Here is a 112,887-nt window from a genome sequence, read left to right as displayed (position 1 = left end):
AAAAGCACCAGTTCTCAAAGAACTGATGCTTCCCAGTGGTGGCTCCGACCGGCGTCGATCCGGTGACCTTTCGATTTTCAGTCGAACGCTCTACCAACTGAGCTACAGAGCCTAGGTGACATGTCACCTTGAAGGCCGGAATTTCTTCCGGCAATCAGAGCGACCCTGACGGGACTTGAACCCGCGACCTCCGCCGTGACAGGGCGGCGCGCTAACCAACTGCGCTACAGGGCCTTGCTTATTTACTGCTTGTTCTTGCTGCCTGCGATATCGCTACCGCAGATTTTCAAGGCCTTTAGCCTACCAGACTTTTTCACCCGGTTTGACCAGTTCCTTGCGTACCCCCAACGGGATTCGAACCCGTGCCGCCGCCGTGAAAGGGCGGTGTCCTAGGCCGCTAGACGATGGGGGCCAGGATGCCATCCGTCGGAACATATCAGGGCAAAAATTAAGGGCCGAAGCCTGTCGTTTTTGTCCTTTCGGGTTCCTCCGAACTGGACTATAAAACTATAAGGGCAGACCCCCGGATTATCCAAAATCGGCCCTTCCCGCCGATACAAAGCCGGGCCAAGATGGGGGCGGGACCGGGCAGAGTGGGTGCAAGATGTACTGATGGATGCCGTTGATGCCCTCAATGAGATTGCGTTCTGGCTCGAACGCGGGCTCGCCCCCACCTTCAAGATCCAGGCGTTCCGCAAGGCAGCCGGGATTATCGGCGCCCTGGACCCGGAGGAGGTCGCAGCGCGGGCACGCAACGGCAGGCTCAAGAGCATGAAGGGGATCGGCGACAGAACGTTCGAGGTCATCCGGCAGGCGGTCGACGGCGGCGTGCCCGACTATCTTGAGGATCTGCGCCAACGCGGGCAGCAACCCCTCGCGACCGGCGGCGCCGAACTGCGCTCGGCCCTCCGCGGGGACCTGCACAGCCACAGCGACTGGTCCGACGGCGGGTCCCCGATCGGATTGATGGCTGACGCCGCCCGGACGCTGGGCCGGGATTACCTCGCCCTGACGGACCACTCCCCCAACCTCAAGATTGCCAACGGCCTGAGCGCCGAACGCCTTCGGGAACAGCTGGACATTGTTGCGGACATCAACGCGGACGGCGGGGACTTCCGCCTCCTGGCCGGGATCGAGGTGGACATCCTGGAGGACGGCACCCTGGACCAGTCCCCGGAGATGCTGGACCGGCTGGACATCGTGGTGGCGAGCGTCCATTCGAAGCTCCGCTCCGACCGGCGCACCATGACCGAGCGGATGCTGGGCGCCATCAATGATCCGCACACGAACGTCCTCGGCCACTGCACCGGCCGGCTGCTGCAGGGGTCGAGGGGAACCCGCCCGCAGTCCGAGTTCGACTCCGCGCGCGTGTTCGCGGCGTGCGCCGGCAATAATGTGGCCGTCGAAATCAATTCCCGCCCCGAACGGCAGGATCCGCCGGACGAACTGATCCGGCTGGCCCTCGACGCCGGCTGTCTGTTCAGCATCGACAGCGACGCCCATGCGCCGGGCCAGCTGGATTTCCTGCAGTACGGCGCCGAGCGCGCGGCCTCGAACGGGGTACCCGCCGAGCGGATCGTCACCACCTGGCCGCTGGACCGGCTGCTGGAGTGGGCCGGAAGCGGCAAATAGCGGCCGGACAGCTGCCCTGGGCCAGGCCCCAGTGCTACCCAGGCCCAGGGCTACCCCAGCCGCCCAATGCCCTGCTGCCCGCCGATGCCTAGGGCCGGGACGGCTCCGGCGCTACGGGCCGCCACGGCGTGGGCCTGGGCAGCCAGCGCGGGACATTGCTGCGGTACTGCTCGTACGCCGCACCGAACTTCCGGGCCAGTGTGGGCTCCTCGTACTGCCGGACGAAACCCACCACCGGGATGGCGCCGATGCCCAGAGCCAGGAAGAGCTTCGGCTGGCCCAGCAGGAGCCCCTGCCCCGCGACGGCCGCGGCAATGGACACGTACATCGGATTCCGCACGTACCGGTAAAGGCCGCCAACCACCAGTTGCCTGGGCGGGGCAAATGGCGCGGGGGTCCCGATGCCCTCGACGGCGAAATGCACAAAGGAGTTCGCGATGACGGCAGCGCCCGCACCGATCATCATGGCGCCCGCGATCTGCGCGGGCACCCCGCCGGGGACCGGGGACTCCACTTTCCAGCGGGTCAGCAGCCACGGCACCACGCCGGCGGCGGTTGCGGGGGCGACCGCGAAGACGGCTGTGCCGATTGCTGCACGCCGTCGTTCGCTGGCCGAAGCTGGGGATGCTGTCATACCAGCAATCGTGACCCCGCCATGTTGAACGGACAAGGGCCCACCGGCCCAACCCCGGGGACGGAGGGATCAGCCTGAGCTTTCCCGACACTTTGCGTGGGCGCGCGATGGGCGGCGCGCGGCGGGGCGGAGCGGCGGGCGGGCGCGTGTCAGGCCAGCAGCAGCACGGCAAGGGTGACCATCACGACGGCGATTCCGGCGTCGAGCACGCGCCAGGCCGTCCGGCGCCGGAACAGGGATGTCAGGAACCGCGCCCCCGCGCCGAGGGCGGTGAACCAGGCAATGCTTCCCAGGCCGGCCCCGGCGGCGAACCACCAGCGCCCGGCTTCGCCCTGGGCGGCAGCGAGGGACCCGAGCAGCAGCACCGTGTCCAGGTAGACGTGCGGGTTCAGCCAGGTGAAGGCCAGGCAGGTGCCAAGGACGGCGGCCCGGCCGGCGGCGGGCTTGTTGCCGGGATTCTCCATCTGCTCCCCGCGGACCGCACGCCGGGCCGCGAGCGCCCCGTAGGCAAGGAGGAACGCGGCCCCGGCCCACCGGATCACGACGAGGGCAGCGGGCGCCCGGTCCAGGAGGATGCCGATGCCCGCGACGCCCAGCAGGATCAGCACGAGGTCCGAGACCGCGCAGACTGCCACCACCATGACGACGTGCGAGCGCTGGATGCCCTGCCGGAGGACAAAAGCGTTCTGCGCGCCGATGGCAACGATGAGGGACAGGCCGGCGGATAGACCGGAAAACAGGGGAAGGATCACCACTCCACGGTAGGCGCCCGCCGAAGATGAAACCAGTTAAAGATTCTGCTGATACGTAAGATGGGCTAATGATGGAGATCACCCCCGAACAGGCCCGGACGCTGGCCGCGATTCTGACGCACGGGAGCTTCGACGCCGCGGCCGCGCACCTGTCCGTGACGCCCTCGGCGATCAGCCAGCGGGTCCGGGCCCTCGAGACCGCCGTCGGCCGGCCCGTCCTGACCCGGGCGCGGCCGCCCGGACTCACGGAGTCCGGCGAGGCCGTGGTGCGCTTCGCCCGGCAGCTGGAAATGCTCTCCGCGGACCTGGCCGAGGAACTGCAGCCGGAGCACCCCCGCGGAGGGACGCGCCTGACGCTGGTGATCAACAGCGATTCCTTGCACACCTGGGCGTTGGCCGGCCTCGCGGCGGCCAGTGACAACGTCCAGCTCGAGATCCTGCGAGAAGACCAGGAGCACTCGTTGGACCTGCTGCGCGCCGGAGCCGCCGCTGCCGCCATCACGGAAACAGCCCAGCCCATGCCCGGCTGCTCATCGAGCAAGCTGGGCACCATGCGCTATTTGCCGGTGTGCGCTCCGGACTTCGCCCGCCGCTGGTTTGGGGCGGGTGCGACCGGCGCGACCCTCGCCGCCGCTCCCGTTGTGGTCTTCGACCGCAAGGACGACCTGCAGGACCGCTGGCTGCGCCGGGTCAGCCGGGCCTCCCTGCAGCCGCCGCGCCACTATGTCCCGGCCGCCCAGGAGTTTGGCGGTGCCATCCGCTGGGGCATGGGCTGGGGCATGATGCCCGAGATCGAAATCGGCGAGGACCTGCTGGCCGGCAGGCTCGAGGCCCTCGCCCCGCGAGCGCACGTGGACGTTGCCCTCTACTGGCAGCAGTGGCGGCGCGGCTCGGCGGCGCTGAACGACGTCGCGGCCGCTGTCCGGACGGCGGCGCGCGTCCTGCGCTGAGGCCATTCGGGATGTTGGCAGGATCTCGACTAGACGTGACCGATTCCCGCCAGCCGGGAGGAGCCGGGAACGGCTACATTGGCAGCATGGCAACAACCGCCGCATCCGGCCCCACTCCGTCCGCAGGCCCCCACGAAGGGTCTCCGCACGCTGCCCCCGCACCCGCCCCACAACCCGCGCCGCCCCCTCCCGGGCAGCCGGCCACGATCAGCAGGCTCGGCATCGCCGCCGTCGTCGTCACCGTGGTCCTGTGGGCCTCCGCCTTCGTGGGCATCCGCGCCGTGGGCCCGAGCTTCTCCCCTGGCTCCCTGACGCTCGGCCGGCTGGCCGTTGCCGCCGTCGTGCTGGGCCTGCTGGTGGTGCCCAAGCTCAGGGGCCTGCCCCGGGGCCGCGAGTGGTGGCCCATCCTGGCCTATGGCGTCATGTGGTTCGGAGGCTACAACGTGGCCCTGAACGCCGCCGAACACATGCTCGACGCGGGCACGGCCGCCCTTCTGATTAACGTCAACCCCATCCTGGTGGCCGTCATGGCCGGTGTGATCCTGAAGGAAGGGTTCCCGCGCTGGCTCATCATCGGCAGCCTCATCGCGTTCGGCGGCGTGGCCGTGATTGCGCTTGGTTCCGGCCAGCGGTCGACGGCGGACGTGGCCGGCGTCCTGCTCTGCCTGCTTGCGGCCGCGCTGGCCGCCGTGAGCGTAATCGTCCAAAAACCGGTGCTCCGCAAGTTCCCGGCCGCCCAGGCCACCTGGTTCGGCATCATGGTGGGCGCCCTGTGCTGCCTGCCCTTCAGCGGCCAGTTGGTCACCGAGTTGCAGGCCGCTCCCCTGCCGGCCACCCTCGGCCTGGTTTACCTGGGCATCTTCCCCACTGCGATCGCATTCACCACCTGGGCCTATGCGCTCTCGATGATTGATGCGGGACGCCTCGCGGCCACCACCTACCTGGTCCCGGGCACCACAATCCTGATCTCCTGGCTGGTCCTGGGCGAGATTCCGACCATCTGGGGCCTGGTGGGCGGCGCGATCTGCCTTGTGGGCGTGGGGCTGACCCGGCGCCGGTCCCGCTAGGGTTTGCCTATGCCCTCCTCCCTCCCGCCCGGCCTGCCGATCGTTCCGAACGGCGGGGACGGTGGTGACAGCCCCTTCCCGATGTCCGAGGCCGATTTCGAGGCCGCCGTGAGTGATGCCCTCGGCCGGATCCCGCCGGATCTGGCAAAGACCATGAGCAATGTCGCGATCTTCATCGAGGACGACTACACCCCGCAGCCCGGCGAGGATCCGGACACCGTGCTGCTGGGGCTCTATGAGGGGGTGCCCCTGACCGAGCGGGACTCCTGGTGGGACGCCGGCTCGCTGCCGGACCGGATCACCATCTTCCGCCAACCCATCCTGGACATCTGCACCTCCCGGGAGGACGTGATCGAGGAAGTCACCGTCACCGTGGTGCACGAGATCGCCCACCACTTCGGCATCAGCGACGAGCGCCTGCACGAGCTCGGCTGGGGATAGCCTTGTAGGCATGGGACACGACCACAGCCACTCGCACGGCATCACTGCCACCGGCAAGCACCGCAAGCGCCTGGTCGCCGTCCTGGCCATCACGCTCGCCGTGGTGCTCGTGCAGACGATCGGTGCGGTGGTCTCCGGATCCCTGGCCCTGCTCGCCGATGCCGGACACATGCTCTCGGACGCCGCCGGCGTCTTCATCGCCCTGCTGGCCGCATGGATCGCCACCCGGCCCGCCAGCGATCTGCGCACCTACGGTTACCAGCGCGCCGAAGTTCTGGCGGCGCTGGCAAACGCACTGGTCCTGATCGTCATCTCGGTGGTCATCTTCACCGAGGCCATCCGCAGGCTCGGCACCACCCCCGAGGTCCACACCGACGTCATGCTCGCCGCGGCGGTCCTCGGCGCCGTCGCCAACCTGGTCTCCCTGCTGATCCTGCGCGGCGCCCAGAAGGAAAGCCTGAACGTCCGCGGCGCCTACCTCGAAGTCCTGGGGGATCTGCTGGGGTCCTTTGCCGTCATCGCGGCGGCGGTGGTCATCATGGTCACCGGGTTCCAGGCGGCCGACACCATTGCCTCGATCCTCATCGCCCTCATGATCCTGCCCCGGGCCTGGCACCTGCTGCGCGACGTCGTCGACGTGCTCCTCGAGGCCACGCCCAAGGGCGTGGACGTTCAGATGATCCGCGACCACATCCTTGCGGTGGACGGCGTGGTATCCGTCCACGACATCCACATCTGGACCATTACCTCCGGTGTCCCCGTCTTCTCCGCCCACGTGGTGGTGGAAGACGCAGCGCTCGGCGCCAAGGGCGCCGACCGGGTTCTGGACAAACTCACCAGCTGCCTTGGCTCCCATTTCGACACCGAACACTGCACGTTCCAGCTCGAGCCCACCACGCATTCAGAGCACGAGGCCCACCAGCACGCCTGACCGTCGGCAGGACACACCCGTCACGGACGTGGCCAAATGACACTCGTGTTGTTTATGTTATTCATGTGACTCGTGTTGCCAAAGTAGCCTTTGGCACGTAGCCTCATGCCTGCTGGGTGATCCGCAGAGGGCTTTCACGCGCCAAATCCGACCTCGCTCACTCCAGCCTGAGGCTTCAGCGAGGTTGCCCATGAGTTGGATCCGATCCGGCCGCAAGACGGCTGTGCTCTGCACCGCCGTCGTCCTCCTCGGAACGCTCGCGCTCCCGGCCCAGGCCGCGCCGCTGATTTCTTCGCAGATTTCTGCGCAGGGGCGCCCGCCGCAGGAGACTGCCGGCCGGGTTCCGGCGTCGCCGGAGATCCCCTCACCGGAAGAGATCGCTGCCGCCAAGTCCAGTGCGAGCTCGACGGCGGCAGAGGTCACCAGGATCGACGGGCTTCTGGCCGACGCGTCGGCCGGCCAGGAAACCAGCCTCGCCGCATCCCTGCAAGCAAACAACGCGTACGGCGAGGCCCTCGTGGAGCTGGCCACACGCCGTGACGCGGCGGCTGTGGCGGCCGCCAGGGCTGCCGCCGCCGGGGCAGAACAGGCCAAAACCCGCAAACAGCTGGGCCAGCTGGCCGGTGACCTGTACCGCAACGGCGGGCTGAACCCGGCCCTCAGCAGCTTTGTCAGCGGCTCCGGGCGGGCCCTGGAGGATGCCGCCACGCTGGAGGCTGTAACGGCCGGACGCGCGCGGGCCTTCGAGTCCGCGGAAAACGCGGCCACGGCCGCGCAGTCCCTGACCGAAGCCGCAGCGGACGCCAACCGCGCCGCCGACGAGGCCGCCGCGACTGCTGCGGACCGCAAGGCCGACGCCGGCCGCGCCGACGCCGCCCAGCGCCAGGTCGTGGCCGATGCCAAAGCGCAGCGCAGCGCGCTCGTGGACCAGCTGGCAAGCCTGAGAAACACCACCGCGGCGCTGGAATCGGCCCGGGTGGACGCCCTCGACCGCCAGCGCCAGCAGGCTCGGCTCGCAGCACTGACCGCGGCGGCAGGTCCCGCGCCGCAGCCTGGCACGGGTTCACAGCCGGCACCGGCAGCACCTGGACGGGACGATTCAGCCGCAGGACAGCCAGCCGCTCCCGCTCCCGCCGACGTGCCGGCCCCCGCTGCAGCGCCCGCACCGGCGCCCGCACCCGCACCGGCGCCCGCACCCGCACCGGCCTCCGCTCCGGCTCCGGCGTCCGCGCCGGATCCCGCGCCGGTACCTGCTCCGGTCCCCGCACCGATTCCTGCCCCGGTCCCGGCGCCAGTACCCGTTCCGGTTCCGGCGCCGATTTCCGGCGGGTCAAACCAGACCGCGATTTCGGTGGCGCTCGGCAAGACCGGATCGCCGTTCTTCTACCAGTACGGCGGAACCGGGAGCTATGGGTTTGACTGCTCGGGCCTGGTGCAGAATGCGTTCGCCGCGGCAGGGAAGTACCTGCCCCGCACGGCCTCCCAGCAGTTCGCCCAGGCCCCCGTCCATGTCCCGCTCTCCCAGGCGCGTCCGGGCGATCTGTTCGTCTGGGGTTCGGCCCCGGGCTTCTACCACGTGGCCATCTACCTCGGCGGCGGCCGCGTGGTCCAGGCGCTGAACCCCGACGCCGGCATTACCGTGACCGATGTTGCCGCCATGTCCGGGATGCAGCTGTACGGCTACGCGGCCCGTTACTGAGACTGGCGGCTAGGAGAGCACGTCCTTGGTGATGAACCTGCCGTAGGCCAGCGCGCCGAAGACGGCGACGTAACCGCCCTGGAGCAGGGCATTGGCGGCAAAGGAATCCCAGGAAACCGGCTGCCGGAGCAGATCGCCAAAGTCCAGCCAGTAGTGGCTGAAAAGCCAGGGATGCAGCCACTCGAGTTGCGGCAGCGCGTCCAGGACCTGCGCGACGACAGAGAGCACCACGGTGGCCGCCATGGCCCCCACCGGAACATCGGTCAGGGTGGAGATGAACAGCCCGATCGCCGACAACCCCAGCAGCGAAACCGCCAGATAGGCGGCGATCAGCAGGAGCCGGACCAGGGCCTCGCCGGTGCCGATCGTGTCGCCGGAGAGCAGGGTCACCGGCCCCACGGGGAAGAGCGCCGCGCCGATTCCGGCCCCGGTCAGGGCCACCACGAGCGGGGCAACGATCACGAACACGGCCGCCCCGGCATATTTGACGATCAGCAGGCGGATCCGCCCGGCGGGAGCCACCAGCAGGTACCTCAGGGTCCCCTGTCCGGCCTCTCCGGCGATCGTGTCTCCGGCCACGACGCCGACGGTAAGGGGCAGGAACAGCGGAACGGAGACCACCATTGCCGTGACGCCCACGAACAGGCCGTTCTGGGCGATCCGGTCCAGGAAGGCCGGCCCGCGGCCTGCCGGCACGGCCGCGGAGACCCGCACCGCCACCGCGATCAGGATCGGGATGGCCGCCAGCGCGCACAACATGGCCCACGTCCTGCGGCGGCGGAACAGCACCCCGAGCTCGGACGCCAGCAGGTCACCGGTCAGGGACCCGTGCCGGACCGGCGCAGCGCCCGCCCCGCCGTCCCCGCCAGCGCCTGCGGCCGCTTCGCTGGGGCCCGGCGCCGGGGCAACTGACGGGCCGGCTGCCGGATCGCCCGCGGATGAGCTGTTACTGGACAACGTCGAACCCCTCCCCCGTCAATGCCACAAACCGGTCCTCAAGGCTGGCCTGTTCGGTCGCGAAGCCGCGGACCCGGACCCCCGCCGCCACGAGGGCCGCCACCACGGCCTCCGGCTGCACGGCCGCCCGCTCCACGGACCGGGACGATCCTCCGTCTTCCCTGGCAGCCGGAGCCCCAGGCAGGGACGCGAACAGGGCCGCGTCGGTCCCGGAGCCGGCGGCACCGGAAGCAGCGCCACCGGGAGTACGGCCGTCGGTGCCCAGGGTCGCGGTCAGGCCGAGGCCGGCCAGCACCTGCGCCGCAGTACCCGGATCCGGGGTCAACACGCGGATCCTTGCCTGGCCGGCCCCGCGCAGTTCCGTCAGGGTTCCCTGCGCCACAAGCCGGCCAGCGCTCATGATGGCCGCATGGGTGCAGATCTGCTCGACCTCGGCCAGCAGGTGGCTGGAGACGAACACCGTGGCGCCGTCGGCCGCGAGCGATCGCACCAGGCTCCGCACCTCACGGGTGCCCTGCGGATCCAGCCCGTTGGTGGGCTCGTCCAGCACCAGCAGTTCCCGCGGGGCGAGCAGGGCGTTGGCGATCCCCAGCCGCTGCTTCATCCCCAGCGAATAGGCCCGGACCAGCTTGTCCGCGGCGTGCGTCAAACCCACCCGTTCCAGGGCTGACTGGACGCGGGCACGCCGAGTGGCGCCCGAACCATAGGGGTCCGCGGCGTCCATGCGGCGCAGATTCGCGGCGCCGGAGAGGAAAGGGTAGAACGCCGGTCCTTCCACCAGCGCCCCGACCCGGGGCAGCACGTCATTGAGTTTGCCGGGCATCTCCTCGCCCAGCACGCGCATGGAACCTCCGGTGGCCGTGGCCAGGCCGAGCAGGAGCCTGATGGTGGTGGTCTTCCCCGAACCGTTCGGGCCCAGGAAACCAAAGACCGCGCCTTTCGGCACGGCCAGGTCGACGCCGTCGACAGCCATCTGCTGGCCGAACCGTTTGGTCAGGCCCGTGGTCTCAATGCTCAGCTCGGCCGCCGGCCCGGCGGCGCTCACGCGGCCGTCACCGGATGGTCAGGGAGCAACCGTCGGCCACCGGATACCGCACCGGACATCACTTCTGTGCGGCAGCGGCCTGGAGCCGCTCCAGTGGCACGGAGCCGGCGACGACCCGGCCGTCGTCGAGCACCAACACGTTCACCAGCGCGGTGGACAAGAGCCGGCCGCCCTGGACCGGGACGGTGGCCTGTTCGAGCAGGGCCGTGGCGTCCGACGCCGGGCCGGCCGTTCCCGCCGGGAACTCAACAACCGAGTCCCAGCCAGAGCCGGTGACGGCCGGCTTGCCGGCGCGGTCCTTGGCCGCCGGCGCTGTGGCGTTCCCGGCGTCGTTTCCGTGTTTGTGCTCCTTTACCGGAATCTCCTCGACCGTGGCGCCCGGCGGCGGGGTGAACGTGAAGACCGACGCGTCGGGGGCCCCGAGGGTCAGGCTGGTGTAGGCGACGCGGAAGGCGGGATCCGACTGTCCGCGCGCCTTCACCTCGACGCCCAGCGGCAGCCCGGTCTGGCCGTCAACGGCTACTGCGATGGACCCGACCAGCGTCGCATCGGACTTTGGTGTCAGCACCAGGTTGTAGGCGGGCCGGCCGGCTACCTGGACATCGGCGCCCACCGCCACGTCGGTGCCCGGTTCGATCTTGGCCAGAAGCATCGCGGCGAGCTGGTCGGGGGTGGCGGTGACGTCGGTGCCGGCGCTGTGACGGCCTGTGTCACCGGCGTCGCCGGCCGGGAGCTGGGCATGGGCGGCCGTGTTGTCCTTGGAGTTGTAGAACCACACGTCGTTGCCGTGGCGGATGGCGTTGCGTTCGGCCAGCCGGTCCATCACCTGGACGCGGGCGTTGTCCGGGCCGTCGCGATAAACCCGCGCGGTGTGCGGCCCCGTCAGCAGTTCGAGCCATGCCGTCCCTGACGCGTCCGGGCCGGCACCGGTCTTGGGCAGCTCAGGAAGCCCGAGCGCAGAGGACTGTTCCAGGGTTCCGGAGAGAGCGGGCTGGCGGTGCTGGGCAATCAACTGCAGCACCTGCTCCGGCGTCTTGGGCGGCAGGGGATCCCCGGCGCTGGCGGGCAGGGATCCGGCCAGCGCGCCGGCGGCAATAACGGCAGGAACGGCGGCAGCGGGCAGCCAGCGCAGCCACGTGCGCGTCATCGTGACCGCGCTCCGGAAAGAGATGTTCCAACTATCCGCGCCTGGGGAATGCGCGCTTCAGTGCAGCTCATAGGTCAACAGTACGCCTGGCCCCGGCGGCCCGGTTATCCTACTTCAGCACATTAATGGTCAGTTCCACGGCGCCCAGCAGGAACGCGAGCACGGAGGTGCCCAGGCCCGCCACGAGCAGCAGGCCGGGATGGGCCAGGCCCACCACCACCCGCCTCAGCCGCGGCCTGTCCCGCAGGAACTTCTTGGGCACGGCGCCCGGTTCCGGCGTTTGTTTCCAGCCCCGGAGCCGCCGCAGGAACCAGGCGCAGCGAATGATGAAGGCCAGCCACAGTACTGAGACCACCAGCGGGATCGCGGCCAGCAGGAGGTTGAAGCCCACCGCGGTGACCTCGCGTTCGGACGCCCCGACGAGTGACTGGAGGGTGGTTGAGATCGAGGCGCTCATGACCACGGACACGCCCCACACGAGGAAGGCTGCGATCAGGGCCAGGAAGCGGACGAAGAAGTGGCCCAGGACGGAGTCCCGGCGCGGCTTCAGGTAGCGGCGCGGGGTGGCGTGCAGAAGGGCGATGCTTGCCAGCAGCGTCGGCAGGGCGGCGAGGCCAACCAGCACGTACCAGGACCAGCCGGCCAGATCCAGGAACTCGTCGGCCACGATCAGCACCGCCCAGAACCCGGCCCACGCCCAGCCGGCCGTGAGCGGACGCCCCACGAACCACTCCGGCAGCCACGCGTCCGGGTCCRCGGGCGCGGGGGGCGCATMAGTCGCGGGCGCGGGGGCTGCGGGCGCGGGGGCGTCAGTCGCGGGCTCGGGGGCTCCGGGCGCGGGGCTTGCGGGCGGGCGGGTGTCAGGCGCCGGTATGCCCGCCGCGGGAACTCCGGCGCTCCCGGGCTCCCGGCCCTCGGAGCCGCGCACTTCGCTCATGGCCCCACTGTAGCGAGCCGGCCGACACCATGGTGCGGAGCCCGCCGCCGCGGGCGGCCCGGCACGAATTGGCCGGCGTCAGAGTGACGGCGTCAGGGTGCCGGCGACGTTGACGGAGTCACGGTGCCGGCGGCGCCGTCGACTGTAATGCTGTGGCCCGTGGCGATCCTCGACGTCGCGTCGGGGACCCCCACCACTGCGGGGATCCCGTATTCCCGGGCGACGACGGCGCCGTGGGAGTTGGGGCCGCCCATTTCCATCACGAGGCCGCCGGCCGTCAGGAACAAAGGCGTCCAGCCCGGATCGGTGGACGGCGCCACGAGGATCTCGCCCGGTTCCAGGTGCGCGCCCTGGGGGTCCAGGATCACCCGGGCCCGGGCCGTGATGGTGCCGGCCGAAGCCGGCGTGCCGGAGAGCCGCCCCGCGCCGCCGTCAGAACCCGCCGGCCCCCTTCCGCCGGCAGTGGTCTGCACCGCCTCGGGCTCGGTGCCGTCCGAGAGCAGCACGCGGGGAATGTGCCGGCGGCCCAGTTCGGCCGCGTAAGCCTCCCGGCGCCGTGCCACGAGCCCCTGCAGCGCGGCGCCGCCGAGCCCCCGGTGCGCGTCAGCCAGGTCGAGGAAGAAGATATCGTCCGCCGCATCGATGGCCCCGGCCGCGGCGAGTTCGGCCCCGACGGCTGCGAGCTGCTGCCGGACGGCGCCGAGCGCTTCCACGAGGTGGTACTTGGGCAGCTCACGCAGCCCGGCGAACATCCGGGTCCGCCGCAGCGCGGCCCGCGCGAGTGCACCGCGAAGGCGGCTGCGCTGCCCCGCCGCTGCCACCAGCCGGGCCACCTGCGCCTCCGCCTCGCGGGCCGCCTTGCCGAACTGCCGGTCCGGGGCGAGCGCAGGATCATCCATGCGCAGATAGTTGGCCAGAACCCCGAGGATGTGGGTCGGGTCATCAGACCAGCGGGGCATGCCGACGTCGATCTCCGCCACGGCGCGGTGGCCGTACCGGCCCAGGAAGTCCCGCAGCCCGGATTGCACGACGCCGGGCAGGTCCGCCGCCCGGTAACGCCGGGCTATCTCGGGCAATGCGGCTTCCCCGAACACCGCCGCCGACGCCGGGTCGTTGCGGATGGCAGTAGCCAGCGACCACAGGTCCAGGTCCATTTCGGTGGTCACGTTGTTGGGCAGCCCCCGCAGGACTTCCTGCAGCGCCCCGTTCCCGGGTTTCCCGGCGAGTTTTCCGGCCACGGCCAGCAAGGCGAACCCCAGGGCGGGCAGCGGCAGGATCGCGGGAACCACGGCAAAGACATGCTGGCCAAGGATCCGCTCGACGTGGTCCAGACGCTCCGTGGCGGTGGCGCCGGCGGGCACCGCGAGTGCCGCGCGGAGCTGTTCGCCCACACGGTCTGCCCGGCGCAGTGCCGCCTCGGGCCGGATGAGGCCGCGGATCAAGGTCTCCGGGACCTTCGCCCGCGCCGCCACCGGAGCGACGTGGCGCAGGAGTGGCCACGGACTTGTTGTGGTCACGGAGAACCGGGGATCTGCGAAGAGGTTGCGCAGCACGGTGGCCGAACGCGCCTCCATGACGTCAAACACGCGGGGGACAATGGCGCGCCCGGTCTGGCTCCGGAGAACCGGCGTGAGATCGAAGAAAATGCGCTGGCCTGCCTCGGCGTACGGCGCGGGCCCGTCACGGGGCACCGGCACCGGGAAATGCGCGGCCCCCGCAACCGAGGACGCAATCAGCCGGATGCCGGCGAGTCCCATCGGGGTGAGGGGCCGGGTCAGCCCCTGGGCCAGGCTGAAGCACAAATACACGCGCGGCGTCGGCCCGGAGGGAGGCCGGTCCGGCATCGGATAGAGCGTGGTGATGGGCCTGGACTGCGTCAGCCACACGGCACCGTCCCGGCCGATGGCCCATTCGAGGTCCTGCGGCGAGCCGAAGTGCACCTCCGCGCGGCGGCCCAGGAGCTCCAGTGCCGCCAGTTGGGCGTCGTCCAGGCTGGGCGCCAGCCCGGCGTCAGGTTGCGCCACCCGCTCGGTGCCGCCGCCGGGCAGGGGACGAATGATGATGCCCTTGTCCCCAATTCGTCGCTCGAGGATCCGTCCCGTGGTGCCGTCGAGCACGAAGTGGTCAGGGTTGACCGCCCCGGACACCACGGCCTCCCCCAGCCCCGGGCTGGCGTCGATGACGGCCTCGTGCCGCCGGCCGGTCACGGGATTGGCTGTGAACAGCACCCCGGCCACGGCCGCGTCCACCATGCGCTGGACCACCACGGCGAGGGACACCGCCGAGGGCTCAATCCCCTGCACCGCGCGGTAGGTCACCGCGCGGTCTGTCCACAGCGAGGCCCAGCACCGGCGGACGGCAGCCAGCACGGCATCCGCGCCCACCACGTTCAGGAAAGTGTCCTGCTGGCCGGCGAAGCTGGCAAACGGCAGGTCTTCGGCGGTCGCGGAGGACCGCACGGCGACCGCCGTGTCGGTGCCCAGCGCCGCGTAGGCGGCGCGCACGGCGGCGTCGATGTCGGCGGGGACATCGGCGTCGAGCACCAGCGCGCGGGCCTTCGCCGCAAGCGCAGCCAGCCCCGCCAGGTCGTCGGGGGCTGTTGCGGCGAGGGCGCGGTGCACGTCCGCCAGCGCCGGGGATGCCGTGGCGTCCAGATACGCACTGGTGGTCAGGCAGAAGCCGGCGGGCACCGGCAGGCCGGCGCGTGCCAGTCCGCCCAGGTTCGCCGCCTTCCCGCCGACGGTGGCGAGCATGTCCGGGCCAAGGCGTTCTAGGGCCAGGACCGGCCCGCCCTCGGCAGGGTCCGGCGTCCCGGGGTGCTCCATCCGTTAACCGTCCTTCCGACGCCGGGCCCGTCGCCTCGGGATTCTAGGAGTCGCCGAGCATCGGGCCGAAGCTGGCTCTGTCCGCCAGCCGCGGGTCGTCGCGGTCCGGCACCACCATGACCGGCCCCTTGGCGTGGTGGAGGACGCCGTCGGACGTGGAGCCCAGCAGCATTCCGGTGAATCCGCCGCGCCCTCGGGTGCCGACCACCACGAGCTCCACGTGCCGGCTGGCGTCGACGAGGATGTCGACGGGTGAGCCGTCCACGAGCTGCGTCTCCACCTGCAGGGCGGGGAAGTGGCTCCGCAGCCAGGCCACGCCGGCGTCGAGCTGGACCTTGATGTCGGCGAACAGTGCGTCGCGGTCCATCGGGGTGGGCACCCATGCCAGCGAGCCGGTGTACTGCGGCACCGCGCACACCACGCGTAGCCGGGCGGAGAGCCGCTCGGCCTGCGCTGCGGCCTCCAGCACGGCGACGCGGGCCTGCTCGGAACCGTCGACACCGACGACCACGACGTTCTCCACCGGCTGGCTGCCCGACTTGGCCCGTTCGGCGAGGACGTGCTTGTCGTCTGTGGTTTCGCCCAGGCGGTCCGCGCAGATCAGCGGCACAGTCACGGTGGGGCACTTCGAGTGGGCGGGCAGCGCGCTGCTGACGGAGCCGAGCAGCCGGCCCACGAAGCCACCGCGGCCGCGGGTACCGAAGACCAGAAGCTCCGCGGTCTCGCTGATTTCCAGCAGCACGCCGGACGCGTCCCCGTTTTCGACGGACGCGTCGACGTCAATGTTGTAGAACGCGATCTTGTCCAAGGCGTGCTTGAGGATAGCTTCGGCGCCCTCGCGGATCACGGAGTCGTCCACTGTGGCGTAGCCGCCGTCGAGCCCGGAAGCGGCGAAGATCGGAACGGAATAGGCGGTCACGATGTGCAGCGGGCGGCGGCGGCGCTCCGCCTCACGGGCCGCCCACACCAAGGCGCAGTGGCTGTGGTCCGAGCCGTCCACTCCCACGACGATTCCGCGGGGCGGCGCCGGCTCGCCACCGGTCTCCCATGCCGGGTCCGGATGCACCTGTTCACGGCCCATAGGGTCCGCCTCCTCGCGATTCTTGCCTGATGTTGCGGCTATTCTGCCAGAAGTACTGCCGCCCGGCGTCCACCGGCGAGGCGACCCGGAATCTGCGTGCAGGAACCCCTGATTTTCCTCACTATTCTCGGTTAACTGCGAACATTCAAGACGGCGGCAAGGCGCCCCCGGCCGCCCGCGGCGGAAGGATTTACGCAGAATTAACACGCCGTTTCCTGACCCGGAAATTCAGGCTTTTGAGACGGTTTCCACTGGAGCGGGAGCACGGAAACCGCCGGAATCCGGCACCACAGCCAATGTCCTACCTCCCCTATCCACGGGCGGGAATCTTAGGTATCCTTCGAGGCATTGCTGAACCGAGACTGGTGTTCCAGAAAGCAGCCGCTGGGGCTGTGGAACCAGGCACGGGTTGGCGTCCGGGGTTTCCCCCGTGACTCGCACCATTTCAAGGAGGTACCCTGCAGTGTCGAGCATGCCTTTGTACGGCGGGATTGAGCGGACCACCGCCGTAGTCATCGGGACGGGGCTCTCCGGCCTGGCTGTGGCCAGCGAGCTCCAGCGCCGGGGCGTTGCGTCCATCATTGTGGACGGGCTCGACCTCCTGGGTGCCGGCCATCCGGCCAACACCTCCTCGCTCCAACGCTGCGACGCGGCGGACGCCGCCAGCCTGAGGGAGCGCAACGAAATCCTGCGGCACCTGCGCAACTACGCCGCAAGCCACAAGCTCGACGTGCGGAACAACATCCGGGCCCTGCAGCTGGACCTCCTGGAGGCCGGCACGGACGGCTCACCCACGGAGAAGTGGGCCGTCCAGACCCCGGGCGGCGTCCTGCTGGCCGACCACCTTGTCCTGACCCGCTGCGCCCACAGCCAGCTGCGCCGGATGCTCTCGGAACTTGGCATGGCAGCCGGGCAGAACCTCATGGCGGCGATGCATGCCCTGGGTATGTACCTCGTGGGGGTGGGCGAGCTCATTACCCCGACGCCCAAGGAAGTCCTGCGCCAGGCCAAAGTGGTGGGACAGGCAATCTCGGCCAAGGTCCACCCGAACGGGATCCCCGCGCTGCTGCCCGGCGGCTTTGCCCTGGCCGCCCCCGCCTAGCAGCGCTTTGGCCGCGTTGCCGGAGTTGCATTGGCTTGTTTCAGCCTTCGGTGTCGCCGCCCTCGTCCGGTGTGAGGCGGCGTTTCGCCATCAGGCCCAGGGCCACCAGGATGCCGACCCCGACGGCGACGAAGACCATGACGCTCCAGGGAAACTGCTGCGACCCGGCCGGCGCAGGGGCAGGCGCGGGCGTGGTCCCCGGCTGGGCGGTGCCCATCGTGGGGACCGCGGCAGCCGCCGTCGTGCCTGCCGCAGCCGCCGTCGCTGTGAAGGTGAAGCTGCCCTCGATCGGGTGGCCGTCGGAACTGGCCACCCGCCAGTGCACGGTGTACGGCCCCTTAGGGGCACCCGACTTCAGCTTCTGCGCAGCGACGTTGTCCACGATTTCCACGGGACCGTCCGACCAGTTGGCGCCGGTGGCATCATTGACCACGATCTGCGACCCCAGGGCAAGCGGATTGTGGTTGAACGTGACCGAGACCTGCTCCGGCGGTGCCGCGACGGTTGCTCCGGCAGCCGGGCTGGTGGACTCCGCGGTATCGTGCGCCGACGCCGGGCTCACTGCTCCCAGCAGGACGGCCACAAGGACGACGGCGCCCAGCAGGGCACTGCGAAGCTGGCGGATACGGCGCATGGGCAGGCTACTCCTAGTGTTGGCTTCCTTACAGACTAGGCGAAAACGCAGGGTTGGCCCTCGGGCGCCAAATAAGATATATGCAACACCCATCACTCCCGGAGGACTAATGCAAGACCTAATGCTCAAGCAGGGCTCGGCACTCGACCGGTATTTCAAAATATCCGAGCGGGGGTCGAACGTCTCGCGCGAGATCCGCGGAGGGTTCGCCACGTTCTTCGCCATGAGCTACATCGTGGTGCTGAATCCGCTGATCCTCTCCGGGCCGGACTCCTCGGGCGCCACGCTGGGCTTCCCCGCCGTCGCCGCCGTCACCGCGTTCGTGGCCGGCATCCTGACCATCCTCATGGGCGCGTGGGCCAAGCATCCCTTCGCCCTGGCCACCGGGCTCGGCGTCAACGCGTTCGTCGCCGTCACGGTGGCCACGAACCCCGGCCTGACCTGGCCGGACATGATGGGCCTGGTGATGCTCTCGGGCATCACCATGCTGATCCTGGTCCTCACGGGCTTCCGGACGGCCGTGTTCAAGGCCGTACCCGAGGGGCTGAAGACCGCGATCGTGGTGGGCATCGGCCTGTTCATCGCCCTGATCGGTCTCGTCAATGCGGGCTTCGTGCGCCGCGTCCCCGATGTCGCCGGCACCACCGTCCCGGTCGGCCTGGGCTTCGACGGCAAGCTCCTGGGCTGGCCGACGTTCGTGTTCGTCTTCGGCCTGATCCTCACCATCGCGCTGGTGGTCCGCAAGGTCAAGGGCGCCATCCTGATCGGCATCGTGGCCTCGACCATCCTGTCCGTGATCCTGGAATCCATCCTGCACATCGGGCCCAGCTTTGACGGCAAGAACCACAACCCGCAGGGCTGGTCCCTCGTGGCACCGCAGTTCTCCGAGTGGGCGGCCCCGGACCTGTCCCTGATCGGCAAGGCCAACCCCTTCGGCGCCTTTGAACACCTCGGCTTCGTCGCGGCGACCCTGCTGGCGTTCGTGATCCTGCTCAGCATCTTCTTCGATGCCATGGGCACGATGGTTGGCCTGGCCACCGAGGCCGGCACCATCGACAAGGACGGCAACATCCCCGACGTCGACCGCGTGCTGCAGGTGGACGCCCTGGGCGCGATCATCGGCGGCGGCGCCTCCGTCTCCTCGAACCAGATCTACGTCGAGTCCGGTGCCGGCATCGGCGAAGGCGCACGCACCGGCCTGGCCTCGGTCGTCACCGGCCTGCTGTTCCTTGTGGCGATGTTCTTCACCCCGCTGATCAACCTCGTGCCGTTCGAGGCCGTGGCCCCCGCCCTCGTGGTGGTCGGCTTCATGATGGTCTCCCAGGTGGGCAAGATCGACTGGCAGGACTGGGGCATCGCCATCCCGGCCTTCCTGACCTTCACCCTCATGCCGTTCACGTACTCGATCGCCAACGGCCTGGGCGCGGGCTTCATCAGCTTCGTGCTGATCCGCCTGTTCGAGGGCCGGGCCCGCGAGGTGCACCCGCTCATGTGGGCCGTGGCGTCCGCGTTCCTGCTCTTCTTCGCGATCGGCCCGATCGAGGCCGTCCTGGGGATCCACTAACGCAGCCCCGCCCGCGGTCACGCCGCCGGGTGGGCCACGCCCACCCGGGCGTGGCCCACCCGGCGCTGCTTAACCGTTGTTAAGCTCAGTTTCCGGGATTCCGGACAGTCCGACGGCGGCCCGGCTGGTTTTCCGGCCCGGGCTGCGGTGAGCTAGGGGCATGGTTTCTCCCGCGCTCCCCGTTGATGTCCCGCCCCAGCCCTGGACCGGCAGGTTCGACGGCGACGGCGACGAGCACCGGCGCTGGTGGCAGGGGGTGACCCCCTACGCTCCCGGCACGGTTCCGGCGGGTGTCCCTGCTGCGCGCCCCGCCGTCATCCTCGGCTTCGGCAGCGACGCCGGGGTGCGGCGCAACAAGGGCCGGACCGGCGCCGCGGCCGCCCCCGCCGCCATCCGGGCCGCGCTCGGCCCGCTCGCGTTCCACCTGACGCGGGCCGTGCACGACGCCGGCGACGTCACCGTGGCCGGGGACGCGCTAGAGGCAGGACAGGCACGCGCCGGGCTCGCGATCACCAGTCTGCTCGACGCCGGCGGGCTTCCCGTGGTGCTCGGCGGCGGGCACGAGACCGCCTTTGCCAGCTATCTCGGCGTGGCCGGGTCGGCGGCCGTGCGCGAGGGCCTGAGCGTCGGCGTGCTGAATCTCGATGCGCACTTCGACCTCCGCGATGAGCCGGTGCCCAGCTCCGGCACGCCCTTCCTCCAGATGGCCCGCGCCGAAGCAGCCGCCGGCCGGGAGCTGCGCTACGCCGTCGTCGGGATTTCCGAGCCGAACAACACCCGGACGCTGTTCCGGACGGCAGACGAGCTCGGCGTGGACTATCTGCTGGACGAGGACTGCTCGGCGGACGCCGCGTACGCGTTTGTGGCAGCCTTCCTGGCACAGGTGGACGCTGTGTACCTGACCATCGACCTGGACGTGCTGCCGGCCTCCGTGGCCCCCGGGGTGAGCGCTCCCGCGGCCTTTGGTGTGCCGCTGCCGGTGATCAGCGCCGTGTGCCGCCAGGTGGCCGCGAGCGGGAAGCTCCTGCATCTGGATATCGCCGAGCTGAACCCGGAGTTCGACATCGACGGCCGCACCGCCAAAGTGGCGGCCCGGCTGGTCAATACGCTGCTGGGATAGGCGGCGGCCCGGACGTCAGGGTCTGTGCGAGCAGGGCCTGGGCGGACCAACGCATCGACGCCACAGCCTGTTCCTGCGTAAGACCGCCGATGTCCGTCAGCCAGACGAGGGCCTCAATCCCGATGGCACTGCGGATGGCCAGCGCTAGCGCCCGGATTTCAGGTCCGGACAGCTTCCGCTGGAGCGGCGCGAGTGCTTCCTCAAGCCAGGCGATCGCGCGCCCCTGCCGCAGCGGCAAGTCCGACTTTCCGCGGTCACGTTCCAGGGACAGCCTGAGCATGGTCCGCTGCTGCGCCTCGGTGGAGAGGATCAGCCGTGTGAACTCCAGCACGACGGCGTCGAGCCGCTCCGCTGGATCCTCGGGGGCATCCGCCGGCAGCAGGGACTGCCGGGCCGTTTCCGGGTGGGCTGCGGCGAGCAATTCCCGCTGGCTCGGGAAGTAGCGGTAGGCCGTGCTCCGGGCAATCCCGGCCGCTGCCGCGGTGCCGTCAACGGTGGGGGCGACCCCGTCCGCGACGGCCTCGCGGGCTGCAGCCAACAGGACCTCAAAAGTGCGGCGCTTCTGCCCCGTCCGGCCGGCGTCCTGATAGGGGGTTGACATGGATCTCATGGTACCCGAGTCTTGTCATGGGACACGCGTCCCATGTAGTCCTCGGCGAAGGGGCGATCTTATGGAAACGGCCAGCAACCCGGCAGCCATCATCCGCGCGGAAGACCAGGGCGAGCGCCGATGGTTTTTCGGCGGCGGAGTCCACACCTGGAAGGCCAGGGCGGAAGAGACCGCCGGGGCCTTCCTGCTGTTCGAGGACCAGATGTCCGGCGGGAAAATGACACCGCTGCACAGCCACCCCGATTCGGATGAAACCATGTACATCCTGGACGGCGAGATCCTCGTGCATATGGACGGGAGAGAGCACCGGATCGGCCCCGGCGGACTGGCCGTGGCCCCGCGGGGCGTTCCACACGCCTTCATGGTGGTCTCCGACTCCGCCCGGATGCTTTGCCTGCACACCCCCGGATGCTGCGAGGCCTTTTACTGGGACGCGAGCATACCCCTCTCCCCCGGCAACGATGCCGGGGACCCTGCCGGCGAATCCGTCGCGCCGGGCCTGGTTGACTTTGGCAGAGTCCAGGAGTCGGCACGTAAAAACGGCGGGATCGTGCTGCTGGGTCCGCCGCCGTTCACTGGGCACTGACAGCACCGCGCCCACATCTGGGCCCTGGGCCCCGAAACGCAGAAAGTCCCCGCCGTGGCGGGGACTTTCTGGTGAAAACGCTCAGCCTAGCTGCGGCGGACCTGCACGCCGTCGGACTGCAGGAAAAGCTGCGTTTCGGACGGCCCCGCGGGGACCAGCCAGAGCACATTCCCGCTTACCGAGACCTCTTCGACCTCACCGGCCGCAATGACCTGTGCGTGCTTGACAATTTCGACGCGTTCGCCGACCCGAAGGCCGCTCCAGTCGGAAACCGTAGCTGCGGATGCAAGGCGCCTGGACAGTACCGTGCCGCGTGCTTTCATAGAACTTCTACCCCTTTGTATGTGTTCTTTGCCACAACTTCGTTGGTGTGGACTCTCCATTTGTACTACAGTTCCCGGGCCCCCGCCGTCCGTGTCGCCAAAGATTTCGGGGGCGCCGGGAATTGTTCAGCTGCCCTGCATTTTGTTTCTTCTCAGGCGAGATTTCCGACGGCGGATTCGGCCGCCGCCCGGACCTTGCCCGAGGCCACGAGGACATCCGCCGCTTCGAGCTCCGGTGACAGGAACCTGTCGGTGCCCGGACCGTCGACGACGTCGCGCAGCGCGGCGATCACGGCCGCGCCCGCAGGTCCCGGCGTGAGTTCGCCGCCGGAGAGCTGGGTGCGGATGTCCAGCGCCCGGGCCGAGGTCACCAGTTCGATCGCCAGGACCCGGCGCAGGTTCTCCACCGAGCGGCGGAGCTTGCGGGCCGCGTGCCAGCCCATGGAGACGTGGTCCTCCTGCATCGCCGAGCTCGGGATCGAGTCCACCGACGCCGGGACGGCCAGCCGCTTGTTGTCCGAGACCAGGCCGGCCTGCGTGTACTGGGCGATCATGAGGCCCGAGTCGACGCCGGGGTCCGAGGCCAGGAAGGCGGGCAGCCCGTGCGAGCGGGCCGGGTCCAGCATCCGGTCGGTCCGGCGCTCGGCGATGGAGCTCAGGTCCGCGACGGCGATCGCCAGGAAGTCCAGCACGTAGGCCACCGGGGCGCCGTGGAAGTTGCCGTTGGAGCTGACCCGGCCGTCGGGCAGGACCACCGGGTTGTCGATCGCGGCGGCCAGTTCGCGGGAGGCGACCAGGGCGGCATGGTCCACGGTGTCGCGGACGGCGCCGGCCACCTGGGGTGCGCAGCGCAGCGAGTAGGCGTCCTGGACCTTGGTGTCGTTGATCCGGTGCGAGGCCACGATCGGGGAGTTGGACAGCACACGGAGCATGTTGTCCGCGGCGGCGGCCTGGCCTGGGTGCGGGCGCAGCGCCGCGTGCAGCTCCGGCAGGAACACCTGGTCGGTGCCGAGCAGCGCCTCGACGCTGAGCGCGGCGGTGATGTCCGCCGTCGTAAGCAGCTGGCGGATGTCCGCGATGGCCATCAGCAGCATGCCGAGCATGCCCTCGGTGCCGTTGACGAGGGCCAGGCCCTCCTTTTCGGCCAGCGTGACGGGTTCGATGCCGTGCGCGGCGAGGAGCTCAGCGACCGGGCGGGCATCCTTGCTCCCGTACAGTGTGCCGTCGGGGCCGGTCGCCTCGCCTTCGCCCATCAGGACCAGGGCGCAGTGGGACAGCGGCGCGAGGTCGCCCGAGCAGCCAAGGGAGCCGAATTCGCGGACCACCGGGGTGATGCCGGCGTTGAGCACGTCCACCATGGTCTGCAGCACCACCGGGCGGACGCCGGTGCGGCCGGAGGCCAGGGTTTTGGCGCGCAGGAACATGATGCCGCGGACCACTTCGCGTTCCACGGCCGGGCCCATGCCGGCGGCGTGGCTGCGGATCAGGGATTTCTGCAGCTGGGTGCGCAGCTCGTTGGGGATGTGCCGGTTGGCCAGCGCCCCGAAGCCGGTGGAGATCCCGTAGGCCGGGACCTCGCTGTGGGCGAGGTCGTCGATGTGGGCACGGACCTTGGCGACGGCGTCCAGGGCGTCCTGGGCGATGGTGACGTGGGCGTCGTGGCGGGCGACGGCGACGACGTCTTCGGGGGTGACACCGCTGGAGCCGAGGGTGACGGTGAGCGGTGAATGCGTGGTGATAGTCATGGTGAAGTCCTACTTCGTTTCGTTCATCGGGATGCGGACGCCGCGTTCCTTGGCGACTTCGACGGCGCGGTCGTAGCCGGCGTCGGCGTGGCGGATGACGCCCATGCCGGGATCGTTGGTCAGGAGGCGCGCGAGCTTTTCCGCGGCGAGGTCGGTGCCGTCGGCGACGGAGACCTGGCCGGCGTGGATGGAGCGGCCGATGCCGACCCCGCCGCCGTGGTGGATGGAAACCCAGGTGGCGCCGGAGGCCGTGTTGAGAAGGGCGTTGAGCAGCGGCCAGTCGGCGATCGCGTCGGAGCCGTCGGCCATGGCCTCGGTCTCGCGGTACGGGGAGGCGACGGAGCCGGAGTCGAGGTGGTCGCGGCCGATCACGATGGGCGCCTTGACCTTGCCCTCCTTGACGAGCTGGTTGAACAGCAGGCCGGCCTTGGCGCGTTCGCCATAGCCGAGCCAGCAGATGCGGGCCGGCAGGCCTTCGAACTCGACCCGTTCGGCGGCGGCATCGAGCCAGCGGTGCAGGTGCTTGTTCTCGGGGAAGAGCTCTTTGATGGCCTTGTCCGTGACTGCGATGTCCTCGGGGTCGCCGGAGAGGGCCACCCAGCGGAACGGGCCGAGGCCCTCGCAGAACAGCGGCCGGATGTAGGCCGGGACGAAGCCGGGGAATTCGAAGGCGCGGTTGTAGCCGCCCTTGCGGGCCTCGTCGCGGATGGAGTTGCCGTAGTCGAAGACCTCGGCGCCGGCGTCCTGGAACTCGACCATCGCCTGGACGTGCTTGGCCATCGAGGCCTGGGCCTTCTTGGTGAAGCCCTCGGGATCTGCCGCAGCCTCGCTGTGCCATTCCTCCACCGTGATGCCCTCGGGCAGGTAGCTCAGGGGGTCGTGCGCGGAGGTCTGGTCCGTGACGATGTCGACGGTGAGCTCGCCGGCGTTGTGGCGGCGCAGGATCTCGGGGAAGACCTCGGCGGCGTTGCCGACGTAGCCCACGGACCAGCCGCGGCGTTCTTCCTTGGCCTTCAGGACCTTGGCGATCGCGGCGTCGAGATCAGTTTCGACCTCGTCGAGGTAGCGCTTCCCGGCCCGGCGGCGCAGGCGGGTCTCGTCGACGTCGACAATCAGGCAGGCGCCGTCGTTCAGGGTGACGGCGAGCGGCTGGGCGCCGCCCATGCCGCCGCAGCCGCCGGTGAGGGTCAGGGTGCCGGCGAGCGTGCCGTTCTCGTCCCCGGTGAGCTTACGGGCGATCGCGGCGAAGGTCTCGAAGGTGCCCTGCAGGATGCCCTGGGTGCCGATATAGATCCAGGACCCGGCGGTCATCTGGCCGTACATCATCAGGCCCTCGGCCTCGAGCCGGCGGAACTCGGGCCAGTTCGCCCAGTCGCCGACGAGGTTGGAGTTTGCCAGCAGCACGCGCGGTGCCCATTCGTTGGTGCGGAAGACGCCAACCGGCTTGCCGGACTGGACCAGCAGGGTCTCGTCCTTTTCCATGGTTTCCAGGGTGCGGGTGATGGCGTCGAACGCGGCCCAGGACCGGACGGCGCGGCCGGTGCCGCCGTAGACCACCAGGTCATCGGGGCGCTCGGCGACCTCGGGATCGAGGTTGTTCATGAGCATGCGCAGCGGGGCTTCCGTCTGCCAGCTCTTGGCGGTGAGCTCGGTGCCGCGGGCTGCTTTGACCGGGCGGGCACCGGTGGTGAAATCGGCGGGTGCCATGAGGGTCTCCTTTGTCGCTGGATATGTGGCCGGATGATGTCTGTTCGGACTGGTGTCCTGGTGTATCCGGAGGAATGAGGTTCTGTATCAACTAAAGCCCCTTCGCGGCCGCGGAAACAGGCCTGCCGGAGGGGTGCTGTCCGGGATTCCAGACCCTTCCCCTCCCCCGTTGCGCTATCACTTCCGGTTGCCAAAAAGGGCGAATGGGAGCCCTAAGTGACAGCGCAACCGGGGGTGGGGTGGGATGGGGCAACCGGTCAGGCGGGACGGCCGTGGATCCGGACCGAGAGCTCGTTGGCGACCTTCTGGACCCGGGCGGCCAGGACCGGCCACTGATCCGCGGGCAGCTTGTCCTCCAGGAACGTCACGGCGACGGCGGCGGTGGGCCACCCCACGTGGTCGGTCACGGCGGCGGCGATCGAACCGAATCCGGGCGTGACCTCGCCGTGTTCGGTGGCGTAGCCGCGCTGGCGGACCTGGTCCAGATGCGAAGACAGCGCGGAGTACTTCATGATGGGCGATTCGGTTTCGTGCCGGGCCGTGAAGGCGGCAGCGTTCGGGTACAGCGCCCGCACCTGCGACTTCGGCAGCGCGGCGAGGATGGCCCGCCCGCTGGCCGTGAGATGGCTGGGCAGCCGGACGCCGACGTCGGTCACCAGGGACGGCCGGTTCTTGGCCCGCTCCTCCACGATGTAGAGCACGTCGCGGCCGTGCAGCACCGCCAGGTGCGCGCTTTCGCCGATCACGTCCACGAGCGAGGCGAGCATCGGCCGGCCCAGCCGGGACAGCGGCTCCTGCCGGGAGTAGGCCGAGCTGAGTTCGAATGCGCTGATGCCCAGGCCGTAGCGCTGCTCCTCGTGCAGGTGCAGCACGAAGCCGTTCGCCTCCATCACCCCGAGCAGGTGGTAGACGCTGGAGCGCGGCAGTCCCAGCGCGGTGGCAATGTTCGACGCCGCCATCGGCCCGCGCCGGGAGGCCAGCAGCTTGAGGATGCGCAGCGTGTTCTCGGCGGCCGGCACCTTCGACGCCGCCTTGGTTCCGGCGGCCCGGTGGACGGCCTTGGGCGCGGGTGTGTCAGGCGCTGCGGACAAAGTCGCGGCGGACTGCGCCGGAGTCGCGTCGGTCGCAGCCGACAAAGTCTCGGCGGCGGGGCTCACGGCAGTACTGGTGGGTGGCATGGATCCTCTTCAGGGTCGGTGGTGTCCGGTATCCCGTACTTAAGCATGCGCCCGGCGACGGTCAACCGACAGCCTCGCACAGGAACGGCTGTCTGGAATGCCGGACAAAGGCCACATACCTGCGGCGGGCCTTCCGCCCCTAGCCCGGCCAGCCCCCCGGTGTTCCGATGAATGTGGGCGCCGGCTTCCCCGTGGTATGCCCGGTCATTGGAACCAGCCCGTCGCCGGCTGAGCCCCATGCGGGATGGTTCCGGAGGGAAGGCACAGACGTGGATGCAGCGCTGTCGGGCAGGGTCGCCCTGGTTGCCGGGGCCACGCGCGGCGCCGGCCGCGGCACCGCCGTCGCCCTCGGCGAGGCAGGAGCGGTGGTGTACTGCACCGGCCGCACGACCTCCCGCCACCGTTCGGACTACAACCGGCCCGAGACGATCGAGGAGACGTCCGGGCTTGTCAGCACCGCTGGCGGCACTGGAATCGCCATCGAGGTCGATCACCGCCAGGCTGCGGAGGTGGAAGCCCTCGTGCAGCGGATCGACGCCGAGCAGGGCCGCCTGGACATCCTTGTCAACGACATCTGGGGCGGCGAGGACTTCATCGAATGGAACACCCCGCTCTGGGCCCACGATCTGAATGCCGGACTGCAGATGCTCCACCTCGGTCTGGACACCCACCTCATCACAAGCCACTTCGCGCTGCCGCTGCTCACCCGCCGCCCCGGCGGCCTGGTGGTGGAGATGACCGACGGCACCCGCGAGTACAACGCACAGCACTACCGGGTCTCCGTCTTTTACGACCTCGTCAAGACCGCGGTGCTCCGCCTGGCGTTCAGCCAGGCGGAGGAGCTGAGATCCTCCGGCTGCGCGGCGGTGGCGCTGACGCCCGGCTGGATGCGTTCGGAGATGATGCTCGAACACTTTGGCGTCACCGAGGCAAACTGGCGGGAGGCCGCCGGGACGCAGCCGCACTTTGCCGCGATCTCGGAAAGCCCGCTGTTCGTCGGGCGTGCGGTCGCGGCCCTGGCGGCGGACCCCCACGTGCTCAGCCGCACGGGCGGCTCGTATTCGTCCGGCGCGCTGGCCCGCGAGTACGGCTTCACCGACACCGACGGCTCGCAGCCGGACTGCTGGAGGTACCTCGTTGAGGTCCAGGAAGCAGGACTCGACGCCGACGCCTCCGGATACCGCTGACATCCGGCCGTTCCGTGTCACGGACAACCGGCGGCGGGAAAGACTACGATCGGGTTCATGAAGCACACGTGGGAAACTTCCGCGGACGGCATCATGGCTCTTCCGTCCGGCCGGCTCATTCGTGGGCGCGGCCTGCACTATCCGCTTCCGGCCGGGCCGTTTCCCGAGTTCGGCGTGTACCTGCTGGGCAAGCAGCCGCCGCCCGTGGGGTGGGAGTCCCGATGGGTGCCCTGGCCCGACCTTCGGCTGCCGGTCGACCAGCCGGATGCCCTCGAGGCGTTCCGGGAGGCCTGGCGCCGGGCCGAGACCGAACGGGTTGAAGTGGCCTGCTGGCGCGGGATCGGCAGGACCGGCACCGCACTGGCCTGCATCGCGATCCTGGACGGAGTCCCGCCCGGCCAGGCAGTGTCCTACGTCCGCCGCCAGTACCGGCGCCGGACAGTGGAAACTCCCTGGCAGCGGCAGTACGTGACCCGCTTCCGGACCGGAACGCCCTAGGCGGCTCCGCCCAAAACCGTGACGCCCGGCCAACCGGCAAGCGGGCTCAAATGATGACGACGGCCTGCCCGCGGAGGTGCCCATCACGCAGGTCCCGGATTGCCGCCGGCGCGTCCGCCAGGGCGTAGCTCTTGCCGATGACCGGGGTCACCGCGCCCGCCCCGATGAGCCCGGTCAGGAACCGGAGGTCCTCCGCCCGCTCTGCAGCCATGACGCCTCTGAGCCGCTGGCCGACAAACACGGAGAGCAGCCCGGCGCCGAGTGAGCGTTGAAATCCGCCCGCCAGCCGCCCTCCGCCTTCCCCACCGACGATCGCGAGCGTGCCCTTAGGCTTGAGCGCCCGCCGCAGGACGGTGAGCGGGCGGTTGCCGGCGGTGTCCACAATGAGGTCGAATTGCCGGGATCCGTCCGCGAAATCGTCATGTGTGTAGTCGATGACGTGGTCCGCGCCGATGGAGCGGACCAGATCGGTTTTCGCGGTGCTGCACACCCCCGTCACCTGCGCCCCGAACGCCTTGGCGAGCTGTACGGCGTACGCGCCGACACCGCCGGCCGCGCCGATGACGAGGACCTCCTGCCCGGCCTGGATCCTGCCGGCGTTCCGGAGCGCCTGCAGGGCCGTGACGGCCGAGATCGGGACGGCGGCGGCCTGTTCGAAGCTGAGGTTTTTCGGCTTCAGCGCGAGCCGGCCTTCTTTTGCGCACGCGTATTCGGCGAAGGATCCCTCGCAGGTGCCGTACACCTCATCCCCGGTCCGGAAGCCGACGATATTCCGGCCGACAGCCTCCACCCGGCCGGCCACGGCCCGGCCCCGGATCCGGGTCTTCGGTTTCCTGAGCCCGTAGCCGACCACGCGGGTCAGGTACGGAAGGCCCGTCATGAGGTGCCAGACGCCCTGGTCGACGCCGGCGGCCCGGACCCGGATCAGCACGTCGTCGTCGCCGGGCACGGGGGCGTCGACGTCGCGCAGTTCCAGCACCTCAACGGAACCGTAAACATCCTGGACGATCGCTTTCATGGTGCTTCTCCTCTGGGTCAGCTCGCCATTCCGTAACCGCAGGCGCCGGGCGACACCTTGAATGTGAAGAAATCCTGACATGTTGTCAAGCTCTTTCGCCGCTCCCCCGCCGGTTGGGGTTCGACGGCGGCGGCGGCCGGCTCCGCGCGCGGGGGCGCCGCACAGTCTGAAATCAAAGACACGAAGTTCCCGTGAGACTCCTCACAGCAAGGCCGGACATGGTCTGCTGGATGGCGATCCCCCTCCCAATGACGAGAAGGTATTCGCATGCAACAAGCCCAAACCGCTACGAAGGCGGCTCCTGCCGAGGCCGGCACCGGCAGCGCTGCCACCGCCGTCGGCGCAGCCGTCGACTCCGTACTCAGCCGGGGACTCAACGTCCGCCACATCCGCTTCATGGCGCTGGGCTCGGCGATCGGCACGGGGCTGTTCTACGGCTCCGCCTCCGCCATCCAGAAGGCCGGGCCCGCCGTCTTGTTGGCCTACATGATCGGCGGCGCCGCGGTCTTCATGGTGATGCGCGCCCTCGGCGAGATGGCGGTGCGGCATCCGGTGTCCGGGTCCTTCGGCCAGTACGCGAGCCGCTACTTGGGACCGCTGGCCGGGTTTGTGACCGGTTGGACTTACGTCTTTGAGATGGCGATCGTGGCCATCGCGGATGTCACGGCGTTCAGCATCTACATGGGATTCTGGTTCCCCGGCGTGGAGCGCTGGGTCTGGATTCTGGCCATCATCTTCTTCCTGGCTGCCCTGAACCTGCTCAGCGTCAAGGTGTTCGGCGAGCTGGAATTCTGGTTCTCCCTGATCAAGGTGGCGGCCATCATCGCCATGATCGCGGGCGGGGCGGCGATCATCGTCTTCGGTTTCCAGGCCGGCGGCGCCACCGTGGCACCAGGGCTCGGCAACCTCGTGGACCACGGAGGCCTGTTCCCGAACGGATTCGAAGGACTCCTTGCCTCCTTCGCCGTGGTGATGTTCGCGTTTGGCGGCGTGGAGACCCTCGGCATCACCGCCGGTGAGGCCGCCGATCCGAAAAAGGTCATCCCCAAGGCCGTCAACACCGTGCCCGTCCGGGTCCTGCTGTTCTATGTGCTGACCCTCGGCGTGCTGATGAGCCTGTTCCCGTGGGACGAAATTGGCAGCAACGGCAGCCCTTTCGTGCAGATCTTCAGCGGCCTGGGCATCCCCGCCGCACCCCACATCCTCAACGCCGTGGTGATCACGGCGGCGCTCTCGGCAGTCAACAGCGACATCTTCGGCGCCGGCCGGATCCTCTTCGGCTTGGCCCGGCAGGGCCACGCACCGGCGAGCTTCGGCAAGGTTTCCCGTCACGGGGTGCCGTGGATGACCGTGGTAATGATGACCGGCATCCTGCTGGTGGGGGTGGTGCTGAACGCCGTGATCCCGGAAGACGTCTTCCTGCTGATCGCCTCGATCGCCACCTTCGCGACCGTCTGGGTCTGGGCCATGATCCTGGCCTCCCATGTCGCCATGAAACGCGAGATCGCCCGCAAGTGCCTGCCGGCGTCGGAGTTCCCGTCGCCGTGGTGGCCCGCCGCCTCCATACTGACGATCGCGTTCATGGCCCTGGTGATCGTGATTCTGGGTGCCTTCGAGGACACCCGGGTGGCGCTGTACGTGGGCGCCGCCTGGCTGGGCGTCCTGGTGCTCGCTTACCGCCTCTGGGTCCGCGGCCACGGCCGGGCGCGGGCGGAACTGGTCGACGAAACCGCCCAGCTCCCGCAGGTTCCCGCCGGGCGGTGATGGTGCCTCGCCCCCAAGGGATTAAGACGCTCCCGGGCGGGCCCTCACGGGGTTAGGATCAGGCATGGTCCCCGCCACCAACCTCTTGGCCTTTGCCCTTGCCGCCCTCGTGCTCATCGCCATCCCGGGGCCCAGCGTGCTGTTCGTGATCGGACGGACGTTGGCCCTGGGACGCAGGGGCGGGCTGTTGAGCGTTCTGGGAAACGCGGCCGGAGAGGTGGTGCAGATCGCCGCCGTGGCCCTGGGCGTCGGCGTGGTGCTGGCGCAGTCCCTGCTGCTGTTCAGCGTAGTGAAATTCGCCGGCGCCGCCTATCTGGTCTACCTCGGGATCCAGGCGATCCGGCACCGCGGCGGCGGCGCGGCGACGGCGTCGACCTCGAACCCGGCCTCGACCGCCCGCGTGCTCCGGGAGGGCTTCATCGTCGGCGCGACCAACCCCAAGTCGATTGTGTTCTTCGTGGCCGTGCTTCCCCAGTTCGTGGACTACTCGGCCGGAGCGATTCCTGTGCAGCTCGCCACCTTGGGTGCGGTCTTCCTGCTCATTGCCCTGGTCTCGGACAGCACGTGGTCCCTCGCGGCCGGGACGGCCCGGCACTGGTTTGCCCGCTCCCCCCGGCGGATCGCCGCTCTCAGCACCACCGGCGGCGTGATGATGATCGGGCTGGGCGGCACGCTGGCCCTGACAGGCACCAAGGACTAGCGCGCTGCTCCAGCCGCTCAACTCCAGCAGCACAACGCGGGGTCAATTAGCGCCCATTAATGCCCTCTGAATGGGCCGTAGCTGACCCCGCGTTGGTTTGAGCGGCGACGGGCTACCGCGCGGACCAGCCGCCGTCCATCGTGTAGCTGGCGCCGGTGACCATGCCGGCGTCGTCGGATGCCAGCCACGCCACCAGGGACGCCACTTCCTCGGGCTCCACGAGCCGCTTGACCGCTGATTCGGTCAGCATGATCTTGGCGAGCACCTCGGACTCCGGGATGCCGTGCACCTTGGCCTGGTCCGCGATCTGCGATTCAACCAGGGGCGTGCGGACGTAGCCGGGGTTGATGCAGTTGGAGGTGACGCCGTGCGCCCCACCTTCGAGGGCCGTCACCTTGCTCAGGCCCTCGAGCCCGTGCTTGGCCGAGACGTAGGCGCTCTTGAACGGCGAGGCCCGGAGCCCGTGCACGGAGGACAGGTTGATGATGCGGCCGAAGTTGTTGGCGTACATGTGCGGCAACGCGGCCCGGATCAGCAGGAACGGGGCCTCCAGCATGAGGGTGATGATGCGGCGGAAGTCGGCCGGATCGAACTCCTCGATGGGGCTGATGCGCTGGATTCCGGCGTTGTTCACCAGGATGTCGCAGTCCAGGCTGAGCGTCTGGAGGGATTCGACGTCGAGCAGGTTGACGGCCCACGCGGTGCCGCCGATTTCGTCGGCGAGCGCGGCGGCGGCGGCCTCGTCCCTATCCGCGATCACCACTTTGGCCCCGCGTGCCGCCAGGGCCCGGACGCTCGCCGCGCCGATCCCGCCGGCGCCGCCGGTGACCAGGGCCTTGCGTCCGTTCAGCGTGTTTTCCATAACTCAGCCTTCCGTGTCAAAAATTCGATGAGGCGGCCGGCTCCAGCGTGGCTGGAGCCGGCCCAAAACTCAAGCAGCTCAGCGGGTGGCTGCTACGGGCAGGCCTTCGCGTTCGGCGTCGGCCCGGTCCACGTCCTCCAACGCGATGCCCTTGGTTTCCTTCAGGCTCAGCACTGCGACGGTGGTGATGGCGCAGGCGACCAGGAGGTAGATCGCGGTGGGCAGCCAGGAGCCGGTGTCCTTGAGCCACTGGGTGGCCAGGAGCGGCGCCAGCGAACCGGCGAAGATCGAGGTGACCTGCGAGCCAAGGGAGACCCCGGCGTAGCGCATCCGGGTCGGGAACAGCTCCGACATGAGGGCCGGCTGGCCGGCATACATGAAGGCGTGCAGGCACAGGCCGATCGTGACGGCCAGGACGATGATCACCGGGTTGCGGGTATCGAACATAGGGAAGGCGAAGAACGGCCAGGTGGCACCGGTGACGGCACCGATGAGGTAGACCGGCTTCCGGCCCCAGCTGTCCACGAGGCGCCCGACCTGCGGGATGACCAGGAAGTGGACGACGTGGGCGATCAGCAGGGCCAGCAGCAGCGAGGAGGTGTCGTACTTGTGCACGGACTTCAGGTAGACGATCGCGAAGCTGACCACGAGGTAGTACATGATGTTTTCCGCGAACCGGAGCCCCATGGCCTGCAGGATGCCCTTGGGGTATTTGCGGATGACTTCGCGGACGCCGTAGCTGGCGGACTGATCCTCTTCCAGCTGGGCTTTGGCCTCGAGGAAGATGGGCGATTCGGAGACGTGGGTGCGGATGTAGTAACCGACGAACACGATCACGGCGGAAAGCCAGAACGCCACCCGCCAGCCCCAGCTGAGGAAGTCGGCGGAGCTGAGCACGTTGGACATGATGAACAGGACCAGGGTGGCCAGCAGGTTGCCGACGGGAACGGCGGCCTGGGGCCAGCTGGACCAGAAGCCACGGGACTTGTTGGGGCTGTGCTCGGCGACGAGCAGGACTGCGCCGCCCCATTCGCCGCCGAGGGCGAAGCCCTGGATGAAGCGCAGGAGGACCAGCAGCGCCGGCGCCAGGTAGCCGAGGGTGGCGAAGCCCGGGAGGCAGCCCATCAGGAAGGTGGAGACACCGATGATGATGATGGTGAGCTGCAGGGTGGGCTTGCGGCCGAGCTTGTCGCCGATCTGGCCGAAGACAATGCCGCCCAGGGGGCGGGCCACGAAACCGACGGCGTAGGTCAGGAACGCCTGGATGATGCCGTCCAGTTCGTTGCCCGTGGCGGGGAAGAAGTACTTGCCGAACACCAGGGTGGCGGCGGTGGCGTAGAGGAAGAATTCGTACCACTCGACGACGGTTCCCACCATCGATGCGGCGACGATTTTCTTGAGCCCGGAACCCTTGGATGCGGGTGCTGCGGCGGTTGTTGCAGAGCGTTCGTTTACGCTCATCTGGTTCTCCTTAGTGTCCACGGTGACACGCGCTGTGACGCACAGCACTGAAATGGCTTCATTGAGTATTGCCGCACATCCACGGCGATTCAATGGCCAAACCAGCACCCGCTATGTGCAGAATTGCAGATATGAACGCCAATCCCGATGACCTGCTGGTCCTGCTCGCGGTCTCCCGTTCGGCGAAATTCACGACGGCGGCACAGACGCTCGGACTGAACCACACCACCGTTTCCCGCCGGATCGCGGCGCTGGAGAAGGCGCTGGGTGGCCGCGTGCTCTCCCGCGCCTCGGGAGGCTGGGAGCTCACCGAGCTCGGTGCCGAGGCCGTTCGGGTGGCCGAGCAGGTCGAGAGCGCCGTGCGCACCCTGGAGCAGCCCGGGCACACCCCGGACCCCATCACCGGCGTCGTACGGATGACCGCGACGGATGGATTCAGCGCCTACATCGCCGCCCCGGCCGTGGCCCGGCTCCGCCGCGACCATCCCGGCCTCAGCGTCGAGATCATCACCGTGACGCGCCGGGCGCTCCAGCAGCGGTCCGGCCTGGACATCGAGGTGGTGGTCGGCGAGCCGCAGGTGCACCGGGCAGAGGCCGCGCGGCTCGGCGAGTACATGCTGGGAATGTACGCCTCCCGCGGCTACCTCGCCGAGTACGGCACCCCGGCCACCGTGGAGGAACTGACGGCCCACTCGCTGGTCTACTTCGTCGATTCGATGCTGCAGGTGGACGATCTGGACGCCCCGCGGCGGCTGGTGCCCACCATGCGGGACGGGCTGAGCTCCACCAACGTTTTCGTCCACGTGGAGGCCACCCGGGCCGGCGCCGGGATTGGGTTCCTGCCCTGTTTCGCGGCCGACCTGCATCCGGACCTCGTCCGGCTCCTGCCGGATGAATTCGCGGAGCTGCTGCCCTACTGGATGGTGCTCCGGCCCGATTCGATGCGCCGGCCGGCGGTGGCCGCGCTCGTGCAGGCGCTGCGGGAGCAGACCGCGGCGCACCGCGATGCCCTGCTGGGCCGGGGAGCAGCCCCATCGATTGCTCCGTAGCCGCCTCTATAGTGCCGCAAATATAGTGCCGCAAAAGGGCTGCTACGGAGCAGTCGGCGTCCCTGCGCGGGGCCCAGCCGGCGGCTCGGCGGGCGGCTGAGCGAGAACGGGCGGTTCCGCGGCCGGCTCAGCGGGAACGGGCGACTTCGGGTCATGCCGGACGACGGCGCCGGCCGCGAACGCCCGCACCTTTTCGTCGTTCCAGATGTGGGCCGGCACCGCACCGCCGAGCAGGCGCCGCGCGAGGCCGGGGTCGTCGTCGAACGGGACATCGCTGCCGGCCATGACCATGTTGCCGTAGCGCCGGCCCTTCAGCATGGCCGGATCCGCGATGATCACGGTGTAGGCAAAGGCGTCGGCGATGGTCGCGGCGTCCTCGCGGGCATTCTTGAGGTCCGGGGCGTCGCCGGAGTTGACCACATATATCCCGCCGGGGGCCAGGACGCGCTTGGCGTGCTCGATGAATTCCCGGGTGGTCAGCGGCCGCGGGGTCAGCGAGCCGGCGAAGACGTCGCGGATGATCAGGTCCCGGGTCTGCGGGGTCAGGCTCTCGGTGACTTCCCGGGCCTCTCCCACGCGCAGGCGCAGCAACGGCGCCTTGGGCAGGTCGAACCAGCCCCGGACGTAGTCGGCGAGCTTGCCGTCCAGCTCCACCACCACCTGGCGGGCGTCCGGGTAGGCGGCGTGGAAATAGCGCGCCAGTGAGCACGCTCCCCCGCCAAGGTGCAGGGCGCGCAGCTTGGGCCCAGGCTCCCGCGGCCAGCGCGACTCCACCAGGGCTGCCATCCAGCGCATGTACTCGAAGTCGAGGAACAACGGGTCCGCGAGGTCAATGTGCGAGCTCATGACGCCGTTGATGCGCAGGAGCCAGCCGGTGGAATTGTCCTGGTCCGGGATCAGCTCGCAGTCCCCGGTATCGATGTAGTACACCCCGGCCAAAGGACCGGCCGGGCGGGAACCCTTGGGCACTTCCACCACTCCCGGCCCGGCGGTTTGGGCGCCCCGCCCTTTGCCCCGCTTGGCCATCAGCTATCCCCCGCATTGTGCATGTTTCAACCCTAGTTCACCGGCGGCCCCGGAGGCGGCCCCGGGCGCGGCCAGACCGCGGGACCAAAGCCCCTACACATTCCCGGGCCGCAGGGTTCTACTGGGGCTGCACATAGTGCCGGGCGAAGGGGTGCGTCCGACGAGCCGGGAGGAATAATGTCGGCACCCACAGGGCAGCAGGGCGGCACCGTGGCGGTCGGTTACGGCGGGTCCGGGGCCGCCCAACTCGCCGTTCGCTGGGCGGCCGAATACGCGGCCGCGGCCGGGCTGGACCTCCTGGTGATCCATGCCTGGGTGTGGCCGGTTTTCACCAAGAACCTGGGCCCTGTCAAGGGCGTGGCCGGCAGCGGGCTGCGGCATTCCGCGGAAGCCGTCCTCGCCGAGGGCATCGAGCTGGCACGCGGCGCCGCCCGCGAAGCGGCCGGCGGCGCACCGCTGGGGGCCGAGCGCGCCATTACCGGGCAGGAGCCGGAACGTCCGGGCCCCGCCGTCGACGGCGTCATGGAGGCCGGGCTCCCGGCACCCGTGCTGCGCGACGCCTCCCGGGACGCACGGCTGCTGGTAGTGGGCAGCCGGGGCCTCGGCGCCGTCCTTGGCCAGGTGGCCGGCTCGGTCTGCATCGATCTGGCCGGCTCGGCACCCTGCCCGGTGATGATAATCCGGCGCCCGCGCCGGCGGGCCCACCCCGTCGTGGTGGGAGTCGATGCCTCACCCCGCAGCCCCGCCACGGTGGCCGAGGCCATCCGGTTGGCCAAAGTCCTCGGCGCCCCGCTGCACCTCGTCCACGTCGATCCATTGCGCGGCGGGGCACGGGAAGAGCACGGCCGCCATGCCCTGCTCCACGGCCAGGAGCTGCTCGACCGCGCCATCGACGAGGCCCGCGGGATGGCGCCCGGGCTGGAGGTTACCGGCGCCCTGCGTGAGGGCCATGGGGCCCGGGAGCTCCTCGACGCCGCGGACGACGCCGACGTCCTGGTGCTCGGGACCCACAACCCTGCGGCCGGAGCCGGCAACACGGTCTCCGCCGTGCTGCATAAGGCGCGCTGCAACGTGCTGGTCACCCGCTAGCCGCCGCGAGCGCAACCGATTCGGACCTGCAGACGCTGCAAAGAAGGAGGCCGCGGTGCGAGCATGGCAAGTTGGACTTCCGGGGCCCATGTCCAGCGGCCCCCTCGTGGCCACCGACCGCCCGGATCCTGTGCCGGGACGCGGTGAAGTCCTGCTGAAAGTGCGGGTCTGCGGTGTGTGCCGCACGGACTTGCACCTGGCCGAGGGCGACCTCACGCCGCGGCACACCGGGGTCATCCCGGGCCACGAGGTAGTGGGTGAGGTGATCGGGCAGGGACCGGGGGCCGCCAGGTTCGGCATCGGCGAACGGGTGGGCGTGGCCTGGCTGGGCGGCACCTGCGGCGCCTGCCGGTTCTGCCTGCGCGGCCAGGAAAACCTCTGTCTGTCCCCCACGTTTACCGGCTGGGACCGCGACGGCGGGTACGCCGAGCTCATCACCGTGGCGGAGAACTTCGCCTACCGGATCCCGGAGACGTTCAGCGATGAGGAGGCTGCGCCGCTCCTGTGTGCAGGCATCATCGGCTACCGGGCCCTGACCCGGGCCGAACTGCCGATCGGCGGACGGCTGGGCATCTATGGGTTCGGCGGCTCCGCGCATCTGGCGGCCCAAATCGCCCTCTACCGGGGTGCCCGCGTGTACGTCATGACCCGGTCCGCGCAGGCTCGCGCGCTGGCCCTGGACCTCGGCGCGACGTTCGCGGGCGGGGCCGAGGAACAACCGCCCGATCCCCTGGATGCCGCGATCCTCTTCGCCCCCGCGGGCGGCCTGGTGCCGGTTGCGCTCCGGGCCCTGGACCGCGGCGGGACGCTCGCCGTCGCGGGCATCCACCTGAGCGATATTCCGCCGCTGCACTACGCCGACGAGCTCTTCGAAGAGCGCCAGCTGCGCAGTGTCACAGCCAACACCAGGGCCGACGGCGAGGAGTTCTTCCGGATCGCCGCCGAGATCCCGCTCCGCCCGACCACTGTGGCCTACCCGTTCGAGGCCGCGGACCGGGCCCTGCGGGACCTGGCGGAGGACCGGATCACCGGAGCGGCCGTGCTGCACATGGACACGACATAGCCCGGAACCATCGCAAGCAAGTCACCACGACAACGCCGGGGACACGCTTCGGCGCGTCAGCCGGGCGTCCCGGCGTCCCGGCGGAACTCGTGCTCCTGGCCCGCCCGGAGCAGCACCTTCTCGACGCCCACCCGCACCAGCACCGGAGCCGCGTCCCCCGGGGCGGCGGACACCCGCAGCAGGTCCGGCCCGAGGTGCACGGACAGCAACTGGTCACGGTAGCGGACCTGGAACTCCACCCGGGACAGCTCGGCCGGCAGCCGCGGGGTGAAGTCCAAGGCGTCCCGGGTGATCCGTAGCCCGGCGAAGCTGCGCTGGACCACGTCGATCGAGCCTGCCATGGCGCCCAAATGGATGCCCGCGCGCGTGGTGCCGCCCTGGGTATCGTCCAGGTCCGTGTCCAAGGCTTCCCGGAATGTCGCCCACGCCCGCTCCGGATCGTGCTGCGCCAGCACCGAGGCATGGGTGACCCGGCTAAGGGTGGAGCCGTGCGCGGTCCGGGCCAGGTAAAAGTCCACGGTGGCCGCGATCTGCGCCGGCTCGACGTCGTAGCCCATCCGGCGCAGGAACCCCAGGAGCTGGTCCTCGCCAAGAACATACAGGAGCATCAGGACGTCCGCCTGTTTGGCCAGCCGATAGTGGTTGGTGCTGTCCCCTTCGGCTTCGAGAATCAGGTCCAGCCGTTCGATGTTGCGGTAGGCGCGGCGGTAGTGATTCCAGTCGAGTTCCCGCAGGGCGCCGTAACCGTCGAACTGGCTGATGATTCCGCCGTCGTGGAAGGGAACGAACATGCGCCGGCTCAGGTGCGCCCAGGCGTCGATTTCCGTGCCCGTGATCCCCAGCCGTGCCCGGAGTTCCTCCATGTCGAAACCCTGTACTGAATGCATGATCCAGACCGCCTGGTCAAATACCCAGGCCGCCATGATGTTGGTGTAGGCGTTATCGTCCAGGCCGCCGCCGGGGTTGCCCGGGTGGCCGGTGTGGTATTCATCCGGGCCCATGACGCCCTTGATGTGGAACCGGCCCTGGGCGGCGTCGTGCTCCGCCAGGGAGACGAACAGCCTGGCGACGTCCACCACAATCTCGGCGCCGTGCCGGGTCAGCCAGCCCCGGTCCTGGGTTGCTTCGAAGTACTGCCAGGCGTTGTAGGCGACCGCCAGTCCGACATGCCGCTGCAGGCGTGAGTAGTCCGGCATCCAGTGCCCGGAGAGCTTGTTGAACAGGAACTTGGGTGTCTGCTCGGTGCCGTCGCTGCCGCTCTGCCACGGAAAAAGCGCGCCGCGCAGCCCGGCCTTCCGGGCCGCGTCCCGCGCGGTTCCCAGCCGCCGCCAGCGGTAGTCAATCAGCTCGCGGGCCACCGCGGGCAGCCGGGAGTTCAGGACCGGCAAGACGAACAGTTCATCCCAGAAGATGTGCCCCCGGTAGCCTTCACCGTGGAGCCCCCGGGCCGGGACCCCGGCATCGAGCTCGGCTGTGTGGGTGGTGAGTGTCTGCAGCAGATGGAAAACGTGAAGGTTCAGTATCAGCTGGGCCTGGGACGTGGCATCGGATTCGATGATGAACGGTGCCAGCAGCAGGCGCCATGCCGCGTCGTGGTCCGCCAGCAGCGCGTCGAACTCCTGGGGTGCGCGCGACAGCACCGCGAGCGCCCCCGAGAGCGGCGAGGCGACGGCGTGGTCCCGGGAGGTGGCGACGGCCGCTGCCTTGGTGACCGTGACGGGGATACCGTCAGTGACCTGCAGCTCGAAGCGGTGGCTGTACATCCCTCCTGCCACCTCGGGAATTGCGCCGGCCCCGACGGGCACCCCGCCGCCGGAAATCCGGGTCCGCAGTGCCAGGGCGATCCCGATCCTGCTCCCGGACGTCTGCACCTGAACCGTCAGCTCAGCAGCGTCCGAACCGTCCTCCGACGAAGACTCCGACGAGGACACCGCCACCCCTGTCAGGTGCCGGTTGGCCAGTTGGGCGTCCTCGGGCACGTTGGAGTTGGTGACGCCGGTGTCGCACCCGCTGCGGATGCTGATGGACCCGCTCCACCCGACGGCGGTCAGCGTGGTTTCCAGTGCGGCCAAGTGGGGCTCGGCCATGGACACGAGCCGGCGCTGGAGTACCTGAAGCTGCCGTCCGGCGCCGTCCGCCACGAGTGCTTCCCGGCTCAGCAGGGCCCGCTTGAGGTCCAGGGTGCGCCGCTCGCTGCGGAGCGTCAGGCCGCCGGACCACCACGCACCGTCGCCCACCCGGACATCCAGCGGCAGCCAGTCCGGGATGTTAACCATGTGCTCATCCACGGTTTCTACGCCCTGGACGACGCTCGCGACGCTGTTGTAGACGCCCGCAAGGTAGCTGCCGGGATAATGGGCGTCCCCCGCGCGGTGTTCCGGGGCGGCGCCGCCGGTGGCGAGGTAGCCGTTGCCGAGCGTGGTCAGCGCCTCCCGGTGCCCTTCGTGGGCGGGATCGAAACCCTCGTACACCAGCAGCCACGGGTGCGTAATGACCAGCCCGATGTCCAGTTCGCTGACGTCTTCAACCACGACGTCGGCGCCCGCGGCTTCCAGCGCAGCCCGCCGCCCGGCCCGGTCGAGGCCGACCACGAGCCCGAATCCCCCACGTCGCCCGGCTTCCACGCCGGCTGCGGCGTCGGCGATCACCATGGCCCGGGCGGGGGTGATCTCCAGCCGGCGCACGGCTTCGAGGACCAAAGCCGGCGCCGGCATTCCGGCGACATCGTGGTCCAGGGCCGTCTGGCCATCCACGATGTGGTCAAAGACCTCGCCAAGGCCCGCGGCGGCCACGATCGCGGCGGCGTTCCGGCTGGAGGTGGCGAGGACCACGGGGATCCGCCCGGCCCGGAGCCGCTCGAGCAGCGCCACGGTGCCGGGGAAAACGGGCACGGGCCGGCCCGCGAGCATGGCTTCGAAAATTCCGTTCTGGCGCTGCGCGAGTCCGAACGCCGTCCACTCGTCCGGGCCGTCCGCGGGCGAGCCGCGGGGAATGGGGACCCCGCGCGAGGCCAGGAATGCGGCTACGCCGTCCTCCCAGGTCCGGCCCTCGATCCAGCGTGCGAAGTCATCGTCCGTGAAGGGCGCGCGCCTCGCGTCCGCGGGAAGCCGGGGGTCCGTCATGACGTCGTCAAAGAGTTGTTTCCAGGCTGCCGCGCGGAGCTCGCCGGTATCGGTCACGACGCCGTCGAGGTCAAAGATCACGGCATCGACGGGAGCCAGCGCGGCGGCAACTGTGGGCGACTCCGTCATGGCCCTGTCCTATCAGCGATCGGTGCGCCGCGACAGTGGCGTTGGGCCCGCCCTTAGCCCAGGAGTGCGTCGAGGGTGGTGAAGCCATAGCCCGCCTGGCGGATGCGGCTGATCAGCTGGGGCAGGGCAGCGGCGTCCAGCGTGGTGCCGTCGTCGGGGTTGGAGCCGATGTGCATCAGGACAATTTCCCCCGGCTGCAGGGCCGCCAGGACGCGGTCCGCGACGAGCTGCGCCGTCGCTCCGCCGCTGGTGCCTTTCCAGCCCAGGGTGTCGACGCTCCAGCGCACCGGAAGGTAGCCGAGGTTGTTGACGGTGGCGATGGTCCTGGCGTCGCGGTCACCGAAGGGAAACCGGAAGAGCGGCCGCGGGTCAGCCCCGGCCGCCCGGATGGCTTGTTCGGCCGATCGGACCTGGTCCTTGATGCCGGCGTCGGGCAGCCCGGTGAAGGCCGGATGGGTCATGGAATGGTTGCCCACCCGGTGCCCGCCGGCGACGATCGCCGCCACGCCTCCGGGGTTCGCGGCGGCCCAGCGGCCGGTAAGGAAGAACGTGGCCCGCACGTCCGCGGCGGCGAGACTCTGCAGGATGCTCGGCAGTCCGGCAGCGTTGGCGCCGGCGTCGAAGGTCAGGGCCACTACGGTTCCGGCGCCCGGGATGCTCTCGACGTCGTGGCCGGCGAGCGCGGCGGGGAACCGCGCCGCGGGGGGCACGGGAGCGGGAGCCGTCGGTGCCCGGGTCGGCGGGGGGACGGGAACCGGCTCGACCGGAACTGGCCCGCTGGTGTCCGGGGCCGGCGATGCCGAGGTCGGTTCAGGGGACGGGGAGGCAGGGGGCGCGGTCCCGGAGGCACTTGCGCTGACGGGTCCGGATACCGGTGCGGTGACGGGCGCAGATGGGGGCGGTGACGCCGTCGGCGCCCCCTGAAGCAGCACGACCGCGGCACCGGCGGCCAGAAGCAGCGCAACCACCACGGCCGCGATCACCAACAACCGGCGGCGGCCCGCGGTCATGGACCCCATGTTTCACCTTGGCACCACGCACTACGGCAGGCTAGGGCTCAAAGGCCCCGCCCGTGCCGCAGCCTAGGAGGCCGCCGGAATCAGGCCGTCCGCACGGTACCGGTCGAACAACTGCAGGAAGGCGTCTTCCGTGCGGCGGTACCCGGTGAAACCGGCAAGCCGGCTCTTGCTCATGTCCGTGACCACCTCGAGGTTCCGGCCCAGGTCGCCGTCCGTGTGCCACCAGGAGGCGACCTGCGCGAGGTCGGGTTCGGCCAGCCCATGGCGGGCGGCGATGGCCGACCACACGCCTTCCATGCCGCGCATTTGCTGCTCCAACGGCCGCGGTTCGTTGCTGTAACCTACCGGCTCGACMCCGAAGTAGTCGGCCACCGCAGGCCACATGCGCCGCCAGCGGAAGACATCGCCGTTGACGATGTTGTAGGCCTGGTCGCCAACGTTGTCCGCTGTGGCCGCCCAGATCATGTGGTCCGCCAGCAGTCCGCTGTCGGTCATGTCCGTGAGGCTGTTCCACTGCGTCTCGGAGCCCGGGAAGATGAACGGTTGGCCCAGTTCCTTACAGATGGATGCCTGAACGGCGAGGGTGAGCCCCATGTTCATGGCGTTCCCGACCGCATGCCCGATCACCGTATGCGCCCGGTGCACGGACCAGCCAAACCCCTGCTTCGCGGCCGCAGCCCACAACTCGTCTTCCTGGGCGTAGTAGAAGTTCGGCGTCGGCAGCCTCGGCTCGCTCTCCCGAAAGGGAGTGTCCGGCATTTCCCCGGCCGCATACGCCTCAAACGGGCCCAGATAGTGCTTCAGCCCGGTCATGAGGGCGACGTGCTTCACAGGCTTGCCGTTGAGGCTGGCGAGGACGTTCCGCAGCATGCCCGCGTTTGTGTCGATGTTCTCTTGTTCGGTCTTCCGCCTGGACCAGGCGGTGTAGAACACATGGGTGGGCGAAACACCTGCCAGGGCCTCGCGCAGGTTCTCCACGGATGTCAGGTCCGCGCTCACATGGCGCACGTCACGGCGGCGAAGGGGACTGCGGGAGAGCCCCACCACGTCCCAGCCCTCCTCGGCGAGCCTGTCCACCAGGGCGGATCCGGCAATTCCGCTTGCCCCCACCACCAGGGCGGTCCGGGTGTCGACGGTCTCTGAGCTGCTTCGCACGTCATTCCTCCTGGCATCGCTTGTGCTGCGCCGCGCCCATTGCATGTATCGGGTCCCTGCGCGCCGGCCCGCTTGATCGGGACGGATGCTCTTCCAGCCTCTCATGCCGAAGTCCGGGGACGGTCCGGCGGGCCGTCCCGGCAAGCCGGTCGCGGCCGCGCAGTAGGATTCAGGGAGACGCCAAAACTGATACGAAGCTAAGGCGGAACATCCGTGAAATTCGTACTCCGGTATCCGCTCGTGGCCGGGACCCTCGTCGTCCTGCTGGCGGTGCTGGTCTTGCTGTTCTCCGGGCAGGAAGGCATAGCCCGGGCCGCTGCGAGCGTTTATGCCCTGGCCGTGGCGGCCTACCTCGCCGTCGGGATGGCGCGCCGGCTCGCAGGCGGCCAGTTCGGCATCGACATCCTGGCCGTCACCGCAATCGTCAGCACCGTGCTGGTGGGCGAGTACGTCGCCTCGATGATCGTCGTACTCATGCTCGCGGGCGGCACTGCCCTTGAGGACTACGCCGCCGGCAGGGCCAAGGGCGAACTCACCGCATTGCTCGAACGCGTCCCGCAGACGGCCCACCGCGAGCGCAACGGCTCCCCCGCCGCCGGAACCAACACAGCCGGAACCAACACCGCCGGAACGCACACAGCCGGAACCCCAACGGAGAGCCAACACGAGGACGTGGCGGCCGCCGACGTCGAGATCGGGGACGTCCTGCTGGTCAGGCCCGGCGAGGTGGTCCCGCTGGACGGCGTCCTGCTCTCCGAGTCAGGCTCTTTCGATGAGTCCTCGCTCACCGGGGAGAGCCTGCCGGTGGAGCGGTCCGCCGGGGACGGGCTCATGAGCGGTTCGCTGAACGGTGAGGCCGCGGTCCGGATGCGGGTCACGGCGCGCATGGAGGATTCGCAGTACAGCCGGATCGTCGCCCTCGTGCAGGAGGCGGCGGACAGCAAGGCGCCCATGGTCCGGCTCGCGGACCGCTATGCCGTGCCGTTCACGGCCCTCGCCTACGTGCTCGGCGCCGTGGGCTGGATCATCAGCGGCAGCCCGGAACGCTTCGCGGAGGTCCTGGTGGTGGCCACGCCGTGCCCCCTGCTGATCGCAGCGCCGGTGGCGTTCCTCGGTGGCATGAGCCGCGCCGCGCACTCCGGTGTCATCGTCAAGTACGCCGGGGTGCTGGAACAGCTGAGCCGGATCAAGACGGCCGCCTTCGACAAGACGGGAACCCTCACGTACGGCCGCCCGTCCCTGCTGCGTATCCGGACCGCCGGGCCCCTCGCAGAGGACGAGGTCCTGCAGTTGGCGGCGTCCGCGGAACAGTATTCCTCACATGTCCTGGCCGCCTCGGTGATGGAGGCCGCCCGGAACCGGGCCCTGCCCTTCGCGGCCGCCACCGAAGCCACCGAATTCGCCACCCACGGGGTCCGCGCCAGGTTCGACGGCCAGGACGTGGTGGTGGGCAAGCCCGCGTTCGTCGCAGAGTGGGCGTCCGGCGTGGTGGAGGCGGGGCTGGCCAGCGGCGAGCTCGCCATCTACGTCGGTGCCGGCGGAAAATTCGTGGGCGCCCTGGTGATGAGCGATCCCATCCGCAAGGAGACCCGCCGCACCCTCGCCGACCTCAAGGCCCTGGGCGTACGCCGAACGGTCATGCTGACCGGTGACGCGCTCGCCACGGCCCGGCACATCGCGGACGAGGCAGGGCTCACTGACGTCCGCGCCGAGTGCCTGCCGCGGGACAAAGTCGAGGCCATCAGGTCGCTGCCGGACCGTCCGGTCATGATGGTCGGCGACGGCGTCAACGATGCCCCCGTCCTGGCGGTCGCCGACGTCGGAATCGCCATGGGCGCCCGCGGCTCGACGGCGGCCGGCGAGTCGGCCGACGTCGTGATCATCCTCGATGATCTCTCCAAGGTGGGGACCGCTGTCCGGATCGGGCAACGCACCGTGCAGGTGGCCTTGCAGAGCATCTGGATCGGCATCGGCCTGAGCGTGGCCCTCATGCTGGCCGCGGCCGCGGGCTACGTGCCGGCCATCGCCGGCGCCCTGTCCCAGGAACTGGTGGACCTCGCCACGATCCTCAATGCCCTGCGTTCACTCGGCCCCGGCCGCCACGGCGCCGCCAGCCCGGTGCGGTCCCGGGAAAGCGCGCGGCAGGCCCCGCTACCGGGATGACTATTTCCTGGCTGACTCTGTCTCCGCTGCCGCGACGGCTGACTCAGTCTCCGCTTCCGCGATCCGCGGCACGGTCTTGAGGTAGCTGTCCGGGTTCAGGGAGATCGAGTCGATCCCTTCGCGCACCAGGAACGCGGCGAACTCCGGGTGGTTGCTCGGTCCCTGCCCGCAAATGCCGATCTTGATCCCGGCGGCGTGGGCCTTGCGGATGGCCTCGCTGATCATCGCCATCACGGCCTCGTCCCGCTCATCGAAGAGCGCCGCGAGCTGGCCGGAGTCACGGTCCACGCCCAGGACCAGCTGGGTGAGGTCGTTGGAGCCGATCGAGAACCCGTCGAACCGCGTCGCGAACTTCTCGGCCAGGACCACGTTGGATGGGATTTCGCACATCATGTAGACCTGCAGCCCGTTGCTGCCGCGGACCAAACCGTGCTCGGCCATCACGGCCAGGACTTTGTCCGCCTCCTGCGGCGTGCGGCAAAACGGCACCATGACAATCACGTTGGTGAACCCGAGCTTCTCGCGGACCCGTTTGAGCGCGGCGCATTCGAGCGCGAACCCCTCACGGTAACGGGGGTCGTAGTAGCGCGAGGCGCCGCGGAACCCGAGCATGGGATTCTCTTCCGGTTCCTCGAAGGCGCCACCGCCGAGCAGGTGGGCGTATTCGTTGGTCTTGAAGTCGCTGAGCCGGACAATCACGGGGCGCGGATAATACGGCGCGGCGATCTTGGCGATCCCCAGCGACAGGGCGTCCACGAAGTACTCGGCCGGGTCCGCATAGGCCTGCGCCAGCTCCCGGATCTGGTGCGCCTCGGCGGGATCCGTGACCCGTTCCGGGTGGACAAGCGCCATGGGATGGACGCGGATCAGGCTGCTGATGATGAATTCCATCCGGGCAAGCCCGACGCCGTCCGCCGGCAGCCGCCACCACTGGAAGGCCGCGGCCGGGCTGGCGATGTTGACCATGACGGCCGTGCGCGTCGCAGGCAGCGCGCCGAGGTCCACATCTTCGGTTTCGAACGCCAGGGTGCCGTCGTAGACCCGGCCCAGATCACCTTCGGCGCAGGAGATCGTCACGGACCGGCCCTCGGCCAGGACGGCCGTGGCGTTGCCGGTTCCGACGACGGCGGGGACACCCAGCTCGCGGCTGACGATCGCCGCGTGGCTCGTGGGGCCGCCATGGTCCGTGACGATGCCGGCTGCCCGTTTCATGATGGGCACCCAGTCCGGGTCGGTCATTTCGGTCACGAGGATGGCGCCGTCGCGGAACGTCGCGATGTCCGCCGCGGTCCGGATGACGCAGGCCGTGCCGTGCGCAATCGAGTCGCCGATGGCCGATCCGGTGGCGAGCACGGGCCCCTGTTCCAGCAGGTGGTGGATGGTGAACTGCGGCCCGGTCCGGCGTGACTGGACCGTCTCGGGCCGGGCCTGGACCATGAAGAGTTCCCCGGTCTCGCCGTCCCGGGCCCATTCCATGTCCATGGGCCGGCCATAGTGGTTTTCGACCGTGACGGCCCAGCGGGCGAGGGCGAGGATCTCGGCGTCGCCCAGCACGAAGGCCCGGCGCTCGGCCTCCGAGGTGTCCACCATCCGGGTGCGGGCGCTCCCGCCGCGGCTGTAGACCATCTTCCGGGCCTTGGAGCCGAGGGATTTCTCGATGATCGGGGTGATGCCCTCCGCGGCCGCGGACTCTGTCAGGAGCGGCTTGAAGACCAGGTACTTGTCCGGATTGATGGTGCCCTGGACAACTGTTTCGCCGAGGCCCCAGGCCGCGCTGATGACGGCGGCGCGGGGAAAGCCCGAGTCGGTATCGATGGAGAACATCACCCCGGATGCCCCGACGTCGGAGCGCACCATCCGCTGGACGCCGATCGAGAGGGCGACGTCCATGTGGTCGAAGCCCTTGACCTCGCGGTAGCTGATGGCCCGGTCCGTGAAGAGTGAGGCGTAACAGCGGCGGCAGGCGTCCAGCAGTTCCCGCTCACCCGCAATGTTCAGGAAGGTCTCCTGCTGCCCGGCGAAGCTCGCGTCCGGGAGATCCTCCGCCGTCGCGCTGCTGCGCACCGCCACGGCGAGCCGGTCCAGGCCGGCCCGGTCCCCCAGGCTCCGGTAGTGGGCGCGGATGGCTTCGGCGATGTCGCCGGGGAACTCGCTGGCCAGGAACAGGTCCCGGATGGCCTCGCCGGTGGCGCGCAGCGTGGCGTCCCCGGCCCGGTAGGCGGCAATACGCGATCGCATGGCGGCGTCGATCCCGTTAGCCACGACGAACGAGCGGTACGCGGCGGCTGTGGTGGCGAACCCGTCGGGAACCCGTATCCCCTCGCTCTGGAGGGTCCGGATGAGCTCGCCGAGCGAGGCGTTCTTCCCGCCGACCCGCGGGACGTCGGCCATGCCGATCTCGTCAAACCACATCACGGGCGATTCAGCCATGTCAGTACTCCTGCGGATTGTCGGTGGACCCATACTGCGCGGGACCGGTGTCCCGGGGTCAGGGGCTTTGGACCCGCGCGCCGCCGCCGGCTACTGTGCCGCCTGGGGGAAAGCCTCCTGTTCCCGCGCCGGGCCGGGCGCCGCCGGCGGAACCAGCCCGGCGGCGGCGGACGATCTTGTACAGCCAGTCGGCGAGCAGGACGGCAGGGACGGCGGCCAGCGCCACCGCCAGGCCTCCCGGCGTCGGCGGAGCGTGGCCCAGCAGCGCCGCCAACGGCCCGAGGAACAGGAACACGCACAGCAGCCCCAGCTCGGCCAGCACGGCCCACAGCAGCAGCCTGTTGGTGAACCAGCCCAGCCGCCAGGGCGGGACGGTGGCGCTGCGGCAGGCGAAGGCGTTCGCCAGCTGGGCCAGGACAACCGTGGTGAAGGCCGCGCCGGACGCCGCCAGGAGCACGTCGCTAGCCGGCAGCTCGGCGCCGGGCCGCCACCCCGCACCGAGCAGAACCACCGTAAACGCCGTCATCTCCATCAGCGCCTCGACCGGTCCCAGCAGCCCAAACACCCGAAACATGAGGGCGCGGTCCATCAGGTGCCGGCGCTCGGGCGGCCGCTTCAGCGTCCCCTTGCTTGGCGCCTCGCTGCCCAGGGCCAGGGCGGGCAGCAGGTCGGTGCCGATGTCCAGGGCGAGGATCTGCAGCACGCCCAGCGCCAGTGGGAAGTGGCCGCCGGACAAGGCCCAGATAACGAAGGGCGTGAGCTCGGCGACGTTGTCCGTCAGGTGGTACGTCAGGAAGCGCCGGATGTTCGCGTAGGTGGCACGGCCCTGCTCCACCGCGGCCATGATCGTGGCGAAGTCGTCGTCCAGCAGCACGAGGTCGGCGGCCTCACGGGCGACGTCGGTGCCGCTGCGTCCCATCGCGACCCCGATGTCGGCCTGCTGGAGCGCCGGGCCGTCGTTGACGCCGTCGCCGGTCATGGCCAGGACATGCCCGCGGCCCTGCAGGAGCCGGGCCACGCGGAGCTTCTGTTCCGGCGTCACCCGGCTGACCACTACTCCGTCGCAGTCCAGCAGTGCGGCCAGGACGGCGTCATCGCCGGGCAGGTCCCCTCCCTGCAGCACGGTTTCCGTGGGGCCGAGCAGCCCCGTCTCCCGGGCGATGGCGGCGGCGGTGAAGGCGTGGTCGCCTGTCACCATCGCCACTTTGATTCCTGCGTCGCGGGCCGCTTGGAGTGCCACTTTCACCTCGGTCCGGGGAGGATCGTGCAGACCCATCAGGCCCAGCAGCGTCAGCCCGGCCTCGACGTCCTCCAGCTTGAACGCGGCGCCGGGCGGCCCGGGCAGGCTGCGCTGGGCGACGGCGAGTACCCGCAGGCCACGGGCGGCCATCTCGTCAACCATGTCCATTGCGCGGTTCGAGCCGGGATCCGAAGCCCCGCCGCCGGTGGCCAGACACAGCGGAATCACGGACTCCGGGGCCCCCTTCACGAAGAGGGCGGTGCCGACGATTGCCGACTCCCGCAGCCGGCGGGAGTCGAACGCGAACCGGTGCGACGGCGTCGGCCATTCCGGCTGCTCACCCGGAAGGGCGAGGCGGACGGCGAGCGCGTCGATGGCCGCCTCCATCGGGTCCCCCTCGGCTATCCAGCGGTCTTCGTGGAGGACGGCGCGCCCCACCGAGGCGGCGCGGGCAGCGACGCTGAGCCGCCGGGCTTCTTGAAGGCCGCCGCCCGTCATCTCGGCTTCGGGGCCGTAGCCCTGTCCATTGATGGTCAGCAGCCCGGCCGGGGTCCAGACCTCGACGACGTTCATCCGGTTCTGCGTCAGGGTTCCGGTCTTGTCGGTGCAGATGAAGGTCGTGGAGCCGAGGGTCTCCACGGCTTGGAGGTTGCGCACGAGGGCGTTGCGCTTGGACATGCGCTGCGCGCCGACGGCCAGGGAGAGCGTGACGGTCGGCAGCAGGCCCTCGGGGACCAGCGCGACGGCCACCCCGATGGCGAACAGGAAGGCGTCGCGCCAGGAAATGCCGATCACGAGCGAGAGGACGAAGAACAGGGCGCCGATGCCCAGGGCCATGGTGGCGGTGATGCGGACGATTCTTTGCAGTTCCAGCGACAGCGGGCTGGTGGGGGCTTCGACTTTACCTGTCAGGGATGCGATCTCCGCGAGCCGGGTCTGGCCGCCCGTCACCGAGACCACGCCTTCGGCGTGCCCGTTGACCAGGAAGGTCCCGCCGAAGGCGGTGTCGCCGGGGGTTTTGGCGACTGCCTCGCTTTCGCCCGTGAGCATGGACTCGTCCACCTCGCAGCCGGTGGCCAGGGCCAGCCGGAGGTCCGCCGGAACGCGGTCGCCGGCCACCAGCACCACGACGTCGTCCGGCACCAGTTCGGTGGAGTGGACCTTGATGACGCGGCCGTCCCGGCGGACTGACACCATGGCCGGGAGCAGTTCGCGGAGCTTGGCGGCGGCATGCTGGGCCCGCTCCTGCTGGATGTAGGCGAACACCCCGTTGACCAGGATCACCGCCACGATGGCGATGCCCAGTTCCGGCATGCCGGCAATGATCGCGAAGACGGCCGCCACCCAGAGCATGATCGCGAAGAAATGGGTCAGCTCAGCCAAGAGCCTTCGCCAGCCGGGGACCGGACGGGGCTCGGGCAGTTTGTTGGCACCGAATTGCTTCAACCGCCGGGCAGCTTCGTCGGCGCTGAGTCCGGCGACGGCTGACAGCGAGTCCTGCCCCGGCCCGGGATTCACCCCCGCGCTCCGCCCCTCACGGGCACTGCAGACCGCCGGCCGCCGCCGTCGAAATCGTCGGACAGCTGCGGGATCGCCGGAACTTTCCGGCGGTGTGGCGCGGATCCGGCGAACTCGCGGCTAGGGGGTGGCGTCACGTGCGTTAGTCTTCGGCGGCGCTGATCCCGAACTCGCTCTTGAGCCGCACGCGGGCGCCGCGCTCAACCAGTGTGGGTATGTAGGTCCGGATCCGGCCTGCGTTCAGGGCATCGAATTCCTCGCCGACGATCCCGGCGATGTGCCTCCGCGGCACGTGCGGAAACCTGGCAGCCAGACGCTCGACAACCTGATCAATGCTGGGTTCTTTCGCATCGTCCGTCACTTCTTCAGTGTGGAGCGGCCGGGTCCCGGCGTCAATGAATCTTCAGCTGGCAGGCGGCAGCAGGTGGCCCAGGCTCCGCAGGTAGGTGCCAAAGCCGTGGGGCGCCCGGGCATGGGTCCGGCCGGAGGTCATGACCCTGATGCTGTCCGTTGCGGTGACCGTGAAGGCGCGGCTGCGGAGGCTGTGCACCAGGGTCCGGTCTTCTTCGGACGTGACCCGGGCGAACCCTCCGGCGGCAAGATAGGCGGAAGCCCGGACCCCGAAATTCGCGCCATAGATATGCGGGTGGTCCTCGCGGAAGGGGTGGCGTTCGTGCCAGCGCCGGAGCAGTTCAGGGTCCATCCCGGCGGGGTCGGGTTCCACGGAACCCAGCACGGCGTCGGCCCCGGCCTCGGCGAACTCCAGCTGGCGCACCAGCCAGTTCTCCGGCACCCGGGAATCGGCGTCGGTGTTGGCCAGCCAGGTCCGGCCGGCCCAGGGCGGCGGCGTCCAGCGCTGGCCGGGCGGCCGCCGCCGGGTCACGCCGATGCCGGAGGCCCGGACGCCAGCGGCCCGGCTGGCGCCGGCGCTGCGGTAGCTGACCGCCAGTGCGCTGAAACGCGGGTCCGAGGCTGCGAAGCCGGCCATGACGGCGGCGGAGCCGTCCGTGCAGCTGTCCAGTACCACCGTCACCCGGGTCTCGACGTCGGACCGGACCCTGTGCAGGGCGTCCGCGGACCGCTGGACGGCCTCCAACGCCAGTTCCAGGTGGTCTTCTTCGTTGTTTGCGGGCATGACGACGGCGACCCGGTCGATGCGGTGCCCGCGCGGCAACGGCAACGCCGTCATCGGGGTCACCGCATCCGTTCCGGGCCGCCCAGGCCCGGCACGGCACCCGGTACAGCGTCCGGGGCAAGGAACACCTCGAGCACAAAGTCGCGCTCCTGGTAGGTCCCGCCGCCGGCCCAGCCCAGGTGCCGCCGGGCCGCGGCGTGGACCGCGTCGCCGTCGAGTTCCCAGCCGGAAATGGGGTGCCGCCAGTGGCACAGCGCGAGGGTCCCGCCAGGCATGAGCGAGCCTTGAATCCGGTCGAACAGTCCGGCGAGCTCTGCCGGTGAGAGGTAGTAGCCCACCTCTGAAACCACGATCAGGTCGAACGATCCGTCCGGCCACTCGTTCGGGACGGTCAGGTGTCGCGTCGTCGCCGCGGGCAGGTGCGCGAGCCGCCTGGCGGCACGGTCCAGCGCGGTGCCGCTGGCATCGACGGCGAGGAAGCTTCCGCACCGCGGCGCGAGTTCCACGCTCAGGGTCCCGATGGAGCAGCCGATCTCCAACCCGGACGTGTAGCTGCTGCCGGGCAGCGCGGCGAGCGTGAGGGTGCGTTTGCGCTGCTCGTACCAGCTCGAGGTGTACTGCCAGGGGTCCTCCTCCCGGGCGTGGACGGCATCGAACACGCGCTCCGCGTCGCCCGCGGCGAGGGGCCGCCGGGACCCGCCATCCGCCCCGCCATCGCCCGGGCCGTCGCCCGGTCCATCGCCCGGGCCATCCGCCGGGACGACCGCGGGGTGCCAGGCAAACGTCTCCCAGGTCCGCTCAAAGTGTGTCAGGAAGGCCGGGGGCAGGAGCACCTCGTCGCCCGGCAGCCCGGAGAGCGGGCGCACCTGGGACACATGTGCCGCCATCGCGGCGGCCTTGGCCTCAAGCTCTGCCGGGCGCAGCGGCAGCCGGAACCAGCCGCGCCATGCCCCGCCGTCCGGGTCGCCGGGTCCGGTCAGGCCGGCCGCCCCGGCCGGGCCGCCGCCGGCGTCCGGCGCGCCTGGTGCCGCCCATAACCAGTACCAGATGGGGTATTCGAGGAGGGCGTGGCCCGCCGCGGCGCTGAGCCCGGCGGCAACGGATCCGAGGACGTCGTGGTCGGTGTGTCCATCGGAGCGGTAGGGCGCCACGAGAACCACTTCGTCGGCGGCGCGACCGCACACGGCCGCCGCCTCCCGGACCGCGTCCCGGACCGCGGCCCGGATCTCTTCCCGGTGCCCGGCGAGGTGACCGTCGGGCAGGCCCAGGCACTGCCACGCCACGTTCCCGGCCCCGTTCCCGGCTCCGGAAAGGCGTTTCAGGGCGTCGCCGAACTCCTGCAGCCGGACCGCGGCGAGCTGTTCCGGCGTCGTCGTTGGCGAGCCAGGGTGGGATCCTTCCCCCGCCGTGCACAGCAGCACGCGGACCGTGGCGCCGACGGCGTGCAGCCGGGCCAGCAGCCCGCCAGCCCCGAGCGATTCGTCGTCCGGGTGCGCGGCCAGGACAATGAAGGCCCGGCCGGCGAGCGCCGCGTCATCCAGCGGCAGGTCCGGCAGCCTGGCGGCGGGGCTGCCGGCCCAGGCGGCCTCGGACGTCCCGGCGTCGTTGTGTGTGAAAGTCACCATGGGTTGCTTTCGGCCAGTGCCAGGGCGCCCAGCTGCGCGTCGTCGCGCATCGCGTGGTGCTGGCGGATGTACAGGGCGAGATCGGCCATCCGTTTTCCGTAGCGCTCGTCAAAGGCGAGGGGGGCCGGACCGAGATTTTGGCTCACGAGCGTCTGGACGCGTTCGACGGCGGCGGCCACGCTGCCGCGCACACGCAGGGCTTCCTGCCACGCACCGCGGTCCGAGAGTTCGCCGGCGTCAATCCTTGCGGCCGTGCCGGCCAGGTAGGCGGTGAGGGCGGCCAGCGTTCGGTCAATCTCGCCGAGGTGGGCCAGCGCAATCTGGTCCGGTTCCCGTCCGCCGTCGGCGGCGTGCCGCAGGGAGTCGGCGAAGCTGCGCGCCACGGCGACGGCGCCGCCGAGCCAGCAGGCGGCCACGCCCATGCCGCCCCACGCGAAACCCGGGCGCTGGTAATACCAGCCGGCGCCGCCGAGGGGCACGGCGGGAACGGCCTCGAAGTGCACTGTGCCGCTGGGAATCTCGCGCAGTCCCCGGCTGGTCCACTCCGGATTCGCGAAGCCCACGCCGTTCGCGTGGAGGTCGACGGCGAAGGCGGCCCGGCCTCCGGCCTCCAGGTGGGCCGTCAGCACGGCATGGTCCAGTTGGGCGGCGAGCGAGCACCAGGGCTTGGATCCCTGCAGGATCCAGCCGTCTGCGGATTCCTTGGCTTCAAGCCGCAGGCCGGGCGCCTCGGCGGCGAACACACCCCAGGCCCCCTCGAAGTTGGCATCGTCGGGGTCCGGGCAGTCCCGGCCGTGCCGTGCCGCCTCGTCGCCGGCCTGGGCCAGGATCGCCACGGCATCCAGGTGTGGTTCCAGCACCCGTCCGGCGGCGACATCGACGGCGGTTACGGAGGCCAGAATCTCCCACAGGAACGCGGTCCGGCCGTCCCCGGGTTTGGGCGCCGCCGCCGCGGCCGCCTTGGCCAGCTCCAGCAGCCCCGGGACATCGCGGACGGCGTCCTGCGCCTCGGACAGCAGGGGGCTGATCGTCTCCAGGTCTGCGGCCGCGGAGCTGATCCGGACGGGTAGGGGGTGGTCGGAGATGGGGATCCCGTTCATTTCGGCTGCCTGTGTTCCTTCGGGCTGGGCGGATTCGGGCTGGGCGGATTCGGGCTGGGCCCGGCCACGTGGCTGAAGTCCTGCGCGTCCGCGGCCGCGCCGCCATCACTGGCGCCGTCGACAAGTAATCTAAGCATACTTAGCACTTGGGGGTGGCCGGGGCTTCACGGGGTCGGCTGCCACCGGCGCGTTCGCCCCGGCGGACAGTCTCTTGCGCCTAGCGGACGATCGCGAGGGCGAAGCCGTCCCAGCCTTTCGAACCCACGGTCTGGATCACGGTGCCGTCCAGCCGCGGGTCATCGCCCATCATCTGGAGGGTGCTGATGATTCCGGGGGCGTTGACCGGGTCCATCGACGCGTCCAGCACCGCACCCTCCCACACGACGTTGTCCACCACGATGGTGGTGCCGGGCCGGCTAAGCCGGATGGCCCAGTCCAGGTAGTGCGGGTTGTTTTCCTTGTCGGCATCGATGAACACGAAATCGAAGGGCGGCCCGGCCTCGCTTTCCAGCTCGGGCAGGGTGTCCAGCGCCGCGCCGACCCGGATGTCCACCTTGTGGCCCAGGCCGGCGTCGTCAACGTTGGTCCGCGCGACGCGGGCGTGCAGGGGGAGGTATTCGCAGGTGACCAGCCGGCCGTCGTCGGGCAGTCCCTGGGCCATCCAGATGGTGCTGAAGCCGGCCAGCGTGCCGATCTCCAGGACGCGGCGGGCACCGGCGAGCTGGACCAGCAGTTTCAGGAGTTTGCCGGCGTTGGGGGCCACTTCGATGGCCGGCATGCCTGCCTCAAGTGCGCTGGTCACGGCGCGCTTCAGTGAACGGTCCGGGCGGACCACCGCGTCGGAGAGGAAGTTCTCGACGGCGACCCAGCCGGGGGCGGACTGATGCTCGATCATGCCCCCAGTGTTCCAGCCGTCCGCGCCCGGCGGTACCCCCGCGGGCGCGCTTTTCCCGCCCGGATTTCGGCGTGCGGCCCGACTCAGTCCACCTAGTTTCCCGGCCGGGTTGGAATCTGCGGGCCGGTCCCGCCGGCGCCCTGCCCGTCGATGGCGTTTTCCAGCCGTTCCACCTTGCCGGTCAGCTCGCCGCTGTAGCCCGGCCGGATGTCCGCCTTGAGGACCAGCGAGACGCGCGAACCGTAGGCGCCCACCGCGTCCGTGGCCCGCTTGACGACGTCCATGACCTGGTCCCACTCGCCCTCGATCTCGGTGAACATGGAACTCGTCCGGTTGGGCAGGCCCGACTCCCGGACGATCCGCACCGCGGCCGCGACGGCGTCGTGGACCGACGCGTCGCCGGGCGCTTGCCCGTTGGCGGGGTCACCGGAGGGTGCTACGGAGAATGCGACCAGCATGTGGTGGTTCCCTTCACTCAGTCAGGACACCGGGGGCGAAAACTTCCGGGCTGTCCGGCACCAGTCTTTCACGCGATTCCAGCCCGGCAGCGGCCGGGCGCACCTCCGCCACCGTCATATAAGTCACTACCCGCCGGTAACAGGTTCGCGCACCCTTCGCGTTGCTACCCTAGGCAAATGAACCGGGCAGTAGACCGCAGGCCGCTCCGCGCAGATGCCGCGCGCAACGTGGACAAAATCATCGCCGCGGCCCGCCAGTGCTTCCGCGAGCACGGCCCCGAGGTGCCGCTGCAGACCATTGCCGTCACCGCCGGAGTGGGTCCCGCCACCCTTTTCCGGAATTTCGCCGACAAGGAAGAGCTGGTGCTCGCTGCCCTGAACCAGCAGCTCCGGCTGCAGGTGGACCCGGCCATCGATGAGGCCCTGGCCGATCCTGACGCCGCCGCAGGGCTCTTTCGGGTCATCGATGCCACGATGCATGTCGCCAGCGAAGAGGCCAACCTGCTGGGAGCTGTCGCGGGCCGGCGCGGGCTGCTGACCGGGATTACGGGTGGCCTGATTGAATCCATCGCCGTGCTGCTGGGCCGGGGCCAGGGGCAGGGCACCCTGCGCAGCGATATTTCCATGACGGACATGATCCGCCTGCTGGCCATGCTGATCGGCGTCGTGGACACCATGGAGCCGGGCTCCGACGCGTGGCGCCGGCCCGTGGCGCTGGTTGAGGACGCCATCCGGACGGAACGGCCGGACCGGGCGTTGCCGCCGCAGGCCCCGCTGACGGGCACCGCGTTCGACGCCGTTCTCGGCTAGCACCCATAAGCGCCGGATCCTGCAGGTGCCCCGACAGTCCGGTGCCCGGCGCTAGTCTTCGGCCGGCTTTTCCTTGGCTTCGAGAAGGTGTTGCTGAAGCTTCTCTTCGGCTTCCCGACGGCGGCGGGACATTTCGCGCATTTCCCGGGTGGACTCAGCCCCGCCGGAAACATACGGCTCGTGCTGCTTGGTGCGCTGATCCTTGCGCGGCTCGGCGGCCTGCTGCTCCGCGGCCTGCTCGTCGGCAGCCTCCCGGCCGGCAGCCTCCCGGCCGGCAGCCGGCAGCTCGCCGTCGTGTTCAGTCATGTTCGAATGCTCCCATGCGATCCCGGCACCAAGTAGGGACTAAAGACCGTTCCGGCGGCACCCACAGCCCATCCGCGCTCCAGCGCGGTCAGGCGTTCCACTGGCGGGTCAGTCCCAGCCGAGCAGCCGGAGCCCAGCGGCCGCGGCCGCGCCGGCGATCACCACCACCAGGAACGGCGCGCGCAACCACAAGGCGATGCCCGCCGCCGCCAATGCGCCCAGCCGGGCGTCCAGGACGAGCGACTGGCCGGAGGCGACAGCATTGACCACCGTCAGGGACGCCAGCAGCCCGATTGTCATGGTCCCGGCAATCCTGGACATCCGCGGGTTGCGGAGCAGGCTGGCCGGCACCAGGTAACCGAGCAGCTTCCAGGCGTAGGCGAGCAGGCAGGAGAGCAGCAGCCACATCCAAAGATTCATGCGTCGTCTCCGGGGCGGTCACCGCGGGATTCGCGGGCCGGGTCGTGGTGGTGGTGCACGTGGTCCTCCGCGTACGGATCGACGTCCGGTTCCAGGCCCTCGTCGCTGCGGCCGTGGCTGAACCAGCCGATCCCTGCCGCGACCACGGCGGCGACGAGGATCGGCACTCCCGGGGGCACGAACGGCACGGCCAGCACGGTGGCCAGCGCGCAGACCACCGCGATGGCCACAGGTTCCCTGCCTTTCAGCCGCGGCCAGAGCAGGCCCAGGAAGGCCGCCACGGCGGCGCCGTCCAGTCCCCACTGTTTGGGATCCCCGAGCGCCCCGCCGGCCAGTGCGCCGAGGGCGGTGAACAGGTTCCAGAGGACAAAGACGCCGATTCCGGCGGTCCAGAAGCCGCGTTTCTGCTCGTCGGGGTCCGTCTGCCCTGTGCTGGTGGCGGTGGACTCGTCGATGGTCAGCTGGGCCGCGGCAAACTTCCGCCACCCGCGCGGCTGCAGGAGGGCATTGATCTGCATGCCGTAGATGCCGTTGCGCATGCCCAGCAGCGTCGCGGCGCCCATCGCTGCGACGCCGGACCCGCCTCCGGCCACCACACCGATGAAGGCGAACTGCGAGCCGCCGCTGAACAGCAGCAGGCTCAGTGCCATGGTCTGCCAGAAATCCAGGCCCGAGGTTACGGACAGCGCGCCGAAGGAGACGCCGTAGAGACCGGTGGCGATGCTGATCGACAAACCGATCCGCACCGCCGGTGACTGCAGGATTTTCACGGGCGCCGGTTCCGCCGCGTCAAAGTCCAGGCCCATGCGATGAGGGGCGCCTGGAGCGGGAGCCGCAGGGTGTGCATGCGTCGCCGGCGCGGCGAGCCCTCCGGCCCGTAGGCTTTGCGCAGGGCATCCACGTGGCCGGCGAGGAAGGCGGCGAACATCGCCGTGACGCAGCCCGCGGCGGCCCTCCGGGTGGCCGGGACCAGGAGCCCGACGGCGGCGGCGGCTTCCAGCAGCCCGCTCACTGCCACCCATTCCTCACGGGACAGGACGGCCAGGGGCCCGTTCGGCTGCTCGCCGGAGTCGTCCCGGCACAGGAAGTCAGGTACCACCGGGTGGAAAAATTCAGGCTCGCGGAAGTGCTTGGCGGCACTGGTGAGCAGCAGCGCGCTCATCGCTGCCGCGGACAGCGTCTGGAGGTCCGGGACGGGCCGGCGAAATGGCATGCAACAACTCAACCACAGCGGCCACGCCGGCCGTAATCCGCCCGGGACGCGGGGGATGTGAAGATGTCAGCCCGGGATCCGTGGTGCGGCCAGGCGGCTACCGTGGGGGCCGGCTGTCCGCCATGAGCTGGGAGAGGACCTGGGCGGGCCAGTTGGTGGTGATCTCCTGGATCCCGAGTTTCCGGCACCGTTCGACGTCGTCCTCGGTGTCGACCGTCCACACCCGGCACCGCAGCCCCGAGGCGAGCCAGCGCTGAACGGCCGGGGCGTGCGTGCGGACGTACCCGATGCCGGGGCCGGCAATGCCGGCCTCGGCCGCCGCCAGGATCCGTTCCCCCTCAGCCTGGGCGGCCTTCATCACGTTGGCCAGCGCCCCGCCGGTCAGGGCACCGAGGCCCAGTTCCTCCCGGATGTCCGCCACATTGACGTCATCCACGAGCTGGCAGACGGCCGCGGCCGGTACGGACTCCAGGAGGTGTTTTACGGAGTCGGGGCTAAAGCTCATGAAGGAAACCGTGATGTTCTCCAGCATCGACGTCCGCGGATCCCAGCCCTGGGCCCTCAGGACCTCGAGGGCCCGGTCCTCGAGTCTGAGCTGGTACGGGCTCGGGTGTTTGAACTCGATCGCCAGCCCGATCCCGCGGCCGGCCGCACGCAGGATGTCGAGCAGGTCCGGCAGGGTCAGGAACTGCCCGGACTTGGCGCCGTAGGCCTCCGGGATCCGGGCTCCCTTCCAGGAGGAGAAGTCCAGTTCCTGGAGTTCTTGCAGGGTCCGGTCGGCCACCTGGCCGGTGCCGTCCGAGGTGCGGTCCAGGGTGGCATCGTGCAGGAGCACCACGTGCTGGTCCCGGGTCAGGTGGACATCGCATTCGACGCCGTCGGCGCCGTCGGCGATTGCCTGCAGGTACGCGGCCCGGGTGTGCTCGGCGAATGTTCCGCTGGCGCCGCGGTGGGCATAGACCAAAGGCCGGGCGGCGGCAGGCTCATCAGTGGTCATGGTGCCACGTTAGCGGACCGTCCGTTTCCGTGGCGGGCTAGGCTGGGCTCATGCAGGTGAATACTGAGTCAACCTCCCTGACCGGCGCCGCGGGACGTCCGGGCGGCGCCCGGCCGGACGGTCCCCCCGGGCAGCGTTCCGCTGCCTCCAGCGACGTCGAGAAGGCCGCGGCGCTGCGCCGGATGAAGCTCCTCGCCCTCTCGCTGCTGGCCGTCATGGCGGTGATCTTCATCGTCGCGTTCGCCCTGCAGAAGCAGTATCCGGGGCTCGAATACGTCCGCGCCGCGGCCGAGGGCGGCATGGTCGGGGCCCTCGCGGACTGGTTCGCCGTCACGGCCCTGTTCAAGTACCCCATGGGCATCAAGATCCCGCACACCGCGATCATCCCCCGCCGCAAGGACCAGATCGGCGCCTCGCTGGGCGAATTCGTGGAAACCAATTTCCTCTCCGAACAGGTGGTCCAGGAGAAGCTGGCGTCCGCAGACATTGCGCGCAAGGCCGGCGCCTGGCTGTCCAGCCCCGGCGGCCCGGACCGGGTCGCCAAGGAGGGTGCCGCCGTCATCCGCGGCGCGTTCAAGGTCCTCAACGACGACGACGTCCAGGCCGTGATCGAGTCCATGGTCCGCAAGCACCTGCTCACCCCGCCGTGGGGGCCGCCGGTGGGCCGCCTCGCCGAGCGGATTTTCGACGACGGGCACCACCATGCGCTGGTGGACCTAATGGTGGACCGCACCGTGGACTGGGTGCGGGACAACCAGGAGACGGTCAACAGGCTGGTCACCGACCGGTCCCCGACGTGGGTGCCCTCGTTCGTGGACGGGCTGGTGGGCGACAAGGTGTACGTGGAGATCCTCAAGTTCACCCGCGCCGTGCAGTCCGACCCGCAGCACCAGGTCCGCCTCTCGATCGACAAGTACCTCAAGGAACTCGCGCAGGACCTGCAGCATGATCCTGTCATGATCGCCCGCGCCGAGGGCATCAAGGCCCAAGTGCTCGGCGACCCGGAGGTCCGCGAGCTCGCCTCCCGCACCTGGGAGACCATCAAGACGGCCCTGCTCACCGCCGTCGATGACCCGCACAGCGAACTGACCGTCAAGTTCAAGGCGGCCGTGCATGACTTCGGCACCCGGCTGCTGGTCGATCCCGAGCTCGCCGGCAAGGTGAACGCCTGGATCGGCGACGCGGCCGGCTACCTCGTGAAGACCTACCGCTCGGACATCGCGGGGGTCATCACGGACACCGTGGCCCGCTGGGATGCCGAAGAGACGTCGCAGAAGATCGAACTGCAGGTCGGCAGGGACCTGCAGTTCATCCGGATCAACGGCACGGTGGTGGGCGCACTGGCCGGGCTGGCCATCTTTACGCTGGCCACCCTGCTGTTCGGCTAGCTGGGCCCCGCTCCGCGGCACCGGCTAGGCGGCCGCGACCTTGGCCTTGGTCCTGCCGTGCATGGCGAAGATGGTGAAGACAAGCGCCGCGAGCGCTGTGGCGACGAGCAGCAGCAGCCCGATCGCGTAGCTGTGCGCCGCGGCGTCATAGGTTGCGCCCATGATCAGCGGCGGGAAGTAGCCGCCCAGACCGCCGGCCGCGCTGACCACCCCGCTGATGCTGCCGACCTTGCCCTCCGGCGCGAGGACCCCCACCCAGGCGAATACCCCGCCCGTGCCCAGGCCCAGCGCCGCCGCCATGGCGACGAACGTCAGGCCGGCGGGGACGTCGCCGTCGGGTTGCAGGTTCACCACCCAGGCAAGGACGGCGACGCCGGCGAGGGCAGCGATCACCACTGGCTTGGGACCGATCTTGTCGGCGAGTACGCCGCCCACCGGCCGCGCCAGCACGGCGGCGAGCGCAAACCCCGCGGTGCGGGCGCCGGCCGCGCTGGGATCGAAGCTGTAGACATCCCGGAGGTACGTGGGCAGATACGTGGCGAAGGAAACGAAGCCACCGAAGAGGACTGCGTAGAGGAAGCACAGCTTCCACGTGACCGGGGTCTTCGCGGCGTCGATCAGCTTGGGCATCACGGGCGCGTTGCTGCGGGTCCAGCCCGGCGCCTCCTTCAATCGGAACCAGATGATGGCGGCCATGACCGCCAGCATCGCGGCGATCAGCAGGTGGGTGGGAACGTAGCCGATGGCGGCGACAAGCCGGGGGTTCAGGAAAGCGGCCAGGGCCGTTCCGCCCATGCCCGCGCCGAAGACGCCGGTGGCGAAACCCCGCCGGGCGGGCTCGTACCAAGCGCTGACGAACGGGATTCCGACGGCGAAGACGGTTCCGGCGACCCCCAGCAGCACGCCGGCAGCCAGCACCAGGGCGAAGGAGTCGAGGCTGCCGCCGACGGCCACCAGCAGGATCGGGACGATGGAGGCCAGCAGGACAAAAGTGAACATGGCGCGGCCGCCGTACTTGTCCGTCAAGGCGCCGACGACGATCCGCCCCAGCGAGCCGACGAAGACGGGCATGGCCACGAGCACACCGGTGGTGGCCGGATTGAGGTGCAGATGCTGGGTGTAGAACGCGCTCAGCGTGGCGATGGAGTTCCAGGCCCAGAAGCACACCACGGAGGTCGAGGTGGCGAGCGTCAGATTGAGCGCCCGGCCCGCAGGGGCGGCGACGGGCGGGGACACTGCTCCGGCCACGGCGGTCTCCTTCCTGGTTCAGCAAAGCGGTTCATCAAAGCGGGGCCGCAAAGCAGCTTCAGCGATGGCACCGGGTTACCGGTTCCTGGTGTCCCGGTCCCGGGTTCCGACGGCGGACCAGCCCCGCCGCGCGCCGGCCGTGGAGCTCCGGGCGCCGGCAGCGCCGGCTGTGCCTTTGGCCCCGGCCCCACCGGAGTCCCGATCCCGGGAGCGGTAAACGATGTAGGGGCGGAAGAGGTAGTGGAACGGGGCCGTGAAGGCGTGGACCAGGCGCGTGAACGGCCAGATCACGAACAGCGCCATGCCTACCAGGGTGTGCAGGTGGAAGGAGAACGGCGCCGCGGCCATCGCCGCGATGTCGGGCTGGAAGATGAACAGCGAGCGGAACCACGGGGCCACGGTCTCGCGGTAATTGTGCCCGTGCTCGCCCTCGAAGACACTCGCCAAGGTGGTCCACAGCCCGAACACGATGGCCGCGGTGAGCACCACGTACATGGTCTTGTCATTGCCGGTGGTGGCCATGAAGACCGGCCCGGTGGTCCGGCGGCGGTAGATCAGCAGGAGGATCCCGCCCAGCGTTCCGACCCCGGCGATCCCGCCGACCAGCAGGGCGTTGAAATGGTAGAACTCCTGGCTCATCCCGGCCGCCTGGGTCCACGCCATCGGAATGACCAGGCCGAAGAAGTGACCGGCGATCACGGCGAGCAGGCCAAAGTGAAACAACGGGGACGCAATCCTCAACAGCCTGGACTCATAGAGCTGGGAAGACCTCGTGGTCCAGCCGAACTGGTCGTACTTGTAGCGCCAGAGAAGTCCGCCGACCAAAACCACCACCATGACGTACGGCAGCACGCCCCACAGCACGATGTCCAGTGCGGTGAGTCCGACGGCGGATCCGGGTTCCGCTTCGAATGCCAGCATGCTCAGGCCCCCTTCACGGGCAGCAGGCGCGGATCGTACGGGTCCAGGCCCACGGCCTCCGTGGGCGGGCCGTAGCCGGCCATCCGCATGACGGCCTGCTCGTCCGCCGGGGATTTCCCGGGCAGCGTGGCGCAGACGGCCTGCAGGATCCGGGCGTGCGGCAGCTGGTCCCGGAGCAGCCCGAAGCGGAGCATCTCCAGGCTCGCCCGGAAGCGCGTCAGCAGCTCGCGGCCGGCCTCGAGGTCCACCAGCGCGGCGTATTCGAGGACCATCGGGAGGTAGTCGGGCAGTTCGCCGTGGGTGTCCACCAGGGTGTCGCTTTGCCGGTAGGTCTTCTTGAAGTTGCCCAGAACTTCGCCGCGGCGCCGGGTGTCCCCGTCAGTCCAGTAGGACAGGTGCAGGGCGTGGCGCTTTCCGAGGTCGAACTCGCGCACGTATTGGGACTGGAGCTGGATCGGCGGCGTGGACTCCAGGTGGTCCAGGACCGCAACGAAGTCCGCCGTGGCGCCGGGGAACTCGGCCAGCGCGGCCCGCATCAGCGGGACCCGGCCGGTCAGTTCCTCGTCAGGGTAGGACAGGCACCAGGCCGCGGCGAGGTAGAGGACCTGCTGGCGGCGGGTCATGGCTGCTCCCCCGCCGGAGGGGATTCCGCGGGGCCCGCCAGTTTCGGCGGCGGTTCCGCCGGAGGCGGTTTTTCCGGAAGCAACGCCTTTTCCGGAAAAAGCCCGGAGGGCGCTCCGGTGCCGTCCCAGTTCAGCAGGTTCACCCTGCCGCGCAGGGTGGTTTCCCCGGGCGCGGAGCCGGAGGTCTGCCGGTCCCGGAGGGCGTTGAAGGTTTCCACCGCCACGGGGACGGGCCGGCCGCTGGCTTCGCCGAAGTGGGCGGTATCCTGCATGCCCGGGCCGCCCTCGAAGTCGAGCGAGCAGCCCATTTCCTCGAGGTCGTGGGCCTGCTCCACGTGGGCCTTCGGGATAACGTAGCGCTCCTCGTATTTCGCGATCGCCATCAGCCGGTACATCTCGTACATGCTCTGGCTGTCCATCCCCACGGCCTCCGGGATGGCGTCGTCCGGGTCGTCGCCGAGGCTGATGCCGCGCATGAAGGAGCGCATGGCGGCGAGCTTCTTCAGCACCGCGGTCACCCGGTCCGCGTCGCCGGCGGTGAAGAGTTCAGCGAGGTATTCCACCGGGATGCGCAGCGCGTCGATGGCGCCGAAAAGGTTGCCGGTGTCCTCGCCGTCGTGGCCCTGGTCGCGCAGCAGGTCCACCACGGGTGAGAGCGGCGGCACGTACCAGACCATCGGCATGGTCCGGTATTCCGGGTGCAGCGGCAGCGCCACCTTGTAGACCTTGGCGAGGGCGTAGACCGGCGAGCGCCCGGCGGCGTCGATCCAGTCTTCGGGGATGCCCTGGGCCCGGGCCTCGGCCTGGACGGCGGGGTCGTTCGGGTCCAGCAGCACGTCCATCTGGGCGTCGTAGAGTTCCCGGGGGTCCGTGACGGAGGCCGCCGCGGTGACGGCGTCGGCGTCGTACAGGAACAGCCCCAGGTACCGCAACCGGCCCACGCAGGTCTCGGAGCAGACTGTCGGGAGCCCCACCTCCACCCGCGGGTAGCAGAAGGTGCACTTCTCGGCCTTGCCGGTCTTGTGGTTGAAGTAGATCTTCTTGTAGGGGCAACCGGTGACGCACTGGCGCCAGCCGCGGCATTTGTCCTGGTCCACCAGCACAATCCCGTCCTCGACCCGCTTGTAGATCGCCCCGGAGGGGCAGGAGGCCATGCAGGACGGGTTCAGGCAGTGTTCGCAGATCCGCGGCAGGTAGAACATGAAGGTTTGTTCGTACGCGAACTTGATCTTGTCCTCGGATTCCCGCCGGACCTTCTCCACGATCGGGTCCAGGTGGCCGTTCTCGGCGGAGCCGCCGAGGTCATCGTCCCAGTTCGCGGACCAGGTGATCTTGGTGTCCTCCCCGGTGATCAGGGACTTGGGCCGGGCCACCGGGAAGTCGTCGCCCAGCGGCGCGTCAACGAGGGTCTTGTAGTCGTAGGTCCATGGCTCGTAGTAGTCCTTGAGCTCGGGCTGGACCGGGCTGGCGAAGATCCCGAAGAGCTTCTTCACCCGGCCGCCCGCCTTGAGCACCAGCTTCCCGCGCTTGTTCAGCGCCCAGCCGCCGTGCCACTTCTCCTGGTCCTCGTAGCGGCGCGGATAGCCCTGCCCGGGCCGGGTTTCGACGTTGTTGAACCAGACGTATTCGGTGCCGGCACGGTTGGTCCACGCCTGCTTGCAGGTTACGGAACAGGTGTGGCAGCCGATGCATTTGTCCAGGTTCATGACCATGCCCATTTGGGCCATGACACGCATCAGTACTGCACCTCCTGGGAACGACGCCGGACGGTGGCCACCATGTCACGCTGGTTTCCGGTGGGGCCAAGGTAGTTGAACGCGTAGGCGAGCTGGGCGTAGCCGCCGATCAGGTGCGAGGGCTTGACCAGCAGCCGGGTCACGGAGTTGTGGATGCCGCCGCGCCGCCCGGTGGCCTCGGACTTCGGCACGTCGATGGTGCGTTCCTGCGCGTGGTGGACGTAGACCACACCGGCCGGCATCCGGTGGCTGACGATCGCCCGGGCCACCAGGACGCCGTTGATGTTCAGGCACTCCACCCAGTCGTTGTCCTTGACCTCGATGGCCGCCGCGTCGGCGGGGCTCATCCAGACCGTGGGCCCGCCGCGGGAGAGCGAGAGCATCAGCAGGTTGTCCTGGTATTCGGAGTGGATGGACCATTTGGAATGTGGCGTCAGGTAGCGGACCACCACCTCCATGGACCCGTCCTGGCCGAGCCTGGGTTCGCCGAAGAGCCGGTGCATGTCCAGCGGCGGCCGGTAGATCGGCAGCGCCTCGCCGATGTCCCGGATCCAGTCGTGGTCCAGGAAGAAGTGCATCCGGCCGGTCAGGGTGTGGAAGGGCTTGAGCCGCTCGACGTTGATCGTGAAGGGTGCATAGCGCCGGCCGCCTGTCTCTGAGCCGGACCATTCCGGCGAGGTGATCACCGGAACCGGGCCGGCCTGGGTCTGGGCGAAGGTGATGTATTTTTCTTCGGAGCCCTCGGCCAGGTCCGCCAGTTTCCTCCCGGTGCGGATTTCCAGGTCCTTGAAGCCCTGCACGGCCAGCGCCCCGTTGGTGGTGCCGGAGAACGCCAGGATGGCCTCGGCCATCTTCGCGTCCGTATCGATCGCGGGACGGCCGTCCGCGGCGCCGCCAAGCATCACCCCGTTGGAACGGCTGAGCCGGTCCAACGGGCCGGCAAGTTTGTACGTGACGTTCTTGACCGTGAAGCCCAGTTTGTCCGCCAGCGGCCCGACGGCGGCGAGCTTGTCCGCGATGGCGGTGTAGTCCCGCTCGACGACGGAAAAAATGGGCATGTTCTGACCCGGGACCGCGCGGACGGACATGTCCCGCCAGTCCCGCACAATCCCGCCGGGCTGGGCCAGCTGGCCGGGCGTGTCGTGCTGCAGCGGCACGCTCACCAGGTCCCGGCGGACGCCGAGGTGGGTTTTGGCCTGCCGGGAGAACTCCTGGGCCAGCAGGTGGAAGGTGTCGAAGTCCGTCTTGGTCTCCCACGGCGGGTCAATCGCGGGGGTGAAGGCGTGCACGAACGGATGCATGTCGGTGGAGGACAGGTCGTGTTTTTCGTACCAGGTGGCGGCCGGGAACACGACGTCGGACAGCAGGGTGGTGGAGGTCATCCGGAAGTCCGCGGAAACCAGCAGGTCGAGCTTTCCTTCGGGCGCCTGCTCATGCCATTTCACCTCCTTGGGCTTGAGCCCCTCGGCATGGTCCTGGCCCAGGACATTGTTGTGGGTTCCCAGCAGGTTCCGCAGGAAGTACTCGTTGCCCTTGGCCGATGAGCCGAACAGGTTGGAGCGCCACAGCACGAGGGTCCGAGGCCAGTTTTCCGGGGCGTCCACGTCCTCGATCGCCGGGTTCAGGGTGCGGCTCTTCAAGGCATCGGCGATGTAGCCGGCGGCGTCCGTAGCGGTGCCGGCGGCGACGGCCGCCCCGGCTTCGTCCGCGAGGTCCAGCGGGTTCCGGTCGAACTGCGGGTAAAACGGCATCCAGCCGAGCCGGGCGGACTGGGCGAGGGCATCCGCGGTGTGCATGCCGTCCAGGGCCCCGGTGGAGAGCGGGGACTTCAGCGCATCCGCGCAGTAGCCGTCCTGCCGCCACTGGTCCGTGTGCATGTACCAGTAGCCGGTGCCGATCATGGTCCGCGGCGGCCGGGACCAGTCAAGGGCGTTGGCCAGCGACAGCCAGCCGGTGACCGGCCGGGTCTTTTCCTGGCCGACGTAGTGCGCCCAGCCGCCGCCGTTGCGGCCCATGCAGCCGGTCAGCATCACCAGGGCCAGCACCGCCCGGTAGGTGGTGTCGCCGTGGAACCACTGGCAGATCCCGGCGCCCATGATGATCATGGACCGGCCCTTGGACTGTTCGGCGTTGCGGGCGAATTCGCGGGCCACCCGGATGCAGGCCTGCGCCGGGACGGAGGTGATCTCCTCCTGCCAGGCCGGCGTGTAGGGCGTCGCGGCGTCCTCATAGCCGGCGGCCCACTCCCCCGGGAGCCCGTCGCGGCCGACCCCGTACTGGGCCAGCATGAGGTCGAAGACGGTGGTGACCAGCTGGCCTTCCAGCTCCAGGACGGGAACACCGCGCCGGAGCACACTACCGTCCCCGCCGGCGTCCTCGAAGCACGGCAGCAGGATCTCGGCGCTTTCCGTTGAGACTTCCCGGAGGGACAGCGCCGGTTCGATCGCTTCGAGGTCCAGGTTCCACTTGCCCTCGCCGCTCTCTGAGTAGCGGAAGCCCATCGAGCCATTGGGGACCGCCGGCAGCCCGGTCTTCTTGTCGAACAGGACGGTGCGGAACGCCGCGTCCTCGGTCAGCGACTCGGCGGGAAGGTCCTTGGCGCTGAGGAACTTGGCCGGGGTGAGGGAGCCGTCGTCGCGCCGTTCGAGACGGACCAGGAACGGCAGGTCGGTGTACTGGCGGACGTAGTCGGCGAAGAACGGCACCTCACGGTCGACGAAGAATTCCTTGAGCATGACGTGCCCCATCGCCATGGCCAGCGCGGCGTCGGTTCCGGCCTGTGCGGGGAGCCATTCGTCGGCGAACTTCGTGTTGTCCGCATAGTCCGGGCTGACCGTGACCACCTTGGTGCCGCGGTACCGCACCTCGGCCATCCAGTGCGCGTCCGGGGTGCGGGTGACGGGGACGTTGGATCCCCACATCATCAAATACCGGGCGTCCCACCAGTCCCCCGATTCCGGGACGTCGGTCTGGTCCCCGAACACCTGCGGGCTGGCCACGGGGAGGTCGGCGTACCAGTCGTAGAAGGACGTCATCACCCCGCCGATCAGCTGGATGAAGCGGGTCCCCACGGCGTGCGAGACCATGGACATCGCCGGGATGGGCGAGAAGCCGGCGCAGCGGTCCGGGCCGTAGGCCTTGATGGTGTTCACGTGCGCGGCGGCGGCGATTTCGATCGCCTCCTGCCAGGAGACCCGCACCAGGCCTCCCTTGCCGCGGGCGCGCTGGTAGCGGCGGCGCCGCTCGGGGTCGCCCACGACGTCGGCAAAGGCCAGCACCGGGTCACCCAGCCGGGCCTTGGCCTCGCGGTACATCTCGACGAGGACGCCCCGCGCATACGGAAAACGCACCCGGGTGGGTGAATAGGTGTACCAGGAGAAGGCCGCGCCGCGCGGGCAGCCCCGCGGCTCGTATTCCGGGCTGTCCGGGCCCACGGAGGGGTAGTCGGTCTGCTGGGATTCCCAGGTGATGATGCCGTCCTTGACGTACACCTTCCAGGAGCAGGAGCCGGTGCAGTTCACCCCGTGCGTGGACCGGACCACCTTGTCGTGGCTCCAGCGGTCCCGGTAAAAGATGTCGCCCTTGCGGCCACCCTCGCGGAACACCGCCCTGCCGTCGTCGGTCTGGTCCCATTTCGTAAAGAATCGGCCCAGCTTCAACATTGCATCCGAGGCGGGCCCGTCCAGCCCCGCCGCGTCTCCGGCAGTCATTCCTTCAAGCTAGGGTGCCCCTTCTGGCCGGAACAGGGCCTTAGGACACTGTGGCGGGCCCGGGTCCGGGCGGCCCGGGAGCTGCCCGGCCGGCCCCGCGGGTCGGGGCTCGCGGTTCAGGCGAAGCTCTCCAGCTCGACGCCGGCAGCCTCCAGCGCCGCACGGATCGCGGCCGCCGCGGCAACGGAGCCGGCGGTGTCGCCGTGGAGGCACAGCGACTGCGGCTCGATCCGGAGCACGGTGCCGTCGACGGCCTCGATTTCGCCCTTCGTGGCGAGCCTGACCGCCCGCTCGGCAACCTGTCCGGCGTCGAGCATCATTGCTCCCACCTCGGTGCGCGGCACGAGGGTGCCGTCGGGGAAGTAGGCGCGGTCGGCGAAGGCCTCGGAGAAGACGGGGTGCCCGGCTTCCTTGGCGATTTCCAGCAGGGCTGAGCCGGGGAAGCCGAGGACGGGCAGTCCGGGATCGTAGGCCTGGATGGCGGCGATCACGGCGGAGGCCTGCTCGCCGTCGTGCACGGTGCGGTCGTAGAGCGCCCCGTGCAGCTTGACGTAGTCCACCGAGGCGCCCACGGCATGGGCCACGCCGTCGAGCGCCCCGAGCTGGTAAAGGACCGCGCCGAAGAGATCGTCAAAGGTCATGTCCAGCGAGCGCAGGCCAAAGCCGGCCAGGTCCGGGTAGCCGATGTGGGCACCGACGTTGACGTCGAGCTCGTACGCCGCCCGGCAGGTGTCCAGCATGGTCACGGGGTCCCCGGCGTGCATCCCGCAGGCCACGCTGGCGCTCGTGACCAGCGGAAACATCGCGGCGTCGGCGCCCTTGGTCCAGGTCCCGAAGGACTCCCCCAGGTCAGTGTTCAGATCCAAAACGTGCCGCCGTCCTTCGTTAAAGTCTTCGGGGCGCCGCTGCCCTGAGTGCCGCTGCCCTGAGTGCCGCCGCCCTGGGTGCCGCCGCCCGGGGCGCCGCCGTCCGGCTGCGCGTCCAGGGAAGTTTCGTAGAGCGCTGCCGGGCCGGTGGTTTCCGCAAGGGCTTGCAGTTCTCCCGGAATCGTGTCCGGGATGGGCCCGAATGCTTCCCTGGCGTTCGCCACGACCGCATGGCCCATCACCCGGTTGCCCACTCCGCCTACGACGGCGCCGATACCGAAGGGCAGGGCACGGCCCAGCCAGGCTGTGCCCTGGGTCTTGAGCAGGGAGCGCAGGAACATCGTCTGGATCTTGGCCCGCACTGTACCGAAGCCGGCGAGGGGGACGCGGCGGGTGAAGGCCGCGGTCCAGGCCTGGGTGGGCCCCTTGCCCCGGCCCGCCGCCTGTCCGCTCAGCGAGCTCAGCAGCTGGGTGCCTTCCTCGCCCAGCATGACCGCCATGACCAGGGTGCTGGCTCTGTCCGGGTCCACCATCCGGATGCCGTGCAGTTCAGCAAGAGCCGTGGAATACAGTGCGGTGGCTTCGAGGAACCCGACTGCTGCGGCGGCCGAGAGACCGAGTGCGGCCGCAGTTCCGACGCCCGGAATCACGGCAGCCCCGCCGACCAGCGCACCGCCGCCGGTGACGGCCAGCAGGTAGTCGCGCTCCAGGATGGCGGCGAGCTGCGCCGCGGTGGCCTGCGGGTGCCTGCGCTGAAGCCTGCGGATATTGGCCAGCACCAGCGGCCGCTGGACTTCAACCGCCCGCAGGAGCACCTTGTGCAGACCGGGCCGGGGCTGGCCGGCGGCGTCGAACATCGCGCTGTGGGCCGTTTCCTGGGCAATCTTCATTGCAGGGTTGCTGCGCTTGGCCATGATCGCCTCTCGTCGGAACCATAAAACTAAGTGCACTTAACACTACACACGGGCAGGAAGGCGGGGTCGCCGCTGCGCCCCGGAGGGGTCTCAGCCCGGCCGCGCGGCTGGCTACTAGACTGGGCCCATGCCCGCCCTGCGAGCCCTCCGCCCCTTCGCGCACCGGGAGTACCGCGTGCTGATCACGGCGCTGGCCATCTCCATCTTCGGTTCCGGGATGTGGGCCGTCGCGATGGTCTACGAGGTGATCCACCTGGGCGGCGGACCGCTGGAGCTTTCGGTCGTGGCCGCGGCGGGCAGCGTCGGGCTGGTGACGTTTCTGCTGGCCGGCGGCATCGCCGCGGACCGCGTGCCCCAGCGGCTCCTGATCATCGCGGTCGAGGGCGCCAACCTCGCCGTCGTTGCCACTGTCAGCGGGCTGGCCCTGGCCGGCTTGCTCGAGCTGTGGCATCTCGCGCTGGGGGCCTTCGTGCTCGGCGTCGGGGCTGCGTTCTTCTTCCCCGCCTACTCCGCCATCCTGCCGCGGATCCTGCCGCCTGAGGACCTGCTGGCGGCCAACGGCCTGGAAGGCACCATGCGGCCGCTGTTGCAGCAGGCCGCCGGACCGGCCGTCGCGGGCATCCTGGTGGCGGCCTTGTCCCCCGCCTACGCCGTCACCGGAGTGGCGGCCTGCCATCTGGTGGCCTTCTGCATCCTGAACCTCCTCCACCGCCAGCCCGCGGCGGGAGTCCCGGTCAGCGGTGGGGCTACCGAATCTGGCCAGCCGCGGGCCAAGACGTCCCTGCGCCACGACCTCCGCGAGGGCGTCAGCTACACCGTCCGGACGCCCTGGCTGCTGTGGACCCTGCTCTGGGCCTGCATTTCGGTGCTGTTCCTGATCGGCCCCATCGAGGTCCTGATCCCCTTCGTGGTCCGGGACCAGCTCGGCGGGGACGCGCGCATGTTCGGCTTCCTGCTCGCCATCATGGGCTTGGGCGGTGCCGCAGCCTCGCTGGCCACGGCTTCTTTTCCCCTCCCGCGCCGCTACCTCACCGTGATGATGGTGTCCTGGGGAGCGGGAAGCCTGCCGATCGCCGCCGTCGGAATCATGGACAGTTTCTGGGCCGTGGCCGCCGCCCTCTTCATCTTCGGCGCCACCGGCGGCGTGGGCATGGTGATCTGGGGAACCTTGCTCCAGCGCCGGGTGCCGCCGCATCTGCTGGGCCGCGTCTCGAGCCTGGACTTCTTTGTATCCCTGGCCCTCATGCCGGTCTCCATGGCACTCGCCGGGCCGGCCGCCGAGGTGCTGCCGGTGTGGCTGATCTTCCTCGTCGCCGGGACCGTGTGCCCGGCGATGGCCGTCGTCGCGATGGTCGTGGCGCGGATGCCGGCCGATGAACTGGCCCACCCCCTCGCCGGCGGTGAGGAACCCGCCGACGGTGAGGAACCCGCCGACGCCCCGGCCTCTGCCGAATCCTCCGGACCAGGGCAGCCCGGCCCAGACCAACGCGGGGTCACCTAGCGCCCATGTCCGGGGGAATCATGGGCGATAGGTGACCCCGCGTTGCTTCGGCGGCGGTTTAGACTGCGGCGCGCACCACCGGGATCGACGACGTCGGAAGGCCGCTGGGGAAGATGGTCGGTTCCGGGGCGGTGACGGGCGCCAGCGGGACCCGGACCGGGCCGCCGTCGACCGTGAGCAGTTCCCCGCGCACGTCGACCTCCAGCGGCGCGCCGTCGCGGACGGTCAGGCTGATCGAATCCTGCTCGAGCCCGACGTGCAGGAGCCTGCCCTGGATCTTCAGGTGGAACTCGAGGCCGTCCCATTCGGCAGGCAGCCGGGGATCGAAGTACGGCACAGCGCCCTGGTCCCGCAGCCCGGCGAAGCCGCTGACCAGCGAGCTCCACACCCCGCCGGTGGAGGCGATGTGGACGCCGTCGATCGTGTTGCCGTGGGTGTCGTCGAGGTCGATGAACAGGGCGTGGGTGAAGTGGTCCAGCGCTGCCTTGCTGTAGCCGACCTCGGCCGCCATGATGCCCTGGACGCAGGCGGACAGCGTGGAGTCGCCCGTGGTGATGGGGTCGTAGAAATCGAAGGCGCGGCGCTTTTCCTCGGCGGTGAAGTCCTGCCACTGCAGGAACATGGCCAGCACGGTGTCGGCCTGCTTAAGGACCTGGTGCCGGTAGATCACCAAGGGGTGGAAGTGCAGCAGGAGCGGGTACTTGGACCGGGGCGTGGTCCAGTCCCACGGTTCCAGGGTCATGAAGTCGTTGTCCTGGGAATGGACCTGGAGGTCCTCGTCGTAGGGCAGCTGCATGCGGTTGGCCGCCTGCTCCCAGAGCTGGCGTTCGGCGTCGTCGATCTCCGGGTGGTCCAGTGCCGCCGCGGCGCGCAGGTTGAAGCGGGCCATGACGTTCGTGTACAGGTTGTCGTTGACGACGGCGGTGTACTCGTCGGGGCCCGTGACGCCGTGGATGTGGAACAGTCCGTCCTTGCCGAAGAAGCCGAGTGAGACCCACATCCGTGCAGTCTCGATCAGCAGATCGGAGCCCAGGGTGGCCTGGAACTCGGTGTCCCCGCTGGCCCAGATGTACCGGTTGGTCGCGAAGGCGATCGCGGCGGCGATGTGGAACTGCGCGGTGCCGGCCGCGTAGTAGGCGCTGGCCTCGAGGCCGTTGATGGTGCGCCAGGGGAAGAGGGCGCCGTCGACGCTGAGCTCCTTGGCGCGGATCTTCGCCTCGGGAAGGAGGTCGTGGCGGAATTCCAGGACCTGGCGGGCGTTGCCCGGGTTCGTGTAGGTCAGGTAGGGCAGCAGGTACACCTCCTGGTCCCAGAAGTAGTGGCCGTCGTAGCCGGAGCCGGACACGCCCTTGGCCGGGATGCCGGCCACATCGGCGCAGGCCGTGGCCTGCGCGAGCTGGAAGAGGTTCCAGCGCACGCCCTGCTGGAGCTCGGTCTGGCCCGCAAGGACGATGTCGCTTGTGCTCCAGTAGGCGCGGTAGTGGTCCTCGCTCTCGGCGAAGATCTCGCTGACCGGCTTGAGGCTGGCTTCGGCGTTGTCGGCGAGGTCCTCGGCGGCCTGGCCCACGGCGTAGCTGACGCTCTTCTCCAGCACGAACGGTGCGTCCGCGCTGACGGCGAGCACGTAGCGCACGCTGCTGTCGTCCTGGTCCACCTGGGTGTCGAACGGCTGCACGCCGGCCGAGGTCCAGTGATCCACGGCCATCCCGAGCCGCTGCTTGGATTCCGAGGCTTCCCAGGACAGGCGCAGGGAGCCGTCCCCGCCGTCGAGCCGCAGGGGCAGCAGCACACGGCCGGCGTGGCGGCCGGCGCGGCGCGGATCATGGGCGGAGTGGTCCTCCACCGGCTGGTCCTGGCGGTTGATGACCGAGGACGTGACGTCCGCGGAGATATCCCGGTCGGCCGCCACTTCGAGGCTGATGCCCAGCGCCCCGCGGGTTGCGTAACCGACGGCGCGCCGTTCGGTGGTGGTCACCGTCGCACCGGAACGGCACTGCCAGGTGATCCGGCACTCATAGATACCCGTGGCGAAATCCACCGAGCGGCGGTAGTCCAGCACGGTGGACTCCTCCAGGCTCAGCGGCTCGCCGTCGATGATGACGGTGAAGTTGTTGGCGTCCGGGACGTAGAGGATCCGCTGGCCGGTGCGGGCGAAGCCGTACGCGTTTTCCGCGTGCTTGATGTCCCAGGTCTCGTGGAAGCCGTTGATGAAGCTGCCCGGAAGTTCGGCGTCCGCGGCACCCCAGTGCGCGCCGCGGATGCCCAGGTGCCCGTTGCCGAGGCTGAACAGCGTCTCCAGGGTGCCGGCATTGCCGGGGAGGTGAACGGTCTCGACCAGCTGCCAGGGATCGTTGGGGAACCGGGCGCGGTCCGAGGTGATGAGAGCCATGGTTTAGGGGGTTCCTTCGGAGGGAGTGGGCAGTGGGCTGGGCGGTGGGGTGGGCGGTGGGGTGAGCGGGCCGGGCTAGAGCAGTTCGGCGAGGTCGTTGACCACGACCGTGGCGCCGGCGTCGAGCAGGGTCTGCCGGCCGGCGCCGCGGTCGACGCCGATCACCGAGCGGAAGTCTCCCGCGCTGCCGGCCTGGACGCCGGAGACGGCGTCCTCCACCACGACGCACTCCTGGCTTGGCAGGCCCAGAAGCCGCGCGGCGTATTCGTAGGTGGCCGGGCTGGGCTTGCCGGGCAGTCCCTCGGCGACGGCGACGACGCCGTCGACCACCACCGGGAAGTAGTCGGACAGGCCGGCAGCCTTCAGCACGGCAGGGGCGTTGCGGGAAGAGGAGACGACGGCGAGCTTGAGTCCGCGGGCCAGCGCGGCCTCAACCAGCCGGACGGAGCCCTCGTACGGCTGGACTCCGCCGGCCTCGACGATGTCGTTGAAGACCTTGTTCTTGCGGTTTCCGAGTCCGTGGACGGTGTCATGCGCGGGCTCGTCGTTCAGCGGGCCCTCGGGCAGCACAATCCCGCGGGAGGCCAGGAAGTCCCGGACGCCGTCAAACCGCGGCTTGCCGTCGATGTGGTCGAAATAGTCGCTCTCACGGTAGGGCTCAGCACCGGGGACCGAGGCCAGGAAGCCGTCAAAGAGCTGCTTCCAGGCGTGCTCGTGCACCACGGCGGTGGGGGTCAGGACGCCGTCGAGGTCAAAAAGGATGGCGGTTGCACCGGAGAGCGCACCGGCGAGGCCGGAGGTGTCGGGAACTACAGTCATGAGTCGAGGTCCTTTCAGACGACGGGCAGGCAAGACGGTTTGGTCAAAGCGATGGTCTAAGGCAGGCAGTTCAGGGCTGCTCTGTTGGGGGCCGTTCCGGCGTCGGACGCCGTCCGGATCAGCGTCGGCGCGTGCTGGTGCGCTCTACCAATTTGGTGTCCAGCAGATGGTTCGACGGCGGACTGGCAGGCGGCGTGGCAAGTCCTGAGCGATGAAGTCTTTCAATCAGCAGGTTGGCCGCGAACGCGCCCTGGCCGGCCAGTGGCTGGGCAATTATGGTCAGGCCCAGGAACCAACTCATCTGATGATCGTCTATTCCTATGATGGACACGTTTTCCGGCGCTGACAAACCGAGCTCCCGCATGGCCATGAGCGCACCGCAGGCTGTCTCGTCGCAACCGGCGAAGACCGCGGACGGCATCCCGGGGTTTTCCACAGGCTGCACCATGGCCAGCCGGCCGCCTTCGATGCTGGAGCCGGCGTCGAGCACGAGGTCCGGAGGAGACGGTGCAGATGGGGAGTCCGGGGAGCGCGGGGACGTGCTGGATACTCACGCGCGGGGTATTGGCCTGCGGCACGGGCTCAGCCCTTTCTTCCCCCCGAAGTAGTGGGCCCGGTGTTCATGGCCGAGGTCGATTGTAAGCGCTTACATATTTGGCATGCAAGTGGATGATCCGGAGTTTGGCAGCGGAGCGGGAACGGGCTGGCAGGCCTGCTTGGCCGTGGGTTGGCGGGGCCGGGCGGGCGTCCTGGTCAGCGCCCGGTCAGCGCAGGACGTAGTGCCCTGGTCAGCGCAGGACGTAGCGCCTTGGTCAGCGCCCGGTCAGCGCAGGACGTAGTGCCGCAGGAACGCGCTGACGTCCACGAGTTCGGCCTTCGAGATCGTGTGGCCCATGCCCGGATAGGTCCTGGCTGTGAGCTGGGTATTCCGGTTCAGCCACGCCTCGGTGTGCTCGGTAGCGGCGTCGTTGATGACGACGTCGCCCTTGTCCCGGCCCCAAAAGAACGGCGGCCGGGCGGTGAACGATTCACTCATCGCCAGCAGTTCGTTGTCCAGGACAAAACCCGAGAGCCCCACAGCTGCGCGGAATTGTTCCGGCCGGAGCCGCAGGAGCGTGCTGGCCATCGCCATCCCCTGCGAAAATCCGAACAGGCTGACGCTGCTGTGCCGGGCTTTGACCGACTCGATCCAGGCGAAGACCGCGTTCGTGGAGGCGATGACGTCGGCAAAGTCATGGGTGAGGAAATAGTCCAGCAGGAACCAGCCGTAGTGGTCTCCAATGTCCTTGGGTCCACGCAGGGCGGCGCAGCTGAACTCGGGCGGCAGGGAAGCGAACAGCTTGGACATGCGGAATTCGTCCGTGCCGTAGCCGTGCAGCATCACCAGCAGCGGGGTGCCGCCGCGTTCGTGTTCGGGTTTTGACCAGATCACCGTCTCCATTGGCTCAGCCTATCCAGCACCGCCACGGGCTCCGCCCCGCACGGGGCCGCACTCCGCGGTTTCCGCGGCGGAAGCGGACCTCCGCCCCCCGGATCCGTGGCGCATCCGTCCGGAAAAGGCGAGGCTGGCCGAAACCGGCGCCGAAATTTTCCCCGCGGGGCGGAGGGCGCTTCATTGAAACAGTACGAGCGGGGTTGTAGCGTGACGCTGGACAGCATGCTTACCATCATCAGTCCGCCCCCCGGGCATCAAGGAGCACGTTATGAGAATCGGTTCCGCAATCTTCCTCATCGCCATCGGCGCCATCCTCGCTTGGGCCGTCGCCCCGGGGCTGATCCCCAATGTGAACCAGGCCATGATCGGCTACATCCTGATGGCGGTCGGCGTGATTGGACTCATCGCTTCTCTCGTCCTCGCCGGCCCCGGACGCGGCCGCACGCGCCGGGTCAGCGAGAGCCGCACGGTAGTGGACCCCAACACCGGCGAGACCATCACCCGCAATGAGAGCCGCGACGCAGGCATCTGAGATTTCCCCGCACCCACTGAGCGGCGCGGAAGCTAACGACCCGGAAGCCGGGCCGGACCTCGAGGTCGGGCCCGGCTTCCGCCATCCCGGCCCACTCCCACCACAACCGCAGCACATGCCCAGTCCCCGCGGCAGCCCATGGACACATTCCCCAAATGCCCACTCCCCGGCCCGAACACTGGACATGTCCCCCGGCAGCAGGCCCGCAACCACCACAACCGCAGCGCATGCCCAGTCCCCGCGGCGGCCCATGGACACATTCCCCAAATGCCCACTCCCCGGCCCGAACACCGGACATGTCCCCCGGCGCCCGGTCCGAACACCGGACATGTCCCCCGGCGAAAGCCCACCCTTCTGCGTTCATGTGGTTTTTCATTGACAAACCAACAAGAACAAAGATAAAGTCAAATAATTCCACTTCATGTGACGGGAGTCACCGAAGCGGCCAGGGCGCAATTCCAGCTCAACGCACGGCAAGAACAAGAACCAAGTCAGACGCAGTACGCAATGGAGGGTAAGTGTTCGCCGAAGAACGCCAGCAGCTGATCGTGGGGCTCATCTACGCCAGCGGCCGGGCCAGTGTCACGGACCTGGCCGAGCGCTTCAGCATCACCACCGAAACCATCCGCCGGGACCTCGCCGCCCTGGAAGCCTCCGGCAGCGTGCGCCGGGTGCACGGCGGCGCGGTCTCCCCGGACCGCTTCAGCACCACGGAAGAAAGCATCCTGGAACGGACCGTCCAGCGGCAGCCCGAAAAGACCCGGATCGCCGAGGCCGCCCTGGCCCTCATTCCCCAGGGCCTCACCGGCAGCATCCTGATCGACGCCGGCTCCACTACGGAGGCCCTCGCCGAACTCCTGTCCGCCCGGGCCGCCGGAGCCGCCGCGCAGGGCACCGTTGCGGCGTCCGGGTCCGACGCCGAACTCGTCGTCATCACCCACTCGCTGCCCATCGCATCCCGGCTGTCCGGCGGACCCGGGATCGCCCTGCACCTGCTCGGCGGCAAGGTCCGCGGCCTGACCCAGGCCGCCGTCGGCCAGTCCACGGTGGAAGCCGCCCGCCGGATCCGTCCGGACATCGCCTTCATCGGCACCAACGGCATCCATGCAGCCTTCGGGCTGAGCACACCCGATCCTGAAGAAGCCGCTGTCAAGGCTGCCTTCGTCCAATCAGCGCGCCGCATTGTGGTGCTGGCTGACTCCTCCAAGCTGGACGCGGAAACGCTGGTCCAGTTCGCCTCGTTGAAAGATCTGGACACCGTGATCACAGACACGCAACCCAGCCGGGAACTCGCCGACGCCCTTGCGGAAGCCGGAGTGGAGGTGGTGGTCGCGTGATTGTCACCCTCACCGCCAACCCCAGCCTGGACCGCACCGTGGCGCTGCCCGGCCCCCTCCTCCGCGGGGAAGTTCAGCGGGCCATCTCCGTCCGCCAGGAATCCGGCGGCAAGGGAGTCAACGTCTCCCGCGCCCTCGTCGCGTCGGGGCTGAAGACAGTCGCCGTTCTCCCCGGCGCCGAGGCCGACCCCGTCCTCACCGGCCTGCGGGAGACCGACGTTCCGTTCGCGGCCCTGCCGATTGGCGAGCCGCTGCGCAGCAACGTGGCCCTCACCGAGCCCGGCGGCGTCACCACCAAGATCAATGAACCCGGACCGGCCCTCAGCGAGGACCAGCAGGAGGCCCTGATCAGCCTGCTGCTGGACCACGCCCGCGGTGCCGCCTGGGTAGTCCTGGCCGGCTCGCTCCCACCCGGGGTCCCGGCCGACTTCTACGCGACCGTCACCCGGCGGCTGCGGTCCCTGTTCGACGGCGAGGCCGCACCACGGGTCGCCGTCGATTCATCCGGCGAACCCCTCGCCGCAGCGGTCTCCGGCGACACCTCGGGAAAGCCGGACCTCTTGAAACCCAACGCCGAGGAACTGGTGGAACTGGCTGCCGCAGCCGGTTTCGCCACGAACAAGACCGCCGAGGAGCTCGAAGCGGACCCGGAGGCTGCAGCAGCCGCCGCCTCCGCCGTCGTGCGCTCCGGAGTGGGTGCCGTACTGGCCACCCTCGGCTCCAAGGGTGCCGTTCTTGTGACGGCCGACGGCGCGTGGCTGGCCACGCACCCGCCGGTCACCGCGGTCAGCACTGTCGGCGCCGGCGATTCCTCGCTGGCCGGATACCTGCTCGCATCCAGCCAGGGCGCCGCCCCGGTCGATTGCCTCCGTCAGGCGGTGGCCCATGGTGCCGCCGCCGCTTCCCTGCCTGGCTCCACTGTCCCGGCAGTCAACCAAACCACCCCTGATGCCGTAACCATCACGGCCCTCCGGAAGGATTGACAGTGACACAGCTCATTACTACCGAACTGGTCGAGCTCGACCAGAATCTGGGCAGCTCGCCCGAGGACGTGATCCGGCATCTGGCAGGCAGGGTTGCAGCCACCGGACGCGCCACCGAGGCCGAAGGGCTTTTCGCCGACGCCTTCGCCCGGGAATCCAAGACCGCCACGGGCGTCCCGGGCGGCATCGCGATCCCGCACTGCCGCTCGACGGCGGTCACCGAACCCACGCTGGCGATGGCGCGGCTGTCCCAGCCGGTCGACTTCGGCGCCAAGGACGGGCCCGCTGACATCATCTTCTTCATCGCCGCTCCCGAGGGCGCGGACCAGGACCACTTGAAGCTGCTTTCGAAGCTGGCGCGGTCGCTGATCAAGAAGGACTTCACGGCCAGCCTGCGCGCCGCGACCTCCGAGGCGGAAATTGTCGACCTCGTCGACGCCGCCCTGGCGGACAAGCCGGCCGCCCACACCGCTGCCGAAGCGACCGGCGCCGCATCCGCGGCCGACGCCTCAGCCGCGGCGGCCGCAACCGGTGAAGGTGCCGGCGCGGCGAAGGCCAAGGGGCCCAAGCGCCTCGTCGCCGTCACCGCGTGCCCCACCGGCATCGCCCACACCTACATGGCCGCCGACTCGCTCGTCGCCGCGGCCAAAGAGGTCGGCGTGGACCTGCAGGTCGAAACCCAGGGATCCTCCGGCGCCAAAGCCCTCGACCCCGCCGTGATCGCCGCCGCCGATGCCGTGATCTTCGCAGTGGACGTGGACGTGCGCGGCAAGGAGCGCTTCGCCGGCATGCCGGTGATCAACGCGCCGGTCAAGCGAGGCATCGACGAACCGGACAAGATGGTCGCCGAGGCACTCGCCGCAGCGGACAACCCGCACGCCCACCGCGTGCCCCACTTCGGCGCCGAGGAGCAGGCTGAGATGGCCGCCGAGGAAAAGAGTGAGCACATTGGCACGAAGCTGAAGAAGGCCCTCCTGACCGGTGTCAGCTACATGATCCCGTTCGTGGCTGGCGGCGGTCTGCTGATCGCCCTCGGCTTCCTGCTGGGTGGCTACAACATCACCGCCTTCGCGGACAAGATCCTGGCGGAGAACAGCCTCACGAACTTGCCTACCGTGTACCCGGAGCTGGCCTGGGGCCCGCTGGGCGCCTACCTGGGGGCCGTGCTCTTCAAGATCGGCGCCCTGTCCCTGGGCTTCCTCGTACCCGCGCTGGCCGGCTACATCGCCTACGCCATTGCTGACCGGCCCGGCATCGCCCCGGGCTTCGTTTCCGGCGCCGTTGCCGTCTTCATGGGTGCCGGGTTCCTCGGCGGCATCGTGGGCGGCCTGATCGCCGGCTACGTGGCCCATTCGATCGGCAAGCTTAAAGTGGCCCGCTGGCTGCGCGGCCTGATGCCGGTGGTCGTTATCCCGCTCGTGGCGTCGCTCGCGGCGTCGGGCCTGTTGTTCGTGTTCCTGGGCGCTTACATCGCCCGGGTCACTGTCGGGCTCAACGAGTTCCTGTCGGGCCTCACCGGTGCCAGCGCCATCGCCCTGGGCGTCATCCTGGGCCTGATGATGTGCTTCGACCTCGGCGGTCCCGTCAACAAGGTTGCCTATTCCTTCGCAGTCGCCGGCCTGGGCGCAGCCTCCATCACCAACCAGGCCCCGTGGCAGATCATGGCGGCCGTCATGGCCGCCGGCATGGTCCCGCCGCTGGCCATGGCGTTGGCCGCGACCGTGCTGAACAAGAGGCTCTTCAGCCTTGCGGAACAGGAAAACGGCAAGGCTGCCTGGCTGCTGGGGGCCTCCTTCATCACCGAAGGCGCCATCCCGTTCGCCGCCGCGGACCCGCTCCGCGTCATCCCCGCCAGCATGCTCGGCGGCGCCGTGACCGGTGCCATCTCGATGGCGGCCGGCGTGGGCTCGAAGGCCCCGCACGGCGGAATCTTCGTCTTCTTCGCGATCGATTCGTTCCTGTGGTTCTGCATCGCCATTGCGGCCGGTACCGTGGTCGGCGCCTTCGCCGTGATCGGGCTCAAGCGCTGGGCAGTCAAGAAGCCGGTTGATACGGTGGAAACGGTTCCCGTAGCCGCCTGAACCGGGACGCTTTTCCAAGCAGATACTCACAGCTGACAAACACGCAAGCTGACTTCAAGGAGCAGAAATGACCGAACGTAACGCCACCATTGCCAGCCGGGTCGGGCTGCACGCCCGTCCGGCCGCCATCTTCGCCGAGGCTGCAGGCGAGTTCGACAACCTCGAGATCACGATTGCCCGGCTGGGCGAGCCCGAGGACGAGGCGATGGACGCCGCCAGCATCCTGTCGCTGATGAGCCTCGGCGCATCGCACGGCGAAGTTGTGGTGTTGCGTGCCGAAGGTGAGGGCGCCGACGCCGCACTTGACCGCCTCGTGCAGATCCTTGAAACGGATCACGACGCCGAATAGCCCCACCTTCCGGCCCCGCGCCGGAACACCGGCAGCTTCAGTTGGCCCGGCCGCCCCCGATCAGGGGCCGGCCGGGCCTTCGCGTTGCCTGCCGCTTCGTTCAGAAGCAACGCGGGGTCATTTACGGCCCATTCCGGTGGGGTACTTGGGCGCTAAGTGACCCCGCGTTGCTCTGGCGACGGACCGTCAGGGCAACTTTCATAAGGGGCCTTAGCAAATGCTTGTCACGGCCCCGCGGCGCGGATAGTTTGGAATCCCCCGCGGCACCGACCGCGGGACGCCGCTCAGGTGGTTCCCGGCCGAAGGAGATGATCGCGCAGCCATGCCAACGACGAAAGGCAAGCCACAAGGCTCAGAGAGCCCCAGCATCAAGGACCCCGAGCTCTATGAGAAGTTGCTCGAGGACGGCGCCTCCAAGCAAAAAGCCGCCAGGATCTCCAACGCCGCCGCCAAGCGGGGCCGTTCCTCGGTCGGCCGCAAGGGCGGCAAAGCCGGAGACTACGAGGACTGGACAGTGCCGCAGCTGAAGGCACGCGCCAAGGAGATCGGCCTCAAAGGCTACTCGGCCAAGAAGAAGAACGAGCTCATCTCCGCCCTGCGGAACTCCTGATTAACGTGCACGACGGCGCCAGCCGGCATCCGGTCTCAGGCACGCTTTCGCGCCGTCTTCGACGCCGTCACTTTAGGCGCCGCTTCAGTCTTGGAAGCCGCGGCCGCCGTCTTGGTGGCCGTGGATTTAGTGCCTGTGGCATTGGCTGCCGCCGTCTTGGCGGAGGTCCTCGGGGCGGCCTTCGCAGCAGAACCGGAGCCCCCGGCAGGAGTCTCCGCCGGCCCGCCGCCGCGCTTCTTCTCGATGCTGCGCTTGAGGGCTTCCATCAGGTCGATAACTTCGCCCTCGCCGGCCTCGGCGGGGGCGCCGAAGGTCTCCTCCGTGTCCAGCGACTCCCCCTTGTCCAGCTTGGCCTCAATCAGCTGACGCAACTGCTCCTGGTAATCATCCGTGAACTGGTCCGGCTCAAAGTCGGAGGCCATCGAGTCAACCAGGGCCGCGGACATCTCGCGTTCCTGCGCCGAGATCCGGATGGAGGTCTCGAGTGCGGGAAAGCTGGCCTCGCGGACCTCGTCGGCCCACAGCAGCGACTGCAGGACCAGGACCTCGTCGCGAATCCTCAGCGCGCCAAGCCGGGTCTTGTCCCGGAGCGCGAACTGCACAATTGCCACCCGGTCCGTGTCCTCGAGGGCGCGCCGCAGCAGCACATACGCCTTGGGCGACTTGGAGTCGGGTTCAAGGTAGTAGCTCTTTTCAAACATCATCGGATCGAGCTGGTCGACCGGAACGAACTGGACCACTTCGATTTCGTGGCTGTTTTCCGCCGGGATGGACTTGAGCTCGTCGCGGGTCAGGACCACCGTGCGGCCGTCGTCCTCGTATGCCTTGTCGATGTCCTCGTAGTCGATGATCTTGCTGCAGACCTCGCAACGGCGCTGGTAGCGGATCCGGCCGCCGTCGGCGTTGTGGACCTGGTGGAGGCTGATGTCGTGGTCCTCGGTGGCGCTGTAGACCTTGACCGGCACGTTGACCAGCCCGAACGCTATTGCGCCTTTCCAGATGGCTCTCATGGATCAAGTGAACATCACAGTTGCGCGGAGGTGAAGGGTTTTGCCCAACGGTAAGGAACGCGTCCGCGTGGACGGGCGCGAACTGGTGCTCACCAACCTGGAAAAAATCATGTACCCGGAGACGGGCACCACCAAGGCCGACGTCCTGGCCTACTACGCCGCCGTGGCGCCGGTGCTGATCCCCGCCGCCCGCAACCGGCCGGCCACGCGCAAGCGCTGGGTCCACGGCGTCGGGACCGCAGACGCCCCGGGAGAGATGTTCTTCCAGAAGAACCTGGACCATTCAACGCCCGGCTGGGTGCCCCGTGCCGCCATCACGCACAAGGACCGGACCATCCAATATCCCCTGGTCAATGATCCCGCCACCCTCACCTGGCTGGCCCAGATCGCGGCTCTGGAGATCCATGTGCCGCAGTGGCGGGTTGACTCCCACGGCAACGCCATGCCGCCCGACCGGCTGGTGCTGGACCTGGACCCCGGCGAGGGCGCGGGACTGGCGGAGTGCGTGGAGGTGGCCAGGCTGGCCCGCACCATCCTGCAGGACGTTGGCCTGGACCCCGTACCCGTGACGAGCGGCAGCAAGGGCATCCACCTCTACGCGGCCCTGGACGGGTCCCAGAGCTCGGACCGGATTTCCGGCTTCGCCCGCGAACTGGCCCGCTCGCTCGAGGCAGACCACCCGGATCTCGCCGTCAGCGACATGAAAAAGACCCTGCGCACGGGCAAGGTGCTGGTGGACTGGAGCCAGAACAACGCGGCCAAGACCACGATCGTGCCGTACTCGCTGCGCGGCCGGCTCCGGCCGACGGTGGCCGCCCCGCGGACATGGCGGGAACTCAGCTCCGCGTCGCTGCACCAGCTGGATTTCCAGGAGGTGATGAAGCGCGTCGCAGCCGGCAAGGATCCGTTCGCCCCGGTTTCCGGCGGCCGGCACGGCGCCGGAGCCCCGGCGGCGCACGCGCCGGACCGCCGGGTGGACCACCGGGACGTCCACCTGCCCGGAGGGCGGGCCGAAATCTCTCCCGAGCCGGCCGGCGACGGCGGCGACACCGATCCGCGGCTGGAAAAGTACCGCACCAAACGGGACAGGTCGGCCACTCCCGAGCCCTTCACCGCGGACCGTCACCACGCCGGGGACGACGGCGGGACACGGCGGGAGAAGTTCGTCATCCAGGAGCACCACGCCAGCCGGCTCCACTACGACTTCCGGCTGGAACGCGACGGCGTGCTGGTGTCCTGGGCGCTGCCCAAGGGCGTCCCGACCAGCAAAACCAAGAACCACCTCGCGGTCCAGACCGAGGACCACCCGCTGGACTACGCCGACTTCGAGGGTGACATTCCCAAAGGCCAGTACGGCGCCGGGACGGTCAGCATCTGGGACCACGGACACTACGAATGCGAAAAATGGATCGCGGGCAAGGAGGTCATCGCCACCCTGACCGGCGCGGAGGGCGGCGGCCTCGGCGGAGCGCGCAGGTTCGCCCTGATCCACACCGGCCGGGCCGATGACCAGTGGCTGATCCACCTGATGGACCCTGCGGGCCCGCAGGGCCGTCCCGGCCCGCGGCCCCCGGCCGGCACGGCGGACAACCCGGCCGGCACGGCGGAGCATACAGAGAAAGACACTGACGAGGCAGCGGACGACGGCGGGGAGGACGGCTCAGCGGACGGCCGCGGCCACCGCGAGGGCGGAGCGGAAACCGCCGCCGGCACCGAACGTGCCCCCGACGCCTCCGGATTCAGCCCGATGCTGGCCACATCCGGGACCCTGGCGGACCTTCCGGACCTGGACTGGCAGATCGAGCTCAAGTGGGACGGGGTGCGGGCCCTGGTGATCGGCGACGCAACGACAGTCCGGCTCATCAGCCGCAATGGCATCGACATGTCAGTGAGCTACCCCGAGCTGACGGACCGGTCCTCCTGGCCGGAGCAGGGCTTCGTCGCCGACGCCGAGATCATCGCCGTCGGCCGCTCCGGCCGGCCCGACTTCGGGCTGCTGCAGGGCCGGATGAAACTGAGCAGGGCCGCCGACGTCGCCCGGGCGCAGCAGTCGACGCCCGTGCGGCTGATGCTGTTCGATCTGCTCTTCGACGCCGGCGAGGACCTGCGGCGCCAGCCGCTGAGTGAGCGGCGCCGCCGGCTGGAGCAGTTTTTCCGCCCTTCCGCCGCCCCGGTGGAGCTTTCCGGCGTGATCGATGGCGACGTCGCGCACATCCTGGAAAGCGCCGCCGAGCTCGGACTCGAGGGGGTCATGGCCAAGCGCACGGACGGGCGCTACGTCGGCCAGCGCAGCCGGTCCTGGCTCAAGCTCAAGGTTGAACGGACCCAGGAGGTGGTGGTGGGCGGCTGGCGGCCCGGGAAAGGGGGGCGCCGGGAATCCGTGGGCTCGCTGCTGCTGGGGATTCCGGACGGCTCGAAACTACGGTATGTGGGCCGGGTGGGCAGCGGCTTCAGCACCCGTGAACTCAAGGAACTCAGGCAACAACTCGACGCCCTGCCACGGAAGACCTCCCCGTTCCGGGACGTGCCGGACGCTGACGCGGCAGACGCCAACTGGGTGAGCGCAAAACTCGTCGGCGAGGTCACCTTCGGGGAATGGACCGGCAACGGGAAGCTCCGGCACCCGGTGTGGCGCGGCTGGCGCCTGGATAAGGCGCCAGCCGACGTCGTGGCTGACCCTGCCGCCGGCCCCTAGTCGTGTGGGGCCAGCGGTGATGGGGCTAGTCGTGGTGGGGCAGCTGCGGACGGCTTTGCCGGTGCATGGCGCCGGCGGCCACCTGCTGGCCCTGCCGCCCGCGGGCGGTGTCGCGGTCCTTGGGGTGCCGCTGCTTGCCGCTGCCGTCCGGCCATTGCTGTCCCTGGCCGGGCCCGGGGGGAGCGTGGTGCAGGGCCTCGGGTCCCGGGGCTTCAGCCATGGACTGCGCCAGATGGCTCGCGACCTCGGGCTCGATTTCTTCTCCGAACTGATGATCCGCCATTGATCTTCCTTTCCGCTGTAATTAACCGCTGTGAAATGAAGTGTCCATCAATCGTAGGACTGCCCCGGGGAGATGTCTGTAGCGCCCGCCGTCGGACTTTCCGTCGGCCCGAATCCCGTCGGAAACCCCCGCAATCGAGGGCTGGCGCGGAAAATTTTGGGCGCGGCGCCGCCGGGATGGCCGGTTCCCAGTATCCGCGCGGCGAAAGCGGGCAAAAGAAATTAGTGAATTGCCCCCAATTTGCACCCGAAATGGGCGATCATACGGCACACAACTCGGAAACTCCAGAGAATTCCCGTAAAATTGAAGGCCTGCCCAGAGCGGGGCAGCTACAAGTCGCAAGCAAATGATCTCCCTAGGAGCTTCCCAAATGCCCACAGACCGAAGCACGACCGACTCTTCAGCAGGCGTCATCGACGCCAGCAGAACCAACCAAGGCGCACCCAAGGGTGTGAAGAAACCGAAGCTACGTCGCCGTCGACTCCGCGAGTCCGACGTCAACGTTGTCGACCAGCCGATGCTCAAGAAGGCACTCGGCGGCACCATCGTGGGTAACACCATGGAGTGGTACGACGTCGGCGTGTTCGGCTACCTGATCACCACCATGGGACCGGTATTCCTGCCGGAGGCGGACAAGTCCGTCCAGACCCTGTTCCTGCTCGGAACCTTCGCCGCCACCTTCATCGCCCGCCCCCTCGGCGGAGTCGTGTTCGGCTGGCTTGGCGACAAGATCGGCCGCCAGAAGGTCCTCGCCGCGACCCTGATGATCATGGCCGCCAGCACCTTCGCCGTCGGGCTCCTGCCCGGCTACGCACAGATCGGCATCTGGGCTGCGGTCCTGCTGGTCCTGTTCAAAGTTATCCAGGGCTTCTCTACCGGCGGTGAATACGCCGGCGCCACGACCTTTGTGAGCGAGTACGCCCCTGACAAGCGCCGCGGATTCTTCGCCAGCTTCCTGGACATGGGCAGCTACCTCGGTTTCGCCCTTGGCGCGGCCCTCGTTTCGGTGCTGCAGCTGACCCTCGGCCAGGACACCATGGAGCAGTGGGGCTGGCGCATCCCCTTCCTCCTTGCCGGCCCGCTCGGCCTGATCGCCGTGTACTTCCGGAGCAAGATCGAGGAATCCCCGCAGTTCCAGGCAACCCTGGATGCCCAGGAGAACCTCGCCAAGGACGCAACCGCCTCGGACACCACAGCCTCCAAGGGCCCGGTGGGCATCGTGAAGGCGTACTGGCGCTCCCTCATCGTCGCGATGATCCTGGTCGCGGCAGCAAACACCGCCGGCTACGCACTGACCTCCTACATGCCGACGTACCTGACGGAGTCCAAGGGCTACGACGAGCTGCACGGCACGCTGCTGACCATCCCGGTGCTGGTCATCATGAGCCTCTGCATCCCGCTGACCGGCAGGCTTTCTGACCGGATCGGCCGCCGCCCCGTGCTGTGGATCGGCGCCATCAGCACCGTCGTCCTCGCCACCCCCGCCTTCCTGCTGATCGGCATCGGTGAAATCTGGTCCACGCTGGCCGGCCTTTCCCTGATTGCCTTCCCCGTGACGTTCTACGTGGCCAACCTGGCGTCGGCCCTGCCGGCCCAGTTCCCGACGGCCAGCCGCTACGGCGCCATGGGCATCGCGTACAACTTCTCTGTGGCCATCTTCGGCGGCACCACGCCGTTCATCGTTGCCGCCCTGATCAGCGCAACCGGCAACGACATGATGCCGGCCTACTACCTGATGGCCACCTCGGCGATCGGCGCAGTAGCGATCTACTTCCTCAAGGAATCCGCCCAGATGCCGCTGCCCGGCTCCATGCCGAGCGTGGACACCCAGGCTGAGGCCCGCGAACTGGTCGCGACGCAGGACGAGAACCCGCTGATCGACCTCGAGCACATGGACATGCCCATGGTCGCACCGGCCGTCGATTCCACCGCAGGGCGCGGGGAAGCCGAGAAAGTCCCGGCCACAGCCTAAGCCTGCCGGTCCGCCCGGACCGGCAGCAGCAGTCCAGGCTACGTAGCTGACAGCCCCGCCCTTTGAGGCCTGTTCCGGATGCTTACCCGTTGGGGGACGCATCCGGGCAGGCCTTAGGCGTGTCCGAACCACTATCAGCACCCGGGCCCCGCGAACCCCGCAAACCCCGGGCCCCCGGGGAAACCACAGGAACCACAGGAACCGGAGAGGCAGTTGTGAAGTCCCTGCTGCACCACATCCGTTCGCTGCACAGCCTGGCCCCGGCCAACAAGGACCACGTGTCGGCTTGGCGGGTGGCGATCAGCGTGGCCGTTCCGTCCCTGGCGCTCCTGGCGGCCGGTCGCCCCGGGCTGGCCGGCTACGCTGTTTTCGGCGCGCTGACCGGCATGTACGGCCGCACCGAGCCTCACCAGCTCCGGCTCCGCCATCAAGGCCAGGCGGCTGTCCTTTTGGTTGCCGGCGTAGGAGTCGGCGTCTTCCTCTCGGCCCACCACATTCATTCGTGGGCCCTGGTGATCATTGAGGCCGCGTTCGCCGGCGTGGGCTCGCTGTTCACGGACAAGACGGCCCTGAAACCCGCCGGTCCCTTCTTCGGGATCCTGGCCCTGGGCGCGTGCGCCTCCGTTCCCGCCGCCGTCCCCTGGCACACGGGCGTTCTCATCGCCGCGGGATCGGCCGCGTTCTCCATCATGGTCGGCTTTGGCGGCTGGTTTGTCGGCCGCACCTGGCAGCGCGGGAGGCGGCGGGACGTCACAGTGCTGCGCGGGGCCGGGCGCCGGGCGGCGTGGCTGCATGCCGCCCGCTACGTCACCGCTGTCGGCGGCGCCGGGACCCTGGGGGTCCTCAGCGGCAGCGGCCACCCGCACTGGGCCATGGCCGCGGCGGCGGTGCCGCTTGCCGGTGCGGACCTGCCCAGCAGCGTGTACCGCGGCGTCCACCGGATCGTCGGGACACTGGGCGGTCTCGTGGTGGTCGCGGCGGTCCTGTTCCCGTGGCCGGGGTCACCGCTGCTGGCCTTCCCCGGGCAGGAGGCCGCCGTCCTGGTCTGCCTCGTGATCGTGTTGCAGTTCAGCACCGAGCTGTTCATGACCCGGCACTACGGTCTTGCCATGGTCTCCTTCACCCCGGTGATCCTGCTGGTCGGACAGCTTGCCGCGCCGGCCGATCCCGCCGTGCTGGTGACCGAACGGGCCGTCGAAACACTCGTGGGCGCCGCCGTCGGGATCGCCGTCGTCGTACTGATCCGCCGACGGCGGCTGGCCGCCCGCTGATGTACCCGGTGGCTACTTGGCGCGCCGCGCCGGCCCGGCGATGAGCTTTGAGGGCAGCACCCGCGAAACCGAGGTCAGGACCTTGTAGCGCTTGCTGGGGATCGAGACGGCCTTGCCCTTGGCGTTGTCCGCCAGTCCCTCGCTGACCACCTGCCGGGCCTCGAGCCACATCCAGCGCGGCGTCGCCGTCTTGTCCATCCCCATCCGGTCGTGGAACTCGGTGTGGGTGAAGCCGGGGCACACGGCGGTGACCTTCACCCCGCGCGCCGCATAGGCCATGTTGGCCGAGCGCGAGAAACTCAGCAGCCACGCCTTCGCTGCGGAGTAGGTGCCGCGGGGCAGGAAGGCCGCAACGCTGGCGACGTTGATGATCCTTCCGGACTGGCGCCCGAGCATGCCTTGCAGGGCGGCGTGGCTGAGCTCCATGGCCGTTTCGACATGGAGCTTCAGGTGTTTCTTCTCCTCGGCAATGTCGTTGTCCTCGAAGGGCCGCAGCAGGCCGATTCCCGCGTTGTTGACCAGGATCTCCACCGGCCGCGCGGGGTCGGTCAGGCGCGCGACGACGGCGGCAATCCCTGCGTCGTCGGTCAGGTCCGCGGCGATCGTCTCCGTCGCGGTCCCGTAGCTGTTCTCCAGCTCCGCAGCGGTGGCCGCGAGGCGGCCGGCGTCGCGGGCCACGAGCACCACGCGGTGGCCCTGCTCGGCGAGCTGGCGGGCGAACTCGGCGCCAAGGCCCGCCGTCGCGCCCGTGACCAGGGCTGTGCTGCCGGATGTAGAGGCTGTTTGAGGGTTCATAGCGACAGCCTAGTCTCGTCCCGGCTCAGGCCAGGGCCGTGTCCTGCGCCAGTTCGTCCCCTGCCGGGTCACCGTCATCGAGCAGGTGGCGGTTCTGAAGCTCTTCGGCCGCAAGCTCGTACCAGGTGTGCGCCCCGAAAGACGGGCTGCTGGTGTCGAGGTGGCGGTAGAGAGCGTCCGCGAGCCGGCACAGCGCCGTGTCGGACAGTGCCCGGACCGTGGCCACAGGATCCAGCGTTCCCTCGAAGTACTCCGAAAGCGCCAGCCCGTCGATGGAGCCAAGGTCGCTGGCGCCGCCGGTTTCCGCGGCCAGCGGGCTGTTGGCCTCCCCCAGCCCGGAGTCGGATCCGGAGCCGGGCCCGACGTCGAGCAGTCCGGCAGCTTCGCTGTCTCCGTTCCCGGCGACGGCGACGGGGGCCGGGCGGTCGTCGGTGTCGAGTCCGGCGAGGACTTCGGCGTCGGCGCCGACGTGCACGAGGCAGATTGGCAGCACCGCCGGCTCGTCGAGGGTGAAACGAAGCGGTCCGGACTCTGCGGAGCCCCCGGCATCGGGAGAGGGCAGGTGTCCGGCATCAGCGAGACGCCGGAGGTCCAGCAGCACCTCAGGGTCCAGGTGGGAGGCGCCGTGGAGATCGATGACCACGGCGGCGCCCGGTTCGAGGCGGCAGGCGCGGCGCACGATGTGCAGGAGGGTTGCTGAGTCAGACTGGGTAACGCAGCCGGTAATTTCGAGGGTGACCTGTGCGGGATCGACGTCCACCCGGACAAGCACACGCAGTTTATGGTTCATGGGGTACTCCAAAGTCACCTGTCCAAGAGCCAACTGCATAACTCTGGTCAAACTTTACGAGGTTGGTCCGCTGCCCACAAGCGGGCAGGCCGATGACTTCGTTCCGGCCCCCGCGCCAGGCGCTCAGGCTCCCTCTGGGACCCGCTCCGGCCAGTCCACATACTGGTGGTACGACTCATGTTTGCGCAGGTAGCGGTACATGAACGGGCAATTCGGGATGATCCGCTTGCCGGAGGCAACCACGTCATCGAGGGCGAAGTGCGCCAGCACTTTGGCGAGCCCTTGGCCCTGGAACTGCTCTGCGGTATCCGTGTGGATAAAGTCGATATGGCCCGGCCTGTCGATGAAGCGCACCTGGACGGCCAGCTTCTCGCCGACACGGAGTTCGTAACGGTGCAGCTCGTCGTTCCGGGTGGTGGAGACGTCCGGGGTGAAGGTGTCTTCCGTGGTTGCCGAGTTCTCCGTCATGGTTCGACATTGGCACTTAATGGCGGGCGTGGCAATGGCGGTTCCGATCCGCCCTGCCCGTCAGGTGGCGTCGTGAGCTGAACCGGAATCCGGCCCAGGAGCACGACGGCGAGCGCGAAGCAGGCGGCACCCCCGCCGAGGAGCCCGGGCGTGAGCCCGGTGAGCGCGGCGTTGACTGCCGGAACAAAAACGGCGACTGCGGCCAGCAGCACGGCGGCCGCCGGTCGGCTCGGCGACGGGCCGGACGCCGTCGGCCGCTCCTCCAGCCTGCCAAACAATGCCACCACCGGCAGCAGCAGGGCGATGACCCCCAACAGCACCAGGGGCCGCCCCCACCACCAGGCCGCACTCCCTCCGGCGGGCTGCGGGAAATCCGTCAGCAGCAGCAACCCGGACATCGCCGCCAGCAGGGGCAGATGCCACAGATAAACAGTCATGGACCGCCGGCCGGCCACGCCCATCATCCGGCGCACCCCGGCCACGGACGCGATCCGGGACAGCACCGGCCGGAAGAGCTGGAGGGCGGCGGCCTGCGAGATGCCCAGGAGCAGCAGCGTCACATTGGGCGGATTGAGGTTCACCAGCATGTTCCCCGAATACAGCCCCAGCAGGACTATCAGCCCCAGCAGCATGTTGCTGGCAACCATGATGCCCAGGTGCGCCGGCCGGCCCGGCAGCAGCCGCGGGCCATCCGCCACGATGAATCCGAGCTGCTGCACGGCGCACCACAGGAACAGCATGTTCAGGTATGCCAGCAGCGGCAGCACTCCCCGCAGGCAATCGACCGTCACCACCAGGGCGGTGAGGCCGGCGAAGGTCAGCCATGGCGCGCGGGTGTGGAGGGCCGCCAGCCAGGGAAGGTTGAGTTGCGCGGCGAGGTACGCGGCCAGGAACCACAGCGGCATGCCGGCTCCGCTGGTGAGCAGCTCGATGACCTGAGGGTCAACCCCTGCGAGGCGGGCCGCCGACAGGCCAACGAACATGACCGCCAGCAGGACGGCGGCCGGCCGGATCAGGCGCAGCAGCCGGGCCTGCATGAAATCGAAGGCGTTGCCGCCCCTGGCGCGGAGCCGGCGCCAGGACTGCAGCCCGGTGATGCCTCCGGCCACAAAGAACAGCGGCATGATCTGGAAGACCCACACCACTGGTTCAAACCAGTGCTGATCGCCCAAGGTGTTCTCGGACGTCACGGTGCCGTCCGGGTGCAGTACGGGACTCACCATCATGGTGTGCGCGACCACCACCAATGCCAGGCAAAAGAACCGGACAAGGTCGATCACCGGGTCTCGGTCCGGCATCGGCGCCGGGTCGCCGGTTGGCCGCTGCTGCGCAAGCATGGCACCCCTCGGGAAGACAGGCTGTGTTGCCATCATTGTCGGGCCGCGGCGCCCTGGCTGCCAGAGCAGTATGGCCCGGATGCGCGCCGGCTGCGGGCCATACTGCTCTGGCAGTCACAGTGTCAGCGCGAGAGTGTGGCCAGGGCGGTGGCCGCGAAGGTCCTGGCCGAGGCATTCCACAGGCCCAGCAGTGCCTGGAGGTTCTCGCCGTCGGCCCGGTGCGCTGTGGTCTGTTCCTCAAGGACCGCCAGGACGCCGGTGCGCAGCTCCGTGTTGAAGTTGACCTTGCCCACGTTCATCGCGGCGGCCTTGACCAGTTCCTCGGCCGGAATGCCGGAGGCGCCGTGCAGGACCAGCGGGATCCGGGTCCGCACGGCGATGTCCTGCAGCACGTCCCAGCGCAGCCGGGGCTCCCCTTTGTACTTGCCATGGACATTGCCCACAGCCACGGCGAGCAGCTGCGCCCCGGTGCGGGCCACGAAGTCCTCCACCTGGGCGGAGTCGGTGAGCCCGGCGGGTTCGTCAGCCGGCGTGCTGCCTGCGTTATCCGCCGCGTCGCCTCCGTTATCCGCGGCGTCGGTCCCGAAGGCCCGGTCCTCGTCGCCGGCGAGTCCGCCGAGTTCTGCTTCAATGACGACGTCGGCCCGGCCCTGCGCCGCCAAGGCAGCGCGGACGTTCCGGACCAGGGCGATGTTGTCCTCGTACGGCAGCGAGGACCCGTCGACCAGCACCGAGTCGGCCCCGGCACTGACGGCGTCGGCGATCACCTGCGGGTCGGTGGCATGATCCAGCTGCACCGCAATCGGCACGGAGGCTGCGTCGGCAAGTCCGCGAAGGGCGGCGATCAGCCGCAGCCCGTTGGGCGTTGCCGCGGTCTTCGGTGCGACCAGCAGGATGGCGCCCCGGCCGGATTCCTCGGCCGCCCCCACAACGGCGAGCGCGGTGGTGAAGTCGTAACAGGTGAACGCCGGAACGGCAGAGCCTTGCTGCAGGGCGCCGGTCACCAGGGTGTCCAGTTGGGTACGCATCAGGCGCTCAGTCCCCCCACCAGCATCCAGGCGACGAATGTCAGGGCGAAGCCTGCCAGTCCCAGCACGGTGGTGAGCACGGTCCAGGTCCTGAGGCCGTCGGCGACGGTCAGTCCGTAGTAGCGCACAACCACCCAGAAACCGGCGTCGGTCACGTGGGAGAGGCCGAGGGCGCCGAATCCGATGGCGATCACGATCACGGCGGTCTGCGCCGGCGTGTAGCCGCCGCCGGCGACGGCGGAGGAGAGCAGGCCGGCCGTGGTGACGATCGCGACGGTGGCCGAGCCCTGGGCTGCGCGGAGGGCGAGGGAGATGATGAAACCAAGCAGCAGCAGCGGAACGCCGAGCGTGTCGAGGGATTCGGAGAGAGCCTTGCCGATTCCGCTCACCTGCAGGACGCTGCCGAACACGCCGCCTGCCGCAACAACCATCAGGATGGACGCGATCGGAGGCAGGGCGCCTTCGAAGATTTCGCCGGTTTCCGTCAGCGACCACTGCCGGCGGACGGCCAGGAGGAAGAAGCAGAGCGCAACGGCCACCAGCAGGGCGAAGACGGGGTTGCCCACGAACGCCGCGACGCCGTACCAGAAGTCGTTCTTGTCGATCACCAGGGTGCCGACGGTGCCGAGGAGGATCAGCACGATCGGGGTGGCGATGAGGAAGATGATCAGTCCCGGACGGGGCGGGGCGATGGCTTTGCTGCCCGGGCCCTCGTGGCCGACGCGGACCATGGTGGCGGAGCCGAACTCGTCCACCTGGGTTTTGACGGCCGGCAGCAGTTCGTAGGTCTTGCGGTTCATGATGGACGCGACCCAGTAGGACAGGAAGCCCAGCGGCACGCAGATCGTCAGCGAGATCAGGGCGATCAGTCCGATGTCGGCGCCGAGCACGCCGGCACCGGCAACAATCCCCGGGTGCGGGGGCACGGCCACGTGGATGGCCAGCATGATGCCGGCCATGGGCAGGCCGAACTTCACCGGGTGGACGTTGGCAATTTTAGCGAAGGCGTAGACGACCGGCACCAGGACAATGATGCCGACCTCGAAGAACACCGGAATCGCGACCAGGAAGCCGACTGCGGTGAGGGCGACGGCCACCCGGGTGGCCCCGAGCTTGGCGGTGAAGTGGTCGGCGAGGGACTGGACGCCGCCGGAGACCTCGATCATCCGCCCCAGGATCGCGCCGAGCGCAATCAGGAGGGCGACCTTGCCCATGGTGCCTCCCACCCCGGCGGCCACCACAGTGAACACGTCCTTGAGCGGGATCTGCGCGGCCACGGCCACCAGGATGCTGACGGTCAGCAGGGCCACGAAGGCCTGGATCTTGAAGCGGATGATCATCACCAGCAGCAGGGCGACGCCGGCCGCCGCGATTGTCAGCAGCAGCGGAGTTCCCAGCTCCACGGCCGGCTTGATGACGGGCGCGTCGGCTGCGCGCACCATCAGGGAATTGAGCAGGGGGGTCATGAAGAGGTGTCTCCTTTGACAGGAAGGTCGCCCAGCGAGTCAGTCGCCGGGAACAGTGGGGTGGGGACCCGGCGACGGCGGAGGGGGGACCGCCGTCGTCGGGGATGGGGGTGGCTGGTTAGGCGGTGCGCCTGGTGGGCGCGACGACCTTGATGACGGCGGAGTCATCGGCGGCGGCGAGGCCCTGGGCCTGGCCGAGGAGGTAGAGCTGCTCGGCGGCGGCGGCCACCGGGGCGGCGAGGCCGGCGGCGCGGGTGGCCTTGCCGACGATCCCCATGTCCTTGACGAAGATGTCCAGCCGGCTGAGGACTTCGGCGCCGTCCTCGGTGTAGGCCTCCAGGATGCGCGGTCCGCGGTTGGAAAGCATGAAGGAACCCGCCGCGCCGGCTTCAAGGGCGGCGAGGGTCTTGGCCTGGTCCAGGCCGAGGGCGTCGGCCAGGGCCATCGCCTCGGCGGCGGCGGCGATGTGGATGCCGCAGAGCAGCTGGTTGACGGTCTTGAGGGCCTGGCCGTCGCCGGGCTTGTCGCCGACCACGGTCAGGGTGGAGGCGAGCAGCTCAAGGGCCGGGCGGGCCTTTTCCCGGGCCTCGGGCGAGGCGCCCACCACGATCAGGAGGTCGCCCTCGCCGGCACGCTTGGGGCCGCCGGACAGCGGGGCATCAACCAGTTCGACGCCGTATTCGGCCAGGCGGTCGACGGCGGCCGGGATGGCCTCGGTGCCCACGGTGCTGCCCAGGATCACGACGGCGCCCGGTTTGAGCACGGAGGCCACGCCGTTCTCGCCGAACAGGACATCGTTTAGCTGTTCACCGTTGCGCACTGCCAGCAGCAGCGCGTCAGCGCCCTTCGAGGCTTCCCGTGCGGAGGCGAAGGTGCGGATGCCGGCCTCTTCAGCCAGCTTCAGGCGCGGTTCGGCGATGTCGAAGCCGTGGACGGTGAGCTCGCTTGCCAGGCGCGTGGCCATGGGCAGGCCCATGGCGCCAAGGCCAAGGACGGTGATGGTGTAGTTGCTGGTCATGGTGTTCTCCATCGAAAGACGTTTGGTGCTGGGGGGATTAGAAGGTGTTGCTGAGCTTGCGCGTGACATCGGCGAGGGACTGGTCGTCGCCCACGTTGCCGGCGAAGACGATGTACGGGATGCCCTTGGCCGGACCGTCCACCGGTTCCCACAGGCTGACGATGCCCGGCAGCATGGGCCCGCGGACTATCGCGTGCCGGATTTCCAGGCCGTGTGCGGCCACGTCCGAGGACGTGATGCCGCCCTTGGCGATCACGAAGCGGGGCGGGAAGGTCTTTAGCGTGCGGTTCACCACGGCAACGACGGCGGCAGAGACGGTGCGGGCGATCCGCAGGCTTTCGGCGGCGTCGGAGGTCTTGATCAGGAGCCGGCTCGTGTGCACGATCACGTCGCCGCCGCGGAGGGCAGCGACGACCGTGTCCACGGTTTCGTCCAGGTACTCCCCCGCGTTGTCGCCGAGGAGCTTCTCGACGTCGATCTCCACGATCCGGGCCGCGCTGTGCTGCTCGGTGAGGGCGTTGAGCTGGCGGGTGGTGACACCGACGTGCGAACCGACCACGATCAGGCCACCGGCTTCCGAGGGGATGTTGCCCGCATAGGCTTCCTCGCCGCTGAGTTCGGTGCGGATTTCCTGGCCGATCCGTGCCCGAACAAACGGCGGGCCCACGCGGTAGAGCAGCTTCTTGCCGCGGCTTTCCGCTTCTTCCAGGCCCAGGGCCAGCGCCCGCAGGTCGTTTTCGGTGACGATGTCCGCCACGATCGGAGTCGAATCCGTGGCGGCGTCGATGGCATCGGCAATGGCCTTGGCGGAGATCATCGGATCGGCGGACGCCCGGATGATGTCCAGATCCAGCACGATCACCGAATCCGCGGGGAACCGGCCGTTCGACTTCTCCTCGACATACTTGGCCATCTCCGAGTTGGCGAAGCCGAAGCTGGCGTCCCGGGCGAATTCGGTCTCGGCCACGGGGGTGAGCTGCCCGGCGTCCGTGCCTGTGCCGCGGGTGAAGTGCACGCCGCCGACCGTGACGCGGCCGGCGTCGGGGAACGCGGGAACAATCACGACGCCGTCCGTCTTCTCGCCGTTGACGGCGGTGACGGTGGCTGCGATGACGTCCGGTTCGAGCGGGTAGTGTCCGCGGAGGGTGGAGTCGCTGCGGCTGACAAAGCTGAGCCGAAGCGCGGGTTCAGCGGACGCTGCGGCCGCGAGTGCGTTGCGGACGATCTCCTCGTTGCGGGCAGCCGCCTCGGCAGCGTCAAGGCTGCGGGTGTTGGTGAGCACGTAGACCGCGCGCTGGCGCTGGCCGTCGACTTCGTAGGCGAACGCCCAGGCAAAGTCCGCCACTTCCCAGCGGGTGAGGACCGGCAGGTTCGCCACGGACTGGGTGCCGGTGGGGTCGTCGTCGAGTACGACCAGGACACGGGGGGATGCCTCGGAGGAGGCGGCCACGCTGTCTGCCACCAGCCGGGCGGGGATCTGTACTTCCGCGGGGAAAGCGGCCAGCACGTCTGCTTCGAGGGGCACTATGCACTCCATTGTGTGTGGATCTTTCAGTGGAAAACTGCGGTTCTCCGCGAGCCGCAGCAGGAACAAAATGTAAGATGTCAGACATCTTGCATATGAATGCTAGTGTGGCATATGGCACAACGACGCGCAAGTAGACTTGGCCATCACGGAGCACGCCATCAGGCAACAAGTCGCTGGACGGGGAGAATTGGCTAGGAAATCGCTGGTCGGCGTTGTGGCCGACGAACTGCTGGACCGGATTATTGGCGGCGAGTTCCCGCCCGGCGCGAGCGTCCCCGGCGAACTGGAGCTCAGCTCCCGGCACGAAGTCAGCCGCATGACCGTGCGCGAGGCCATGAAAACCCTTGAAGCCCAGCGGATCCTCAGCGTGGAACGGGGCCGGGGCACGTTCGTGAACCCGGTGAACCGCTGGGGCTCCCTGGACGCCGTGCTGCGGGCAGCCTCGGAGGGCACGAACGACGCCTCGGCCGCCATCCAGCTCATCGAGCTCCGGCGGATGCTGGAGACGGGCGCCTGCGAACTGGCTGCCGGGCGGATGTCGGACACGGACATCCAGGCCCTCCGCGCGCACGTCGACAGGATGCGGCTGGCCCACGAGAGGAATGATCTCGCGGCATTCGTGGAGGAAGACCTCGCTTTCCACGACCTCATCCTGCAGGCCTCGGAAAACGTCTTCGTCGCCGTGTTATTCGAACCCTTGCACCGCGTGCTGGAAAAACGGCGGACGGAAACTTCCAAGGTGCCGGAGATCCAGGAGCACGCCATCGGGCACCATCAGAACATCGCTGACGCCCTGGCCTCCCGCGACCCGCACCGCGCCCGCGACGCCATGGACGCCCACATGCAGCAGACCCTTGACGATCTGAAGACCTTCGTGCTGGCCGGAGGCCCCGCCTGACGGGGACCCGCGCTTTGCCCGGATGATGAGCTCAGGCGAGCGAGAGGAAGAGCTTCTCGAGTTCGGCGCGGTCCAGGCTGGGGTCTTGCTGCTGCATGCACTGCTGCAGGCCCGTGGCAATGATGGAGAACCCAGCCTTGTCCAGGGCACTCGACACGGCCGCCAGCTGGGTCACGACGCTCTTGCAGTCACGGCCCTCCTCGATCATCCTGGTGACGGCCGCGAGCTGGCCCTGGGCGCGGCGAAGCCGGTTAATGACAGGCTTCATGTCGGTGGGATCTAGTTCCATTGGTTCCTCCGGTTCGATGCGTCAGGCTCCACATTATACCCCCCTGAGTATTTCGCCTCCCGGGTGGCGGACGGCCAGGGGTGGCCGCCGCGGCCGCATGCCGCCCCGCTAGGGGCATAAGTACCTAGCGAGGCATGGAATATCGGCGTATTGCTGGTGATGTGAACGCCGCCAGGTTCCTAGAGCCGGACGCCGGCGGTACCGGCGTCAACCTCCCCGCCGCGGGGCCGTGGCATCCAGGGGATCAGAGCTCCGCACGCGGGCGTGCAGGTGACCTGCGTTCCCGGCCCTGGAGCCGGTATGTCGCTTTGGGCGACTCGTTCACGGCAGGCGTCGGCGACCCGGAACCGCTGAGCCCCGGGGGCATTCGGGGGTGGGCGGACCGCATCGCCGAGGAACTCGGCGAGGGCCGCCGCGAGTTCGGGTACGCAAACCTTGCCATCAGCGGCCTGGTCCTGCGCGAAATACTCGACCAGCAACTCGGACCGGCCCTGAACCTGAAGCCTGACCTCGTCTCGCTCTCCGCCGGCGGGAACGATCTCGTGTTTCATCGCGGCGATCCGGACCGGATGGCCGCGGCCCTGGACGACGCCGTGGCAGCCCTCTCTGCCACCGGGGCCACGGTGGTCCTGTTCACCGGGCCGGACTGGGGCGAGACCGCTGTGTTCGGACACATCCGGGGGAAGGTCGCGGTATTCAACGAGAACATCCGTGTCATCGCCGCCCGGCGTGATGTCGTCATCGCCGATTTGTGGGCCCTGCGGCAACTGAGCGATCCGCGGATGTGGGATCCGGACCGCCTGCACTTCTCGCCGCTGGGACACCACACCATTGCGGCCATGGTCCTGGACACGCTCAGCGTGCCACACCGTCTGCGGCCGCTGGAACCGAAGCCGATGCCGCCGGGCAACTGGCGGGAGACCCGGGCCGGTGACCTGGCATGGATGGCGCACTACATGCTGCCCTGGATGGTGAGCCGGATCAGGCCGCGCGCAGACACCCCGCCCCGGCAGGCCAAACGCCCGCTGCCCGGACCGCCTCCCGGGGTCCCGGACTCCGGGCACAAACCCCTAGTCCGGCCGGGTTCGGTCGGCTAGTCTGCAGGAACGGCCCACAGCCGGGCATCGATGGCGATCACGAGGAGCGAAGTTGCCTAATCACACTTACAGCATTTCTGAAATTGTCGGAACCTCGAACGAGGGCGTCGATGCGGCCGTCCGGAACGGCATCGCCGAGGCCGCCAAGACCCTCCGGAACCTTGACTGGTTCGAAGTCAAGGAGATCCGCGGCCACCTTGAAAACGGGCAGGTCGCCGACTGGCAGGTCACCATCAAGCTGGGGTTCCGCCTGGAGCGTTGACGCCAGACTCCGGAGCGGGCCGGCACGCACCGTCCCGCTCCGGAGAAACCCGCAACCCGTCAGGGCAGAGGAGGCCAGGGCGGAGAGGAAAACTTCATGCGCTATACGCATCTGGGCCGCTCGGGCCTGACAGTCTCGCGCCTTTGCCTGGGCACCATGAACTTTGGCCCGCAGACCGAGGAGACGCAGGCCTTCGCCATCCTGGACACCGCGCAGGCCGCCGGCATCAACTTCGTCGACACGGCCAATGTGTATGGCGGGTCCAGCCACCGCGGCTGGACGGAGGAAATACTTGGCCGCTGGTTCGCCCAGGGCGGCGAGCGCCGCGAGCGCACGGTGCTTGCCACCAAGTTGTTCGGCACCATGACCGACCGGCCCAACGAGTCCAAACTCTCGGCACTGCACATCCGCCGGGCGCTCGATGCCAGCCTGAAACGGCTGCAGACGGACTACATCGATCTGTACCAGTTCCATCACGTGGACCGGAACACGCCCTGGGATGAGATCTGGCAGGCTATCGAGGTCGCCGTCCAGCAAGGCAAGATCCTGTACTCCGGCAGCAGCAACTTCGCCGGCTGGCACATCGCCCGGGCCCAGGAAACCGCCGGCCGCCGCAACTACAACGGGCTGGTCAGCGAACAGTCGATTTACAACCTGCTGACCCGGGACGTGGAACTGGAGGTCATCCCGGCCGCCCAGCAGTATGGCCTGGGGATCCTGCCATGGTCGCCGTTGCACGGCGGCCTGCTCGGCGGAGTGCTGAAGAAGGAGAACGACGGCGTCCGGCGCATCGCGGGCCGGGCCCTCGAGGCGCTCAAGTCGCACCAGAAACAGATCCGGCGATACGAGGAATTCGCCGCCGAACTGGGTCAGGAACCCGCGGACCTGGCACTCGCGTGGCTGCTCCACCAGCCGGCAGTCACCGCTCCGATCATCGGCCCGCGTACCCTCGAGCAGCTCGAAGCCTCCGTCAGGGCGCACAAATTGAAGCTCGACACCGATGCGCTCAAGCGCCTCGACGAGATCTTCCCGGGCCACAGGACGGCTCCGGAAGACTACGCATGGTAGGGCGCAGTCGGCTGTTTTGGCACCCAGCCCGGCGAACCCACGGGTGTCGGGTGGCTCTTTGATACTAAGCATGATTAGTATTAGGGCAGAAGGATGTAGCGCACCCGGCGATCCGGGTGCCTCCTCTATGAAAGAAGAAGGAACGAAAAATGGGTTTTCTCGCATTTCTGATTCTGGGCCTCATCGCCGGCGCCATCGCTAAGGCTATCCTCCCGGGACGTCAGGGCGGTGGCATCATCATCACTCTGATCCTGGGCGTCGTCGGCGCCCTGCTCGGCGGATTCATTGGCAGCGCACTGTTCGGCGTGGGCATCAACGAGTTCTTCTCGCTGTCGACCTGGCTGCTGGCCATCGGCGGTGCGATCATCGTCCTGCTCGTTTACGGCATGATCAGCAAGCGCTCAGCCCGCTAACACGGAAGCTGACCGGAAACCGGCCCTGGGTTATTCCCGGGGCCGGTTTTTTGCACTATTTTGACAGCAAGGCGGCCCGCCGGCCGCATGGTCCGGCACTGCCACCCACTGTCCACGAACTGTTCAACAACGTCTACTTTTCACCTACGTCAGGGAGCAGGAGCACAGCATGAAGGGCAAATTTCTTTTCGCCACCGGACTGGCAGCAGGGTACGTCCTGGGATCGCGGTCAGGCCGCGCAGCCTATGACAAGCTCAAGGCCAGGTCGGCAGAGCTCTGGCACAGCAAGCCGGTCCAGGACAAGGTGGCCGCGGCAGCAGAAACGGTCAAAGACAAAGCCCCCGAGGTCTCCGAGCATCTCGGCGAAGCCGCGCGCCGCGCCGGTACCGTCATAAGCTCCGCTGTCCACCGCGATGCCGGCCACGGAAGCACGTCCGCGGCCACGCCAGGAACGGCCACGCCAGGAAAACCGGGAGCAGCCATGCCCGGAACGCCGGCACCCGCGGCCCGCGACGTCCAAACCGATCCTGCGCTCACCGACCAGACGGGCCAGGACTGGTCGGACGAGGGCGGTGCCACCCCGGCGGGCCCCGCCACCAACGTGGACGGGGACAAACTGCCCTAGGGGTTCTTTGAGGGGCCACCGTCGCCGCCCCTGCCGGCTACCGCCCGCCCGAGGGCGGCAGCTCGCCGGCCACCACGGTGGCCCCCAGTTCCTCCGAGCGCAGCACCCGGGCCGCCAGTCCGTGCCCGCGGAGGATTCCGGCCGTCTGCGCGGACTGCCGGCGGCTGGTCTCTATCAGTACGTGGCCGCCGGGCGCCAGCCACTGCCGTGCGCCGGCGGCGACCCGCCGCTGCACCTGAAGCCCGTCGGCGCCGCCGTCGAGGCAGGCCCGCGGCTCGTGGACGCGCGCTTCCTGCGGCATGGTTTCGATGTCTGCCGAGGGAACGTAGGGGGCGTTGACGGCCAGCAGCCGGACCCGGCCCCGGAGGCCCGCCGGGAGGGGAGCATAGAGATCACCCTCGTGGACCTCCCCGCCCAGGGGCAGGACGTTGGTGCGTGCACAGGACACAGCCGCGGGGTCAATATCGGCGCAGTGGAGTTCGGCGGGGCCGGCGAGGGCCGCGAGCGCCGCACCGACAGCGCCGGACCCGCAGCACAGATCGACCACGACCGGTGCCGGGGCGTCGCCCCGCGCCATGCGGCTTGCGTCCAGCAGCGCAGCGGCCTGCCGGACGAGGAATTCCGTCCGGCGGCGGGGCACGAAGACTCCGGTGTCGACCGCGATGCGGAGTCCGCAGAATTCCGCCCAACCGAGAATGTGTTCAAGGGGAAGGCCGGCGACCCTCCGGCCGGCCATCCGTTCGAGCGCCTCCGGGGTCGGGGCCGCGTCGATCAGCAGACGGGCCTCGTCTTCGGCAAACACGCAGCCGGCTGCCCGGAGCCTGGCCGTGAGTATCTCGTGCGGGGAAAGATGGCGGATTACTGGCATGGGAGTGCCTTTCGGTCGGGTGTCAGACGCCCTCACCGTGAGCTGGCCGAGGCCGGCACTGCTGGGCGGGCATCCTTTCTGGACTTGCGTGAACGGGACCCACCTCCTTTTGCTGCAGTTGCTCGATTGCCCCATGCTACCGAAGCCGCCCGCGGCCAGCTGTGATTGGGTCTGCTGTGACTCGTCCGGGTTTTGCGGCGGCGAACTGCGGCGGCGGATTGTGACGCCTGCTTGGGATGCCTTGGCGGCGGCGGCTGGCAGGATGGCAGCATGGACTCCCTCCCTGCCCACGATCTCATCTGGACCGGCTCCTACACGGCAGATTCCGGCGGCCGCGGCACGGGGATCGGCGCGGTTGCCGCGGCGGCCGACGGCACATTGCGCTGGTTGGGTGTTGCGGCGGCGGCCGACTCGCCGTCCTTCCTGGCGGTCCACCCGTCTCTCCCTGTGGTCTATGCCGTGGCCGAGCAGGCCAGGACCGTCCGGGCCTACCGCCGGGCCGGCGCGTTTGGCTTGGAGCCCGCGGGCCCGGCGTGGCCGGCCGGTGACGCGGCCTGCCATGTCGCCGTCGAGCCTTTCGGCCGTTTCCTCGTTGTCTGCTGCTGGGGCGGCGGCCAGGTGCTGTTCTATGAGCTCGACGCCGACGGCGGCATCGTTGACCGGACGGCCGGCGTCGAATCGCGAGACCCGTACGGCGAGGCTCCCGGCGGCGGCCCCGGCGAACGGGAAAAACGGCCGAGCCGCGCTCACGCGGCACTCATGCTGGCCGACGGCAGGGTGATGACCACCGACCTCGGCCACGACCTGCTGCGGATCTGGAGTGTCGGCTCCGGACCGGGGCTGGCTCTGGGCCCGGCCCTGGACCATGAGGTGGTCCTGCCGCGGGGCAGCGGCCCCCGGCATCTGGTCCAGCATCCGGGCGGCCATGTCTTTGTGGTGACCGAGTATTCAATCGAGGTGGCTGTGGCCGGGTTGTCGCCGGACTCCGGGGACTTCCGGCTCGGATTCGTCGGGCCCGCCGCCGCAGGCGGGGCGCAGCCGGATGATTCGGCGGCAGAGATCGCGTTGGCGGCCGACGGCAGGTACGCCTACGTGGGCGTCCGCGGTTCGAACCGGGTCTGCGTGCTGGAGGTGGAGGCCGGGGGCGCGGCGCTGCGTCCGGTGGCCGACGTCCCCAGCGGCGGCGACTGGCCCCGGCACCACCTGGTCCGCGACGGTTTGCTGCACGTCGCCCACGAACGCTCCGGCGACGTCGTGACCTTTCCTCTGGACGCGGCATCAGGGTTGCCGGGTATTCCTGCGGACCGGCTGCAGGTGGCCTCCCCCACCGCGCTGGTGCCGGCCCGGCCCCGGCTGGTGCACCGGGGGTGAGGAGCCGGCGCCCGGCTGACGCGGTGCTGCGGTGAAGAACAGGCTGGTGAAAAGCAGGCCGCTGGGTCAGCAGGCCGCGGCAAGCCCCGCAGCACCCTGATCGACGCCCTGTTCGCCACCATCCAGCTGGATCCCGCCCAACTGAAACCCGCCCTCCAGCTGGAACACGCTCTCCGTCTGGGAACCGTCGGCGAAGTGGAGTCCGTCCCCCGGCTGGATACCGCCGTCGAGCTGGAAGCCACAGGGACAGCGCCACAGGGCCGGAAGATCGAGGGACGGGTCCGCGGGCCCGAACGAGTAGGAGGGCATCGCCGGCTCCGGCGAGGTCCACTGCATGGGTGCGCCGCAGTGCAGCGGGGCGCCGGGCGGGAGCACTGTCGCAGGGTCCCCGGTCAGGGTTGCGGATTCAGCCACGGCGCCTACTCTCGTTGAGATCTAAAAAACAAGTAGTAAGCATACATATAACTAGTTAAACGAGCTAGTTATGCCGCTCGGCGCCGATGGCCGCGCTCATCCGGCGGAGGAAAGTAATGACCACGCGGGCGTCCTCCGCGCTCATGGACTCTGCCACCTCCATCATGCGCCGGTGCATGTGTCCAAGCGTGGCGCGGACTTCGGAGTCCGTCGCCACCGTCGGCACGATCACAAGGGAGCGCCGGTCCGTCGGGTGCGGCTCCCGCCGGACATGCCCGCTTGCTACCAGCCGGTCGATCAGGGACGTTGTGGAAGCGGTGGTGATGCCCAGGACGCGGCTGAGATCCTTCGGGCCAACCCGTTCGCCTGTCGCCTTAGCCCGCAGCAGGTAGCGCAAAGCCAGCAGGTCCGTCTCACCCATGCCCATCGAATCGCGGGTGGACCGCCTGGTCGCCACCTCCGAGATCCGATAGTCGCGGAGGGCCTGCAGGATCGCCGCCGGAGGATCCAGGCTGTCATCGGGGCCATACCAGTATCCGGAGGCGCCGTGGGAGTCCATTCGCCAAGCCTAGCGGAACTGGTAACTAGCCAGCCGTGCAATCCGGGTGGCTGCAGCCACACGGCCCCAGGGCCCCGGAGCCCTGGCGGCTAGGGCCCCGAACCGCCCGGACTGGACCCCGGCGGCGGGCACAAAAAAACCCCGGCCTCCTGTTGCCAGGAAACCGGGGTTTTTCCACTCTTCGCTAAAAGAGTGGGCCCTGTGGGGATCGAACCCACGACCCACGGATTAAAAGTCCGATGCTCTACCAACTGAGCTAAAGGCCCCAGCCGACAGCCCCGAACCAGCGGATAAATCCGCTGATGCAGCGCGTTTCGGCCCAGTCCATTTCTGGACGTTAACACTGTACCCCAGACCCGGGCCGGCTTTTTTCACGTTGGCCGCACCGGCGGCGTCGGCCCCCGGCGTCTGCGGCAGCAGCGCGCACCGATCCTCGATTCCCTTGCGGCACTGGAGTAGCGTGGGGGCATGAGCGAGCAAGCAGGATCAAGCGCCCCCGGCCCGCGGCACCACAAGCCGAAACCCTTCGCACCGATCGACTTTGAGCCTTTCGCCGGAGGGGCCGATCCTGCCCGCGTCTCGGAGGCGGCCCATCTGGCCGCGCAGGCTCTCGTGCGCCGCGGCCGGGACAGCGACGACCCCAAAGTCACCAAACGGCTCGTCAAACTCGCCGATGAGCAGGGCCTGGAAGCAATCGCCGAAATGTGGGCCGAAAGCCCCGCCCGGTCCCTCCCCGGCGCGCTGTGGCGCCTGTACGCCCTGCGGGCCGCCACCATCCAGGATCCCGAGCGGATCTCCGTCTACTTCAAAGCGGGCAAGGACACGGCCCAGGTTTCGCATGTGGTCGCCGGCGCGGCCGAACCGCCCGGCGCCGATGAGATGAAATCCATGGCGGACGCCATCCTCTCCGGGGCGTTCGACGGCGAATTCGACGTCGCCCTGGAACGCTCCGCAGCGTTCTGCCGCGTGGTGGCCCTGGGTCAGGCAACGCTTGCGGACAACGCCGAGCACAGCAACGAAAACCACGCCAGCAAACTCACCCGCAACTCGCATCTGCTCGTCAAGACGGCCGAGGACCTCGAGCACGCCGCCAACGCGTGGCGGCTGGGCGAACTGGACTGAGGGGCCAGCCGGGCCGGGCGGCAGGCGCCCGGATGACGGGCCCGCAGCACCCAGGACACGCACGGCTCGGGCAGGCTGTCAATGTTGACTTGCATGAACCTACGTAGAAAACTAAAAGCGGTGCCGAACCGCGAAACCCCCGGGCTTCAACATTTAGCCGCCTAGAGCGGCCTACCGCCGAGAGGCGTATCCGGTTCGGCACCATTTTCATGCCTTCTTACCCTGATGTTCGCCCGGTTTTCACCTGCGCCGTCACACGCCGCGTCGGGCCGGGCCGGACCCGCCGGGGACGGTAAAGTGATGCGTATGCACTGGTCACCGTCAAGTCACACGGCCGGCCGGCTCAACCCGCGAACCTCCTCCCGGAAGACCGGTGACACCACGTGAAGCTGCGCCTGTTCCCCCAGGAGTCCGCCGGACTGCACCTGCTCTCCCAAATGGCGCGCCAGATCGTGCTCGGGACCGGAACACTCTCGGAGATCCTCGGCGCCCCGGCCAGCGAGCATGCCCGGCTGGTGGAGGACATGCACAACCACGAGGCCAAATCCGCGGAGCTGCACTTTGCCCTCCTGACCCACATGCGCACCAGCTTCGTGAACCCGCTGCCGCGCGAGGACATGTACACGCTGTCCCGGTTCCTCAACGAGGCCATGGAGAAGCTCGACGCCGCCGCCGAGCTCGTCTCCCTCTACAAGCTCGAACGGCTGCCCAGGCGGGCCGCCGACCAGCTGGAAATCATCAGCCGCCAGGCCGAACTAACGGTCGATGCGATGCGGCGGCTGAACAATCTGGACGACCTTGAGGACTACTGGATCGAGATCCTGCGCCTGGCCAAGCGTGCCGAGCGCACACACCGGGTCTGGGTCGCGGACATGCTCCACGAGATGAAGGCCATGCAGTACGCGCGCAACCGCGACGTCGCGAACCAGCTCGTGGAAGTCACGAAGGACATGCGCCGGATCGCCACCCAGGTGGGCAGCATCATCGTCAAGGAATCCTGACGTGGTGCTCTTCTTCCTTGCCCTGGTGCTGCTCTGCGCCGGGGCCTTTGCATTCCTCAACGGGTTCAGGGACGCGTCCTCGTCGGTGGCGCTGGCCGTGCGGACGCGGGCGCTGACCCCAACAGTGGCGGTGATTCTGGCCAGCCTGTTCAACTTCATCGGTGCCGGGCTGAGCGCCGCCCTGGCGCTGGCCGTCAGCCAGGCGTGGCTGTCGCTGCCGCCGGGCACAAACGGCCTGACGATTCTGCTGGCCGCGCTGCTGAGCGCCATCCTCTGGGGCGTCTACTTGTGGTGGCGCGGCATTCCCTCGTCCTCCACCCATGCCCTGGTCGGCGGCCTCGCCGGGGCGGGGGTCGCGAGCGTCGCCGTCGGCGGAAACCCCGTCATGGGCGTTGACGCCTCGCTCCTGTCCCAGGTGGTGCTCCCGCTGCTGATCTCACCGGTGATCGCCTATGCGGGGTCGTTCCTGCTGGTCTGGCCCGCGGGCTGGGCGGCCCGGTACACGCCGCCCAATGTCGTCAACACCCGCTCCCGGCGGGCCCAGGCCATTGCCGCGGGCGCCGTCGCCTTCGGGCACGGGCTGCAGGACGGCCAACGCACCAGCGCCGTGGTGATCCTGGCGCTGCTGGCGGCCGGTCTCTCCGACGGCGGTTCAGTGCCGGTGTGGGTGGCCCTGCTGACGGCCGTCTTGCTGTCGGCGGGAACCCTCGCGGGCGGGTGGCGGATTTCCTACACCATCGGCTACCGGCTGACCCGGGTCGATCCCCTGCGCGGATTCGTCGCGCAGATGTACAGCGCGGTGATGCTGCTGGTGGGCGCGATCGGGCTGCACTGGCCCGTCTCCACCACGCACACGGTGACGGCAGCAACCCTTGGCGCCGGCGCCAACCAGAGTTTCCCGGGCACCGACCGGCGGCTGGTGATCCGCATCCTGGTGTTCTGGGTAGCGACCCCGGTTGTCACCGCCGCCGCCGCGTTCGTCCTGCAGTTGGCGCTCTCGACGGTGGCCGGCCTGTAGGACTCGTCGATTGCTCCGCAGGTTGGTTATCCGAAGCGGCCGGAGACGTAGTCCTCGGTGGCCTTCTCGGTCGGGTTGCTGAAGATCGTGGGGGTGTCGCCGAACTCGATCAGCTTGCCCGGCTTGCCGGTGCCGGCAATGTTGAAGAAGGCCGTCTTGTCCGACACGCGGGCTGCCTGCTGCATGTTGTGCGTCACGATCACCACCGTGTACTGGTCCTTGAGCTCGTTGATGAGGTCCTCAATGGCCAGCGTCGAGATCGGGTCCAGGGCGGAGCAGGGCTCGTCCATGAGGATCACCTGGGGTTCAACGGCAATCGCGCGCGCAATGCACAGGCGCTGCTGCTGGCCGCCGGAGAGCCCGGAGCCGGGCTTGGCCAGACGGTCCTTGACCTCGTTCCAGAGGTTGGCCCCCTGCAGGGACCGCTCCACCAGGACATCGGCCTCGCCCTTGGAGATCTTCGTGTTGTTCAGCTTCACGCCGGCCAGCACGTTGTCCCGGATGGACATGGTGGGGAACGGGTTGGGGCGCTGGAACACCATGCCGATCTGGGACCGGACGGTGACCGGATCGACGCCGGGGCCGTACAGGTTGTCCCCGTCCAGCAGCACTTCGCCCTCAACCCTCGCACCGGGAATGACCTCGTGCATGCGGTTCAGGGTGCGCAGGAAGGTGGACTTGCCGCAGCCCGAGGGGCCGATGAAGGCCGTGACGGACTTGGCGTCGATGTTGATGTTGACGCCTTCGACGGCCAGGAATTTGCTGTAGTAGACGTTCAGGTCCTTGACGTCGATGCGCTTAGACATGGTGTTCCTTCACTTGCTGGAGGTAGGGGCGGCGGGCGCGGACGGCCTAGCGGCCTGTCTTGGGGGCGAAGATGCGGGCAATCAGGCGGGCGCCGAGGTTGAGCAGCATCACCAGGATGATGAGCACCAGGGCCGCGCCCCAGGCCCGTTGGGAGGACGGATCCGGGTTGGACGGCGAGGTGGGGTTCAGGATCTGGGTGTAGATGAAGGTCGGCAGCGAGGCCATCCAGCCGCTGAACACGTTGGTGTTGATGGTGGTCGCGAATCCGGCGGTGACCAGAATCGGCGCGGTTTCGCCGATCACGCGGGCGATCGCCAGGGTGATGCCGGACGCGATGCCGGAGATCGCCGTCGGGAGGACCACCTTGAGGATGGTCCGCCACTTGCGGACGCCGAGGGCGTAGGCGGCCTCGCGGAGTTCGTTGGGCACGATCTTGAGCATTTCCTCGCTGGAGCGGACCACCACCGGGATCATCAGCACCGACAGTGCGACGGCGGCGACGGCGCCGGTCTTGGTGCCCGGGCCGACCACCGCGAAGAACGCGGCGGCGGCGAACAGGCCGGCGACAATCGAGGGGATGCCGGTCATGACGTCCACGAAGAAGGTGATGGCCCGGGCCAGTGCGCGGTCCTCGCCGTATTCCACGAGGTAGATCGCGGTCAGCAGGCCCACGGGGACCGAGATAAGGGTGGCGAGCACCGTGATCAGCAAGGTGCCCATGAGCGCGTGGTAGATGCCGCCCAGCAGGGGGGCACCTTCCTCGACCGTCTTGTTGTCAAAGGCGCCGGTGACACCGTTCATGGAGGTGGTGAGGAAACCGGGATCCAGGAGCCCGGGGAGCCCATTGATCAGCACGGTCCAGATCACCGAGAACAGGGGCAGCAGGGCAACCAGGAAGGCCCCCACAACCAGGCAGGTGGCCAGCTTGTCCTTGGCTTTGCGGGCGCCTTCCACAACAAGGCTCCAGCCCACCAGGCCGGCGGCGAAGAGGATGGCGGAGACGATGCCCCAGCCGAAGGCATTGAAGCCGATCAGCGCGAGGATCGCCGCGCCGAGGATCAAGGCAACGGCCAGGACGATGTACGGCGCGGCCTTGGGCAGTTGGCCCCTGGTCAGCGCCGAGCGCTTGCGTACCGGAGTCAGGGTGGAGGTCATTTAGTTGGCTCCCGAGAATTCTTTGTGCCGGCTGATGATTCCCCGGGCAATCATGTTCACTCCGAGGGTAATGACGAACAACACCAGGCCCGCGGCGATCAGCGTGCTGACCTTGAGCCCGCTGGCCTCGGGGAAGTTCAGGGCGATTTCGGCGGCGATGGTCTGGTTGCCGGTCTGGATCAGGCTGGCGGTCAGGGCTCCGGAGGACAGCACCAGCGCGACGGCCATGGTCTCGCCGAGGGCCCGGCCCAGTCCCAGCATCACGGCGCTGATGATTCCCGGCCGGCCGAACGGCAGCACGGTCATCCGGATCATCTCCCAGCGGGTGGCCCCGAGCGCCAGCGCGGCCTCTTCGTGCAGCTTGGGGGTCTGCAGGAAGATTTCGCGGGTCAGGGAGGTGATGATCGGCAGGACCATGACGGCGAGCACGATGCCGGCCGTCAGGATGGTCTTGCCGGTGGCGGAGGCGGGGCCCTGGAAGATCGGCAGCCAGCCCATGTTCTCGGCCAGCCAGTTGTACGACGGCGAGATTTCCTTGGCCAGGAACGCGACGCCCCAGGCGCCGTAGACAACGGACGGGATGGCCGCGAGGAGGTCAATCACGTAACCCAGGCCGGAGGCGAGCTTGCGCGGCGCGAAGTGCGAAATGAACAGCGCGACGCCGATCGCGATTGGCGTCGCGATCACGAGAGCGATCA

102 protein-coding genes and 4 tRNA genes (1 of these 106 only partly in view) are annotated in these 112,887 nt (G+C 69.0%); 40 read left to right on the top strand and 66 right to left on the bottom strand.

Annotation, left to right across the window (positions count from 1 at the left end; translation table 11 throughout):
• Positions 1-36: 36 nt before the first annotated feature.
• The 3 genes from AC1DDH_RS05565 to AC1DDH_RS05555 all read right to left on the bottom strand — a co-directional run bounded on the left by AC1DDH_RS05565 (position 37) and on the right by AC1DDH_RS05555 (position 412).
• Positions 37-112: transfer RNA gene (locus AC1DDH_RS05565), tRNA-Phe, on the bottom strand.
• A 48-nt stretch (positions 113-160) separates the two neighbouring features.
• A tRNA-Asp gene (locus AC1DDH_RS05560) sits at positions 161-234 on the bottom strand.
• A gap of 105 nt (positions 235-339) precedes the next feature.
• Positions 340-412, bottom strand: a tRNA-Glu gene (locus tag AC1DDH_RS05555).
• A 200-nt stretch (positions 413-612) separates the two neighbouring features.
• On the opposite strand from AC1DDH_RS05555, the gene AC1DDH_RS05550 reads away from it, so the two are divergent.
• On the top strand, positions 613-1,632 hold the full coding sequence (locus tag AC1DDH_RS05550; protein ID WP_476932044.1) for a PHP domain-containing protein: 1,020 nt from the start codon (positions 613-615) through the stop codon (positions 1,630-1,632).
• Positions 1,633-1,720: 88 nt separating this feature from the next.
• Here the strand turns inward: AC1DDH_RS05550 and AC1DDH_RS05545 are convergent, their stop codons facing one another.
• Both AC1DDH_RS05545 and AC1DDH_RS05540 read right to left on the bottom strand, forming a co-directional pair.
• On the bottom strand, positions 1,721-2,266 hold the full coding sequence (locus AC1DDH_RS05545; protein WP_476955000.1) for a methyltransferase family protein: 546 nt from the start codon (positions 2,264-2,266) through the stop codon (positions 1,721-1,723).
• 149 nt (positions 2,267-2,415) lie between these two features.
• On the bottom strand, positions 2,416-3,018 hold the full coding sequence (locus tag AC1DDH_RS05540; RefSeq protein ID WP_476870147.1) for a LysE/ArgO family amino acid transporter: 603 nt from the start codon (positions 3,016-3,018) through the stop codon (positions 2,416-2,418).
• 68 nt (positions 3,019-3,086) lie between these two features.
• Between AC1DDH_RS05540 and AC1DDH_RS05535 the strand changes: the two genes are divergently transcribed.
• The 5 genes from AC1DDH_RS05535 (at position 3,087) to AC1DDH_RS05515 (ending at position 8,106) form a co-directional block, all read left to right on the top strand.
• Positions 3,087-3,968: an ArgP/LysG family DNA-binding transcriptional regulator gene (locus tag AC1DDH_RS05535; protein WP_476954999.1), complete on the top strand. Its 882-nt coding sequence runs from the start codon at positions 3,087-3,089 to the stop codon at positions 3,966-3,968.
• A gap of 86 nt (positions 3,969-4,054) precedes the next feature.
• Positions 4,055-5,035 carry a DMT family transporter gene (locus tag AC1DDH_RS05530; protein ID WP_223914598.1) on the top strand — a complete coding sequence of 327 codons (981 nt, stop codon included), beginning with the start codon at positions 4,055-4,057 and terminating at the stop codon, positions 5,033-5,035.
• Between the two features lie 9 nt (positions 5,036-5,044).
• Positions 5,045-5,476, top strand: coding sequence for a metallopeptidase family protein (locus AC1DDH_RS05525; RefSeq protein ID WP_476859451.1), 432 nt, complete (start codon positions 5,045-5,047; stop codon positions 5,474-5,476).
• Positions 5,477-5,486: 10 nt separating this feature from the next.
• The gene (locus AC1DDH_RS05520; RefSeq protein ID WP_476849824.1) at positions 5,487-6,407 is read left to right on the top strand and encodes a cation diffusion facilitator family transporter; all 921 of its coding nucleotides are present in this window, start codon (positions 5,487-5,489) and stop codon (positions 6,405-6,407) included.
• Positions 6,408-6,597: 190 nt separating this feature from the next.
• Positions 6,598-8,106 carry a C40 family peptidase gene (locus tag AC1DDH_RS05515; RefSeq protein WP_476870151.1) on the top strand — a complete coding sequence of 503 codons (1,509 nt, stop codon included), beginning with the start codon at positions 6,598-6,600 and terminating at the stop codon, positions 8,104-8,106.
• 9 nt (positions 8,107-8,115) lie between these two features.
• On the opposite strand, the gene AC1DDH_RS05510 is transcribed toward AC1DDH_RS05515, so the two are convergent.
• The 6 genes from AC1DDH_RS05510 to AC1DDH_RS05485 form a co-directional block, all read right to left on the bottom strand.
• On the bottom strand, positions 8,116-8,928 hold the full coding sequence (locus AC1DDH_RS05510) for an ABC transporter permease (protein ID WP_476955021.1): 813 nt from the start codon (positions 8,926-8,928) through the stop codon (positions 8,116-8,118).
• A 124-nt stretch (positions 8,929-9,052) separates the two neighbouring features.
• Positions 9,053-10,108, bottom strand: a complete 1,056-nt coding sequence (locus tag AC1DDH_RS05505) for an ABC transporter ATP-binding protein (RefSeq protein ID WP_476954998.1) — start codon at positions 10,106-10,108, stop codon at positions 9,053-9,055.
• Between the two features lie 58 nt (positions 10,109-10,166).
• Positions 10,167-11,255 carry a LolA family protein gene (locus AC1DDH_RS05500; RefSeq protein ID WP_476932050.1) on the bottom strand — a complete coding sequence of 363 codons (1,089 nt, stop codon included), beginning with the start codon at positions 11,253-11,255 and terminating at the stop codon, positions 10,167-10,169.
• A 109-nt stretch (positions 11,256-11,364) separates the two neighbouring features.
• Positions 11,365-12,192 (bottom strand): hypothetical protein, encoded by an 828-nt coding sequence (locus AC1DDH_RS05495; protein ID WP_476954997.1) that lies wholly within the window; start codon positions 12,190-12,192, stop codon positions 11,365-11,367.
• A 92-nt stretch (positions 12,193-12,284) separates the two neighbouring features.
• Positions 12,285-15,017 (bottom strand): PEP/pyruvate-binding domain-containing protein, encoded by a 2,733-nt coding sequence (locus AC1DDH_RS05490; protein WP_476954996.1) that lies wholly within the window; start codon positions 15,015-15,017, stop codon positions 12,285-12,287.
• Between the two features lie 43 nt (positions 15,018-15,060).
• On the bottom strand, positions 15,061-16,098 hold the full coding sequence (locus AC1DDH_RS05485; RefSeq protein WP_476954995.1) for a universal stress protein: 1,038 nt from the start codon (positions 16,096-16,098) through the stop codon (positions 15,061-15,063).
• A 472-nt stretch (positions 16,099-16,570) separates the two neighbouring features.
• Here AC1DDH_RS05485 and AC1DDH_RS05480 point away from each other — a divergent pair, with 472 nt between their 5' ends.
• Positions 16,571-17,200: an NAD(P)/FAD-dependent oxidoreductase gene (locus AC1DDH_RS05480; protein WP_043436212.1), complete on the top strand. Its 630-nt coding sequence runs from the start codon at positions 16,571-16,573 to the stop codon at positions 17,198-17,200.
• A 40-nt stretch (positions 17,201-17,240) separates the two neighbouring features.
• Here the strand turns inward: AC1DDH_RS05480 and AC1DDH_RS05475 are convergent, their stop codons facing one another.
• On the bottom strand, positions 17,241-17,834 hold the full coding sequence (locus AC1DDH_RS05475) for a copper resistance CopC family protein (protein WP_476859457.1): 594 nt from the start codon (positions 17,832-17,834) through the stop codon (positions 17,241-17,243).
• Between the two features lie 121 nt (positions 17,835-17,955).
• Between AC1DDH_RS05475 and AC1DDH_RS05470 the strand changes: the two genes are divergently transcribed.
• Together AC1DDH_RS05470 and hutG are read left to right on the top strand one after the other, a co-directional pair.
• A complete protein-coding gene (locus AC1DDH_RS05470) occupies positions 17,956-19,398 on the top strand; it encodes an NCS2 family permease (protein WP_223915341.1) in 1,443 nt (480 codons plus the stop codon).
• A gap of 160 nt (positions 19,399-19,558) precedes the next feature.
• A complete protein-coding gene (gene hutG / locus AC1DDH_RS05465; RefSeq protein WP_476849831.1) occupies positions 19,559-20,518 on the top strand; it encodes a formimidoylglutamase in 960 nt (319 codons plus the stop codon).
• Here hutG and AC1DDH_RS05460 read toward each other — a convergent pair.
• Positions 20,499-21,119 carry a TetR/AcrR family transcriptional regulator gene (locus AC1DDH_RS05460; protein WP_476954994.1) on the bottom strand — a complete coding sequence of 207 codons (621 nt, stop codon included), beginning with the start codon at positions 21,117-21,119 and terminating at the stop codon, positions 20,499-20,501. The two genes, hutG and AC1DDH_RS05460, sit on opposite strands and share 20 nt — an antisense overlap.
• 70 nt (positions 21,120-21,189) lie before the next feature.
• On the opposite strand from AC1DDH_RS05460, the gene AC1DDH_RS05455 reads away from it, so the two are divergent.
• Positions 21,190-21,714 carry a cupin domain-containing protein gene (locus tag AC1DDH_RS05455; RefSeq protein WP_476856175.1) on the top strand — a complete coding sequence of 175 codons (525 nt, stop codon included), beginning with the start codon at positions 21,190-21,192 and terminating at the stop codon, positions 21,712-21,714.
• A gap of 86 nt (positions 21,715-21,800) precedes the next feature.
• On the opposite strand, the gene AC1DDH_RS05450 is transcribed toward AC1DDH_RS05455, so the two are convergent.
• The 4 genes from AC1DDH_RS05450 to AC1DDH_RS05435 all read right to left on the bottom strand — a co-directional run bounded on the left by AC1DDH_RS05450 (position 21,801) and on the right by AC1DDH_RS05435 (position 26,667).
• Positions 21,801-22,037, bottom strand: a complete 237-nt coding sequence (locus AC1DDH_RS05450; protein ID WP_018774814.1) for a hypothetical protein — start codon at positions 22,035-22,037, stop codon at positions 21,801-21,803.
• A gap of 152 nt (positions 22,038-22,189) precedes the next feature.
• Positions 22,190-23,782: a histidine ammonia-lyase gene (hutH, locus tag AC1DDH_RS05445; protein WP_476859458.1), complete on the bottom strand. Its 1,593-nt coding sequence runs from the start codon at positions 23,780-23,782 to the stop codon at positions 22,190-22,192.
• Between the two features lie 9 nt (positions 23,783-23,791).
• Positions 23,792-25,489: a urocanate hydratase gene (gene hutU, locus AC1DDH_RS05440; RefSeq protein WP_223914611.1), complete on the bottom strand. Its 1,698-nt coding sequence runs from the start codon at positions 25,487-25,489 to the stop codon at positions 23,792-23,794.
• 257 nt (positions 25,490-25,746) lie between these two features.
• Positions 25,747-26,667: an IclR family transcriptional regulator gene (locus AC1DDH_RS05435; protein ID WP_476849836.1), complete on the bottom strand. Its 921-nt coding sequence runs from the start codon at positions 26,665-26,667 to the stop codon at positions 25,747-25,749.
• Positions 26,668-26,936: 269 nt separating this feature from the next.
• Between AC1DDH_RS05435 and AC1DDH_RS05430 the strand changes: the two genes are divergently transcribed.
• Together AC1DDH_RS05430 and AC1DDH_RS05425 are read left to right on the top strand one after the other, a co-directional pair.
• Entirely contained in the window at positions 26,937-27,854 is a 918-nt protein-coding gene (locus tag AC1DDH_RS05430) for an SDR family oxidoreductase (RefSeq protein ID WP_230007228.1), read from the top strand.
• A gap of 57 nt (positions 27,855-27,911) precedes the next feature.
• Positions 27,912-28,352, top strand: coding sequence for a protein-tyrosine phosphatase family protein (locus AC1DDH_RS05425; protein ID WP_230007227.1), 441 nt, complete (start codon positions 27,912-27,914; stop codon positions 28,350-28,352).
• A gap of 46 nt (positions 28,353-28,398) precedes the next feature.
• Here the strand turns inward: AC1DDH_RS05425 and AC1DDH_RS05420 are convergent, their stop codons facing one another.
• Positions 28,399-29,370 carry an NAD(P)-dependent alcohol dehydrogenase gene (locus tag AC1DDH_RS05420; protein WP_476954993.1) on the bottom strand — a complete coding sequence of 324 codons (972 nt, stop codon included), beginning with the start codon at positions 29,368-29,370 and terminating at the stop codon, positions 28,399-28,401.
• A 267-nt stretch (positions 29,371-29,637) separates the two neighbouring features.
• Here AC1DDH_RS05420 and AC1DDH_RS05415 point away from each other — a divergent pair, with 267 nt between their 5' ends.
• Positions 29,638-31,134: an amino acid permease gene (locus AC1DDH_RS05415; protein ID WP_230007225.1), complete on the top strand. Its 1,497-nt coding sequence runs from the start codon at positions 29,638-29,640 to the stop codon at positions 31,132-31,134.
• 64 nt (positions 31,135-31,198) lie between these two features.
• Positions 31,199-31,834 (top strand): LysE family translocator, encoded by a 636-nt coding sequence (locus AC1DDH_RS05410; RefSeq protein ID WP_230007224.1) that lies wholly within the window; start codon positions 31,199-31,201, stop codon positions 31,832-31,834.
• 112 nt (positions 31,835-31,946) lie between these two features.
• On the opposite strand, the gene AC1DDH_RS05405 is transcribed toward AC1DDH_RS05410, so the two are convergent.
• Both AC1DDH_RS05405 and AC1DDH_RS05400 read right to left on the bottom strand, forming a co-directional pair.
• Complete coding sequence (locus AC1DDH_RS05405; RefSeq protein ID WP_223914617.1) at positions 31,947-32,696, bottom strand: 3-hydroxybutyrate dehydrogenase; 750 nt, start codon at positions 32,694-32,696, stop codon at positions 31,947-31,949.
• 78 nt (positions 32,697-32,774) lie between these two features.
• Positions 32,775-34,157 (bottom strand): MFS transporter, encoded by a 1,383-nt coding sequence (locus AC1DDH_RS05400; protein WP_223914618.1) that lies wholly within the window; start codon positions 34,155-34,157, stop codon positions 32,775-32,777.
• A 131-nt stretch (positions 34,158-34,288) separates the two neighbouring features.
• Here AC1DDH_RS05400 and AC1DDH_RS05395 point away from each other — a divergent pair, with 131 nt between their 5' ends.
• Positions 34,289-35,206, top strand: coding sequence for a LysR family transcriptional regulator (locus tag AC1DDH_RS05395; RefSeq protein ID WP_476849839.1), 918 nt, complete (start codon positions 34,289-34,291; stop codon positions 35,204-35,206).
• Positions 35,207-35,248: 42 nt separating this feature from the next.
• Here the strand turns inward: AC1DDH_RS05395 and AC1DDH_RS05390 are convergent, their stop codons facing one another.
• On the bottom strand, positions 35,249-36,232 hold the full coding sequence (locus AC1DDH_RS05390; protein WP_476954992.1) for a spermidine synthase: 984 nt from the start codon (positions 36,230-36,232) through the stop codon (positions 35,249-35,251).
• Positions 36,233-36,409: 177 nt separating this feature from the next.
• On the opposite strand from AC1DDH_RS05390, the gene AC1DDH_RS05385 reads away from it, so the two are divergent.
• A complete protein-coding gene (locus tag AC1DDH_RS05385) occupies positions 36,410-37,321 on the top strand; it encodes a universal stress protein (RefSeq protein WP_476863694.1) in 912 nt (303 codons plus the stop codon).
• 55 nt (positions 37,322-37,376) lie between these two features.
• A complete protein-coding gene (locus AC1DDH_RS05380; protein ID WP_476954991.1) occupies positions 37,377-38,384 on the top strand; it encodes a zinc-dependent alcohol dehydrogenase family protein in 1,008 nt (335 codons plus the stop codon).
• 56 nt (positions 38,385-38,440) lie between these two features.
• Here AC1DDH_RS05380 and AC1DDH_RS05375 read toward each other — a convergent pair whose 3' ends face one another.
• From AC1DDH_RS05375 to AC1DDH_RS05365, 3 genes are all read right to left on the bottom strand, one after another.
• Positions 38,441-41,635, bottom strand: a complete 3,195-nt coding sequence (locus AC1DDH_RS05375; RefSeq protein ID WP_476954990.1) for an HAD family hydrolase — start codon at positions 41,633-41,635, stop codon at positions 38,441-38,443.
• A gap of 53 nt (positions 41,636-41,688) precedes the next feature.
• A complete protein-coding gene (locus tag AC1DDH_RS05370; RefSeq protein ID WP_476954989.1) occupies positions 41,689-42,654 on the bottom strand; it encodes a polysaccharide deacetylase family protein in 966 nt (321 codons plus the stop codon).
• A gap of 63 nt (positions 42,655-42,717) precedes the next feature.
• Complete coding sequence (locus tag AC1DDH_RS05365) at positions 42,718-43,809, bottom strand: SDR family oxidoreductase (protein ID WP_476954988.1); 1,092 nt, start codon at positions 43,807-43,809, stop codon at positions 42,718-42,720.
• Positions 43,810-44,022: 213 nt separating this feature from the next.
• On the opposite strand from AC1DDH_RS05365, the gene AC1DDH_RS05360 reads away from it, so the two are divergent.
• Positions 44,023-45,972, top strand: coding sequence for a heavy metal translocating P-type ATPase (locus AC1DDH_RS05360; RefSeq protein ID WP_476954987.1), 1,950 nt, complete (start codon positions 44,023-44,025; stop codon positions 45,970-45,972).
• Here the strand turns inward: AC1DDH_RS05360 and ppsA are convergent, their stop codons facing one another.
• From ppsA to AC1DDH_RS05320, 8 genes are all read right to left on the bottom strand, one after another.
• Positions 45,973-48,402 carry a phosphoenolpyruvate synthase gene (gene ppsA / locus AC1DDH_RS05355; RefSeq protein WP_476954986.1) on the bottom strand — a complete coding sequence of 810 codons (2,430 nt, stop codon included), beginning with the start codon at positions 48,400-48,402 and terminating at the stop codon, positions 45,973-45,975.
• Between the two features lie 58 nt (positions 48,403-48,460).
• Complete coding sequence (locus tag AC1DDH_RS05350) at positions 48,461-51,160, bottom strand: cation-translocating P-type ATPase (protein WP_476954985.1); 2,700 nt, start codon at positions 51,158-51,160, stop codon at positions 48,461-48,463.
• Positions 51,161-51,302: 142 nt separating this feature from the next.
• Positions 51,303-51,521, bottom strand: a complete 219-nt coding sequence (locus tag AC1DDH_RS05345; RefSeq protein ID WP_079552243.1) for a three-helix bundle dimerization domain-containing protein — start codon at positions 51,519-51,521, stop codon at positions 51,303-51,305.
• Positions 51,522-51,563: 42 nt separating this feature from the next.
• Positions 51,564-52,349, bottom strand: coding sequence for a glycosyltransferase family 2 protein (locus AC1DDH_RS05340; RefSeq protein ID WP_476955020.1), 786 nt, complete (start codon positions 52,347-52,349; stop codon positions 51,564-51,566).
• A 5-nt stretch (positions 52,350-52,354) separates the two neighbouring features.
• A complete protein-coding gene (locus AC1DDH_RS05335; protein ID WP_476954984.1) occupies positions 52,355-53,920 on the bottom strand; it encodes a PIG-L family deacetylase in 1,566 nt (521 codons plus the stop codon).
• Positions 53,914-55,020, bottom strand: a complete 1,107-nt coding sequence (locus tag AC1DDH_RS05330; protein WP_476886721.1) for an acyl-CoA dehydrogenase family protein — start codon at positions 55,018-55,020, stop codon at positions 53,914-53,916. The genes AC1DDH_RS05335 and AC1DDH_RS05330 overlap by 7 nt, the downstream gene beginning before the upstream one ends.
• Before the next feature lie 217 nt (positions 55,021-55,237).
• The gene (locus AC1DDH_RS05325; RefSeq protein WP_476954983.1) at positions 55,238-55,915 is read right to left on the bottom strand and encodes an O-methyltransferase; all 678 of its coding nucleotides are present in this window, start codon (positions 55,913-55,915) and stop codon (positions 55,238-55,240) included.
• Positions 55,916-56,007: 92 nt separating this feature from the next.
• Positions 56,008-56,373 carry a thiamine-binding protein gene (locus tag AC1DDH_RS05320; protein ID WP_476870170.1) on the bottom strand — a complete coding sequence of 122 codons (366 nt, stop codon included), beginning with the start codon at positions 56,371-56,373 and terminating at the stop codon, positions 56,008-56,010.
• 177 nt (positions 56,374-56,550) lie between these two features.
• On the opposite strand from AC1DDH_RS05320, the gene AC1DDH_RS05315 reads away from it, so the two are divergent.
• Positions 56,551-57,183: a TetR/AcrR family transcriptional regulator gene (locus AC1DDH_RS05315; protein ID WP_028275272.1), complete on the top strand. Its 633-nt coding sequence runs from the start codon at positions 56,551-56,553 to the stop codon at positions 57,181-57,183.
• A gap of 51 nt (positions 57,184-57,234) precedes the next feature.
• On the opposite strand, the gene AC1DDH_RS05310 is transcribed toward AC1DDH_RS05315, so the two are convergent.
• The 5 genes from AC1DDH_RS05310 to AC1DDH_RS05290 all read right to left on the bottom strand — a co-directional run bounded on the left by AC1DDH_RS05310 (position 57,235) and on the right by AC1DDH_RS05290 (position 60,119).
• On the bottom strand, positions 57,235-57,489 hold the full coding sequence (locus AC1DDH_RS05310; RefSeq protein ID WP_476954982.1) for a hypothetical protein: 255 nt from the start codon (positions 57,487-57,489) through the stop codon (positions 57,235-57,237).
• A gap of 108 nt (positions 57,490-57,597) precedes the next feature.
• Positions 57,598-57,909 carry an AzlD domain-containing protein gene (locus AC1DDH_RS05305; RefSeq protein WP_230008482.1) on the bottom strand — a complete coding sequence of 104 codons (312 nt, stop codon included), beginning with the start codon at positions 57,907-57,909 and terminating at the stop codon, positions 57,598-57,600.
• Positions 57,906-58,715, bottom strand: coding sequence for an AzlC family ABC transporter permease (locus AC1DDH_RS05300; RefSeq protein ID WP_476856157.1), 810 nt, complete (start codon positions 58,713-58,715; stop codon positions 57,906-57,908). The genes AC1DDH_RS05305 and AC1DDH_RS05300 overlap by 4 nt, the downstream gene beginning before the upstream one ends.
• The gene (locus AC1DDH_RS05295) at positions 58,676-59,122 is read right to left on the bottom strand and encodes a DoxX family protein (protein ID WP_476849854.1); all 447 of its coding nucleotides are present in this window, start codon (positions 59,120-59,122) and stop codon (positions 58,676-58,678) included. The genes AC1DDH_RS05300 and AC1DDH_RS05295 overlap by 40 nt, the downstream gene beginning before the upstream one ends.
• A 97-nt stretch (positions 59,123-59,219) precedes the next feature.
• Positions 59,220-60,119 (bottom strand): glycerophosphodiester phosphodiesterase, encoded by a 900-nt coding sequence (locus tag AC1DDH_RS05290; RefSeq protein WP_223914636.1) that lies wholly within the window; start codon positions 60,117-60,119, stop codon positions 59,220-59,222.
• A 50-nt stretch (positions 60,120-60,169) separates the two neighbouring features.
• Between AC1DDH_RS05290 and AC1DDH_RS05285 the strand changes: the two genes are divergently transcribed.
• A complete protein-coding gene (locus tag AC1DDH_RS05285; protein ID WP_476954981.1) occupies positions 60,170-61,507 on the top strand; it encodes a DUF445 domain-containing protein in 1,338 nt (445 codons plus the stop codon).
• A 24-nt stretch (positions 61,508-61,531) separates the two neighbouring features.
• Here the strand turns inward: AC1DDH_RS05285 and AC1DDH_RS05280 are convergent, their stop codons facing one another.
• The 7 genes from AC1DDH_RS05280 to AC1DDH_RS05250 form a co-directional block, all read right to left on the bottom strand.
• Positions 61,532-62,755, bottom strand: a complete 1,224-nt coding sequence (locus AC1DDH_RS05280) for an MFS transporter (RefSeq protein ID WP_476954980.1) — start codon at positions 62,753-62,755, stop codon at positions 61,532-61,534.
• A gap of 75 nt (positions 62,756-62,830) precedes the next feature.
• Complete coding sequence (gene narI / locus AC1DDH_RS05275) at positions 62,831-63,676, bottom strand: respiratory nitrate reductase subunit gamma (protein WP_476856154.1); 846 nt, start codon at positions 63,674-63,676, stop codon at positions 62,831-62,833.
• Positions 63,677-63,678: 2 nt separating this feature from the next.
• The gene (gene narJ, locus AC1DDH_RS05270; protein WP_476870174.1) at positions 63,679-64,299 is read right to left on the bottom strand and encodes a nitrate reductase molybdenum cofactor assembly chaperone; all 621 of its coding nucleotides are present in this window, start codon (positions 64,297-64,299) and stop codon (positions 63,679-63,681) included.
• On the bottom strand, positions 64,296-66,035 hold the full coding sequence (narH, locus tag AC1DDH_RS05265) for a nitrate reductase subunit beta (RefSeq protein WP_476954979.1): 1,740 nt from the start codon (positions 66,033-66,035) through the stop codon (positions 64,296-64,298). Before narH ends, narJ begins: the two co-directional genes overlap by 4 nt.
• Positions 66,035-69,745: a nitrate reductase subunit alpha gene (locus AC1DDH_RS05260; protein ID WP_476954978.1), complete on the bottom strand. Its 3,711-nt coding sequence runs from the start codon at positions 69,743-69,745 to the stop codon at positions 66,035-66,037. The genes narH and AC1DDH_RS05260 overlap by 1 nt, the downstream gene beginning before the upstream one ends.
• 116 nt (positions 69,746-69,861) lie before the next feature.
• Positions 69,862-70,611, bottom strand: a complete 750-nt coding sequence (locus tag AC1DDH_RS05255) for a 5-oxoprolinase subunit PxpA (RefSeq protein ID WP_476873290.1) — start codon at positions 70,609-70,611, stop codon at positions 69,862-69,864.
• The gene (locus AC1DDH_RS05250; protein WP_476954977.1) at positions 70,602-71,525 is read right to left on the bottom strand and encodes a hypothetical protein; all 924 of its coding nucleotides are present in this window, start codon (positions 71,523-71,525) and stop codon (positions 70,602-70,604) included. The genes AC1DDH_RS05255 and AC1DDH_RS05250 overlap by 10 nt, the downstream gene beginning before the upstream one ends.
• A 127-nt stretch (positions 71,526-71,652) precedes the next feature.
• Here AC1DDH_RS05250 and AC1DDH_RS05245 point away from each other — a divergent pair, with 127 nt between their 5' ends.
• On the top strand, positions 71,653-73,026 hold the full coding sequence (locus AC1DDH_RS05245; RefSeq protein ID WP_476954976.1) for an MFS transporter: 1,374 nt from the start codon (positions 71,653-71,655) through the stop codon (positions 73,024-73,026).
• A 58-nt stretch (positions 73,027-73,084) separates the two neighbouring features.
• Here AC1DDH_RS05245 and AC1DDH_RS05240 read toward each other — a convergent pair whose 3' ends face one another.
• From AC1DDH_RS05240 to AC1DDH_RS05225, 4 genes are all read right to left on the bottom strand, one after another.
• The gene (locus AC1DDH_RS05240) at positions 73,085-75,415 is read right to left on the bottom strand and encodes a glycoside hydrolase family 65 protein (RefSeq protein WP_476856148.1); all 2,331 of its coding nucleotides are present in this window, start codon (positions 75,413-75,415) and stop codon (positions 73,085-73,087) included.
• Between the two features lie 75 nt (positions 75,416-75,490).
• Entirely contained in the window at positions 75,491-76,234 is a 744-nt protein-coding gene (locus AC1DDH_RS05235) for an HAD family hydrolase (protein ID WP_476870180.1), read from the bottom strand.
• 118 nt (positions 76,235-76,352) lie between these two features.
• Positions 76,353-76,724, bottom strand: a complete 372-nt coding sequence (locus AC1DDH_RS05230; protein WP_476849867.1) for a substrate-binding domain-containing protein — start codon at positions 76,722-76,724, stop codon at positions 76,353-76,355.
• Positions 76,725-77,057: 333 nt separating this feature from the next.
• Positions 77,058-77,675, bottom strand: a complete 618-nt coding sequence (locus AC1DDH_RS05225; protein ID WP_079552210.1) for an alpha/beta hydrolase — start codon at positions 77,673-77,675, stop codon at positions 77,058-77,060.
• 262 nt (positions 77,676-77,937) lie between these two features.
• On the opposite strand from AC1DDH_RS05225, the gene AC1DDH_RS05220 reads away from it, so the two are divergent.
• The 6 genes from AC1DDH_RS05220 (at position 77,938) to AC1DDH_RS05195 (ending at position 83,561) form a co-directional block, all read left to right on the top strand.
• Complete coding sequence (locus AC1DDH_RS05220; protein WP_018774860.1) at positions 77,938-78,201, top strand: DUF6458 family protein; 264 nt, start codon at positions 77,938-77,940, stop codon at positions 78,199-78,201.
• Positions 78,202-78,719: 518 nt separating this feature from the next.
• On the top strand, positions 78,720-79,538 hold the full coding sequence (locus AC1DDH_RS05215; RefSeq protein WP_476859483.1) for a DeoR/GlpR family DNA-binding transcription regulator: 819 nt from the start codon (positions 78,720-78,722) through the stop codon (positions 79,536-79,538).
• On the top strand, positions 79,535-80,521 hold the full coding sequence (locus AC1DDH_RS05210; protein ID WP_476954975.1) for a 1-phosphofructokinase family hexose kinase: 987 nt from the start codon (positions 79,535-79,537) through the stop codon (positions 80,519-80,521). The genes AC1DDH_RS05215 and AC1DDH_RS05210 overlap by 4 nt, the downstream gene beginning before the upstream one ends.
• A gap of 2 nt (positions 80,522-80,523) precedes the next feature.
• Entirely contained in the window at positions 80,524-82,602 is a 2,079-nt protein-coding gene (locus tag AC1DDH_RS05205; RefSeq protein WP_476954974.1) for a PTS fructose transporter subunit IIABC, read from the top strand.
• Between the two features lie 67 nt (positions 82,603-82,669).
• Positions 82,670-82,951 (top strand): HPr family phosphocarrier protein, encoded by a 282-nt coding sequence (locus AC1DDH_RS05200; RefSeq protein WP_018774864.1) that lies wholly within the window; start codon positions 82,670-82,672, stop codon positions 82,949-82,951.
• Positions 82,952-83,273: 322 nt separating this feature from the next.
• Positions 83,274-83,561: a DUF7218 family protein gene (locus AC1DDH_RS05195; protein ID WP_476873295.1), complete on the top strand. Its 288-nt coding sequence runs from the start codon at positions 83,274-83,276 to the stop codon at positions 83,559-83,561.
• Between the two features lie 35 nt (positions 83,562-83,596).
• Here the strand turns inward: AC1DDH_RS05195 and ku are convergent, their stop codons facing one another.
• Positions 83,597-84,571 (bottom strand): non-homologous end joining protein Ku, encoded by a 975-nt coding sequence (gene ku, locus AC1DDH_RS05190; protein ID WP_476954973.1) that lies wholly within the window; start codon positions 84,569-84,571, stop codon positions 83,597-83,599.
• A 109-nt stretch (positions 84,572-84,680) separates the two neighbouring features.
• Here ku and AC1DDH_RS05185 point away from each other — a divergent pair, with 109 nt between their 5' ends.
• A complete protein-coding gene (locus tag AC1DDH_RS05185; RefSeq protein ID WP_476955019.1) occupies positions 84,681-87,266 on the top strand; it encodes an ATP-dependent DNA ligase in 2,586 nt (861 codons plus the stop codon).
• A gap of 25 nt (positions 87,267-87,291) precedes the next feature.
• Here AC1DDH_RS05185 and AC1DDH_RS05180 read toward each other — a convergent pair whose 3' ends face one another.
• Positions 87,292-87,549: a hypothetical protein gene (locus AC1DDH_RS05180; protein WP_223914655.1), complete on the bottom strand. Its 258-nt coding sequence runs from the start codon at positions 87,547-87,549 to the stop codon at positions 87,292-87,294.
• A 370-nt stretch (positions 87,550-87,919) separates the two neighbouring features.
• Here AC1DDH_RS05180 and AC1DDH_RS05175 point away from each other — a divergent pair, with 370 nt between their 5' ends.
• Positions 87,920-89,521, top strand: coding sequence for an MFS transporter (locus AC1DDH_RS05175; protein WP_476856141.1), 1,602 nt, complete (start codon positions 87,920-87,922; stop codon positions 89,519-89,521).
• 215 nt (positions 89,522-89,736) lie between these two features.
• Positions 89,737-90,792: an FUSC family protein gene (locus tag AC1DDH_RS05170; protein WP_476954972.1), complete on the top strand. Its 1,056-nt coding sequence runs from the start codon at positions 89,737-89,739 to the stop codon at positions 90,790-90,792.
• Positions 90,793-90,804: 12 nt separating this feature from the next.
• Here AC1DDH_RS05170 and AC1DDH_RS05165 read toward each other — a convergent pair whose 3' ends face one another.
• The 8 genes from AC1DDH_RS05165 to AC1DDH_RS05130 all read right to left on the bottom strand — a co-directional run bounded on the left by AC1DDH_RS05165 (position 90,805) and on the right by AC1DDH_RS05130 (position 99,219).
• Complete coding sequence (locus AC1DDH_RS05165) at positions 90,805-91,587, bottom strand: SDR family NAD(P)-dependent oxidoreductase (RefSeq protein ID WP_223914657.1); 783 nt, start codon at positions 91,585-91,587, stop codon at positions 90,805-90,807.
• Between the two features lie 25 nt (positions 91,588-91,612).
• Complete coding sequence (locus AC1DDH_RS05160; protein WP_230008346.1) at positions 91,613-92,377, bottom strand: hypothetical protein; 765 nt, start codon at positions 92,375-92,377, stop codon at positions 91,613-91,615.
• Between the two features lie 123 nt (positions 92,378-92,500).
• Entirely contained in the window at positions 92,501-92,845 is a 345-nt protein-coding gene (locus AC1DDH_RS05155) for a GNAT family N-acetyltransferase (protein ID WP_230008347.1), read from the bottom strand.
• Positions 92,842-94,182, bottom strand: coding sequence for an acyltransferase family protein (locus tag AC1DDH_RS05150; RefSeq protein ID WP_476954971.1), 1,341 nt, complete (start codon positions 94,180-94,182; stop codon positions 92,842-92,844). The genes AC1DDH_RS05155 and AC1DDH_RS05150 overlap by 4 nt, the downstream gene beginning before the upstream one ends.
• A gap of 122 nt (positions 94,183-94,304) precedes the next feature.
• On the bottom strand, positions 94,305-95,210 hold the full coding sequence (locus tag AC1DDH_RS05145; protein WP_476954970.1) for a class II fructose-bisphosphate aldolase: 906 nt from the start codon (positions 95,208-95,210) through the stop codon (positions 94,305-94,307).
• Complete coding sequence (locus AC1DDH_RS05140) at positions 95,210-96,676, bottom strand: GntP family transporter (RefSeq protein WP_223914661.1); 1,467 nt, start codon at positions 96,674-96,676, stop codon at positions 95,210-95,212. Before AC1DDH_RS05140 ends, AC1DDH_RS05145 begins: the two co-directional genes overlap by 1 nt.
• A gap of 118 nt (positions 96,677-96,794) precedes the next feature.
• Positions 96,795-97,694, bottom strand: a complete 900-nt coding sequence (locus AC1DDH_RS05135) for an NAD(P)-dependent oxidoreductase (RefSeq protein ID WP_223914662.1) — start codon at positions 97,692-97,694, stop codon at positions 96,795-96,797.
• A 37-nt stretch (positions 97,695-97,731) separates the two neighbouring features.
• The gene (locus AC1DDH_RS05130; RefSeq protein WP_476954969.1) at positions 97,732-99,219 is read right to left on the bottom strand and encodes a four-carbon acid sugar kinase family protein; all 1,488 of its coding nucleotides are present in this window, start codon (positions 99,217-99,219) and stop codon (positions 97,732-97,734) included.
• Positions 99,220-99,409: 190 nt separating this feature from the next.
• Between AC1DDH_RS05130 and AC1DDH_RS05125 the strand changes: the two genes are divergently transcribed.
• A complete protein-coding gene (locus tag AC1DDH_RS05125; protein ID WP_223914664.1) occupies positions 99,410-100,120 on the top strand; it encodes a FadR/GntR family transcriptional regulator in 711 nt (236 codons plus the stop codon).
• Between the two features lie 31 nt (positions 100,121-100,151).
• Here the strand turns inward: AC1DDH_RS05125 and AC1DDH_RS05120 are convergent, their stop codons facing one another.
• Positions 100,152-100,409: a metal-sensitive transcriptional regulator gene (locus AC1DDH_RS05120; protein ID WP_476954968.1), complete on the bottom strand. Its 258-nt coding sequence runs from the start codon at positions 100,407-100,409 to the stop codon at positions 100,152-100,154.
• A 134-nt stretch (positions 100,410-100,543) separates the two neighbouring features.
• On the opposite strand from AC1DDH_RS05120, the gene AC1DDH_RS05115 reads away from it, so the two are divergent.
• The 5 genes from AC1DDH_RS05115 to AC1DDH_RS05095 all read left to right on the top strand — a co-directional run bounded on the left by AC1DDH_RS05115 (position 100,544) and on the right by AC1DDH_RS05095 (position 103,874).
• Positions 100,544-101,506, top strand: a complete 963-nt coding sequence (locus tag AC1DDH_RS05115; RefSeq protein WP_476849881.1) for an SGNH/GDSL hydrolase family protein — start codon at positions 100,544-100,546, stop codon at positions 101,504-101,506.
• A gap of 52 nt (positions 101,507-101,558) precedes the next feature.
• Positions 101,559-101,768 carry a dodecin gene (locus tag AC1DDH_RS05110; RefSeq protein ID WP_223914666.1) on the top strand — a complete coding sequence of 70 codons (210 nt, stop codon included), beginning with the start codon at positions 101,559-101,561 and terminating at the stop codon, positions 101,766-101,768.
• A gap of 96 nt (positions 101,769-101,864) precedes the next feature.
• Complete coding sequence (locus AC1DDH_RS05105) at positions 101,865-102,836, top strand: aldo/keto reductase (RefSeq protein ID WP_223914667.1); 972 nt, start codon at positions 101,865-101,867, stop codon at positions 102,834-102,836.
• 149 nt (positions 102,837-102,985) lie between these two features.
• A complete protein-coding gene (locus AC1DDH_RS05100; protein WP_018774889.1) occupies positions 102,986-103,249 on the top strand; it encodes a GlsB/YeaQ/YmgE family stress response membrane protein in 264 nt (87 codons plus the stop codon).
• Between the two features lie 169 nt (positions 103,250-103,418).
• Positions 103,419-103,874, top strand: a complete 456-nt coding sequence (locus AC1DDH_RS05095; RefSeq protein ID WP_476954967.1) for a hypothetical protein — start codon at positions 103,419-103,421, stop codon at positions 103,872-103,874.
• Between the two features lie 37 nt (positions 103,875-103,911).
• Here the strand turns inward: AC1DDH_RS05095 and AC1DDH_RS05090 are convergent, their stop codons facing one another.
• Positions 103,912-104,742: a putative protein N(5)-glutamine methyltransferase gene (locus AC1DDH_RS05090; protein WP_476870190.1), complete on the bottom strand. Its 831-nt coding sequence runs from the start codon at positions 104,740-104,742 to the stop codon at positions 103,912-103,914.
• Between the two features lie 270 nt (positions 104,743-105,012).
• On the opposite strand from AC1DDH_RS05090, the gene AC1DDH_RS05085 reads away from it, so the two are divergent.
• Positions 105,013-106,113, top strand: coding sequence for a lactonase family protein (locus AC1DDH_RS05085; protein WP_476954966.1), 1,101 nt, complete (start codon positions 105,013-105,015; stop codon positions 106,111-106,113).
• Between the two features lie 66 nt (positions 106,114-106,179).
• Here AC1DDH_RS05085 and AC1DDH_RS05080 read toward each other — a convergent pair whose 3' ends face one another.
• From AC1DDH_RS05080 to AC1DDH_RS05070, 3 genes are all read right to left on the bottom strand, one after another.
• Positions 106,180-106,527 (bottom strand): hypothetical protein, encoded by a 348-nt coding sequence (locus AC1DDH_RS05080; RefSeq protein ID WP_476954965.1) that lies wholly within the window; start codon positions 106,525-106,527, stop codon positions 106,180-106,182.
• Between the two features lie 64 nt (positions 106,528-106,591).
• Positions 106,592-107,086, bottom strand: a complete 495-nt coding sequence (locus AC1DDH_RS05075) for a MarR family winged helix-turn-helix transcriptional regulator (protein ID WP_028276609.1) — start codon at positions 107,084-107,086, stop codon at positions 106,592-106,594.
• Positions 107,087-107,279: 193 nt separating this feature from the next.
• Positions 107,280-107,352: transfer RNA gene (locus AC1DDH_RS05070), tRNA-Lys, on the bottom strand.
• A 202-nt stretch (positions 107,353-107,554) separates the two neighbouring features.
• Here AC1DDH_RS05070 and AC1DDH_RS05065 point away from each other — a divergent pair.
• The 3 genes from AC1DDH_RS05065 (at position 107,555) to AC1DDH_RS05055 (ending at position 110,227) form a co-directional block, all read left to right on the top strand.
• On the top strand, positions 107,555-108,208 hold the full coding sequence (locus AC1DDH_RS05065; protein ID WP_018774895.1) for a hypothetical protein: 654 nt from the start codon (positions 107,555-107,557) through the stop codon (positions 108,206-108,208).
• 383 nt (positions 108,209-108,591) lie between these two features.
• Positions 108,592-109,209, top strand: coding sequence for a DUF47 domain-containing protein (locus AC1DDH_RS05060; protein ID WP_476849887.1), 618 nt, complete (start codon positions 108,592-108,594; stop codon positions 109,207-109,209).
• A gap of 1 nt (position 109,210) precedes the next feature.
• A complete protein-coding gene (locus tag AC1DDH_RS05055) occupies positions 109,211-110,227 on the top strand; it encodes an inorganic phosphate transporter (RefSeq protein ID WP_476849888.1) in 1,017 nt (338 codons plus the stop codon).
• Between the two features lie 26 nt (positions 110,228-110,253).
• On the opposite strand, the gene pstB is transcribed toward AC1DDH_RS05055, so the two are convergent.
• The 3 genes in view from pstB to pstC are tightly spaced (at most 46 nt apart) and all read right to left on the bottom strand, a layout consistent with a single transcriptional unit that may run on beyond the window.
• Positions 110,254-111,033, bottom strand: coding sequence for a phosphate ABC transporter ATP-binding protein PstB (pstB, locus tag AC1DDH_RS05050; RefSeq protein WP_018774898.1), 780 nt, complete (start codon positions 111,031-111,033; stop codon positions 110,254-110,256).
• Positions 111,034-111,079: 46 nt separating this feature from the next.
• Positions 111,080-112,189, bottom strand: coding sequence for a phosphate ABC transporter permease PstA (pstA, locus tag AC1DDH_RS05045; RefSeq protein WP_459383616.1), 1,110 nt, complete (start codon positions 112,187-112,189; stop codon positions 111,080-111,082).
• Positions 112,190-112,887, bottom strand: partial view of a phosphate ABC transporter permease subunit PstC gene (gene pstC / locus AC1DDH_RS05040; protein WP_223914675.1) — the 3' portion only. 235 nt of this gene lie beyond the right edge of the window; only the last 698 of its 933 coding nucleotides appear in the window; its start codon lies beyond the right edge, outside the window — the gene reads right to left on this strand; its stop codon occupies positions 112,190-112,192.

The organism is Arthrobacter sp. 10T425 (assembly GCF_056393985.1).
The sequence above is the reverse complement of the archived record's forward strand: the minus strand, read 5'-3'. Positions and strand labels throughout refer to the sequence as shown.

Coding starts and splice junctions, on each gene's coding strand:
- AC1DDH_RS05315 (WP_028275272.1), top strand. CDS start 56,551: ATGAACCGGGCAGTAGACCGCAGGCCGCTCCGCGCAGATGCCGCGCGC.
- AC1DDH_RS05285 (WP_476954981.1), top strand. CDS start 60,170: ATGCAGGTGAATACTGAGTCAACCTCCCTGACCGGCGCCGCGGGACGT.
- AC1DDH_RS05520 (WP_476849824.1), top strand. CDS start 5,487: ATGGGACACGACCACAGCCACTCGCACGGCATCACTGCCACCGGCAAG.
- AC1DDH_RS05295 (WP_476849854.1), bottom strand. CDS start 59,122: ATGCCATTTCGCCGGCCCGTCCCGGACCTCCAGACGCTGTCCGCGGCA.
- AC1DDH_RS05480 (WP_043436212.1), top strand. CDS start 16,571: ATGCCTTTGTACGGCGGGATTGAGCGGACCACCGCCGTAGTCATCGGG.
- AC1DDH_RS05090 (WP_476870190.1), bottom strand. CDS start 104,742: ATGCCAGTAATCCGCCATCTTTCCCCGCACGAGATACTCACGGCCAGG.
- AC1DDH_RS05395 (WP_476849839.1), top strand. CDS start 34,289: ATGAACGCCAATCCCGATGACCTGCTGGTCCTGCTCGCGGTCTCCCGT.
- AC1DDH_RS05180 (WP_223914655.1), bottom strand. CDS start 87,549: ATGGCGGATCATCAGTTCGGAGAAGAAATCGAGCCCGAGGTCGCGAGC.
- AC1DDH_RS05065 (WP_018774895.1), top strand. CDS start 107,555: ATGAGCGAGCAAGCAGGATCAAGCGCCCCCGGCCCGCGGCACCACAAG.
- AC1DDH_RS05390 (WP_476954992.1), bottom strand. CDS start 36,232: ATGGCCAAGCGGGGCAAAGGGCGGGGCGCCCAAACCGCCGGGCCGGGA.
- ku (WP_476954973.1), bottom strand. CDS start 84,571: ATGAGAGCCATCTGGAAAGGCGCAATAGCGTTCGGGCTGGTCAACGTG.
- narI (WP_476856154.1), bottom strand. CDS start 63,676: ATGCTGGCATTCGAAGCGGAACCCGGATCCGCCGTCGGACTCACCGCA.
- AC1DDH_RS05385 (WP_476863694.1), top strand. CDS start 36,410: ATGTCGGCACCCACAGGGCAGCAGGGCGGCACCGTGGCGGTCGGTTAC.
- pstB (WP_018774898.1), bottom strand. CDS start 111,033: ATGTCTAAGCGCATCGACGTCAAGGACCTGAACGTCTACTACAGCAAA.
- AC1DDH_RS05335 (WP_476954984.1), bottom strand. CDS start 53,920: ATGGTGACTTTCACACACAACGACGCCGGGACGTCCGAGGCCGCCTGG.
- AC1DDH_RS05400 (WP_223914618.1), bottom strand. CDS start 34,157: ATGAGCGTAAACGAACGCTCTGCAACAACCGCCGCAGCACCCGCATCC.
- AC1DDH_RS05375 (WP_476954990.1), bottom strand. CDS start 41,635: ATGACGGAGTCGCCCACAGTTGCCGCCGCGCTGGCTCCCGTCGATGCC.
- AC1DDH_RS05525 (WP_476859451.1), top strand. CDS start 5,045: ATGCCCTCCTCCCTCCCGCCCGGCCTGCCGATCGTTCCGAACGGCGGG.
- pstA (WP_459383616.1), bottom strand. CDS start 112,189: ATGACCTCCACCCTGACTCCGGTACGCAAGCGCTCGGCGCTGACCAGG.
- AC1DDH_RS05535 (WP_476954999.1), top strand. CDS start 3,087: ATGATGGAGATCACCCCCGAACAGGCCCGGACGCTGGCCGCGATTCTG.
- AC1DDH_RS05330 (WP_476886721.1), bottom strand. CDS start 55,020: ATGAACGGGATCCCCATCTCCGACCACCCCCTACCCGTCCGGATCAGC.
- AC1DDH_RS05240 (WP_476856148.1), bottom strand. CDS start 75,415: ATGGCTCTCATCACCTCGGACCGCGCCCGGTTCCCCAACGATCCCTGG.
- AC1DDH_RS05405 (WP_223914617.1), bottom strand. CDS start 32,696: ATGGAAAACACGCTGAACGGACGCAAGGCCCTGGTCACCGGCGGCGCC.
- AC1DDH_RS05475 (WP_476859457.1), bottom strand. CDS start 17,834: ATGCGCCGTATCCGCCAGCTTCGCAGTGCCCTGCTGGGCGCCGTCGTC.
- narJ (WP_476870174.1), bottom strand. CDS start 64,299: ATGACCCGCCGCCAGCAGGTCCTCTACCTCGCCGCGGCCTGGTGCCTG.
- AC1DDH_RS05120 (WP_476954968.1), bottom strand. CDS start 100,409: ATGGAACTAGATCCCACCGACATGAAGCCTGTCATTAACCGGCTTCGC.
- AC1DDH_RS05545 (WP_476955000.1), bottom strand. CDS start 2,266: ATGACAGCATCCCCAGCTTCGGCCAGCGAACGACGGCGTGCAGCAATC.
- hutG (WP_476849831.1), top strand. CDS start 19,559: ATGGTTTCTCCCGCGCTCCCCGTTGATGTCCCGCCCCAGCCCTGGACC.
- AC1DDH_RS05470 (WP_223915341.1), top strand. CDS start 17,956: ATGCTCAAGCAGGGCTCGGCACTCGACCGGTATTTCAAAATATCCGAG.
- AC1DDH_RS05320 (WP_476870170.1), bottom strand. CDS start 56,373: ATGCTGGTCGCATTCTCCGTAGCACCCTCCGGTGACCCCGCCAACGGG.
- AC1DDH_RS05420 (WP_476954993.1), bottom strand. CDS start 29,370: ATGAAAGCGATCGTCCAGGATGTTTACGGTTCCGTTGAGGTGCTGGAA.
- AC1DDH_RS05515 (WP_476870151.1), top strand. CDS start 6,598: ATGAGTTGGATCCGATCCGGCCGCAAGACGGCTGTGCTCTGCACCGCC.
- AC1DDH_RS05220 (WP_018774860.1), top strand. CDS start 77,938: ATGAGAATCGGTTCCGCAATCTTCCTCATCGCCATCGGCGCCATCCTC.
- AC1DDH_RS05490 (WP_476954996.1), bottom strand. CDS start 15,017: ATGGAGCACCCCGGGACGCCGGACCCTGCCGAGGGCGGGCCGGTCCTG.
- AC1DDH_RS05235 (WP_476870180.1), bottom strand. CDS start 76,234: ATGACTGTAGTTCCCGACACCTCCGGCCTCGCCGGTGCGCTCTCCGGT.
- AC1DDH_RS05095 (WP_476954967.1), top strand. CDS start 103,419: ATGAAGGGCAAATTTCTTTTCGCCACCGGACTGGCAGCAGGGTACGTC.
- AC1DDH_RS05530 (WP_223914598.1), top strand. CDS start 4,055: ATGGCAACAACCGCCGCATCCGGCCCCACTCCGTCCGCAGGCCCCCAC.
- AC1DDH_RS05185 (WP_476955019.1), top strand. CDS start 84,681: ATGTACCCGGAGACGGGCACCACCAAGGCCGACGTCCTGGCCTACTAC.
- AC1DDH_RS05300 (WP_476856157.1), bottom strand. CDS start 58,715: ATGGGCCTGGACTTTGACGCGGCGGAACCGGCGCCCGTGAAAATCCTG.
- hutH (WP_476859458.1), bottom strand. CDS start 23,782: ATGACTATCACCACGCATTCACCGCTCACCGTCACCCTCGGCTCCAGC.
- AC1DDH_RS05425 (WP_230007227.1), top strand. CDS start 27,912: ATGAAGCACACGTGGGAAACTTCCGCGGACGGCATCATGGCTCTTCCG.
- AC1DDH_RS05435 (WP_476849836.1), bottom strand. CDS start 26,667: ATGCCACCCACCAGTACTGCCGTGAGCCCCGCCGCCGAGACTTTGTCG.
- AC1DDH_RS05105 (WP_223914667.1), top strand. CDS start 101,865: ATGCGCTATACGCATCTGGGCCGCTCGGGCCTGACAGTCTCGCGCCTT.
- AC1DDH_RS05550 (WP_476932044.1), top strand. CDS start 613: ATGGATGCCGTTGATGCCCTCAATGAGATTGCGTTCTGGCTCGAACGC.
- AC1DDH_RS05325 (WP_476954983.1), bottom strand. CDS start 55,915: ATGATCGAGCATCAGTCCGCCCCCGGCTGGGTCGCCGTCGAGAACTTC.
- AC1DDH_RS05340 (WP_476955020.1), bottom strand. CDS start 52,349: ATGACGGCGTTGCCGTTGCCGCGCGGGCACCGCATCGACCGGGTCGCC.
- AC1DDH_RS05310 (WP_476954982.1), bottom strand. CDS start 57,489: ATGACTGAACACGACGGCGAGCTGCCGGCTGCCGGCCGGGAGGCTGCC.
- AC1DDH_RS05155 (WP_230008347.1), bottom strand. CDS start 92,845: ATGACGGAGAACTCGGCAACCACGGAAGACACCTTCACCCCGGACGTC.
- AC1DDH_RS05160 (WP_230008346.1), bottom strand. CDS start 92,377: ATGAACCATAAACTGCGTGTGCTTGTCCGGGTGGACGTCGATCCCGCA.
- AC1DDH_RS05305 (WP_230008482.1), bottom strand. CDS start 57,909: ATGAATCTTTGGATGTGGCTGCTGCTCTCCTGCCTGCTCGCCTACGCC.
- AC1DDH_RS05455 (WP_476856175.1), top strand. CDS start 21,190: ATGGAAACGGCCAGCAACCCGGCAGCCATCATCCGCGCGGAAGACCAG.
- AC1DDH_RS05100 (WP_018774889.1), top strand. CDS start 102,986: ATGGGTTTTCTCGCATTTCTGATTCTGGGCCTCATCGCCGGCGCCATC.
- AC1DDH_RS05410 (WP_230007224.1), top strand. CDS start 31,199: ATGGTCCCCGCCACCAACCTCTTGGCCTTTGCCCTTGCCGCCCTCGTG.
- AC1DDH_RS05250 (WP_476954977.1), bottom strand. CDS start 71,525: ATGGCCAAGCGCAGCAACCCTGCAATGAAGATTGCCCAGGAAACGGCC.
- AC1DDH_RS05460 (WP_476954994.1), bottom strand. CDS start 21,119: ATGTCAACCCCCTATCAGGACGCCGGCCGGACGGGGCAGAAGCGCCGC.
- AC1DDH_RS05260 (WP_476954978.1), bottom strand. CDS start 69,745: ATGACTGCCGGAGACGCGGCGGGGCTGGACGGGCCCGCCTCGGATGCA.
- AC1DDH_RS05485 (WP_476954995.1), bottom strand. CDS start 16,098: ATGGGCCGTGAACAGGTGCATCCGGACCCGGCATGGGAGACCGGTGGC.
- AC1DDH_RS05175 (WP_476856141.1), top strand. CDS start 87,920: ATGCCCACAGACCGAAGCACGACCGACTCTTCAGCAGGCGTCATCGAC.
- AC1DDH_RS05135 (WP_223914662.1), bottom strand. CDS start 97,694: ATGACCAGCAACTACACCATCACCGTCCTTGGCCTTGGCGCCATGGGC.
- hutU (WP_223914611.1), bottom strand. CDS start 25,489: ATGGCACCCGCCGATTTCACCACCGGTGCCCGCCCGGTCAAAGCAGCC.
- narH (WP_476954979.1), bottom strand. CDS start 66,035: ATGCGTGTCATGGCCCAAATGGGCATGGTCATGAACCTGGACAAATGC.
- AC1DDH_RS05145 (WP_476954970.1), bottom strand. CDS start 95,210: ATGCGTACCCAACTGGACACCCTGGTGACCGGCGCCCTGCAGCAAGGC.
- AC1DDH_RS05225 (WP_079552210.1), bottom strand. CDS start 77,675: ATGGAGACGGTGATCTGGTCAAAACCCGAACACGAACGCGGCGGCACC.
- AC1DDH_RS05290 (WP_223914636.1), bottom strand. CDS start 60,119: ATGACCACTGATGAGCCTGCCGCCGCCCGGCCTTTGGTCTATGCCCAC.
- ppsA (WP_476954986.1), bottom strand. CDS start 48,402: ATGGCTGAATCGCCCGTGATGTGGTTTGACGAGATCGGCATGGCCGAC.
- AC1DDH_RS05500 (WP_476932050.1), bottom strand. CDS start 11,255: ATGACGCGCACGTGGCTGCGCTGGCTGCCCGCTGCCGCCGTTCCTGCC.
- AC1DDH_RS05085 (WP_476954966.1), top strand. CDS start 105,013: ATGGACTCCCTCCCTGCCCACGATCTCATCTGGACCGGCTCCTACACG.
- AC1DDH_RS05150 (WP_476954971.1), bottom strand. CDS start 94,182: ATGCTTGCGCAGCAGCGGCCAACCGGCGACCCGGCGCCGATGCCGGAC.
- AC1DDH_RS05075 (WP_028276609.1), bottom strand. CDS start 107,086: ATGGACTCCCACGGCGCCTCCGGATACTGGTATGGCCCCGATGACAGC.
- AC1DDH_RS05200 (WP_018774864.1), top strand. CDS start 82,670: ATGACCGAACGTAACGCCACCATTGCCAGCCGGGTCGGGCTGCACGCC.
- AC1DDH_RS05115 (WP_476849881.1), top strand. CDS start 100,544: ATGGAATATCGGCGTATTGCTGGTGATGTGAACGCCGCCAGGTTCCTA.
- AC1DDH_RS05195 (WP_476873295.1), top strand. CDS start 83,274: ATGCCAACGACGAAAGGCAAGCCACAAGGCTCAGAGAGCCCCAGCATC.
- AC1DDH_RS05370 (WP_476954989.1), bottom strand. CDS start 42,654: ATGGGGTCCATGACCGCGGGCCGCCGCCGGTTGTTGGTGATCGCGGCC.
- AC1DDH_RS05415 (WP_230007225.1), top strand. CDS start 29,638: ATGCAACAAGCCCAAACCGCTACGAAGGCGGCTCCTGCCGAGGCCGGC.
- AC1DDH_RS05140 (WP_223914661.1), bottom strand. CDS start 96,676: ATGACCCCCCTGCTCAATTCCCTGATGGTGCGCGCAGCCGACGCGCCC.
- AC1DDH_RS05245 (WP_476954976.1), top strand. CDS start 71,653: ATGCCCGCCCTGCGAGCCCTCCGCCCCTTCGCGCACCGGGAGTACCGC.
- AC1DDH_RS05450 (WP_018774814.1), bottom strand. CDS start 22,037: ATGAAAGCACGCGGCACGGTACTGTCCAGGCGCCTTGCATCCGCAGCT.
- AC1DDH_RS05165 (WP_223914657.1), bottom strand. CDS start 91,587: ATGAACCCTCAAACAGCCTCTACATCCGGCAGCACAGCCCTGGTCACG.